Here is a 112,417-nt window from a genome sequence, read left to right as displayed (position 1 = left end):
GGTCGTCCGCGCGCTGGAGGCGATGCGGCTGACCACGAGCAAGCGCCGCGTCGGCATCACCGTGCGGGACTGCGCCGACTGGAACCACTACGACCCCCGGTTGATCCGCTGGCAACTGGACGGCGAGCAGCGCCCCGTCGCCCTGCGCAACCTGATGGAGCTGCGGTGGGCGGTCGAGCCGAGCGCCGCGCGCTTCGCCGCGATCCGCGCGACACCCGAGGAGCGCGGGCGGCTACGGGCACTGGGTGCCCGGCTGGAGGTCACCGCACACGCGCGGGACCTGCACACCTTCCTCGGGCACGACATCGCTTTTCACCACCTGGTGCTCGCGGCGTCGGGCAACCCGATGTTCACGCAGCTCTCCGCGGTCGTCGCGGAGGTGCTGACCGGGCGGACCGAGCACGGCCTGATGCCGCCGGAACCGCAGCCTGAGGCGGTCGCGCTGCACCTGGAGGTCGCCCGCGCCATCGACGAGGCGGACGCCGACCGGGCCGAGCGCGCGATGCGGGACATCATGGTCCAGGCGCGCGACGAGGTCGCCCAGCAGTTCGAGTAGCCTCACGGCGGATACCGACCTCGGGGGGAGCCACGAGTGAGTGCCGCACGGGCGATCGGACTGCTGCTGGGGGCGGCGGCGGACGGGGTGATCGGCGAGCCGAAGCGCGGACGGCCGGTCACCGTGTTCACCCGCGCCGTCCGGACCGTCGACGCGAGCCTGCCCGAGCACCGCCTCGCCGGGGTCGCCTTCGCCGGCGGGCTGGCCGGCTCGGCCGTCGTGGCCGGGGTGCTGGCGGAGCGGTCACTGCGGCGCAGCCCGGTCCTGCAGGCGCTCGGCACGGCCGTCGCGACGTGGGCCGTCCTCGGCGGCGCCGGTCTCGCGGCCGACGGCACCGAACTGGCCCGCGATCTCGAAGAGGGCGAACTCGACGCGGCCCGCGAGACGTTGTCCGAACTGGACAGCAGGCAGACCGGTGGGCTGAACGTCGTCGGCCTGTCCCGCGCGTCGGTGGAGTCGGTCGCGCAGCACACCGCGGATGCCGTCGTCGGCCCGCTGTTCTGGGGCGCGGTCGCCGGGATGCCCGGCCTGCTCGCCGCGCGGACCGTGTCGGTGCTGCGGACCGGTGACCCGACCCGTCCGGCGGGATGGTTCGCGCGGCGCCTGGACGACCTGGTCAACCTGCTGCCGACGCGGTTCGCCGCCGCGCTGACGGTGTCGAGCGCGCCGGTGGTCGGCGGCTCGGCGGCCGGGGCGTGGCGCGCGTGGCGGCGGGACACCGCGGCCCACCCGAGCCCGAACGCCGGCCGGATGGAGGCGGCGTTCGCGGGCGCGCTGGAGATCCGCCTCGGCGGCCGCACCGTCTACCCGCACGGCGTCGAGGAGCTGCCGGTGCTGGGCGACGGCCGGAACCCGGACGCCGGGCACGTGACGCGCGCGGTGGAGTTGTCGCGTGTGGTCGGGTGGCTGGCCGGGGTCAGTTCCGCTGTGCTGGCTGCTCTGTTCGGTCTTCGCCGCCGGTCTCGTTAGCCGCCGCGTCGTCCTCGGCGAGGATCTCGGCGACCGATTTGCGCTTGCGCTTGTTCTTCTCGGCCATCTCGTTGAGCACGCCGCCGGGCTTCAGCTCGCGGACCGTGAAGTACACCAGGCCCGCGATCGCCATGACCCCGAACGCGATCCACTGCAGCGCGTAGGAGAAGAACGGGCCGGCGTCGGTCTGTGGCAGCGGCAGCGCGTTGAGCACGCCAGGCTGGTCGGAGTCGAGCTGGAAGTAGCCGCTGCGGATGTCCAGGCCGCTCGACCGCGCCACCACGCGGGAGTCGACGCTGTAGCTCTGCAGCTTGCCGTGGGTGGAGGCGTCGGCGAACGCGTCCCGGTTCTTCGGGTCGTTCTCGTCCTCCCGGATCCGCGCGACGATCGTCACCGTGCCTGCGGGCGGTGCGGCGTAGGGCGGGACCTCGGTGCGGGAGTCCGGCTGGAGGTAGCCCCGGTCGACGAGGACGACCTGTCCGTCGGTCGCGCGGAACGGGGTGAGCACCTCGAACGCGGGCTGCCCCTGCACGGTCCGCAGCCGGGCGACGACCTCGTGCTCCGGCAGGTAGGAGCCGGTGATCTCGACGCGGGTCCACTCGGTGTCGGTGTCGGGGATGGCGCCGGGCGGGAGAACGTCGTTCAGCGGACGCGGGTCGGCGGTGAGGGAGGCCTCGATGGCCCTGTTCTGGGCTTCGCGCTCGTCGTTGCGGGAGAACTGCCACGGGGACAGCAGCGTGAAGCAGGCGAACGCGAACGCGAGCACACCCACCACGAGGGCGAGCCAGCTCGGCCGGAGGAGGAACTTCAGCCGCACACCCCTACGGTAGGCCGTCCGCGGTGGGAGGCGTGTGGGGAGGTCAGCGCAGCGTGTGGCAGGTGACACCTGTGGTGCCTGCCGCGCGTTGCACGACAGGGCGCCTCAGCGCGCCAACGCCGCCTCAGCCGCGCGCAGCGCCTGCCGCGCGTAGCCGGCCCCGAACACCGCCGCGTGCATGAGCAGCGGGAACAACTGGTGCAGCTCCACGCGGTCCCGCCAGCCGTCGGCGAGCGGGGCGTCCAGGTCCTTCGCCGCCTCCTCGTACGCGCCCAGGATGTGCTCCAGCAGCGGCGTGCCGAACAGCCGCAGCATCGCCAGGTCCGTCTCGCGGTGCCCGCCGTGCGCGGCCGGGTCGATGAGCCACACGGCGCCCTGCCCCCAGTGCACGTTGCCGCTCCACGCGTCGCCGTGCAGGCGGGACGGCGGTTCGGCCGGGCCGCCCAGCTCGGGCAGCCGCGCGCACAACCGCTCGAACACCTGCGCCTGCCCCGCGTCGTACAGGCCCTGGTCCACGCACATCCGCACGTACGGCAACACGCGGTGCGAACCGTAGAACGTCGCCCAGTCCGGGCACTCCTCGTTGCGCATCGGGGCGAGACCCATCCACGCGTCGGCCGGTCCGCCGGGTGGCGGCGAACCGTACGCGGGCGCGCCCCGCAGGTGCAGCCGCGCCAGGCCGCGCCCGAACGCCTCCGCCGCGGCCGTCTCGGGGTACGTCGGCGGCACGTACTCCATGACGATCCACTCGTCGTCGTGCGCGTGGACCCGCGGGACCGGCACGTCGCCGTGCTCGCCGAGCCACCGCAGCCCGGCGGCTTCGGCGGCGGTCGCGCCGGGCCCGCTGCCCTGCTTGGCGACCAGCACACCCCGCCCCTCGGCGGTCACCAGGCACACCGCGCCACCGCTGCGGCGCACACCGGTGACCGGGACTCCCAGCAGCCGTTCGACGGCTTCGCGAACGCTCATGTCCAGCACCTTTTCGTCTGCCCGCCGTCACGGTAACCGCGCGCGGCCGCGACCGCATGAGCGCAGCTCAGAGCCGCGCCTTCGCCCAGTCCAGCAGAGCGGGAACGGTCCGCTCGACCATCGCGAGGACCTCGTCGAACCCGTCGTCGCCGCCGTAGTACGGGTCCGGGATCTCCGCGCCGTCGGGGGCTTCGGGGTCGAAGGACCGCAGCAGCCGAACGCGCTCGGGGTCGTCCACCAGCCGGCGCAGTTCCCGCAGGTGGCCCCGGTCGGCGGCGAGCAGCAGGTCGGCGGCCAGGTGGTCGCTGTCGACCTGCGCGGCCACGTGCTTGCCGGTGTAGCCGTGCTCGCGCAGGGTCTCGCGGGCACGCGGATCGGCCGGTTCGCCGACGTGCCACGGCCCGGTGCCGGCGCTGGTGACGCGGACCCGGTCGGCGAGCCCGGCGCGCTCCAGGTGCGCCCGGAAGACGATGGCCGCCATGGGGGACCGGCAGATGTTGCCGGAACAGACGAAGCAGATGTGCAGGCTCGGCTCGGTCACACCCCGCAGTCTGCCCCACGCCGCATGCGAAGATCCCCCCATGCCCGCCCTCGCCGAAGTGATCGCCGCACTGGAGGACGCCTACCCGCCCGCGCTCGCGGAGAGCTGGGACGCGGTCGGCCTGGTCTGCGGCGACCCCGCCGAGCCGGTCACCGACGTCCTGATCTGCGTCGACCCGGTCGCGGCCACCATCGACGAGGCCATCGAGACCGGGGTCCAGCTGGTCATCGCGCACCACCCACTGCTGCTGCGCGGCGTGCACGGCGTGCCGGCCGACACCCCGAAGGGTGCGCTGGTGCACCGCCTCATCCGCGCCGGCATCGCCCTGTACTGCGCGCACACGAACGCCGACTCCGCCAACCCCGGGGTGTCCGACGCGCTCGCCGAGGCGATCGGGCTGCGGGTGCTGCGCCCGCTCGACCCGCACCCGGACGGCTCCACCGGCCTCGGCCGCATCGGCGAGCTGCCCGAGCCCGAGCCGTTCGCCGCGTTCGTGCGCCGGGTGGCCGCCGCCCTGCCCGCCACCGAGCCGGGCGTCCTCGGGGCGGGCGACCCGGACCGTCTCATTAGGACGGTGGCGGTCTCCGGCGGGGCCGGGGACGGCTTCCTCGGCGCCGCGACCGCGGCCGGCGTGGACGCCTACGTCACCGCCGACCTGCGGCACCACCCCGCGGGCGAGCACCTGGAAACCGGCGCGGACGCGCCCGCACTGGTCGGCCTGACCCACTGGGCCAGCGAGTGGCCGTGGTGCGGTCAAGCCTCGGCCGTCCTGCGGGACGCCTTTGCGGGTAACGTCAACGTTCACGTGTCCGCGCGCCGAACCGATCCGTGGACCATCCGTGCGTAATCCGAGGGAGTACCAGTGAAGGCAGAGCCAGCCGTCCAGCGTCAGCTGCTCGAGCTCGCGAAAGTGGATGCCGAGCTGTCCCGGGTCGAGCACCGCCGCCGCACCATGCCCGAGCTCGCCGAGATCGAGGGCATCCAGAAGACCCTGCGCGAGCTGCGCGACACGGCGATCCGGCACGAGACCGCCGCCTCCGACCTGGACCGCGAGATCGCCCGGCAGGAGAAGGAGATCGAGTCCGTCCGCGCCCGCGAGGACCGCGACCGCAAGCTGATCGACGGCGGCACCCTGCCCGCCAAGCAGGTCGCGGACCTGCAGCACGAGCTGGAGACACTGGCCCGGCGCCAGAGCGCGCTCGAGGACGACCTGCTGGAGCTGATGGAGCGCCGCGAAGCGCTCGGCCTGGACGTGCAGCGCACCGGCGCCGAGGTCGACAAGACCGAGCAGGCGCTGGCCGACGTCGAGGGCCGCCGCGACGAGACGCTCAAGGACCTGGACACCACGAAGGCCCGCCGCGAGGAGGACCGCGCCAAGCTGGTGCCGCGGTTCCCGGAGGGGCTGTTGAAGCTGTACGAGCGGGTCCGCGCGCACAAGGGCATCGGCGCCGCGCTGGTGCGGGCGCGGAAGTGCCTGGCCTGCAACATGGAGTTCGACCGCAACACCGTGTCCGAGCTCAAGGCGGCCGCCGAGGACGAGGTCGTGCAGTGCGAGAACTGCGGCGCGATCCTGGTGCGGACGGTGGAGTCGGGCCTGTGAGAGTGGTCGTCGAGGCCGACGGCGGTTCGCGGGGCAACCCCGGGCCTGCCGGGTACGGGGCCGTCGTCCGCGACGCCGCGACGGGCGCGGTCCTGGCCGAGCGCCAGCAGGGGCTCGGGGTGGCGACGAACAACTTCGCCGAGTACTCGGGTCTGATCGCCGGGCTGCGGGCGGCCGCCGAGGCGGGCGCCACCGAGGTGGACGTCCGGATGGACTCCAAGCTGGTGGTCGAGCAAATGTCCGGCCGCTGGAAGATCAAGCACGAGGCGTTGAAGCCGCTCGCCGAGCAGGCGCGTCAGCTGGCCGCCGGGTTCGCGGCCGTGCGCTACGAGTGGATCCCGCGCGCGGAGAACGCGCACGCCGACCGGCTCGCCAACGAGGCGATGGACACCCAGGCGGGCAAGAGCGCGGGCCCGGAGCGCACGACGCCGCAGAAGTGGACCGGCGCGCAGGGCACCCCGACGCGGATGATGCTGCTGCGGCACGGGCAGACCGCGATGTCGGTGGACCGCCGGTACTCGGGCCGCGGTGACGTGCCGCTGACCGAGCACGGCCTGCAGCAGGCCGCGGCTGCCGCGAAACGCCTCGCCGCGCTGCCGGACCTCGGCACGGACACCGCGATCGTGACGTCCCCGCTGACCAGGGCGAAGCAGACGGCCCAGTCGGTCGCCGACGCGCTCGGCGCCCGCGTGGAGACCCATCCCGGCCTGCTGGAGACCGATTTCGGCGAGTGGGAGGGGCTGACCTTCACCGAGGCCGCCCAGCGCGACCCCGAGCTGCACGGCCGCTGGCTGCGCGACCCGTCGGTGCCCGCGCCGGGCGGGGAGAGCTTCGACGAGGTGCACCAGCGGGTCCGCCGCACGCGGGACGAGCTGGTCGAGAGCCACGCCGGCCGGACGATCATCGTCGTCAGCCACGTCACCCCGATCAAGTCCCTGCTGAGGCTCGGCCTGGACGCGGGGCCGTCGCTGCTGTTCCGGCTGCACCTCGACCTGGCGTCGCTGTCGATCGTGGAGTTCTACCCGGACGGCAACGCGTCGGTGCGCCTGGTCAACGACATCTCGCACCTGGCCTGAGCCTCACGGCAAGGCGGGCGCCGCGGCCCGCAGGCGCGCGGCGTCCCGGCCGGGTGGCGCGCCGAACAGGCGGCGGTACTCCCGGCTGAACTGCGACGGGCTGTCGTAGCCGACGAGGTGCCCGACGCCGGCGACGTCGTCCGGCCGGGACAGCAGCAGTGACCGCGCCTCCTGCAGCCGGATCCGTTTCTGGAACTGCAGCGGGCTCATCGCGGTGACCGCGCGGAAATGCCGGTGGAAGGCCGAGGCGCTCAGCCCGCACAGCCGCGCGAGCTCCGCGATCCGCATCGGCTCGGCGTAGTTCTCCCTGATCCGGCCGATCGCGCGGCCGACCAGGCTCAGGCTGCTGTCGGCGAGGCCGATCTGACGCAGCGTCGCCCCGCACGGGCCGGTGAGCAGCCGCCAGAGGATCTCCCGCTCGATCAGCGGGGCGAGCACGGGCACGTCGGCGGGCCGGTCGAGCAGCCGCAGCAGCCGGGTCACGGCGTCGAGCAGGTCGGCGTCGGCGTCGCCGGTGGCAATGGCGGGCCCGGCCGGGGCGCGCGGGGCGGGCGCCTCCAGCAGCAGCGGCGCGATCGCCGACGGCCGCAGCACCAGCCCGGCGCCCAGCGACGGCGCCTCCAGGAACCGGCCGGTGACCGGCAACGCGGTGGTGACCAGCAGGAACTGGCCCGCCCGGTACTCGAACACCCGGTCGCCCAGCAGCAGCCGTTTCCCGCCCTGAGCCATCAGCACCAGCAGCGGTTCGGTGAGCGAGTGCTCCGGCTCGGTGGTGTCCACCCGGGACAGCAGCAGGCCGTCGACCGGCGTCCGCAGGTCCGGGCGGGCGTGGGCCGCGATGAGGTCGCGGATCTCGTCGAGCACCCCTCGACGGAACCACCCCGGCCGAGGAGGCACAAGCCCGATCCGGGCGGAGTCGAGAGGATCGTGCAAGAGCCCGCGCGGATCGGTCTACCTGGCACCGGCTGCCGCGGGCTTCGATGGGAGGACCATCCGGACCGACACGAGGAGCACCTCCCATGCCGCTCGACCACTACCTCACCCTGGGCCGATCCGGGCTGCGCGTCAGCCCGTACGCCCTCGGCGCGATGACCTTCGGCGACGACCCCGGTGGCGCCGGGTGCGGCGTCGAGGAGTCGGAGAAGATCCTGGCGACCTACCTCGACCGCGGCGGGAACTTCGTCGACACCGCGAACTTCTACACGAACGGGCATTCGGAGAAGATCCTCGGCGACTGGTTCGCCGCCCACCCGGGACGCCGCGACCGCGTGGTGCTGGCGACGAAGTTCTTCACCAACATGCACCCCGGCGACCCGAACGGCGGCGGCGCCGGACGGCGGTCGGTCATCGCCCAGCTCGACGAGTCGCTGCGCCGCCTGCGGACCGATCACGTGGACCTGTACTGGCTGCACAACTGGGACCGCAACACCCCGGTCGAGGAGACGCTGCGGGCGCTCGACGACTTGGTCCGCGCCGGCAAGGTCCGCTACGTCGGCTTCTCGAACACGCCTGCGTGGGTCACGGCGCAGGCCCAGACCACGGCGCTGCTGCGGGGCTGGACGCCGCTGATCGCGCTGCAGGTCGAGTACTCGCTGCTGGCGCGCACGGTCGAGGGCGAGATCGCGCCGCTGGCCGCCGACCAGGGCCTCGGGCTGGTCGCGTGGAGCCCGCTGAAGAACGGGTTCCTGTCCGGCAAGTACCGCCGGGGCGCCGCGCCGGCCGATTCCGCCCGGGCGGCCTTCGTGGGCGGTCCCACGGAGTCCGAGTACCCGGTGATCGAGGTGGTGGCCGCGATCGCCGAGGAGCTGGGCACGACGTCCGCCGCGGTTTCGCTGGCGTGGCTGCGGGCGCGGGGAGTGGTGCCGATCCTGGGCGCCCGGCGCTTGAGCCATCTGGAGGACAACCTCGACGAGGTCGCCTTGCTGCCGGAGCACGTGCGCACCTTGGACGAGGTGTCGGCCCCGGAGCTGGCCTACCCGGCCCCGATGCACGGCGAGCAGCGAGCGATGCTCCAGTTCGCCGGCACCACGGTCGACGGAGAGCCCTCGACGGTATACCCGCCACTGGCCCCCGGCACGGTGCGCTACTAGCGTGCTCAGGGGCGGGGGCAGCCGGCCGGGAAGGGCAGTGCGACCGCCCGCGAGCGCCGGATGCGCGGCCTTCACCACACGCTCGCTTCGCGCGACAGGTGCAGGCGCCCGCGGCTTCAGCGCTGCGGTCCGCCGGCGCGCCGCGGAACGCACAGCCGAAACCGATCTCCCGGCCAGCCTGGAAGGCCTGCCGGTCCCGGCGGCGGCGCCGCGCGTGTCCACATCTGCGGAGCATGCAGCCGCGCAGGCCGTCCAACATCGTCGGAGGTTAGAGCACCAGCCACAGCGCGACGGTCGCCGCCGCGAGGCTTGCCGGCACCGTCGCCAGGCCGAGCCGCGTGAACTCGCCCAGGCCAGGTGCGTCCCGGCCGAGCACGCGGCGCCACAGCAGCGTCGCGAGCGAGCCGAGGTACGTGGCGTTCGGCCCGATGTTCACGCCCAGCAGCACGGCGAGCAGCACCCCGGGCGCGGGGTGCGGGCCGAGCGCCGCCAGCAGGATCAGCGTCGCCGGGAGGTTGTTGACCAGGTTGGCCAGCGCGGCCGCCACGAACGCCGCCAGCAGCAGCCCGCCGAGGCTCGCCGTGTCCGGCAGCAACGCCCGCAGCGGACCGCCGAGCAGGTGGTCCGACACCGCCTGCACGACGATCGCCAGCCCGAGCACGAACAGGCTGAGCAGCGGGTTCGCCGCCACCACCAGCTGGCGCGGGCTGGTCTCGCGCCGCGCGAGCGCCCGCACCGCCAGCACGGCGGCGGCGATCGCGGCCACCCACCCCGGCGCGAGCCCGGTCAGCGGCCCCGCCCCGAACCCGGCCAGCGTCAGCCCGATCACGACCAGCGCGAAGACCGGCGCGGCCCGGTCCACGGCGGGCGGCTCCACGGACCCGGCCAGGTCGCGCCGGAAGAACCACCCGAAGACCGCCAGCTCGACCGCGACGGTGACCAGCCACGGCAGGGCCATCAGCGCGGCGAACCCGGTGAAGGTCAGCCCGGACGCGGCGAAGGCCAGCAGGTTGGTCAGGTTCGAGACGGGCAGCAGCGTGGACGCCGAGTTGGCCAGGTGCGCGCACGCGTAGACGTGCGGCTTGGGCGGCAGGTCGAGCGTCCGCGTGGTGGCCAGGACGACCGGCGTCAGCAGGACGACGGTCGCGTCGAGGCTCAGCACCGCGGTCGTGCCCGCCGCCGCCGCGAAGGTCAACGCCAGCAGCCGTCGCGGACGGCCGCGGGAGGCGGTGGCCAGCCGGGCGCCGAGCCATCGGAACACATCCTCGCGGTCGGCGAGGTCGGCAAGCACGAGGATCGCCGCGAGGAACCCGAGCGTCGGCGCCATCGCTGTGACCTGCGCCAGCGCTTCACCGGGCGAGACCAGCCCGATGGCGAGCACGACGAGCGCGGCGGGCACGGCGACCAGCGCCTCCGGCAACCCGCGCGGGCGCGCCATGGCGAACCCGAGAACGGCGGCGAGCGCTCCGAGACTCCCGACCGCCGCGACCACGCCCTCAACGCTAGCGGCTCCGCCCACGGGTGAAGGCCACCCCCGCGCCCGAGCGCTGCGGGGGTGGCCTTCCGGCAACAGGTGGCTACGTGTACCAGCTCGGCTCGGGGAGGCGGCCGTTCAGCGCGTAGTCTCCGACCTCCCGCCGCTTGTACGGCAGCGGGTCGTGCAGCGAGTGCGTGCGCAGGTTCCGCCAGAACCGGTCCAGCCCGTACTTCGTGGCGCTCGCCCGCGCGCCGGTCAGCTCGAAGATCTTCGTGCCGATCTCCAGCCCGGTGTCCACGATCCGCTGCTTGGCCGCGGCGATCAGCACCGCCACCTCGCCGCGCGCCTCGGGCGTCAGCTCCTCCCGCGGCGCGTGCAGGAGCGGCGAGATCGCCGCCCCGGCCCGGTCCACCAAGGCTTCCGCCGCCCACAGCTTGGCCTGCAGGTCGCCGTAGCCCTCCAGCACGTACCACTCCTCGGTGGCGGACGCCTTGTCGTCCCCGCCGTAGGGCCAGGCGCGGGTCCGCTCACGCGTGTAGGCCAGCGCCGACTCCAGCGCCCCCTGCGCGATGCCGAGGTAGAAATTGGTGAACACCAGCTGGATGGTGGGCACGTTCAGCGTGTTGTAGACGAGCGGCTGGAATTTCCGGTCCACGTATCCGGCGGCGTCCGACCACGGCACGCGCACGTCGGAAATGGTCACGCTGCCCGATTCGGTGAGTCGTTGCCCGATGTTGTCCCAGTCGTCGTGGAACACGATTCCCGGCTGTTTCGACGGCACGATCGCGAAGATGTGCTCGTCGGTCCCTTCCAGGACGCCCTCCAGCACGGTCAGGTCCGACACCTTGCTGCCGGTGGAGAACGACTTGTGCCCGTGGTAGACGAGCTCGTCGCCGTCCTGCGTGATCTTCAGGTCCGAGTCGCGCGGGTTGACCGCGCCGCCGAAGAAGAAGTTGTTCTTCGTGTACAGCTCCTCGACCGCGGCGATCTGCGCGTCGGTGCCGACCAGGCGCGCCGCCCACGCCCACAGGTAGTGGTAGCCGAGGAGCTGGCCGATCGAGCCGTCCGCCTTGGCGATCTCCCGGATCACCCGGTAGGCGGTCTCCCAGGTCTGCCCGCCGCCGCCGTGCTCGGCGGGCCCGAGCAGGGTGACCAGGCCGTGGTCCTTGAGCAGCTGGACTTCGGCGTAGGGCGTGTTGTTCGCACGGTCGCGCTCGACGGCGTCGACCGCCAGCTGGGCGGCGACCTCGCGGGCGCGGGCGATCCAGTCGGTCACGAGAAGCTCCCTACGGGCTCGGGGGTGGCGGCGGTGGCGTCGAGCTCCTTCTCGAGCTCGCGGATGATGGGCAGCACTTCACGGCCGAAGTACTCGACGTCCTCGTGGTAGTGCAGGAAACCGAGCAGCAGCAGATCCGCCCCGCGCCGCTTGTACTCCACCGCCCGGCGCGCGATCTGCTCCGGCGTGCCGATGAGCCCGGTGCGGAACCCGTCGTTGTACTGGACCAGGTCGGCGAACTCGGAGTCCGCCCACATGCCCTTCTTGTCCGATGTCGAGCGCCCGGCCTGCTGGACCGCGGACCGGAAGCCCTCGACGGCCTGGACGTCGGCCTTGTCCACGATCTCGCGCAGCACGTCCCGCGCCTCGGCCTCGGTGTCCCTGGCGATCACGAACCCGTTCAGCCCGAACCGCACCGCGTGGTTGTGCTCCGCCGCGTAACCGCGGACCTCGGCGACCTGCTCGCTGAAGCCGTCGAAGTCCTTGCCGTTGCTGAAGTACCAGTCCGACACACGGCCGGCCAGCTTGCGCGCGGCGGTCGAGTTGCCGCCCTGGAACACCTCCGGGTGCGGACGGTCCGGTGTGGACAGCGGTTTGGGCTTGATGTCGAAGTCGTGGATCCGGTAGAAGTCGCCGCGGAACTCGGCCGCGTCGTTCGTCCACAGTTCCTTGAGGACGCGGATGAACTCCTCGGACCGCCGGTAGCGTTCGTCGTGCTCCAGCCACGGCTCGCCGAGGCCGGTGAACTCGTCCTTGAACCAGCCGCTCACCACGTTCACCGCGGCCCGGCCGCCGGACAGCACGTCCGCGCTGGCCACGAACTTCGCCAGCACCCCGGGGTGCCACAGTCCGGGGTGGACGGCCGCGATCACCTTGAGCCGCTGGGTCGCCAGCAGCAGCGCCAGGCTGAACCCGGTGGACTCGTGCTGGTAGGCGGCGCCGTAACTGGCGGTGTAGCGGACCTGGGTGAGGGCGTACTCGAATCCGTTGTTCTCGGCGAGCACGGCGAGCTCTCGGTTGTAGTCGTAACCCCAGTCGGTGCGTTGTTCGATGCGGCTGGTGACCAGTCCGCCACTGACGTTGGGCACCCAATAGGCGAATTTGAGTGGTGCGGGCATGAAGGCTCCACAGAAATGGTTTCGGGAATTGTGCGTCGACGGCCGCGCGATCTGATTCCGAGTAAAGCGGCGGGCAGGGGGAGGGGCAACCGACGTCCACGGCGTGGGAACGGTTACCCTGAGTGGGCGGACGAGTTGGCCGGGCGGTCGCGAGGGGTCACTCCCTCGAGGAAAGTCCGGACTCCACAGGGCAGGGTGGTTGCTAACCGCAACCCGGGGCGACCCGCGGGACAGTGCCACAGAAAACAGACCGCCCCGGCTTCACCGCCGGGGTAAGGGTGAAACGGTGGTGTAAGAGACCACCAGCACCCCGGGTGACCGGGGTGGCTAGGTAAACCCCACCCGGAGCAAGGCCAAGAGGGCGCCGCGAGGCGCCTGCGCAGGCGATCGAGGGCGGCCCGTCCGATGCCTGCGGGTAGGCCGCTCGAGCCTGCCGGCAACGGCAGGCCTAGATGGATGGCCGCCGCCGCGGTTCCGGCCGCGGAACAGGATCCGGCTTACAGGCCAACTCGTCCGCCCCTTTCCCGCCGGCCCGCCGGTGGCCTACGGTCGGGCTCGTGGATCACGCAGAAGCCCGCGACGTCGCGTTCCGGTGCCACCGGGTGCTCGAACCGCTGCACTCGTTCGTCTACTTCGCGCCCGAGGCGGAGCAGGAGCTGACCGCGACCGGGCTGCGGCCCGGCCGGATGGGCTACTTCGCCAGCCGGGCCGCGCCGATGGGCCCGGTCGGCGCGGGCGTCGTCGCGGCCACGTTCTACAACTTCAACCCGGAGCTGGTCGCCAGGCACATCCCGCGGGCGTGGACGCTCGCCTCGCCGGGGCGGATCCTGGAGGCCCGGCTGGCCGCGGCCGACGCCGGGCTGCGCCGCGTGCTGGGCGAGGAGCTGATCACCTCGCCGCGGCTCGCGGAGGCGGCGGAGCTGGCGCGCTCGGCGGCGTCGGTGTTGAGTCCGGAGGGGCGGCCGTTGTACGCGGGGCACGCGGAGCTGGAGTGGCCGTCGGAGCCGCACCTGGTCCTCTGGCACGCGGCGACGCTGCTGCGGGAGTACCGCGGCGACGGGCACATCGCGGCGCTGGTCGGGCACGGGCTGAGCGGGCTGGCCGCGCTGATCACCTACACGGCGACCGGGAAGGGCTTCCCGGAGCCGGTCGCGAAGACGACGCGCGGCTGGTCTGATGAGCAGTGGGCCGCGGGCGTCGAGCAGCTGCGCGAGCAGGGCCTGCTCGACGCCGACGGCCGGCTCACGTCGGAGGGCACCGTGCTGCGGCAGAGCATCGAAGAGCAGACGAACGCCTCCGCGACGGCCCCGTGGCGCCACCTGGGCGCCGAGAAGGCCGCGCGACTGCACGAGCTGGCCCGCGAACTGTCGCGGCACGCGGTCGCCCACGGCGCCTTCCCAGACGGAATCTTCGCGACGGCGCGGGCCTGAGCCCGGTCCGCGCCGCGTCGCGGGCGAGGCTTCCCGTGGGCGCCCGCGACCAAGGCCAGCCCACGCGCGGCTGAGGCCTGCTCACCGCACGCCCACGCGGCTGCGCGATCTGGCGCTTGAGCTGTTGCTTATTTCCCGGGTTGCGCACGCTGCCCCATCCAGCACTGGTGCGCGCCCTGCGCGGCGGGCCGTCGCCCAGTGCGCTCACCTCCCGGATCGGATCTTCGCGGCGGCGCGAACCCGCCCCGGCCCACCCGTGGCCACGCCCCGGCGTCCCGCGGCCGTTGCCCGAGGCCGAGTGGCTTCACCCGCTCCGCCTGCTCCCCGCGCAGCCGCGAGGCAGTGGGCGACCGGCCGCGTCGAGCTCGCCTTCCGGGGTTGCGCACCCTGATCCCCGCGAGCGGCAGGACGTCGCCACGGTGCTTCCCCAGAACAATCTCCGTGGCGGGGCCCAACCGCTCGCAGCCACGGCCGCGCCGGCCCGTAGCACCGCACCGGCGAAATCTCACCTTCCGTGAGAACGCAAGCGTTCGCGCTCGCCCTCCGTCACCGCGGCGCCCTCGGAAAGCGCTCCCCACCCACCTGGCGCCGCGCTGCACATGTCGATCACCCGCTGTTCACCGCGCTCTCCGGACCACCGCGTCCCACCGCGGCGCTCGCCACAGTGAGCGCTTACACCTGAGTCCACCCGAAAGTGCGTACCGATCACGGATCGTGAGGGCAAAACGGGTCCACCTGGGCGCTGCGTGACCGCGTTCGCCGGATCGAATGATCGACTCGCCCGGAGAAGTCGTCACGCCCGGGTACATGCCATGCGGCCGATCGGGGCATGCCACACTGTTGCTCGCGCCATCGAGGAGCGATACCGCACACCCAGAGTGAAGCGTGATTGCGCCTGTGGGTGAGTCCCTACCCACACTAGGAAATCCGGGTGCAGGGGGTTAACCCTGAGCGGTCTTGCCACGATGATGGAGGGCGACGAGTTCAGGAGAAGTGGCCGTACTGTGCCTGGTGTGGATGGACTGCCGTTCGACAGAGAGCGCTTTGACCGTCACAGCTTGTGACGCCATGATGGGCTAGAACAGACCGGACCGGACTTTCCGACCTCGTGGGCCTGCCCCGCGCCGACCCACCCGACACCCACACTCCTCGCACCTGGGAGTACGCGATGACCATGATGACACTTGTGCAGCAGCTGGCGCAGGGCGAGATCAGGACCCGTGGAGTCCAGCAGTGGCTCCTCGACAACATCATCCCCCTGGTCCTGCTCGCCGTCGCGCTGCTGCTGCTCTGGCTCGGTGGCGGCAAAGGCGACAACGCCGGCGTCATGCGCCGCCTGGCCGGTGTGGTGATCGCGCTCGCGATCGTCGGCCTCGCCGTGAGCGGGCTCGGCGTCAACGTCGGCGAGTGGATCGCCGGCTTGTTCACCAGCTGACGGCGCGGGGTAACGCGCGTGCGGATTCGAACCGATGACGAGGTCTACCGGGTCGACGCGGTCTGGCTCGGCCCGCCGAAGGCGACGTTCCCGTGGCGGGCCCGCTACGTGGCCTGGGGCGTCGGCATCCCGGTGTTCCTCGTCGTCCTGGCGGTGGAACGGCAGCTCGGCTTCGGGTTCGGCTTCTTCTCCACCGCGTGGGCGTTCGTCATCACGATCTTGATCACCCGGATGATCACCGCCAAGATCAGTCACGAGCGTCCGCTCGGAGCCGTCATGACGATGTGGCTGCGCGAGCTGCAGACGCCCCGCGAGAAGACCTCCGGAGAGGGCGGTGCGGTCACGGCCACGAAGATCCGCGTGCGGAACCAGCGGCCGCTGCCCAAGCACAAACGGCACCTCGCCGCGGCGGGGTCGCATCCTCACCACCAGACAGCACGACCGCGTGGCGCGCGCTCTTCGGCGCCACGGTAGGAGGTAGAGGTTGTTCGGAAGCGGCGGACGCCGGAAGGCCGGGAAGTCCGACCCGAGCGGGGCTGCGCAGTGGCCGCCGCAGCCGGGTCGCGCCCCCGGCAAGCAGGGCCGCCGGCTCCCCGGTGAGCAGGCGATTCCCAGCTATACCCCGTCGATCTCCCTGCGAACCATCGACGGGCACCTGGTGCGCACCGAGAACGAGGTCTACGCCTGGTACCGGCTGGCGCCGCAGCGGTGGTCGTTCCGGTCGGACTCGCAGCGGCGCGACCTCATCGCCGCGATCGCCGGCCAGTACGCGGAGCTGCAGGGCCGCTGGCTGCACCTGCGCGTCACCACCCGCCCGTACCCGATCCGGATGTGGGCCGAGGCGCACGTCCACAACGCCATCCGCCGCCCGCCGGACGTGCCGGGCGCGCTGTCGTTCGACGACTACCTGATCGGCGAGCAGCAGCAGCTCCTCGGCCGGTCGATGGCGGAGAAAGAGGTCTACATCGGGGTGCAGGTGCAGACCCGGCGGGTCGTCGACCGCGCGGTCGAGCGCGCCGCCCCGCTGCTCCGCCGCATCCTGCCCGAGGCCGTCGACGCCGAGCTGGCCGCGCTGGACTCCGAGGTCGAGCACCTGGACCAGGTGATCGGATCGTCCGGCCTGGAAGGCCGCCCGGTGCACGCCGAGGAGATGTCCTGGCTGATGCACCGCTCGTGCTCGCTCGGCCTCCCCGCGCCCCGGCACCTGCCCGCCGTGCCCGGCGCGGCGTGGGAGCCGGAGGACCTGGCCAGCTTCACCGACGCGGCGGACTTCCACGCCGAGCCGTACGCCCCGACTCTCACGGTGCGTGGCCGCACCGGGTCGAACGCCGGGGTGCAGCGGCACCTCGCGGTGCTGACCGTCGGCCAGATGCACGGCCTGCAGATCCCCGAGGTCGACGACCCGTGGGTGCAGCACGCGGACCGGCTGCCCGCTTCGGTGGAGTGGTCGGCCCGCATCTACGTGCGCCGCCCCGAGGAGGTGGCCGGCGAGCTGCAGCGCCAGATGAACAAGGTGCGCTCGCAGGTCAAGCACTACACCGACGAGCACGAGCTGGAGCCGCCGCAGTCGCTGGCGCGGCAGGCGACCCGCGTGCTGGAGATCGACGACGAGATGACGTCCGGCTTCACCGCGCTGGCCACCCGCGTGCGGTCGTGGTGGCGGCTGGCGGTGTCCGGCGACACCGAGCGCGAGGCGCTGCGGCTGGCCCAGCAGCTGCTCGACCTGTACAAGCCGAAGATCGCGATCGAGCACCCGGAGGCGCAGTACGCGCTGGCGCGGGAGTTCATCCCGGGCGAGCCGCTGTCCTCGTCGGCGTACATGCGCCGCGGTTCGGTGGTGTGGGCCGCGGCGGCGGTGCCGACGGCTACGGCCGAGGTCGGCGACCGGCGCGGCATCCTGCTCGGCGAGACGGTCACCGCGACCCGGCGCCCGGTGGCCTGGGACCCGTGGATGGCGCAGGAGATCCGGGACGGCTCCGGTCTGACCGCGATGGTGGCCGGTCTTGGTGGCGGCAAGTCGTTCCTCGGCGGCGGCATCGTCTACAAGACGCTGCGGGCCGGGGCGCACTGGACGCTGCTGGACCCGTCCGGCCCGCTGTCCCGGTTGTGTGACCTGCCGGAGATCCGGCCGTACGCGCGGCCCATCAACTTGCTGAATGCACAACCCGGCATCCTGAACCCGTACCGCGTGGTGGCCGAGCCGCTGCTCGAGCACTTCATGGACGAGGAGGACCCGGAGCGGGCGTGGCGGCGCGAGCGGGCGCTGGCCGGCGCGACCCGGCGGCGGCTCGTGCTGGACGTGCTCACCGGCGTGCTGCCGTACGAGGTCGCGCGGATGCCGCAGAGCCGGATCGTGCTGCTCCGGGCGGTGCGTGCCGTCGGCGGCCGGTACGACGCCGACCCCGGCCAGGTGATCGACGCGCTGCGCCGGGACTCCAGCGAGCACCACGAGCACGCGGTGGTGGTGGCGGACTTCCTGGACGAGATGCGCGAGCGCATGTCGCTGCTGATCCCGGAGAACGACGCCGACCCGTACTCGGAGACGCGGGACGACCGGCTGACGGTGCTGACGATGGCCGGGCTGACACTGCCCAAGGACGGCGTGGGCCGCGAGCACTGGACCGACGCCGAGGCGCTGGGTGTCGAGATGCTGAACCTGGCGGCATGGCTGACGCAGCGATCGGTGTACGAGAAGCCGAAGGACCTGCGCAAGGGCGTGTGGATCGACGAGGCGTTCTTCCTGTCCGAGGTGCCGACCGGCCGGGTGCTGATGAACCGGTTCGCGCGTGACTCGCGGAAGTGGAACGTCCGCGTGCTGCTGTCGTCGCAGATCCCCGCGGACTTCCTGAAGATCCAGGGTTTCGTCGCGCTGCTGGACTCGGTGTTCGTCGGGCGCCTCGACGACGACGAGGCGCAGGCCGACGCGCTGCGGCTGTTGAAGGTGCCGGTCGGGGTCGGGTACGAGCAGGTGGTCGCGTCGCTGGGCAGGCGGCCCGGCGCGCAGCGCGGCCTGGAGCGCGACCGCGAGCCGAGGCAGTTCATCTTCGGCGACGGCGCCGGTGGCGTGGAGCGGATTCGGGTGGACTTCTCCGGGCCGCACCTGGCCCACCTGCGCGCGTCGCTGGACACGACGCCGGGTTCGAAGGACGCCCTGCCCGCGGACACGCACGCCCGGGACGCCGAGGCGCCGCGCGAGCAGCAGCACGTGGCGGCCCCGCCCCCGGACGACGAGCTCGAGCCGGACCTGGAGCTGGCCGCCGAGCGCGACCTGGGGCTCACGGAGGAGCAGATCCTCGCGGAGGACGTGCCGGGCTCCGGGAGTTCTGCGGGCTCGGCGGGCTCGGACGGCGCCGAGGGCGAACGAGCCGGTGCGGGCAAGCGCGGCGGCTGGGACGCCGCATGACGCTCGTGACGATCCTGAGCGTGCTAGCGCTGGCCGGTGGCTGGCACGCGCTGCGGAGGGGCTTGAAGAACCGGGGCAGCCGGCGCAAGAGACCGTCCCGGTGGGCGGCCGTCGTGGCGGTCGCACTGCTGATGGGCTTCCAGACGACGGTGATGGCGCCGTCCGCCGCCGCGGCGGCATGTGGTGACGCACCCATCCCGGAACGTCCGGGCTCGGGCCTCGTCGGCGCGCTGGACCAGTCCCGTAGCCACGGCCTGGCCGGAAGCGCCTACCTCGACTACAGCTACGCCGGAATGGTCTGGCACGTCTACCAGACGGACTGCGGCCCGCTGTCGGGGATCACGAGCCCGAATACGACCATCGACACGTGGGCGGGGAACCAGGCGTTCAACATCGGCAAGAACCTGGTCGGCGCCACGAACTCGCTCCACTACACGATCCTGCAGGGCGGGTTGCTCGACCCGATCTACGGTGCCGTGAAGGCCGGGGCGGAGAAGGTCTACAACAACATCTACGCCCAGCTGTTCGGGCTCGTCGCGCTCCTGCTCGCGATCATGATGTTCCGGAACATCTGGCGTGGTGACCTGGCAGCGCTGAGCAAGCGGGGTCTGTACGCATTGGCCGCGGTTTGGCTCGCCGCTTCCTCGCTGGCGATGTTGCGTTACCTCGATCCGCTCGACAAGGCGATCGTCGACACGACGACGAACATCCAGGCGGGATTCATCGACGACTCCTCCGGGCAGTACCCGTGGGAGATCCTGCCGACGGAATTGCACACGCAGGTCGTCTACAACAACTGGCTGCGGGGCGAGTTCGGGTCGCCGGACTCCCCGCAGGCGCAGCAGTTCGGCCGGCCGCTGCTCGATGCCCAAGCGTTCACCTGGAACCAGCTCAACAACGGCGACGACGCGAACCAGAGCGTGGTCGACGCGAAGAAGGCCGCCTACAAGAACATCGCGACCCAGCTCGGTCCCGCCACCCCGTACTTCACCGGGGAGGGCGGCAGCCGCACCGGATCCGGGTTCCTCGCGCTGGGCCAGAGCCTCGCCTACGCGTTGTTCCAACTGCTGGCGAAGGCTTCCGTACTGCTGGCCCAGGTGATCATCCGGTTGTTCGTGCTGACCGCACCGCTGATCGGCCTGATCGCGATGCTGCACCACGACCTCCTGCGCCGCGTCGCGCGGGTGCTCGGTGGCGTCGGGTTCAACCTCCTGGTCCTGTCCGTCCTGGCGGGCGTGCACGCGTTGCTGCTGCAGGCCATCTTTTCGCCGGCCGCCAGGTTGTCCATCCTGACGCAGATGATCCTGGCCGGCCTCGTCACGATCCTGTTGTTCCTCGTCGGCAGGCCCGTTCGCCGTCTGTGGCAGATGGTTGAGATGTCCGTCGGCATGGTGGGGTCCTCCATTCCGGCTCCGAGTGGTGGCCTGTTCAGCCGCTTCCGGAAGAAGCAGGGGCCGACGCCGCAGGACGAGTTCTGGGAGAGCGTCCGCGAGGGCGAGGAGAGCGAGGTCGCCAGCCCGACCGGGTCGGCGGGCCGCGGGCGTCCTGAGGCGACCGTCTTCGCCACGGCTCAGCGTCTCGACGGCGCCGGCGCCATGGCCGCCCGCCCGGCCGCCGCCTGGTCCGGCGCGCCCTGGCCCGGTGGTGGGCCGGCGCTGCCGGGGCACGCCAGGCCGGGCCTGCCCGCCGGCGGCGGCCACCAGCCCGCGTACGCCGGCTACGCACCGGAGGGCGCGGACCCGGACGCGTTCGTCTACTCCGCCCCGCCCGGCACCACCCGCCGCGCGGATGGCTGGATGCCGCCCGTCGCGCAGCGGCCCAGCCGCCGCGTCGACACCTCGCCCGTCTACGACCGCGGCTGGGACGAACCCGACCCCGTCGTCGTCCCGTCGCGCATCTCGCGGCCGGGCATGAGCGCCACCCCGGCGCAGCGGCCGGAACCGCGCCGCGCCGGGCAGGAACTCGTCGGCGGCAAGCCGGTCCACGTGCTGTACCGGCCCTCGCGCGGGCTCGAGGTGCGCGACGACTCCCGTGACACCGACCGGATCGTGCGGTGATGTAGATGCCGATCCGCACCAACCGCGGCCGCGCCGCCGTCTACCGCCGCATCTGGGGTTTCCCGCTGCGCTCGCCCGCCCACCTCGTCGGCACCGCCGTCGCGGTGATTGCGTTGATCGTGGCCATCGGCATCGTCGTGCCGCAGCTCCTCGGCAACCCCAACCGCTCGGGGCCGGAACCGGTCCGCATCCAGGACCCCGGCGCGAGCAGCAGCCCGACCAGCGCGGGCTCCTCGCCGGCCCCGATGTCGACCCGGCTCACCGCGCCCCTGCTGCAGCCGACCTCCGCCGCGCCCGACCCGGCGGCCCTGCAGACCGCGAAGCAGTGGGCCACCGCGTGGGCCACCCACCCGGCAGGCATGACCAACGCGCAGTGGCTGGAGGGCCTCCGTCCACTCACGACGGAGGAGTACCTGCCGGAGATGTCCACTGTGGACCCGGCGAACATCCCCGCCACCAGGGTCACCGGCGAACCCACCGTCACTAAGTCCTACACCAGTTCCGTCGAGGTGCTCGTCCCGACGGACGGCCCGAAGCTGTCGATCACCGTCGCGAAGACCCCGTCCGGCTGGCTCGTCACCGGCTACGACCAGGCGAGCTGATCCATGCGGCTGGGTGTCCTCGTCGGCGTTCTCGTCGCCGTGCTCTTCGCCGGGGTCGCGACCGTCGGTGTCGTGACGAAGGTCGTCAGCGACCAGCAGCAGGCCCAGATGCAGGCCGCCTACACCAACGTCAGCTGCGACGCGGCGATCGGCCCGAGCGTGCCGGGTACCGACCAAGGCGCCGCGCAGGCCGCGAAGCTCAACGACGAGCAGCGCTACATCATCAGCCAGATCATCGAGATCGGCAAGCAGCGCGGCCTGTCACCGCGGGCGTGGCAGATCGCGATCCAGGCCGGCATGACCGAATCCGGCATGCGGAACCTGAACTACGGCGACCGCGACTCGCTGGGCATCTTCCAGATGCGCCCGTCGATGGGCTGGGGCACGGTCGCGCAGCTGCAGGACATCCCGTACCAGATCAACAAGTTCTACAACGTCCTGCTCACCGTGCCGGACTGGGACAAGCAGCGTCCCGGCGCGTCGGCGCAGGACGTGGAGCGGTCCGCGTTCCCCGAGCGCTACCACAAGTGGGAGCAGATGGCGGCCCACCTGGTCGAGAACCTGGGCCAGGTCGCGGACATGGTCGGCTGCGGTCAGAGCGCGGGCCTGGTGCTGCCGCCCAACAACGCCGCGGCCGCCGCGATCCAGTTCGCGCTGGGGGAGCAGGGCAAGCCGTATGTGTGGGGCGCGACCGGGCCGAACTCCTACGACTGCTCCGGCCTGATGCTGCGGGCCTACGAGGCGGCGGGCATCACGCTCAGCCGGGTGTCGCGGGACCAGTACAAGAACGGCGCGATGCTTCCGGTGCGTGACGCCCAGCCCGGTGACCTGCTCTTCTGGGCGTACGACCCGTCGAACCCGGCGACCATCCACCACGTCGCGATGTACCTTGGCGACGGGAAGATCGTGGAGGCCCAGCAGACCGGCGTGCCGGTGCACACCCGGAAGGTCTCCTGGAACGAAGACGAGCTTGTGCCGCAGGCAGTCCGGCCCGGCGTGTAGAAGGTGGTGCCCCGTGGCGAAGAAGTTCGGTAAGCGCAACAAGAAGCCGGCGCAACTCAACGACCTGTTCGGCGCCCCGCCGCCCCCGCCGCGGCCGGGCCCGCCCGCGTCGAGCACGCCCCTCGCCGACTACTTGTCGCAGGGGTTGCCGGGTGTCGACGAGGGTTACGTCGTGCTGCCGCGTTCGCTGGCGGAGTCGATGTCGCTGCCGTGGCAGCAGCAGATGGCCGGGTTGCTGTCGCAGTTCCACCAGACGCACCGGTCACTGTCCTGGCCGGTCTACCGCACCGTGCCGTCGCGCTACGAGAAGCTCGTCGACCTGGACGAGGAGCAGCTCGCCGAGGTCGGCTACCTGGTCGAGATCGACGCCGACGGCGACATGGTCTACCGCGAGCGCAGCGGGCGGAAAGTGGAGGAGCCGGAGAACACGACGGTCCTGGTGCCCTGCCTCGACCCGATCCCGCCGCGCGGGCAGGCCCGCCGCGAGGCCGCGGCGCCCGCCCCGGACCCGGACGCCCCCCGCGCCGCGCCGATGATCATCCCGCCCGCGCCGGTGTGGCGGACCACGCCGACCACGCCGTCACCCGAGGTGCCGCCGCTGCCGGAGCCGCCGAAGAAGCTCGCCGCGCCACGCACGCCACCCGGAACCGGCCCGGCCGAGGCCGGTCCGGCCGCCGCGCCCGCGGGAGGCGCGATGCCGGGCACGCCCGGCCCGGCTGCGCCCGACGCCGGTCCGGGCGCTGTGCCTTCGGGAGCTGCGATGGCGGGTCCGCCCGGCCCCGCCGCCCCCGACGCCGGTCCGGCCGCTGCTCCGGCTGGAGCCGCGACGCCGGGTCAGGCCGCGCCGCCCGGAACCGGGCCGGCCGCGCCCGAGGCCGGCCCAGCCACGCCGGCGGGTGGCGCGATGCCGGGCCAGGGCACGCCGCCCGAGCAGCGCGTGACGGACCCGAAGGCCTGGCGCACGATGGAGCCCCCGGAGGAGCCGCCCCGGTTCACAAAGCCGCTGCCCCCGCAGCCCCAGCCGACCCCCGCGGCCGGCATCCCGCTCACCAGGGCCACCGACCCGGAGCCGACGCCGCCGCAGGGCACGCCGCAGGTGAACCGCGACTGGTTCGAGCCGGACAACCCGGAGCACGAGTTCGGCCCGACCGGCCAGCCGACGGAGCTGCCGTACCGATACCGCCCCTGACCGGCGCGGTGCCGCTGGCGCCGTCCGCCGCCGGGTGCGAAGCTCGCTCTATGGCGAAGAGCAAGGACCCGAACCCGGACCAGGGCTGGTACTACAACACCCGCACCGGCGAGGTCGAGCACCTCGAGCGGTCGCGGTCCATCGACCTCCTCGGCCCCTACCCCGACGAGGCCACGGCCAAGCGCGCGCTCGAGATCGCCCGTGAGCGCACCAAGAAGGCCGACGAGGAAGACGCCAAGTGGCGCTGACGTGACAGGGCCCCGGACCGCAGCCGGTCCGGGGCCCTTCCGTCGGAAACCTCAGCAGTCGCGCAGTGCGGGGCTCTGGTTGCGCAGCTGGCCGGCCGGGGAGATGAACTCCCGGTACGCGTCGCTGTCCACGGCGGCCGGGCGGAAGGCCGCGACGCGGTGGCAGTTCTGGAACGCCAGCTTCATGCCGAAGTGCCGCTCCAGCCCACCGCGGATCGCGTCCGAAGCCAGCGCCCGCAGCAGCTGGCCTCGCTCCTTCTCGCTCGGCGGCGGGGTCGCGTGGTCGGCGAAGTCAGCGGCGCCGCCCTCGAGGTCCGCGGCCACTTCGCTGATCACCTGCCACGCGTAGGGCAGCGAGTCGCGCACGCAGGCGACGAACTCGGCGTCGCTCACCTCACCGGATTCGGCTCGGGCGAGCAGGTCGGCGGGTACATCGAGGGACATCTTGCTCCTTTCGATTTCTTCCTACGCCCCGGCCAGCGCTGGCGGGCCGGGCACGAACTCGGGGTCCACCTGCTCGGCCAGGTCCACTCCCGCGCGCTCGTTGCCCCACGACCGGGCGTTGCGCAGGTGGAACTCGACGGCCTGGCGGTGGAACTTCACCCAGTCCCGCGGTGTGGCATCCACAGTGGACTGGATGGTGGCGAGGGCGTCCAGGTTGTGCGGTTCCAGCGCGGTGATCGGCCGCGCCCGGCCGCGCTCGGCGGCGCGCACGTGCGACGATCCGGACAGCCAGCACAGCAGGTCCGAACCCAGCTGGTCGCGCAGGAACTCGACGTCCTCGTCGTCGGTGACCTTGTTCCCGACCACCGCGAGCCGCACGCCGAAGTCACGCGCGTACTCGGCGTACTGCCGGTACACGCCGACGCTGCGCAGCGTCGGCTCGCAGACCAGGAACGTCACGTCGAAGCGGGTGAACAGGCCGGAGGCGAACGCGTCGGCGCCCGCGGTCATGTCCATCACCACGTACTCGCCCGTGTCGTCGACCAGGTGGTTCAGCAGCAGCTCCGCCGCGCCGACCTTCGAGTGGTAGCAGGCCACCCCCAGATCGTCTTCGGTGAACTGCCCGGTCACGCCCAGCCGCACCCCGGCGACGTCGCGGAAGCACGCCGCGAAGACCGGGTTGTCCTCGAACGGCCGCACCAGCCGCGAACCGCGCCCCGGCGGCGTCGTCTTGATCATCGCCTCGGCGCTCGTGATCCGCGGGTTGTCGCCGCGCAGCCAGTCCTTGATCAGGGGGAGGTGCTCGCCGAGCGTCGGCAGCGCGGCCGCCTCCTCCGTGGAGGCGCCCAGCGCGACGGCGAGGTGCTGGTTGATGTCGGCGTCGATGGCCAGGACGGGGTGGCCGGAACCGGAGAGATAAGCGGCGAACAGCGAGGTCAGCGTCGTCTTCCCGCTTCCGCCCTTGCCGACAAAGGCGACTTTCACAGTGTGCGCACCCTTCAGGTAGATGAAAACGATATCGCTTTTCGACGGTGTGCGGGCAAGATACACCCGTCCGGCTCAACCCCGAACGGGCGACCGGAACGGCCATACCGGGTTAGGGTCTAGGTGTGCCCCACGTCGTGACCAGCACGAACTCGGCGGACGGCGGGTTCGCCCGGCTGCGCGCCGAGTTCGAGCTGCCGGAGGACTTCGACCCGGCCGTACTGGCCGAGGCCGAGGGCGTCGTGATGGACCCGTCCGGACTGGCCGCAGACCGCGCCGACGCGACCGACCTGCCCCTGGTCACGCTCGATCCGCCGGGCGCGAAGGACCTCGACCAGGCCATCCTCATCGAGCGGCGCGCAGGCGGCTTCCGCGTGCACTACGCGATCGCCGACCTCGCCGCGTTCGTCGCGCCGGGCGGCCCGATCGACCGCGAGGCCCGCCGCCGCGGCCAGACCCTCTACCTGCCCGACGGCACCGTGCCGCTGCACCCGCCGGTGCTGTCCGAGGGCGCGGCGAGCCTGCTGCCGCGCGAGGTCCGGCCCGCCGTGCTGTGGACCCTGGACCTCGACCGCGACGGCGAACTCCTCCACGCCACCGTGCGCCGCGCGCTCGTCCGCTCCACCGACCAACTCGACTACGCGACCGAGGACCCGGCCGCGCCGCACCCGTCGATCGCCGCCCTGCCCGAGCTGGGCACGCTCCGCCGGGAACTGGCGGTGCGCCGCGGCGCGGTCGAACCGCAGCTGCCGGACCGGATCATCGGCGCGAACGGCGGCGACTGGGTGCTCGGCATGCGGCCGCGCACGAGACTCGAGGCGTGGAACGCGGAGATCTCCCTGCTCACCGGGATGGCCGCGGCGCGGATGATGATCGACGCGAAGATCGGCCTGCTGCGCACCCTGCCCGAGCCGGACGCCGAAACCCTCCACTGGCTGCGTGGCGCGGCCCGCGCGCTGGGCATCGACTGGCGCGCCGGGACGAGCGTGGCCGAGCTGCTCGCCGGGCTCGATCCGGCCCAGCCGGAGTCGATGGCGTTCTACACCGACACCACCCGCCTGCTGCGCGGCGCCGGCTACACCACATTCGACGGCGAACTGCCCGAGGTCGTCACGCACGCCGGCATCGGCGCCCCGTACGCGCACGTCACCGCGCCCATCCGGCGACTGGCCGACCGGTTCGCCACCGAGGTGTGCCTGGCCGTCAGCGCCGGCGAGCCGGTCCCCGCGTGGACCCGCACCGCGCTGACCGAGCTGCCCGGCCTGATGAGCGCGTCGGACCTGCTCGCCGCGCGGGTGGAGAAGGCCTGCCTGGACCAGGTCGAGGCGTGGATGCTGGCGGACCGCGTCGGCGAGACCTTCGAGGCGGTCGTCCTGCGGGCGGAGGAGAACCGCGCGGAGATCCTGCTGGCCGATCCGCCGGTGATGGCGCGGTGCGCGGGGGAGAACCTGCCGGAGGGCCGCCGCATCAGCGTCCGGCTCACCGCGGTGGACGTCGACAAGCGGAAGGTGTCGTTCGAGCGGGCATGAGCGACTGGACCGACGAGGAACGCGAGCTGGCGCAGCGCGTGCGCGACGGCCACGCGGTGGTCGTCAACGTGCGGAAATCGGGCCCGCACAAGAACCTCGTGCCGTGGTTGGTGGAGCACGACCTGATCACCTACATCGGGCACAGGGGCAACCGGCACTCCTGGCCGGAGTCCGACTTCGCGAACCCGTTCGTCAAAGAGGGCAAGACCGACCGCGCCGCCATGGTGCGGCACTACCGCGAGTACCTGGACGGGCGGCCGGACCTGCTGGCCCGGCTGGACGAACTGTCCGGCCGGGCGCTGGGCTGCTGGTGCGCGCCGGAACCCTGCCACGGCGACGTCCTGCTGGCACACCTCGAAGGAGACCGATGACGCTGTTCGACGACCTCGGGGAGGACGCGCCGCTGCGTGGCACGCCCCGGCGCGTGGTCTCGCTGGTCCCGGCGCTGACGGAAGCGGTCGAGGCGACCGTGCCGGGCCGCATCGCCGGCGCCACCGACTACTGCACCCACCCGGACAGCCTGCAGGTGTCGCGAGTGGGCGGCTCGAAGTACCCGAAGGTCGACGACGTCCTCGCGCTGCGCCCGGACCTGGTGCTCGCCAACTCCGAGGAGAACCGCCCGGAGGACGTGGAACGCCTGCGCGCCAACGGGGTCCCGGTGTGGGTGATGGAGGCGCCGGCGACCGTTCCGCACGCGCTGGCGTCGCTGCGCCGCCTGCTGACCCAGGCGTTCGAGGTGTCCGAACCGGACTGGCTGGTGACCGCCGAGGAACTGTGGCGGGAGGCGGCGCCCGAGCGTGTGCGTGCCGTGATCCCGGTGTGGCGCAAGCCGTGGATCGTGCTCGGCCGGGACACGTTCGGCGGCGACGTGCTGCACCGCCTCGGGGTCGCCAACGTCTACGCCGACCACGAGGACCGGTACCCACGCCCGAAGATCGACGAGCTGCGGGCGCGGTTCGCCGACGGCGCGGACCTGCTGGTGCTGCCCGACGAGCCGTACCTGTTCACCGACATCGACGGCCCCGAGGCGTTCCCGGACGTGCCGTACGTGCTGGTCTCCGGTCGTTACCTGACCTGGTACGGACCGTCCCTCGTGGACGCCCACCGCGAGCTGTCGGCAGCGTTCAGCGCCTGGTGACGAGCAGCGCGATCGGCGCGTCCCCGCAGCGCAGCAGCACCGTGTCCGCGTCGTGCACCGGCTGTGCGCCGCCGTTCCACCAGGACGCGATGTCCGGATCCCGCACCAGCGAACCGGTCGCCTGGCGGGCCGTGTTGGCGGCGATCACGCGGCCCTGCGCGTTGATCACCGCCGCCCGTCCGGCGACCCGCCGCAGCTTCGGCAGCAGCAGCCGCTCGAACTCGTGCACGAACACGTCCGCGCCGACGACCCCGGCGAACGCGCCGTCGCGCAGCACCGGGACGGTGAAGGTCAGCGTGTACTCGTCGGTGCACAGGTAGTCGACGTACGGCCCGGTGATGTGGCGGCGACCGGAATCCCGCGGCACGGTGAACCACGACTGCCGCGTGTAGTCCAGGAAGTGGTCGCTGGCCGGGTCGAGGCTGATGAACAGCTGCGCGGGCGGGCCGCCCGGCGTGCACGTCCACCATTCGAACCCGAAACGCTGGTCGGCGAGCGCGTCCGGGGCGGCGATGAAACCGGCGCCCACCACCCGTTCGCCCAGCGCCGCGAGCACGTCCGGGCGCAGCGCGTCCAGGTCGGCGGCGCGGACCGGGCCCGGTCTGCCGAGGATCGCGGTGGCCGCGGCGACGGCGGGCGCCAGCCGCCCGAAGACGCCCTCGACGATGCCGGACACCTCTTCGGCGATGTCCTCGCCGGCCAGCGTGTCGTTCACGATGCCGCCCCTGGTGTAGTCGAGGTGTCGAAGCTTAGGACCCGAGTAGGTCAAGATGCACCTCACCCAATCGGTCGATGGTGTCCAGGATGTGCTGCTCGGTCAGCTTGCGGGCGAGTTCGCCGTCGGCCTGGGCGATCGCGGCGGCGATGGCCCGGTGCTCGGTGCACGCCGTCACCGGATCGTGGTGCCCGAGCGGCAGCCACAGCAGCGCGCCCTGTTCGCTCTGCAACCGGATCTCCTGGTGCGTGAGGCGCGGGGACTGGGACGCGGCGGCGACCTCCAGGTGGAACTGCCGCTCGGCGCGGGCGGCCGCGGTGCCGGCCGCGCCGTCCATGTCCTCGGCGGCGAGCTGGAGGCGCGCGATGTCCTCGGTGGAGCTGCGCTCGGCCGCCAGCCGGGCCGCGGCACCGGCGATCGCCACGTAGTCGTCGCCGATGTCCCGCAGCTCGCTGAGCGAGACCTCACGCAGGCGCGCCCGCCACGTCTCGTCGTTCTCCTCCGGCGGCGCGCAGACGAAGCTGCCGCCGCCGCGGCCTCTCTTCGTCTGCACCAGACCCTGCTGCCGGAGGGCCACCAGCGCCTCCCGCACGGTCACGGTCGACACCCCGAACTGCTCGGCGAGCTCGGCCTCGCTGGGCAGTTGCTCCTGGTCGGCGAGGACACCCAGCGTGATCGCGTCCACCAGCCGCCGGGCGACGAGCTCGGCCCGCCCGGTCTGGTCCAGGGGCGCGAACAGGACTGATCGCGCGCTGGGGGACGTCAACGGCCTTCGCATCGGGCTCCTTCTTTCGGGTACCGCCGCGAACAATCCTGCCTCAAAGACTTGTCCTATGAAATATGGTCTTATATGTTTTCCGGCCATCGGGGTGACCGACCCGCACCGTCCCCGCTGAGCCAGGAGCCTGCCCGTGCACCAGCTGAAGCACTTCATCGACGGCGAACCCGCGGATTCCGCGGACGGCGCTGTCGCCGAGATCATCGATCCGGTCACCGGACGGCCGTACTGCACCGCGCCGGTCGGCGGCGCGCAGGACGTGGATCGCGCCCTGCGTGCGGCGGCCCGGGCCTTCGAGCAGTGGCGCGAGACCACACCCGGCGACCGCCAGGCCGCGTTGCTGAAGATCGCCGACGCTGTCGAGCGCCGCGCCGAGGAGATCGTCCGCGTCGAGTCGGCGAACACGGGCAAGCCGCTGGCCGTGACCACAGCCGAAGAGATCCCCGTGCTCATCGACCAGTTGCGGTTCTTCGCCGGGGCCGCCCGCGCGCTGGAAGGCCGCGCCGCGGGGGAATACCTCACCGGGCACACCTCCTACGTCCGGCGCGAGCCGATCGGGGTGTGCGCGCAGGTGACGCCGTGGAACTACCCGCTGATGATGGCGACCTGGAAGATCGCGCCCGCGCTGGCGGCCGGGAACACCGTGGTGCTCAAGCCGTCCGACACGACGCCGGCGTCCACTGTGCTCCTCGCCGAGATCGCCGCGGAGTTCCTGCCGCCGGGCGTGCTCAACGTCGTCTGCGGTGACCGGGCCACCGGCCGGGCGCTGGTCGAGCACGACATCCCGGCGATGGTGTCGATCACCGGCTCGGTCCGGGCAGGCATCGAGGTCGCCGGCTCCGCGGCCGCCGACCTCAAGCGCGTCCACTTGGAACTGGGCGGCAAGGCGCCGGTGATCGTCTTCCCGGACGCCGACATCGACGACGCGGCCGAGACCATCGCGGGCGCCGGCTTCTTCAACGCGGGCCAGGACTGCACGGCCGCCACCCGCGTGCTCGTCCACGACGACGTGCACGACGAGTTCGTGGCCGCGCTGACCCGGCACGCGGAGGCGACGAAGACCGGGCTGCCGGACGACCCGGACGTGCTCTACGGGCCGCTCAACAGCGCCGCGCACCTCGCGAAGGTCGCCGGGTTCATCGAGCGGCTGCCCGCGCACGCGACCGTCCACACCGGCGGCAAGCGCGCCCGCGACGAGGGTTTCTTCTTCGAGCCCACCGTGGTCTCCGGTGTCCGGCAGGACGACGAGATCTCGCAGAACGAGGTGTTCGGCCCGGTCATCACGGTGCAGCGGTTCAGCGGCGACGACGAGGCGCTGGCCGCGGCCAACGGCGTCGAGTACGGGCTCGCGTCGTCGATCTGGACCGCCGACCACCGCCGCGCGATGCGCCTGTCCGCGAAGCTCGACTTCGGCTGCGTGTGGATCAACACGCACATCCCGCTGGTGGCCGAAATGCCGCACGGCGGGTTCAAGAAGTCCGGCTACGGCAAGGACCTCTCGCTCTACGGGCTCGAGGACTACACCCGTGTCAAGCACGTCATGACGGCCTGGTGATCGACATGTCGCCCAACCAAGCTCCCGCACTGGCCGAAAAGACCGCCCCGGCGGAGACCACGAGCGCGATCCGGCTGCGTGGCCTGCGCAAGGAGTTCGGCTCCGTGGTCGCCGTCGAGGGCGTCGACCTGGACATCGCGCAGGGCGAGTTCTTCTCGATGCTCGGCCCGTCCGGCTCGGGCAAGACGACCGTGCTGCGCATGATCGCCGGGTTCGAGCTGCCCACGTCCGGCACGGTCGAACTGGCCGGCCGCGACGTCACCCGGCTGGCGCCGTTCGAGCGGGACGTCAACACCGTGTTCCAGGACTACGCGCTGTTCCCGCACATGACCGTGCAGCAGAACGTCGAGTACGGGTTGCGGGTCAAGAAGGTGCCCCGCGCGCAGCGCCGCGAACGCGCCCGCGAGGCGCTGCGGACCGTCCACTTGGAAGGATTCGAGGGCCGCAAACCCACACAGCTCTCCGGCGGTCAGCGGCAACGCGTCGCGCTGGCCCGCGCGCTCGTCAACCGCCCCAAGGTGCTGCTGCTCGACGAACCCCTCGGCGCGCTGGACCTGAAACTGCGGCACGCCATGCAAACCGAGCTGAAGCAGATCCAGCGCGACGTCGGCATCACGTTCATCTTCGTGACGCACGACCAGGACGAGGCGCTGACGATGAGCGACCGCATCGCCGTGTTCAACACCGGCGGGATCGAACAGGTCGGCACGCCGAGCGAGGTGTACGAGGAGCCGGCCACCGCGTTCGTCGCCGGGTTCGTCGGCACGTCGAACCTGCTGTCCGGCGACAGCGCCGAGGCGGTGCTCGGCACGCGAGGCGTGTTCAGCATCCGGCCGGAGAAGATCCGCATCGACCCGGACCTGTCACAACCGGCCGCCGTCGGCGAAATCTCCGCGACGGGCACGGTGACCAGCACCTCCTACGCCGGCGCCACCGTCCGCTACGTGGTGGCGCTCGACGTCGGCGGGCAGCTCTCGGTGGTCCGGCAGAACGCCGGCGCACCCCTCGAACTTGCCGACAACCGAGTCCGCCTGTGTTGGCGGCAAGAGCACAACTTCCGCATAACCGAGTAAGGAGCCATCCAGATGCGCAACAGCCGGACCCTGCGCTTGATCGCGGGGCTGATGTGTGCGGGGACCGCGGTCGCGGCCTGCGGCACGTCGAGCACTTCGTCCAGCTCGTCCAGCGCGGGCGGGCAGGGCTTCACCCCGCCCAAGCTCGAAGCCCTCTCCCAGCTCGGTCAGCCCGAGGGCGCGCTGAACATCCTGGCCTGGCCCGGTTACGCGGAAAACGGGTCCAACGACCCCAACGTCGACTGGGTGACCCCGTTCGAGCAGGCCACCGGGTGCAAGGTCAACGTCAAGACCTTCGGCACCTCCGACGAGGCCGTCAGCCTCATGAAGACCGGCCAGTACGACGTCATCTCCGCCTCCGGTGACGCCTCGCTCCGGCTCATCGCCGCCGGCGACACCGAACCGGTCAACACCAGCCTCATCCCGAACTACGCCGACGTCTTCGACTTCCTCAAGAACAAGCCGTGGAACAGCGTGAACAACGTCTCCTACGGCGTGCCGCACGGCTGGGGCGCCAACGTCCTCACCTACCGCACCGACCAGGTCAGCCCCGCGCCGACGTCGTGGTCGGTGGTCTTCGACGCGAACTCCCCGTACAAGGGCAAGGTCACCGCGTACGACTCGCCGATCTACATCGCCGACGCCGCGCTGTACCTGATGAAGACCAAGCCGGAACTGGGCATCAAGAACCCCTACGCGCTGGACGACAAGCAGTTCCAGGCCGCGGTCGACCTGCTCAAGCAGCAGCGCCCGCTGGTGTCGGAGTACTGGTCGGACTACCTCAAGGAAAGCCAGGCGCTGAAGAACGGCGACGCCGTCATCGGCACCGCGTGGCAGGTGACGGTCAACCTGACCAAGTCCGAGGGCGCGCCGCTCGAGTCGACCCTGCCCGTCGAGGGCGCCACCGGCTGGTCGGACACCTGGATGGTGGCCACCAAGTCGCCGCACAAGACCTGCGCCTACAAGTGGCTCGACCACATCGTCAGCCCGCAGGCCAACGCGAAGGTCGCCGAGTACTTCGGCGAGGCCCCGGCCAACCCGAAGGCCTGCTCGCTGACCGCGGACGCCAAGCACTGCGAGACCTACCACGCCGGTGACGCCGCCTACGCGAGCCAGATCTGGTACTGGACCACGCCGATCGCGCAGTGCGTCGACGGCCGCACCGACGTCAAGTGCAAGGACTACGGCGAGTGGACTCGCGCGTGGACGGAGATCAAGGGCTGACATGAGCATCGCCGCCAGTGTGTCGGGATTCCTGTACCGCAAACCCAGGTTGCGGCTGGGCATGCTGCTCAGCGCGCCACTGCTCTGGCTGGGCCTGGCCTACCTCGGCGCACTGGCGGCGTTGTTCGTCACCGCCTTCTGGCACACCGACACGTTCACCGGCCAGGTCGTCACCGAGTGGTCGCTGGACAACTTCGCGACCCTGTTCACCGACGAGGTCTACCGCACGATCACGTTCCGCACCCTCGGGATCGCGGTGGCGGTGACGGTGATCGACGCGGTCATCGCCTTCCCGATGGCCTTCTACATGGCCAAGTTCGCCTCGCCGCGGGCGCAGCGGATCCTGGTGATCGCGGTGATGACGCCGCTGTGGGCCAGTTACCTCGTCAAGGCGTACTCGTGGCGGGTCATGCTGTCGGGCAATGGGCTGGTTGGGTGGCTCTTCGGCGCCACCCCCGGCTACGGCCTGACCGCCACCATCCTCACGCTGTCCTACCTGTGGCTGCCCTACATGATCCTGCCGATCTACGCGGGACTGGACCGGTTGCCGAACTCGCTCGTCGAGGCGTCGAGCGACCTGGGCGGCCGGTCGTGGCGGACGTTCCGGTCGGTGGTGCTGCCGCTGACGTTCCCCGCGATCGTGGCCGGGTCGATCTTCACGTTCTCGCTGACGCTGGGCGACTACATCACCGTCAAGATCGTCGGTGGCGCCGGCCAGATGCTCGGCAACGTCGTCTACGACAACATCGGCGCGGCGAACAACCTCCCCTTCGCGGCGACGGTCGCGACGGTGCCGGTCGTGATCATGCTCGTCTACCTCGCCGCGGTGCGCCGGACCGGTGCGCTCGACAACCTCTAGGCGGTCCCCATGATGCTTTCGAAGAAGACCAAGTACGTGCTGCTCGCCGCGCTGGTGCTCGGGCTCGCCGTGATCTACGTGCCGCTGCTGGTGGTGCTGCTGAACTCGGTCAACAGCGACACCACGTTCGGCTGGCCGCCGTCCGGGTTCACGCTCGAATGGTGGGGCCGCGCGGCGCAGAACGAGGGTGTGCTGCGGGCGTTGTGGACCAGCCTGCAGGCGGGGCTGGCGGCCACCGCGATCGCCCTGGTGCTCGGCATGATGGCGGCGTTCGCGCTGCAGCGGTACCGGTTCTTCGGCAAGGACACGGTTTCGCTGCTGATCATCCTGCCGATCGCGCTGCCCGGCATCGTCACCGGCATCGCGCTGAACAACGCCTTCCGCACCATCCTGGGTGTCGACCTCGGCCTGTTCACCGCGATCGTCGCGCACGCCACGTTCTGCATCGTCGTGGTGTTCAACAACGTCGTCGCGCGGCTGCGGCGGATGGGCGGCAACCTCGAAGAGGCGTCCATGGACCTCGGGGCCGACGGGATCACCACGTTCCGGCTGGTCACGTTCCCGATGCTGCGGTCGGCGCTGCTCGCGGGCGGGCTGCTGGCGTTCGCGCTGTCGTTCGACGAGATCATCGTGACCACGTTCACCCTCGGCGCCGGGCTGCAGACGCTGCCGATCTGGATCCTGGACAACCTGTTCCGGCCCAACCAGGCGCCGGTGGTCAACGTGGTCGCCGCGGTGCTGATCGTGGTGTCGACGGTCCCGGTGTACCTGGCGCAGCGGCTGTCCGGGGACACGGCCAGCGGCGGGCGGCTGTAGCGCCTCGGGTATTTTCGGCGGACGGTTTCCGGCGGTCGGAAAAGAGGTCCGCGATGTCCGCTGTGACATATTTCGAGGCGATTGTCGTCGGCGCTTTGCAGGGCGTGTCGGAATTGTTTCCGGTGTCCAGCCTCGGGCACAGCATCCTGATTCCGGCCTGGCTGGGCGGTTCCTGGGCGCAGGACCTGAGCATGGGCGGCGAATCGCCGTACCTGGCGGTGCTCGTCGCGATGCACGTCGCGACCGCACTGGCGCTGGTGGTTTTCTACCGGCGGGACTGGGTGCGCATCGTGCGCGGGTTGTGGACTTCGGTGCGTGACCGCCGCGTGTCCGACGCCGACCAGCGGCTGGCGTGGTTGCTGGTGCTGGCGACGATCCCGGTCGGGCTGGCCGGGTTGCTGCTGGAAAGCGCGTTGCGGGACTTCCTCGGCAAACCGGTGCCCACCGCGGTGTTCCTGGCGCTCAACGGGGTCGTGCTGCTGGCCGTGGAGCGGTCCGCGCGTGCTGCACGCCGGCCGGTCCCAGTCGCGCCGGTGCCCGAGCCGTCGGAGGTGACGCGGGACTTTTCGGCGGAGATCACGATGCCGATCCGGATCATCCGGGCCGAGGAGGCCGCCGACCGCCGTCTGGCGCGGCTCGGCGTCGGCGAGGCGGTGCTGATCGGGGCGGCGCAAATCCTCGCGTTGTTCCCCGGGATCAGCCGGTCCGGCATCACGATGGTGGCCGGCCTGCGGCGGGGTTTGTCGCACGAGGACGCCGCGCGGTTCGCGTTCCTGCTGGCCACGCCGGTGATTCTGGCCGCGGGGGTGCTGAAGCTGCCGTCGCTGTTCACGCCGGCGAATCAGGCCTCCCTCGGGCCTGCGCTGGTGGGCAGCCTGGTTGCCGGGGTGGCCGCGTACCTGGCGCTGCGATTCCTGACGCGTTATTTCGAGACGCGCACTTTGACGCCGTTCGCGATTTATTGCGTGGTCGCCGGACTCGGGAGTCTCGCGTATTTCCTGGCGTGACTGCCGCCCGCCACATGAGGGCGGGCGGCAGGGGCCGTCAGTGGAAGGCGTGCTCGGGCGCGGGGAACTCGCCGCGGCGCACTTCGTCGGCGAAGGCGGCCGCGGCGCCGGACAGGGCGCCGGCGAGGTCGGCGTACCGCTTGACGAAGCGGGGCGCCTTGCCGCGGCGCAGGCCGGCCATGTCCTGCCACACCAGCACCTGGGCGTCGCAGTCCGGGCCAGCCCCGATGCCGACCGTCGGGATCTTCAGCTCGTGCGTGACCTGCTTCGCGACTTCGGCCGGCACCATCTCCATGACCACGGCGAACGCGCCGGCTTCCTGGAGCGCGAGCGCGTCGGCGATCAGGTCGGCGCCCGCCTCGCCGCGGCCCTGTACCCGGTAGCCGCCGAGGTTGTGCTCGCTCTGCGGGGTGAAGCCGATGTGACCCATGACGGGCACGCCCGCGCCGGTGAGGGCCTCGACGTGCGGCGCGAACCGGCGGCCGCCTTCGAGTTTGACCGCGTGCGCTCGGCCTTCCTTCATGAAGCGGACGGCGGTGGCGAGGGCCTGTTCGGGGGAGAGCTGGTAGGAGCCGAACGGCAGGTCCGCGACGACGAGCGCGCGTTTCGCGGCGCGGGTGACGGCGCGGACGAGGGGGAGCAGCTCGTCGACGGTCACCGGGAGCGAGGTCTCGTAGCCGAAGACGTTGTTGGCGGCCGAGTCGCCGACGAGGAGCACCGGGATGCCGGCCTCGTCGAACAGTTCGGCCGTGTACATGTCGTAAGTGGTGAGCATGGGCCACGGCTCGCCGCGGCGCTTGAGTTCCTGCAGGTGGGGGATGCGGACCTTCTTGGCCGGGGCGCCGGAAGCCGGGCCGGAGCCGTACGGGGCCGCGGTCTCGCCGCTGGTGGTGGACATCTTCGTCGACCGTCCTTCCCTCGAGGCCCTCGTCGGGTCCCCGGGTCGTGGATCTGGGAAACCAAGCGTGACACCAGGACGTGAGGCATCCCAAGGAGCTGCGATGAGCTTCACACGTCGGTGGTTCCGAGCAGCCGCCGGAGGGCCGTCGGCGGGTGGCCGACGTGTTCCTTGACGGTCCGGGTGAGGTGGGCCTGGTCGGCGAAGCCGAGGTCGGCCGCGAGTCCTGCCAGGTCCGTTTCGCCGGCTTCGAGGCGTTCCAGCACCACCCCGACGCGGACCCGGTTGCGGTAGCGGGTGAGGGGCACGCCCATTTCGCGGGTGAAGGCGCGGCTGAGCCGGAAGGGGGAGACGTGGAGCAGTTCGGCGAGGGAGAGGAGGCTGCCGGCGGCCGGGTGCCGCTCGACGATGGCAATGCGCGCCCTGGCGACGATGTCCCGGTCGGTGGCCCGGGCGCCGAGGTGCGGTGACGCCCGGGTGTCGAGGTGGGGCGCAGGCCCGATGGCGGCGCGGGTGAGGGCGAGGAGGCTTTCCGGCAGCGCGTAGTCGGAGTCGGCCTGCCGGGTGGACGCGATGAACCGCCGGTGGGCGAGCTCGAGCGCGGCGTCGACGTAGACGGCCGGAGTGGCCGGCCGATGCTCCCCGAAGAGCGAGGCCCATAGCGAGGGCGCGAACTGGATGGCGGTGCACACGTCACCACCCCCGGGATGCGCGAAGGTCTCTTCTTGATCCGGCAGCGAGAGGTAGCCAACGGTCGGATCGGCCTCGAAGACCCCGGCGCGCGTCCGGCGCCGGAACCAGCCCCGCCGAACGAGCACCAGTTCCGGCGCGGAGCGCCCCTCAGGCGCCGACCACCCGCGATGCCGACCCCCACAACGCACAACCCGCACCGCGACGCCCGCCCGCGAGGCAATCGAGAGAACGGCCACCATGCGCGCGACGGTACCCCGCAGGTACGACAATTCCGGGGCGTCTTGGTGCTGCACCGGCGCCCTTGGGACCCGCCCCCGGAGGCTCGACGTCTGCCGCTCTACCGCCCCGGCGCTCTGCCGTGCCGGCGCTGTGCCGTGCTGCGATCTGCCGCTGCTGCGATCTGCCGCTGCTGCGCTCTGCGGTGCTGGCGCTTTGCCGTGCTGGCGCTGTGCCGTGCCGGCGCTGTGCCGTGCTGCGATCTGCCGCTGCTGCGATCTGCCGCTGCTGCGCTCTGCGGTGCTGGCGCTTTGCCGTGCTGGCGCTGTGCCGTGCTGGCGCTGTGCCGTGCCGGCGCTCTGCCGCTGCTGCGCTCTGCGGTGCTGGCGCTTTGCCGTGCTGGCGCTCTGCCGCTGCTGCGCTCTGCGGTGCTGGCGCTTTGCCGTGCTGGCGCTCTGCCGCTGCTGCGCTCTGCGGTGCTGGCGCTCTGCCGTGCTGGCGCTCTGCCGTGCCGAAGCCCTGCCGCCCCCGGGGCCCTGCCGCTCGGGCACCCAAGCGTCCAGCCACCCTGCCGCCTCGGCGGCGGGCAGTGCACTGCACCGGGTGTCCGTGCTCGGCACCCGGTCAGCAAGTCGCTCTGTCCGCCCTACCGGCGCTGTTTGTCCCGGCGGCCTGCCGTCTGGCGCGGGCACCCAACGTGCGGCGCTTCGCCCCGCTGGGGTCAGCTCACCAGCAGGTGTTGTCCCTGGCCGAGTGCCTTTTCGCCCACGCTGTGGAGCAGTGCCCACATCGTGGCCTGGTTCGCGGTGATCACGGGCTTGCCCAGCTCCCGCTCCAGCGGCGCGATCACGTCGTAGGTGGGCAGGCCGGTGCAGCTCACGAACACCGCCTCGGCCGTGGGGCTGTTGCCCTCGCGGATCAGGTCCGTCACCTCCTCGGGCTGGACGTCGGGGACTTCGTCGACTGCCAGGGCGAAACCGGTGATCCTGGTGATTTCGAAGCCGTGCGCCGTCAGGTACGTCTGCAGGCGTCGGCCCACCGCGGGCGCGTACGGGTGCACCACGGCCACCCGCTGCGCGCCCACGCTCCGCAGGGCGTCGACAACCGCCCCGGACGTGGTCAGCGCCCGGGGCGCGCCGCACGACTCCATCGCTTCCCGCAGGGCGTGTTCGCCCGCCTCACCGCCGACGAAACTGCACGCGGTGCAGGCGTAGGCGATCGCCGCCGCGCCCGTGTCGCACAGCGCGCGAACCGGGGCCGCCAGGTACGCGGGATCGGACAGCGCGGACACCATCGTCAGGTTGTCGTCGGCCGGCGCCTCGGCCGTCCGGCGCACCTCCAACTCGACCCCGTCCGGCAGCCAGCGGCGGATCTCGTCGTCCCGGGTGAAGTCGAACGACGCGACGACGCCGACCCGCAGTGTGCCCATGACGCCGGATACCCGCCGAACAGCGCAAGAATCTTCAAGACCCCAGGCCGGCGGCGCGGCACGCTTACCGCATGGCTTCGATACGTACGGAAATCCTGATCGACACTCCTCTCGACGTGGTCTGGGCGGCTCTTCGGGACTGGGGCGCGCTGCACGAACGCCTCGCCCCCGGCTTCGTCACCGACACGCGCCTGGACGGCACGGACCGGATCGTCACCTTCTTCGACGGCACGGTCGTGCGTGAGGTGCTGGTCGACCTCGACGACGACGCGCACCGGCTCGTCTGGTCCGTCGTCGGCGGGCCCTACACCCATCACAACGGCGTCGCGCAGGTGTTCGCCGACGGGCCGGGCCGGACGCGGTTCGTCTGGGTCGCCGACCTCCTCCCCGGAGACCTCGCGGCACGCACCGGTGCTTTGATGGAGCAAGGCACCGCGGTCATCAAGGAGACGCTGGAGGCACAGGCCCTCCCGGCCTGAGGGGACACCATGACAGCTCTGGGTTACGCGCTCTTCGACACCGCGATCGGTCACTGCGGCATCGCCTGGGGTGAGCACGGCGTCACCGGCGTCCGCCTGCCCGACGGCGCGCCCGCCACTACGCGGTCCCGTCTTCGGGCCGACTTCCCCGGGGCCGTCGAGTCGGCGCCGCCCGACGAGATCCAGGCCGCGATCGACGAGATCACCGCCCTCCTTCGTGGTGAGCGCCGCGACCTCCTCGGGATCGTTCTCGACTACCAGGGCGTGCCGGACTTCAACCGACGCGTGTACGAGATCGCGCGGAACATCCCGCCCGGGCGGACCCTCACCTACGGCGACATCGCCCACCGGCTCGGCATGCCGGGGTCGGCGCAGGCAGTCGGCCAGGCGCTGGGGCACAACCCCTTCCCGATCGTCGTGCCGTGCCACCGCGTGCTGGCCGCCGGACGCCGCATGGGCGGGTTCTCCGCCCGTGGTGGCGTGGAGACCAAGCGGCAGATGCTCATCATCGAAGGCGCGGACGTCCAGCCGACCCTCTTCTGACGCGGGCGCGTCCGGCGCCCGGGGGAGCACGCCCGGTGGGGCGGCCGGCGTGTGAGTGGTGGTTCAAGGGATCTCCTTTCACGTTGGTTCAGAACCGAAGCGCGGGACTGGACGTGGCGGGTGGAACGGTGGGTTCTTCCGCGGCCCTCTTGCGTGGGAAGGCATGGGAGGGCGCCGGGCATCGTGTCGGGTCACGGCCCGACCGGTTACCCGTGGCCGCGCGCGGATTCAAGGGGTACTCGGGACGCATCCGGCGGGGCGGCCGGCGTGTACTTGCATTCGAGCGGCGGGCATCGTGTCGGGAGGAGCGCACGTTGCGCCCGGCGGGCGTGCAACCAAAGGCGGCGAAAGCAGGCGCCGTCAACTGCTCGCTTGCGAGCGCGTCAGCAGCGAGCGCAACCGAATCAGCGTCGTCAGCCGCTGGGGGAGCGGGGGTTCAGCCACGGTCTGACCGGCCACCCCTCCGTCGCGGCCATCAGCGGCACCGCGGTCGCACCGTCGATGTGTTCTCGCAGGATGTCCGCGTGCCCGGCGTGCCGCGCGGTTTCCTGGATCAGGTGCAGCAGCACCCACCGCACGGTCCACGCGTCCACCTCGTCCGGGAGCCACGGCACCCGCACCGGCTGCCCCAGATCCGGGATCCCGGCGACGATCTCCTCGGTCTCGCTGGCCGCCGAGTCGTAGGCGGTCAGCACCTCGGACAGCGTTTCCCCTTGACCCACAACGAAATCCGCCACGTCCTCGCCGTCCGCCGGGGAGCCCCGCACCGCGGCCATCCACCGTCGCTCGGCGCTCGTCACGTGTTTCACCAACCCGCCGATGCTCAGCGCGCTCCGCGTGGGCGTCAGCCGCGCCTGCGCATCGCTCAGACCACGCGCCGCCAGGCGCAGGACGTACCGCTGCTGCGCGAGAAAAGTGAGCAGGCCGTCGCGCTCGTCGGCCACCGGACGGACATTCCCAGCCATGACAACAGTTCCTTCCAGGAGGGGCATGGCGGAATGATGGCACCCGGGTCCGACAGTTTCCGGCTCAGAACTCCCCTTCGCGCCAGCAATTCGTGATGGGCAGCCGTCGATCTCGCCCGAAAGCCTTAAAAGTTGTCTTCGTACCGATCGGGTACTGGCGGCGTTTGTACTCCGCACGGTCTACCATCCGGATCACCCGATCGATCGTTTCCGGCGAAAACCCCGCCTCGACCAACTCGGCGTAACCCCGGTCGCCTTCGACGTAGTCGTCGAGGATGTCGTCCAGCAACCCGTAGTCCGGCAAGGAATCCGTGTCGAGCTGCCCCGGCCGCAGCTCCGCCGACGGCGGCTTGGCGATCGAGTTCTCCGGGATCGGCGGCACCTCGCCGCGTTTCTCGGCCGCGGCGTTCCGCCACCGGGCCAGCGCCCACACCTGCGTCTTGAACACGTCCTTGATCGGCGCGAACCCACCCACCGCGTCGCCGTACATCGTCGAGTACCCGACCGCCAGCTCCGTCTTGTTCCCGGTCGCCAGCACCAGATGTCCCTCCAGGTTGGACAGTGACATCAGGATCATGCCGCGCACCCGCGCCTGGATGTTCTCCTCCGCCAGACCGGACAACCCGAGCTGTGCCACGTACACCCGCACCATGTCCTCGACCGGCTCCACCCGGAAGTGGCAACCCAGCCGCCGCGCCAGTTCCGCCGCGTCGTCCCGCGAATGCGCCGACGAGTACCGCGACGGCATCGACACCCCGTGCACCGAATCCGGTCCCAGCGCGTCCACCGCCAGCGCCGCCGTCACCGCGGAGTCGATCCCGCCGGAGAACCCTAAGATCACCGAGCGGAACCCGTTCTTGTGCACGTAGTCCCGCAACCCGACGACCAGCGCCGACCACACCTCCGCCTCCTGGGACAACGGCTCCCGCACCGCCGCGGCCAAGGGTTCGTACGCCGGCACCGGATCCGCCGACAGCACCCGACGCCGCACCTCGAGCCCCTCGTACGTGCCCGGCGCGCAACCACCTGCCGCCACAGCCAAATCAGCGACCAGCAGGTGCTCCACGAACTGCGGCGCACGCGCGAGCAACGACCCGTCCGCGCCCACCACGAACGAGTCTCCGTCGAACACGAGGTCGTCCTGGCCGCCGACCTGGTTCGCGTAGACCAGGGGAGCGCCGGCCTCCGCCGCCCGCCGCGCGACCAGCGGCAGCCGGATGTCGTCCTTGGACCGTTCGTACGGCGAGGCGTTTGGCGACACCACCACGCCGACCCCGGCCGCCCCGAGCGCGGACACCGGCCCGCCCTCCTGCCAGAGGTCCTCGCAGATCACCATCCCGATGTCACAGCCGTGGAACCGCAGCACGTCCATCGTCCGCCCCGCCTTGAACCACCGCTGCTCGTCGAACACGCCGTAGTTGGGCAGGTGGTGCTTGAACTGCCGCGCGACCACCTCACCGCGCCACAGGGCGGCCGCCGCGTCGCGGGGGCCGACGTCGTCCACGTCGAGGTAGCCCACGTACACGAGCAGCTCGCCGCAACCCGTGTCCGCAAGCGAAGCAGCCAACGCCCGCAACGCCGAGCGCGACGCCTCCGCGAAGGTCCCGCGCAACGCGAGGTCCTCGACCGGGTACCCGGTCAGCGACATCTCGGGGAACACGACGACGTGCGCCCCCGCCTCGGCGGCCTTTCGGGCCCACGTCACGGTCTGCGCCGCGTTGGCCGTGAGGTCGCCGACGGTCGGGTTCACCTGGGCCAGCGCGATCCGGAGCATGGCCTCATTGTCGGCCACGCCCCGGATGCCCGCTCAGTTCTTCTTGCGCCGCAAGAGGCTGCGCACCTGCCGCAGCGTCTCCTCGAAGCCCGCGTCGAACGGCGCGTCGTGCACCAGGTACGTCCAGGTCGAGCTGGCCCGCCGCACACCGGAGGCGGCGAGGTCGATCCCGTCGTCCCCGATCTCGGCGTCGGCGAGCGTCTCGGCGGACCGCTCCTTGATCGCGGGCACGATCTTGCGGAACTCCGGGATCGCGATGCGGTGGAACTCGTCCAGCGGCGTCTCCCGCGCCAGCGCGCGCAGGTGGATGCTCTCCCGCACGTCGGTGAGGAACGCGAGATGGTCCGACCACATCTGGTCCAGGTGGTACAGCATGATCTCGCGGCAGACCTGCTTCGCCTTCTCTTCACTGACCTTCTCGGTCAGCTCGTCGTAGCGCTTCTCGCCGGACAGCGCCTCCGCGGCCGCGTCGGTCCGGAGCAGCTCGTCGCGGTACTCCAGCAGCTCGCGCCGCTGGTGCTCGATCAGGCGCGTGTAGCGCCAGGTGTTGCGGTGGATCTCCAGGTCCACGCCCTCGGCGACGCGCTGCGCGTGGTCGATGTGCCGCTTCGCCGCCGGGTCGGTGATCTCGCCCGTCTCGTCGTCGGCGGTGATGCCGTCCGGCACGTCCGGCGCGTTCGAGGTGACCAGCTCGTCGTTCAGGCTCGCGAAGAACACCGCGCTGCCCGGGTCGCCCTGGCGGCCGGACCGGCCGCGCAGCTGACCGTCCAGGCGGCTCGACGGGTACCGCGCGGTGCCGATGACGTGCAGACCGCCCAGCTCGGCGACGCGTTCACGGTCCTTGCCGTCCGCGCCGCCCAGCCGGATGTCGGTGCCGCGGCCTGCCATCTGGGTCGACACGGTGATCGCGCCGTACTTGCCCGCCTCGGCGATGATCGCGGCTTCCTCGGCGTCGTTGCGCGCGTTGAGGACGACGCACGGCAGGTCGGCCTTCGCCAGCTTCTCGGCGAGCTCCTCGGACTCGGCGACGTCCTGCGTGCCGACGAGGATCGGCCGCCCGGTCTCGTGCACCTCGCGGATCTCCTTGACGATCGCGCGCAGCTTGTGCGACGGCGAGGCGAAGATCCGGTCGTCGAGGTCCTCGCGGACGTTCGGCTTGTTCGGCGGGATGACCGCCACCTCGAGCTGGTAGAACTCGCGCAGCTGCTCGGCGACCGCGACCGCGGTGCCGGTCATGCCCGCGACCTGCGGGTACCGGGCGATCAGCGCCTGCACGGTGATCGAGTCGAGGATCTCGCCGCGGTCGGTAGGCGCGACCTGCTCCTTCGCCTCGACCGCGGCCTGCAGCCCGTCCGGCCAGCGCTGCAGCTCGGCGACCCGGCCGCGGGAGGCGTTGATCAGCTCGACCTTGCCGTCGCGCACCAGGTAGTCGACGTCGCGGGTGAGCAGCGCGTGTGCGTGCAGGGCGACGTTGACCGCCGCCAGCCGCTCGGAGCCGGACTCGCTGTACAGGTCGACCCCGCCGAGAGCCTTCTCCACGACGGACGCGCCGGCCGTGGTCAGCCACGCGTTGCGGCCGTCGGTGTCGGTCTCGTAGTGCAGGCCGAGCCGCAGCCGCCGGACCACGTTGGCGACCTCGGTGTCGGCGACGGCCTGGTCCACCGAGCCGGCCATGACCAGCGGGACCCGCGCCTCGTCGACCAGCACCGAGTCGGCCTCGTCGATGATCGCGACCTCGGGGGCGGGCTGGACGACGTCCTCGGCGCGGGTGACGAGCCGGTCGCGCAGCATGTCGAACCCGATCTCGCTGACTGCGCCGTAGGTGACCTCGGCGTCGTAGGCCACACGCCGCTCCTCGCGGGTGAGGCTGCCGTCGACCCAGCCGACCGTGACGCCGAGCAGGTCGTACACCGGCTTCATCCACTCGCCGTCGCGGCGGGCCAGGTAGTCGTTGACGGAGATGACGTGCACGCGCTTGCCCTGCAGCGCGTACCCCGCGGCGGCGAGCGCGCCGGCCAGCGTCTTGCCCTCACCGGTCTGCATCTGCACGACGTGTCCGGACAGCAGGCCCATCGTGCCGAGCAGCTGCACGTCGAACGCGCGCTCGTCCAGCGCCCGCCGCGCGGCTTCGCGGCCGAGCGCGCACAGCTCCACCAGCTGCGGGTCGCCGAGCTCGGCCTCCAGGCGGAGCTTGCCCGCGCGCTCGGTCAGCTCCGCGTCGCTCAGGGCCTCCAGCTCGGGTTCGAGCGCCTCGATGTCCGGCAGCAGCGCCTCGTACTTGGTCAGCTCGACGCTGCCCGGCCGCTCGATGAGCTTGCGCAACCGCTTGCCCATCCGGCTGATCAGTGCTGGCACCCGTGGTCTCCTGTCCTTCTCGCGCGCAACCCACCAGCCAACGAGGTGGCGGTGCACCTGTGTTCCCACTCAGGATGGCACGATCACGACGTGCGCTTCCTTCCGCGAGCCAGGTCCCGGTCCGTACGAGCCGCCGTCCTCGGCGCCTGCCTGCTGGTGCCGGTCGCGGCCTGCACCTCGCCGGGGCCCACGCCGGCTCCGGCGCCGACGGCAACCACCGAGTCGGCCGGGCCGGCCGGGGTGGTGCCGGCCGGGCTGGAGCGGTTCTACGCACAGCCGTTGACCTGGGGCGACTGTGCACCTTACGCGAGTTCGGACGACGTCAGGTCCGCCTTCAGCAGTAATGATCTCCAGTGCGCCCGGCTGACCGTGCCGCTGGACTACACGAAGCCGCAGGGCGACACGATCACGATCGGCGTGCTCCGGCACAAGGCGACGGGCAACCGGCTCGGGGCGCTCGTGCTCAACCCGGGCGGCCCCGGCGCGTCCGGCATGTACGCCGCCGCCGGTCTCGCGCCGCAGGTCGCGAACACCGACCTCGGCAAGCGCTTCGACATCGTCGGCTTCGACCCGCGGGGGATCGGCGCCAGCGAACCGGACGTGACCTGCCTGACCGACGCCGAGCGGGACGAGCAGCGCGCCGAGGACCTGGAGGCCGACGGCAGCCCGGCAGGCGTGGCCAAGCAGGACGCCGAGTCCAAGGAGTTCGCCGACAAGTGCGCCGAGCGGACCCGGTTCGGCACCGCGATGCTCGCGAACCTGGGCACCCGTGACGTCGTCAAGGACATGGACGTCCTGCGGTCGGCGCTGGGCGAGGAGAAGCTGACCTACCTCGGCTACTCCTACGGCACGCGGATCGGCTACACCTACGCCGAGACGTTCCCGCAGAACGTGCGCGCCATGGTGCTCGACGGCGCGCTCGACCCGAGCCAGGACGAGGTCGAGTCGCTGGTCGCGCAGGGGCAGGGCTTCGGCGTCGCGTTCAACGACTTCGCCAAGTGGTGCGCCGCCCGCCGCGACTGCGCGCTCGGCGCCGACCCGGCACGCGCGACGCAGGCCTTCCAGAACCTGGTGCGGCCGCTGATCGACAACCCGGTCCGCCTCCGCGACGGCCGGGTCCTCAGCTACGACGACGCCACGCTCGGCGCGATCCAGGCGCTGTACTCGCAGCAGTTGTGGGCGCCGCTGAACGCAGGCCTCAACGAGCTGAAGAGCGGCCAGGGCGCCACGTTGATGGCGCTGGCCGACCAGTACAACGAGCGCGACTCCAGCGGCAACTACGCCAACACGCAGGACGCCTTCACCGCGATCCGCTGCGTCGACGACCCGCCGGTGACCGACCGCGCCGAGATCCTCGAGGCGGAGAACCGCTACGACCAGGTGGCGCCCTTCCTCGACGACGGCAGGCCCAACGGCGCCGCGCTGGACCCGTGCGCGTTCTGGCCGGTGCCCAACACCTCGGAGCCGCACGAGCCGAACGTCGCGGGCGTGCCGCCGGTCCTGGTGATCTCGACCACGAACGATCCGGCCACCCCGTACCAGGCGGGGGTGAACCTCGCGAAGGCGATGAAGGGCGCGCTGCTGACGTTCGAGGGCACCCAGCACACCGTCTTCCTGCAGGGAGTCGACTGCGTGGACGACATCGGCAGCGCGTACCTGATCGACGGGACCCTGCCCGCGGAAGGCGCGCGCTGTACCTCTCGGTGACCGGACTGGCACGATGTGAACGATGCGTTTTCCCCGCCGACGGAGGCTGCTCGCCGCGGGCCTGGTGGCCGCCGCGCTGACCGCGTGCACCACGCAGACCCCCGCACCGCCGCCGTCACCCTCGCCGGTGGCGGCGGACGCCCACGCGCTCGACCGCTTCTACGACCAGCAGCTCGCGTGGGGTGACTGCGCGGCGTACGCGACGGGGCAGCAGAGCGCGGACGCGTTCCGCACGCCCGGTGTGGAGTGCGCCCGGCTGACCGTTCCGCTGGACTACGCGAACCCGCGCGGCGAGACGATCACCGTCGGCGTGCTGCGGCACAAGGCGCTCGACCCGGCGCACCGCATCGGCTCGCTGGTCATGAACCCGGGCGGCCCCGGCGGTTCCGGCATGGAGGCGGCCGCCCGGCTGGTGCCGACAGTCTCGAACAACGCGATCGGCCTGCGGTTCGACTTCGTCGGCTTCGACCCGCGCGGTGTGGGGGCCAGCCAACCGCGCGTGCGGTGCCTGACCGACGCCGAACGCGACGCCGAGCGGGCGAGCAACCCGGGCGCCTCGGACGCCGCGTGGACCGGGCAGGCGACGGCCTTCGCGGCGAAGTGCGCCCAGCGCACCGAGCACGGCGACGCGATGCTGGCCAACATGGGCACGCGGGACGTGGTCAAGGACCTCGACGTCCTGCGGGCCGCGCTGGGCGAGGCGAAGCTGAGCTACCTCGGCTACTCCTACGGCACCCAGATCGGTTACAGCTACGCCGAGGCCTTCCCGGAGCGGGTCCGCGCGTTGCTGCTGGACGGTGCGATCGACCCGGCGGCGAACGACCCGGACTCGCTGGTCGCGCAGGGCGCCGGGTTCTCGCGCGCGTTCGGCGAGTTCGCCGCCGAGTGCGCGCGGCACGACGGCTGCGCGCTGGGCCGCGACCCGGCGAAGGCGGCGGCCGAGTTCCAGAACCTGGTCCAGCCGCTGGTCGGCGCGCCGGCGAAGACCGGCGACGGCAGGCACCTGTCCTACCGGGACGCCATCACGGGCGTGGTCGAGGCGATGTACTCGAGCCAGTCCTGGCCGTTCCTCAACACCGGGCTCGGCTTGCTGCGCGGCGGTGACGGCTCGGTCCTGCTCCGGCTCGCCGACGGCTACTACGAGCGCGACGCCGACGGCCGGTACTCCTCGTTGCAGGACGCCTACTACGCGGTGCGCTGCGTGGACAACCCGCGTGCGGTCGATCCGGCGGTGTCCCGGCAGCGGATGGCCGACGCCGCGCCGTTCCTCGGCTCGGGCCGCCCTGACCAGGGCGAACTCGACGTGTGCGCGTCCTGGCCGGTGCCCAGCACGTCGCAGCCGCACCGGCCAACGGTCACCTCCGCCGCGCCACCGCTGGTCATCTCGACGACCGGCGACCCGGTGACCCCGTACCAGGCGGGTGTCAACCTCGCGAACGTCTTCCGGGGCGGGCTGCTCACGGTCGACGGCACGCAGCACACCGCGTTCCTGCACGGCAACATGTGCGTGGACGTCGCCGGCCTGGACTACCTGGTGGACGGCTCCCAGCCGCCCCCGGGCACCCGCTGCCAGGCCTAACCGCCGGTCGTGGTCCCGACCGGCACGTTCTGGTCGGACAGCGCGAGCTCCAGCTGGATGGCGCCTTCGTTCGGCTGCCGCGGCGGCACCTGGATCCACACGCGCACCAGGTTGCGTGGCTCGGCCTTGGTGACCCAGAACTTGATGTCCACGTCGGCCTGGATGCCGGGGATGACGCTGGAGATGACGTCCTTCGCCAGCTCGCCGGTGACCCGGTAGGCCTCGACGCCGAGGACGTCCTCCTTCGTCTCCGTCTTCAGCGCGGTCGCCTCCGACATCAGCTTGGGCAGGCCGCGCTCGGAGTCGAGCAGCGTCATCGGGTTGTAGTCGGCGGGCACCGGGGCCTGCCGCTGCTGGCCCTTGGTGTCGGTGAGGAACAGCGTCTCGCCGACGAGCACGTAGTCCAGCTCGAACCGGTCGGCCGAGGCCTGCACGTCCGCCTGCCCGATCGCCGTGCCGTGCGGCCCGCCGTCCTTGCTGGCCTGCCCCTTGACCTCGCGGATGTCCAGGCCGGGGATGGTCGAGCTGACGCTGAAGTCGAACCGCACGCTGCGGATCCCGTTCAGGCTCGTCTCGGCGGCGTCCACGAGCGCGCGCCCGTCGGGGAGTGGTTCCTCTGGCGCGGCCGAACAGGCGGTGGACAGCGCCAGGACCAGGGCGAGGACACCGGCGGTGCGTCGGCGGAGCATGCGTCCAAGGTAGCGATCAGCGGCGGGCGAACGTCCGGCGGTATGCCAGCGGTGCGACGCCGATCGCGGCGTTGAGGTGCTGCCGCAGCGACGCCGCGGTGCCCAGCCCCGACTCGGCCGCCACCCGGTCGACGGGAAGATCCGTGGTCTCCAGGAGGTGGCGGGCGTGCAGCACCCGCTGCTGGTTCAGCCAGGCGCGGGGCGACTGCCCGGTCTCCGCGCGGAAGCGGCGGCTGAAGGTGCGCACGCTCATGCCCGCGTGCTTCGCGAGCGCGGCCAGGTCGAGCGGTTCGCCGAGCCGTTCCAGCACCCACGCGCGCGTCGCGGCGGTGCTGCCGTCGGCCTCGGGCAGCGGCTGCTCGATGAACTGCGACTGCCCGCCATCGCGCCACGGTGGCACGACGCAGTAGCGGGCGACCTGGTTGGCGACCGCGCTGCCGTGGTCGGACCGCACGAGGTGCAGGCACAGGTCCACGCCGGCGGCCAGCCCGGCCGAGGTCAGGACGTCGCCGTCGTCCACGAACAACACGTTCTCGTCCAGGTCGACCCGCGGGTAGAGGCGCCGGAAGGCGGGCGCGTGCGCCCAGTGGGTGGTCGCTCGGCGCCCGTCGAGCACGCCGGCGGCGGCCAGCACGAACGCGCCGGTGCAGATCGACACGAGCCGCGCCGACGACGGGATCCGGGCCAGCGCCGCGGCCAGCTCGGGCGGCAGCACGCCCTCCTGCCGCGGCCCGTGCACGCGGGTGCCGGGGATGACGACGGTGTCGGCGTCCTCCAGTGCTTCCGGACCGTGGTCGAGGTGCGCCTCGTACCCGTGGCTGACCCGCACCGGCCGGTCGTCGACCCCGCAGACCCGCACGTCGTAGAGCCGTTCGCCGTCCTGCGTGGCGGTGCCGAACACGAGCGGCGCGATGTTCAGGTCGTACCCGACCACTTCGGAGACCGCGAGGACCACAACCCGGTGCATGGCCGGATTCTTGCACATATTGGCGCTCCGGCCACTCGTCCAGGTGATCGCGATCGGGGAGCATGTACCGGTGACAAGAACGAAGTCGCGCATCCACCCGGCCTGGTTCGTCGCCTTCGCGGCATTCGTCGCGCTGGTGGGCGCCGCCGGTTTCCGCGCCACCCCGAGCGTGCTGATCGACCCGCTGCACGAGGAGTTCGGCTGGTCGACGGCCACGATCTCGGCCGCGGTGTCGATCAACCTCCTGCTCTACGGCCTGACCGCGCCGTTCGCCGCGGCGCTGATGGAGCGGCTCGGCATGCGCAAGGTCGTGACCGGCGCGCTGGTCCTGGTCGCGGCGGGCAGCGGGCTGACGGTCTTCATGACCGCGAGCTGGCAGCTGCTGCTGTGCTGGGGCGTGCTGGTCGGGCTGGGGACCGGCTCGATGGCGCTGGCGTTCGTGGCGACCGTGACCGCGCGCTGGTTCGTCCGCCACCGCGGCCTGGTCAGCGGAATCCTGACCGCGGCGGGCGCGGCCGGGCAGCTGGTGTTCCTGCCCCTGCTCGCCGCGCTGGCCACGAACGACGGCTGGCGCACCGCGTCGCTGGTGGTCGCGTTCGCCGCGCTGGCCGTCGTGCCGATCACGTTGATCTTCCTGCGCGACCACCCGAGCGAGATCGGGACGACCGCGTACGGGGCGACCGAGCCGGCGGAGGCGCCGCCGCACTCCTCCGGTGCCGCGCGGCGTGCGCTGCAGGTGCTGGGGCAGGCCGCGAAGACGCCGACGTTCTGGCTCCTCGCGGGCGGGTTCGCGATCTGTGGGGCGTCCACGAACGGCCTGGTCGGCACCCACTTCGTGCCGGCCGCGCACGAGCACGGGATGCCGGCGACCACGGCCGCTTCGCTGCTCGCGCTGGTGGGCATCTTCGACGTGGCCGGCACCATCGCCTCCGGCTGGTTCACCGACCGCGTCAACCCGCGGATCCTGCTCGGCGTGTACTACTTCCTGCGCGGCGGGTCGCTGGTCCTGCTGCCGCAGCTGTTCGCGCCCACCACCGAGCCGCCGATGTGGGCGTTCATCATCTTCTACGGACTGGACTGGGTCGCCACGGTGCCGCCCACGGTGGCGCTGGCCCGTGAGCACTTCGGCCTGAGCGGTCCCATCGTGTTCGGCTGGGTCTTCGCGTCCCACCAGGTCGGCGCGTCGATCGCCGCGGTGGGCGCCGGCCTGATCCACGACCACGCCGGGAGTTACGACCTCGCGTGGTACATCTCGGGCGGTCTGTGCGCGCTGGCTGCGGTGATGTCGCTGGTCATTCCCTCCGTCAGGGCAACACCGGAACCACGAAACATGCCGTTAACACGCCATGCGTAGGGTGCGGCCATGGATCGCCAGCAGGAGTTCGTGCTGCGCACGCTGGAAGAACGTGACATCCGGTTCGTTCGTCTGTGGTTCACCGACGTCCTCGGTTTCCTGAAGTCGGTGGCGGTGGCCCCCGCCGAGCTCGAGGGCGCCTTCAGCGACGGGATCGGGTTCGACGGATCGGCCATCGAAGGCTTCGCGCGCGTCTACGAATCGGACATGGTCGCGAAGCCCGACCCGTCGACGTTCCAGGTGCTGCCCTGGGAGACCCCGGAGGGCGGGCACTACTCGGCGCGGATGTTCTGCGACATCGCGATGCCCGACGGGTCGCCGTCCTGGGCCGACCCGCGGCACGTGCTGCGGCGCCAGCTGTCGAAGGCGGGGGAGGCCGGGTTCACCTGCTACGTGCACCCGGAGATCGAGTTCTTCCTGCTCTCGTCGTTGCCGTCGGACGGCAGCGAGCCCGAGCCCGCGGACAACGGCGGGTACTTCGACCAGGCCAGCCACGCGACCGCGACACACTTCCGCCGCCACGCCATCGAGGCGCTGGAGGCGATGGGCATCTCGGTGGAGTTCAGCCACCACGAGGGCGCGCCGGGGCAGCAGGAGATCGACCTGCGCTACGCCGACGCGCTGACCATGGCCGACAACGTCATGACGTTCCGGTACGTGGTCAAGGAGGTCGCGCTGACCCAGGGGGTGCGCGCGACGTTCATGCCGAAACCGTTCACCGAGCAGCCCGGCTCGGGGATGCACACCCACGTGTCGTTGTTCGAGGGCGACCGCAACGCGTTCCACAACCCGGAAGATCCGTACGAGTTGTCCGAGACGGGCAAGGCCTTCGTGGCCGGCCTGCTCCACCACGCGCGGGAGATCTCCGCCGTGACCAACCAGTGGGTGAACTCGTACAAGCGGTTGATCAGCGGGGGAGAGGCGCCGACCACGGTGTCGTGGGGCCGGGCGAACCGCTCCGCGCTGGTGCGGGTGCCGAACTACTCGCCGGGCAAGGCGTCGTCGCGACGGGTCGAGATCCGCACGATCGACTCCGCCTGCAACCCCTACCTGGCGTACTCGGTCGTGATCGCCGCCGGGTTGAAGGGGATCGAGAAGGGCTACGAGCTGCCGCCGGCGGCCGAGGACAACATCTGGTCGATGAGCGACGCCGAGCGCCGCGCGGCCGGGTACGACCAGCTGCCGCAGAACCTCGGCGAGGCCCTCGCCGAGATGGAGAAGTCCGAGCTGCTGCCCGACGCGCTGGGCGAGCACGTCTACGACTTCTTCCTCCGGAACAAGCGCGCCGAGTGGGACGCCTACCGGCGCTCGGTCACGCCGTACGAGCTCAAGACGCTCCTACCGGTGCTCTGACCAGGGGAAATGCCGTTAAGGGACCCCCCTGTTTCAGGGGGGTTTCGGGGCATGTAATCTTCTCTTCGTCGCCAGGGAGACCGGGACGACGGGGCCGAAAGCCCCGGCGGACGGGCCAGGGTCGGGCGGTGTTGACACCGCGAACCGAACCGGGTAAAGTTCTTGGTCGGCCCGCGGGTGGGTCGCCAACCACTACTACTAAACCAGTAGGGTTGCTGACGCCCTCCGCGAGAACAAAAAAGCTTTGTAGAAGCAGCAGCTTCGTGTTGTTTGAGAACTCAACAGTGTATTGATGAGCTAAAGCCAGTTGATTAGCTAGAACCCTTTGTGGGTTCCTTTGAGGCTATGAGAATAGCCGGGTTTGATTTTCTGACATTGTTGGAGAGTTTGATCCTGGCTCAGGACGAACGCTGGCGGCGTGCTTAACACATGCAAGTCGAACGCTGAAGCATCTTCGGGTGTGGATGAGTGGCGAACGGGTGAGTAACACGTGGGTAACCTGCCCTGTACTTTGGGATAAGCCCTGGAAACGGGGTCTAATACCGAATATGACTCGCTAAGGCATCTTGGTGGGTGGAAAGTTTCGGCGGTACAGGATGGGCCCGCGGCCTATCAGCTTGTTGGTGGGGTAGTGGCCTACCAAGGCGACGACGGGTAGCCGGCCTGAGAGGGTGACCGGCCACACTGGGACTGAGACACGGCCCAGACTCCTACGGGAGGCAGCAGTGGGGAATATTGCACAATGGGCGGAAGCCTGATGCAGCGACGCCGCGTGAGGGATGACGGCCTTCGGGTTGTAAACCTCTTTCGCCAGGGACGAAGCGTAAGTGACGGTACCTGGAGAAGAAGCACCGGCTAACTACGTGCCAGCAGCCGCGGTAATACGTAGGGTGCAAGCGTTGTCCGGAATTATTGGGCGTAAAGAGCTCGTAGGCGGCTTGTCGCGTCTGCTGTGAAAATCCGGGGCTTAACTCCGGACCTGCAGTGGATACGGGCAGGCTTGAGTTCGGTAGGGGAGACTGGAATTCCTGGTGTAGCGGTGAAATGCGCAGATATCAGGAGGAACACCGGTGGCGAAGGCGGGTCTCTGGGCCGATACTGACGCTGAGGAGCGAAAGCGTGGGGAGCGAACAGGATTAGATACCCTGGTAGTCCACGCTGTAAACGTTGGGCGCTAGGTGTGGGCGACTTCCACGTTGTCCGTGCCGTAGCTAACGCATTAAGCGCCCCGCCTGGGGAGTACGGCCGCAAGGCTAAAACTCAAAGGAATTGACGGGGGCCCGCACAAGCGGCGGAGCATGTGGATTAATTCGATGCAACGCGAAGAACCTTACCTGGGCTTGACATGCACTGGAAACCGGCAGAGATGTCGGCCCCCTTGTGGCCGGTGTGCAGGTGGTGCATGGCTGTCGTCAGCTCGTGTCGTGAGATGTTGGGTTAAGTCCCGCAACGAGCGCAACCCTTGTCCTGTGTTGCCAGCGCGTAATGGCGGGGACTCGCGGGAGACTGCCGGGGTCAACTCGGAGGAAGGTGGGGATGACGTCAAGTCATCATGCCCCTTATGTCCAGGGCTTCACACATGCTACAATGGCTGGTACAGAGGGCTGCGATACTGTGAGGTGGAGCGAATCCCTTAAAGCCGGTCTCAGTTCGGATCGCAGTCTGCAACTCGACTGCGTGAAGTCGGAGTCGCTAGTAATCGCAGATCAGCAACGCTGCGGTGAATACGTTCCCGGGCCTTGTACACACCGCCCGTCACGTCATGAAAGTCGGTAACACCCGAAGCCCATGGCCCAACCCCGCTTGCGGGGAGGGAGTGGTCGAAGGTGGGACTGGCGATTGGGACGAAGTCGTAACAAGGTAGCCGTACCGGAAGGTGCGGCTGGATCACCTCCTTTCTAAGGAGCAACTCACTTCCATCCCTTGAGGATGGAGTGGCTGAGTCTAGTACCCGAGTGTGGTGCTGCTCAGACGCTCAAGGAATTGTGGACGGCTGGCTGATGCTCATCACTTGGATCAAGGGTGTGTCTAGTACTGCTGGCTTCGGTCGGCGTGGAACGGGCGCTGGAGATCTCGGGTGGTGGGTGTTCATCTTTACGCTGTTGGGTCCTGAGGCAACACGGTGTGTTGTTTCTGGGTGTGGTGTTTGAGAATTGCAGAGTGGATGCGAGCATCTTTGTGGTCAAGTTGTTAAGGGCACATGGTGGATGTCTTGGCATCAGGAGCCGATGAAGGACGTGGGAGGCTGCGATAAGCCTCGGGGAGCTGTCAACCGAGCTGTGATCCGAGGGTGTCCGAATGGGGAAACCCAGCACCTGTTATGAGGTGTTACCCATACCTGAATATATAGGGTATGTGGAGGGAACGCGGGGAAGTGAAACATCTCAGTACCCGTAGGAAGAGAAAACACTAGTGATTCCGTGAGTAGTGGCGAGCGAAAGCGGAGGAGGCTAAACCGTGCGCATGTGATACCTGTCAGGGGTTGTGTGTGCGGGGTTGTGGGACCTGCCTTTCAGGAGCTGACACTCCTGGCATCGTGCTGCATGGCTAGTGGAACCGCCTGGGATGGTGGACCGGAGTGGGTGAGAGTCCCGTACGCGAAAGCTGTGTTGGTGTGGTGTGGTGGTGTTCCCGAGTAGCAGCGAGCTCGTGGAATTTGCTGTGAATCTGCCGGGACCACTCGGTAAGCCTAAATACTTCCTGGTGACCGATAGCGGACGAGTACCGTGAGGGAAAGATGAAAAGTACCCCGGGAGGGGAGTGAAAGAGTACCTGAAACCGTGTGCCTACAAGCCGTCAGAGCAAGCGTTTGTTTTGTGATGGCGTGCCTTTTGAAGAATGAGCCTGCGAGTTAGTGCTGCGTGGCGAGGTTAACCCGTGTGGGGTAGCCGTAGCGAAAGCGAGTCTGAATAGGGCGTGTGAGTCGCGTGGTCTAGACCCGAAGCGGAGTGATCTACCCATGGCCAGGCTGAAGCGAGGGTAAGACCTCGTGGAGGGCCGAACCCACCAGGGTTGAAAACCTGGGGGATGAGTTGTGGGTAGGGGTGAAAGGCCAATCAAACTCCGTGATAGCTGGTTCTCCCCGAAATGCATTTAGGTGCAGCGTCGCATGTTTCGTGGTGGGGGTAGAGCTACTGGATGGCCTAGGGGCCTTACCGGGTTACCGAAGTCAACCAAACTCCGAATACCATCACGTGAGAGTGCGGCAGTGAGACGGCGGGGGATAAGCTTCGTCGTCGAGAGGGAAACAGCCCAGAACACCGGCTAAGGCCCCTAAGTGTGTGCTTAGTGGGAAAGGATGTGGGGTCGCTTAGACAACCAGGAGGTTGGCTTAGAAGCAGCCACCCTTGAAAGAGTGCGTAATAGCTCACTGGTCAAGTGGTCCTGCGCCGATAATGTAGCGGGGCTGAAGTACACCGCCGAAGCCGTGTCAATAACACAATACATCCGCTTGGTTCTTTGGGAACCTTGTGTAGTGGTGTTGTTGGGTAGGGGAGCGTCCTGCATCCAGGGAAGCGGCCGTGGAAGCGAGTCGTGGAGGGTGTGGGAGTGAGAATGCAGGCATGAGTAGCGAATGCAGAGTGAGAAACTCTGCCGCCGGATGACCAAGGGTTCCTGGGTCAAGTTAATCTGCCCAGGGTAAGTCGGGACCTAAGGCGAGGCCGACAGGCGTAGTCGATGGACAACGGGTTGATATTCCCGTACCCGCGTATGTTCGCCCATGACGAGGCGCATGATACTAACCGCCCTGAACTGTGAGGCTCTTCGGAGTTGAGCGGGGACGCGCGGGACCTGAGTGTGTAGTAGTCAAGCGATGGGGTGACGCAGGAAGGTAGCTCCGCCAGTGAGTGGTTGTACTGGTGTAAGCGTGTAGCCTGGGACATAGGCAAATCCGTGTCCCGTGTAGGGTGAGACGTGATGCGTAGCCGTTGAGGCGAAGTAGGGTGATCCTCTGCTGCCGAGAAAAGCCTCTAGCGAGAACATGTGCGGCCCGTACCCCAAACCGACACAGGTGGTCAGGTAGAGAATACTAAGGCGGTCGGGTGAACTGTGGTTAAGGAACTCGGCAAAATGCCCCCGTAACTTCGGGAGAAGGGGGGCCAAAGCACTTGAAGCCCTTCGCGGGCTAGGGTGAGTTGGCCGCAGAGACCAGCGGAAAGCGACTGTTTACTAAAAACACAGGTCCATGCGAAGTCGTAAGACGAGGTATATGGACTGACGCCTGCCCGGTGCTGGAACGTTAAGAGGACCGGTTAGCTCTTCGGGGCGAAGCTGAGAATTTAAGCGCCAGTAAACGGCGGTGGTAACTATAACCATCCTAAGGTAGCGAAATTCCTTGTCGGGTAAGTTCCGACCTGCACGAATGGCGTAACGACTTTCCGGCTGTCTCAACCACAGGCCCGGTGAAATTGCACTACGAGTAAAGATGCTCGTTACGCGCGGCAGGACGGAAAGACCCCGGGACCTTTACTATAGCTTGGTATTGGTTTTCGGTTCGGCTTGTGTAGGATAGGTGGGAGACTGTGAAGCGGGGACGCTAGTTCTCGTGGAGTCGTTGTTGAAATACCACTCTGGTCGGATTGGGAATCTAACCTAGGGCCCTGATCGGGTTCAGGGACAGTGCCTGGTGGGTAGTTTAACTGGGGCGGTTGCCTCCTAAAAGGTAACGGAGGCGCCCAAAGGTTCCCTCAGCCTGGTTGGCAATCAGGTGTTGAGTGTAAGTGCACAAGGGAGCTTGACTGTGAGACTGACGGGTCGAGCAGGTGCGAAAGCAGGGACTAGTGATCCGGCATCTCCTGGTGGAAGGGATGTCGCTCAACGGATAAAAGGTACCCCGGGGATAACAGGCTGATCTTGCCCAAGAGTCCATATCGACGGCATGGTTTGGCACCTCGATGTCGGCTCGTCGCATCCTGGGGCCGGAGTAGGTCCCAAGGGTTGGGCTGTTCGCCCATTAAAGCGGCACGCGAGCTGGGTTTAGAACGTCGTGAGACAGTTCGGTCCCTATCCGCCGCGCGCGTAGGAGACTTGAGGAAGGCTGTCCCTAGTACGAGAGGACCGGGACGGACGAACCTCTGGTATGCCAGTTGTCACGCCAGTGGCATGGCTGGTTAGCTACGTTCGGAAGGGATAACCGCTGAAGGCATCTAAGCGGGAAGCCTGTTCCTAGATGAGGTCTCCCACCCCTTTGTGGGTTAAGGCCCCCAAGAGACGATTGGGTTGATAGGCCAGACATGGACGCACAGTAATGTGTTTTTGAGTGGACTGGTACTAATAGGCCGAGGACTTGCCCACAAAGCTGCTACGCATCCGCTCTGCAACTCTGAAACACCACACCAGTCTGGAACACTCTGGTGTTGTTTCGGAGAGTTTCGGTGGTCATGGCGGCAGGGAAACGCCCGGTCCCATTCCGAACCCGGAAGCTAAGCCTGCCAGCGCCGATGGTACTGCACCCCCGCGGGTGTGGGAGAGTAGGACACCGCCGAACACAACTTCACAAATAAGCCCAGGGGCTCGGTCGAGAACATCGCGTTCTCCCGAGCCCCTGGGCGTTTTTGTGCCCTTATCCTGGACGCATGACGCGCCTCCTGGTCCTGCAGCCCGACCCGTCCGATCCGATCGGGCCCCTCGGCGACTGGCTCACCGCGGCCGGCGCGGAACTCGACCTCCGGCGCCTGCCCGAGGACCCGCTCCCCGGCACCCTCGACGGGTACCAGGGCCTCGTCTGCCTCGGCGGCGGAATGAACGCCGAAGACGACACCAAGCACCCCTGGCTCGCCGACGTCCGGGCGTTCCTCGCGACCGCGGCCCGCACGAGCCTGCCGACGCTCGCGATCTGTCTCGGCGCTCAGCTCCTCGCTGTCGCCACCGGTGGGCGCGTCGAGCCGGGCGAGTCCGGACCAGAGGTGGGGGCAGCGCTCGTCGCCAAGAAGGACGCAGCCTGGACCGATCCCCTCTTCGCCGACCTCCCGCTCATGCAGGACGTCATGCACTTCCACGAGGACGTCATCACCCAGCTGCCCCGTGGCGCCGTTCTGCTCGCATCCGCTCCCAAGTACCCCAACCAGGCCTTCCGGCTGCACCGCTGCGCCTACGGCATCCAGTTCCACATCGAGACCACCACCCAGGTCGTGCAGGCCTGGGCCGACGAGGCGCCCCAGATGGCGGCGACCCGCCCCGCGAGCGCGTTCGACACCGAAACTCTCGATCGCAACCACGCCGACATCGCCGAGGCCTGGCAGCCGTTTGCCACCAGGTTCGTCCGGCTGGCTGAAGGTGCCCTCGAGAGCGCCCCGCCGGCGTCCCTTCCGCTCACTTGATCGACAACGACCAGCCCGGCACGGTTACGGTGGACCCTGATGGCAGAGCAGTCACGAGGGGCTGGATCCCCTGCGCGCTACGGCTTCACCGACGACCGTGCCGAGGAGCACCTCCGCGCCGCCGGCTGGTGGACCGACACCGGGCCCGCCCCGGAAGCGCTGGACATCCTCGTCGCCCTGTCCCGCAGCGCCGATCCCGACCTGGCCTTGCGCAGTCTCGACCGCATCCGCGAGACCGACGAGCAGGGCTGGCCCGCCCTGACCGCCGCCCTGCGCGACAACCCCACGCTGCGCGGCCGGCTGGTCGGCGTCCTCGGCACATCGAGCGCGCTCGGTGACTTCCTCGTCGGCCACCCCGGCGAATGGACCCGCCTCGCCGCCGACAAGTGCACCGACGCCGACTGCTACGCCGAAACCATGCTCGACGCCGTCCGGGAGGACGGCGAGATCCGCACAGGCGCCCCAGCGGAGAACGCGCTGCGCACCGCCTACCGCGGCCTGCTACTCGAAATCGCCGGCACCGACCTCGGGCACCTCGTCGAGGGCAAGCTCGACCGGCCCCGCTACGCGGAGGTCGCCCAGCAGCTCACACTCCTCGCCGAAGCGGCGCTCGTCACCGGTCTCGAAATCGCGCAGGCAGAGCAGGCGCCCAAGGGACTCGGCGACACCCGCCTGGCGGTCATCGCCATGGGCAAGTGCGGCGGCCGCGAACTCAACTACGTCAGCGACGTCGACGTCATCTTCGTCGGCGAGGGCGACCTGCAGCTCGCCACCCGTCTCGCCAGCACGATGATGCGCATCGTCGGCAAGGCGTGCTTCGAGGTCGACGCGGCTCTCCGCCCCGAGGGCAAACAGGGGGCCCTCGTCCGCACCCTCGAGGGCCACACCGCCTACTACGCGAAGTGGGCGCGCACCTGGGAGTTCCAGGCCCTCCTCAAGGCCCGCCCGGTCGCCGGGGACGCCGACCTCGGCAACCAGTACGCCGAGATGGTCACCTCCATGGTGTGGTCGGCCGCCGAGCGGGAGAACTTCGTCGCCGACGTCCAGCAGATGCGCAGGCGGGTCGAGGGACACGTGCCGTCCGAGCTCGCCGAGCGTGAGCTGAAGCTCGGCCGCGGTGGCCTGCGGGACGTCGAGTTCGCGGTCCAGCTGCTCCAGCTCGTCCACGGCCGGGCCGATCCGAACCTGCGATCGCCGTCCACCGTCGAGGCCCTGACGGCGCTCGGCTCGGGTGGGTACGTCGGCCGCAGTGACGCGGCCGAGCTGGAGATGTCGTACGAGTTCCTGCGGACGGTCGAGCACCGGCTGCAGTTGCGCCGCCTGCGCCGCACCCACCTGTTCCCGGACTTCAACGACTCGGACGAGCTACGCGTGCTCGGCCGGGCGATCGGCATCCGCCCCGAGATGGCCCGCGGCGAGGGCGAGATCCTGCTCGTCGAGTTCCGCCGCCACAACCAGCGGATCCGCCGGCTCCACGAAAAGCTGTTCTACCGCCCGCTGCTGCAGTCCGTGGCCAGTGTGTCCACTGAGGACCTTCGTCTCACCACGAAGCAGGCCGCGCAACGCCTCGCGGCTCTCGGTTACGCGGCGCCCGACGGCGCGCTGCAGCACATCCGCGCACTCACCTCCGGGGTTTCCCGCCGGGCCGCCATCCAGAAGGCGCTGCTCCCCGTCCTGCTCGACCTGCTCGCCGACACCCCGGACCCGGACGGCGGGCTGCTCGCGTATCGGAAGGTGTCCGAGGCGCTGGAGGACACCCCGTGGTACCTGCGGGTGCTGCGGGACGAGGGTGCGGTCGTCGAACGGCTCGCGTCGCTGCTCGGCACGTCGAAGCTGGTGCCGGACCTGCTGGTGCGCGCGCCCGAGGTCCTGCAACTGCTCGGCGACCCCGCGCGGCTGACCGGCCGGACGCCCGCCGAGGTGGCGAAGTCGCTGCGGGCGACGGTGCGCCGGCAGCCCGGGCTCAACGCGGCGGTGGCGGCGGCGCGGTCCTTGCGGCGCCACGAGGTCCTGCGCGTCGCCGCGGCCGATCTGCTCGGCCTGTTGGACGTGCGTGAGGTGTGCGAGGCGCTGTCCTCGGTGTGGGTCGCCGTGTTGCAGAGCGCATTGTCGGCGGCGATCCGCAAGCGCTGTGCTGAACTGGGTGGTGAGGCGGCGAAGATCGCCGTGATCGGCATGGGCCGGCTGGGTGGCGCCGAGCTGGGCTACGGCTCGGACGCCGACGTCCTCTTCGTCTGCGAGCCCGCCGAGGGCGTGTCCGACGGCGACGCGGTGCGCTACGCGTCCTCGGTCGCCGAGACGGTGCGCAAGATGCTCGGCGCCCCGAGCGCGGACCCGCCCCTGCAGGTGGACGCCGACCTGCGGCCGGAGGGGCGCGGCGGTCCGCTGGTGCGCACGCTCGACTCGTACCGGGCGTACTACGCGCGCTGGGGCGAGGTCTGGGAGACGCAGGCGCTGCTGCGCGCCCGGTTCGTCGCCGGTGACGCGGAGCTGGGGGAGCGGTTCATCGAGATGATCGACCCGATCCGTTACCCGGACGGCGGGCTGGACGCGTCCCGCGCCCGTGAGGTGCGGCGGATGAAGGCGCGGGTGGACACCGAGCGGATGCCGCGCGGAGCCGATCCGACCCTGCACACCAAGCTGGGCCGGGGCGGGCTGGCCGACGTCGAGTGGACGGTGCAGCTCTTCCAGTTGCGGCACGCGTTCGAGGTTCCGGACCTGCGGACCACGTCGACCCCACGAGCGCTCGCCGCGCTGGCCGAGGCGGGCCTGGCCGAGCCGGAGGACACCGCGTCGCTCACCGAGGCCTGGCTGCTCGCGACCCGGGTGCGCAACGCCGCGATGCTGGTCCGCGGCAAGGCCGTCGACCAGGTGCCCAGCTCGGGCCGCGACCTTGCCGCGGTCGCGCGCATCCTTGGGCAGGGCGCCGACGACGACCCGGGCGAGTTCCTCGACTCCTACCGCCGCACCACCCGGCGGGCGCACGCCGTCGTCGAGAGGCTTTTCTACGAGGCCTGACGTGGCGAACGTCCCAGCCCGCGGCGGCTCGGTCTCGCTTTACAGTGGATCCGTGACTGAGCGCGAACCGTTCCGGGTGGAGATCAAGGTCAGGCACTACGAGCTGGACACGCTCGGCCACCTCAACCACGCGGTGTACCACTCCTACGGCGAGGTCGCGCGCATCGAGGCGATGGAGCTCGCCGGCGGCGGCAAGCTGCGTGAGGAGAACGTGTCGCCCGTGCTGCTGGAGTCGCACATCGTCTTCCGCCGCGAGATCCGCGGCGGCGAAACCGTCTACGCGACGTGCGAGGCGAAGTTCGGCACCGGCAAGACGTTCCGGATGACCAACAACATCCTCAAGGCCGACGGCACGCTGTCCGCGGAGATCACCAGCACCCTCGGGCTGATGGACCTCGAGCGCCGCAAGCTGGTCGAGGACCCGCGCGGACGCTTCGAGCGCGCCGGGGTCGACCTGTCGGTCCTCGGCGCCGAGTAGCCCAACCTCCTTCACCGCGTGGCCGGCGTCTTAGTGGTGCTCGGACTCCTGGCGTTCCCTGCCGCCCAGAGGTGCCGCCTGAGGAGTCCCCATGCACCGGTTCCCCCGCCGCTGCTTCTTCAAGGAGCAGCACCTCGACGTGAGCCTGGAGACCGCCCAGGGCGGCGTGGCGATCGTGCCCGGTGTGATGAGCGGGCGGTTCCAGTTCGGCTTCAGTAACAACTGGCGTTCCCGGACATCGCCGTCGGCGTGATCGTCGGCAGCGTCCCGGTCCTGCGCTCGCGTTGATGGACGAGCCGTTCGCCGCGGTTGACGCGCAGACCCGCGCCGAACTCGGCTCGGCGTGACCATCCTGTTCGTCACGCACGACATCGACGAGGCGATCTACCTCGGCCGCCGGGTGCTGGTGCTGTCCAACCGGCCCACCGTCGTGCTCGAAGACGTGCCGGTCGACCTGCCCGACGAACGGGACCAGCTGTCGACCCGGTCCACGCCGAACGCCGAGCTGCGCGCGCGTGTACGGGCAGATCCAGCTGGCCAAGCAGGGATACCGGCCACGGAAATAAAGAACGCCGACGGCGAGGGCGTTTTCCGCTCCTCGCCGCCGGCGCGCTCAGGGTGTTTCTACCCAGTACGGATCACACGTCGTAGTACAGCGCGAACTCGTACGGGTGCGGACGCAGCCGCAGCGGGTCGATCTCGGTCTCGCGCTTGAGCGAGATCCACGTCTCGATGACGTCGGGGGTGAACACGCCGCCCTCGGTGAGGAAGTCGTGGTCGGCCTCGAGGTTGTTCAGCACCTCGTCGAGGGTCGCCGGGACCTGCTTGACGTCCTTGGCCTCCTCCGGCGGAAGCTCGTACAGGTCCTTGTCGATCGGCTCCGGCGGCTCGATCTTGTTCTTGATGCCGTCCAGGCCGGCCATCATCATCGCGGCGAACGCGAGGTACGGGTTGCCGGACGAGTCCGGGCACCGGAACTCGATGCGCTTGGCCTTGGCGTTGGACCCGGTGATCGGGATCCGGACGCACGCCGAGCGGTTGCGCTGCGAGTACACCAGGCTGACCGGCGCCTCGAAGCCCGGCACCAGGCGGTGGTAGGAGTTCACCGTCGGGTTGGTGAAGGCCAGCAGCGACGGGGCGTGGGCCAGGATGCCGCCGATGTAGTGGCGCGCCATGTCCGACAGGCCGGCGTAACCGGACTCGTCGTAGAACAGCGGCTGGCCGTCCTTCCACAGCGACTGGTGGCAGTGCATGCCCGAACCGTTGTCACCGAACAGCGGCTTCGGCATGAAGGTCGCGGTCTTGCCGGCGTTCCACGCGGTGTTCTTCACGATGTACTTGAACAGCTGCAGGTCGTCCGCAGCGTGCAGCAGCGTGTTGAACTTGTAGTTGATCTCGGCCTGGCCCGCGGTGCCCACCTCGTGGTGCGCGCGCTCGAGGGTGAAGCCGGAGTTGATCAGCTTCTGGCTGATCTCGTCACGCAGGTCGGCGAAGTGGTCGACCGGCGGGACGGGGAAGTAGCCGCCCTTGAAGCGGGTCTTGTAACCGCGGTTGCCGCCCTCTTCGTCGCGGCCGGTGTTCCACCAGCCCTCGACCGAGTCGATCTCGTGGAAGGAGCCGTTCTCGCGCGAGTCGAAGCGCACCGAGTCGAACACGTAGAACTCGGCCTCCGGGCCGAAGAACACGGTGTCGGCGACGCCGGACTCGGCGATGTACTGCTCGGCCTTGCGCGCGATGTTGCGCGGGTCCCGGCTGTACGCCTCACGGGTGAACGGGTCGTGCACGAAGAAGTTGATGGAGAGGGTCTTCTCCTTGCGGAACGGGTCGATCCGCGCGGTCTCCGGGTCGGGCAGCAGCAGCATGTCGGACTCGTGGATCGACTGGAAGCCGCGCACCGAGGAGCCGTCGAAGGCCAGGCCCTCTTCGAACGCGTCCGCGTCGAACGCCTTCGCAGGGACGGTGAAGTGCTGCATCACACCCGGCAGATCACAGAACCTGACGTCAACGAACTGCACGTCCTCATCTGCGATGAGACGCTGGATATCGTCTGGAGTAGTGGACACCCTCTGTAACTCCTTCATACGCATTGCCGGGGGCAGTACTCTCTTCGGCTCACGCTAAGAGCGCGGTGTTGCCCGACCGTCACCCGTATGTTTCGCGGAGGTTAACGGGTTGGGCGATACCCCCCAGCAGACCAGGGCGGACGTGGCGCACGCCACCGGCATACCCTGGTCGGGTGGCGAGATGGACCGGTGAGTGGTTGTCCGCACCTCGGCTCGGCGCCGAGGAGCCCCCGCGCTGGCGAGGGGAACGCCTCGGCCTTCCCGAGCAGGGGGTCGGCGCCGTGGCCGGTGGCGGCGCGCGCCTGCTCGGCCTGGTCGTCGACCTGGTCGCCGCGTCCCTGCTGACCTCCCTCTTCGTGCGCCCCGACCTGCAGGACACCGCCGCGATGCAGTCCTACAACCTGTGGGCTGTCGCCGTGTGGGCGATCATCACGGTCGTCCCGGTCTCGTTCTTCGGGTTCACCCCGGGCATGTTCGTGACCGGCATCCGCGTCGCCCGCCTGGACGGCGCCGGGATGGTCGGGGTCCCAAGGGCGATCGTCCGCGCCGCGCTCACGTTCGTGATCATTCCGGCCGCGATCCGCAACGCCGACGGCCGCAGCTGGCTCGACCGCCTCACCGGGACCGTCGTCATCCGGATGCGCTGAGGCCGAAAAAGGCCCCGACCTGCCTGGTCGGGGCCTTCTCTTCGGGTACGGGGTCAGCGGCGCTTGATGACGCGCTGCACGCTGCGCATCTTCGCGCCCTGCGGCATCGGGCCCTTCGGCATCGCGGCGCCACCGCGGTTGCCGAGCGCGGCGAGCTTCGCCTCCAGCGCGTCGACCTGCGCCGGGCGGAGGTTGCGCGGCAGCTTCATCATGTGGCTCGACAGGCGGCGCAGCGGGACCTGGCCCTCCTCGTTGCCGACCACGACCTCGTAGATCGGGGTGTCGCCGACCAGGCGGGCCACGCGCTTCTTCTCCTGCGAGAGCAGGTTCCGCACGCGGTGCGGGGCGCCCTCACCGACCAGCACGACACCCGGGCCACCCAGCACGCGGTGCACGGCGTCGAGCTGCGTGGTCGCGGCCACCGTCTGGGTGACCTTCCAGCGGCCGCGCAGGTTGTCCAGCGCCCAGCCCGCGGCTCCCGGCTGGCCCTCGGCCTTCGCGAACACCGTGCGCTGCACCCGGCGACCGAAGATGATCACTGCGGCGAGCACGCCGAGGACGATGCCCAGCGGCAACAGGACCCACAGCATGCCGAGCAGCAGCCCGACCACGACGAAGACGCCGGCCACGACCAGGAACGCGGCGAGCATCCACGGGAGGAGCGCCTTGTCCTCCCGGCGCTGCATCTTGAACGCTTCCCAGATCTGACCGCGCCGGGCCTTGCTCGCGGCGCGTCGTTCCCGCTTGGCCTGCTTGGCAGCCACTTTGTCCTGCTTTCCCGCCATATGAACCAGGATACGGCCGGGCAGGGCGACGCGATCCTGTCGGTCCCCTCTGCGAGGATGCCGGGGTGGCTAGCGCACCTGTGACCAAGTCCCCGACGGGCCTGTTGGACGGGCTGGACCCCGAGCAGCGTGCCGCCGCGGCAGCCCCGCGCGGGCCGGTCTGCGTCCTGGCCGGCGCGGGCACCGGCAAGACGCGCACCATCACCCACCGCATCGCGCACCTGATCGCGTCCGGGCACGTTTCCGCAGGTCAGGTGCTCGCGGTCACGTTCACCGCGCGCGCGGCGGGGGAGATGCGGACGCGGCTGCGCGCGCTGGGGGTCGACGGCGCCCAGGCGCTGACGTTCCACGCGGCGGCGCGGCGGCAGCTGCGGTACTTCTGGCCGCGCGTGGTGGGCGACCGGATGTGGGACCTGCTCGACGGCAAGCTGCGGCTGGTCGCCCAGGCGGCGCAGCGCTCGCGGGTCAGCACCGACACGGAGATCCTGCGGGACATCGCGAGCGAGATCGAGTGGGCGAAGGCGTCGCTGATCAGCCCGGAGGACTACCCGGCGCAGGCCGCGCGGCTGCAGCGGGACACGCCGATGCAGGCCGCACAGGTGGCCGAGGTGTACCGCAAGTACGAAGAGGTCAAGAACGCGGCGCGGATGCTCGACTTCGACGACCTCCTGCTGCACACGACGGCCGCGCTGGAGGACAACGCGGACGTCGCCCGCGAGTTCCGCGACCGGTACCGGTGCTTCGTCGTCGACGAGTACCAGGACGTCACCCCGTTGCAGCAGCGGCTGCTCGACGCGTGGCTGGGCGGCCGCGACGACATCACGGTGGTCGGCGACGCGAACCAGACCATCTATTCGTTCGGCGGGGCGTCGCCGCGGCCGCTGCTGGACTTCACGCGGCGGTTCCCGGAAGCGACGGTGGTGCGGCTGGAGCGGGACTACCGGTCCACGCCGCAGGTGGTCGAGCTGGCGAACAAGGTGATCGGCGCCGCGCGGGGGCGGCCGGCGGGGTCGCGGCTGAAGCTGATCGGGCAGCGCCCGGACGGCCCGCAGCCGCGGTTCGCGGAGTTCGACGACGAGCCGACGGAGGCCGGCGCGGTCGCCGGGCGGGTGCGGCAGCTGCTGGACGCTGGGGTGCCTGCGAGCGAGATCGCGATCCTGTACCGGGTCAACGCACAGTCGGAGGTGTACGAGCAGGCGCTGACGGACCTGGAGATCCCGTACCTGGTGCGCGGCGGCGAGCGGTTCTTCGAGCGGCGGGAGATCCGGCAGGCGATGGTCTCGCTGCGCACGGCCGCGGCGGATCCGCCTCCGGGTGACCTGGTGACGGTGGTCCGTGCGGTGCTGGCCCGGGTCGGTTTGACGGAGCAGCCGCCGTCGGGCGGGGCGGCGAAGGAGCGGTGGGACGCGCTGCTGGCGCTGGTGGAGCTGGCCGAGGAGCTGGCGGCGTCGGTGGAGGGCGCGTCGATGGGCCGGTACGTCGCGGAGCTGGAGCAGCGCGCGGCGGCGCAGCACCCGCCGACGGTCGAGGGGGTGACCCTGGCGTCGTTGCACGCGGCGAAGGGCCTGGAGTGGGACGCGGTGTTCCTGGTGGGGCTCGCCGAGGGCACGATGCCGATCCAGCGCGCCGACGGCGACGAGGCGGCGATCGAGGAGGAGCGCAGGCTCTTCTACGTGGGGGTCACCCGCGCGCGGGAGCACCTGTGGTTGTCGTGGTCGCTGTCGCGGCACCCCGGCGGGCGACGGCACCGCCGCCGCAGCCGGTTCCTGTACGGCCTGATCCCGGAGGAACACCCGACGGCGCGGGTGCCCCGCCGCGCGGCGACCACAAGGACGAAGCCGAGCTGCCGCATGTGCGGCGAACAGCTGGCGAACACGCTCGAGGTGAAGCTGGGACGCTGCGCCCGCTGCCCGAGCGACCTCGACGAGGGCCTGCTGACGCGGCTGAAGGAGTGGCGAGCCGAGCGTGCGCGCGAACTGAAGGTGCCGCCGTTCGTCGTCTTCACGGACGCCACGCTGGTCGCAATAGCCGAACAACGCCCCGACGACCAGCGCGGGCTGGTCGCGATATCCGGCATCGGCCCGACAAAGGTGCAACGCTTCGGCGACGAGGTCCTGTCCCTCCTCCGAGAGCACATCTGAGCGGTTGTTCCGGTGGGTGGCCGGTTCTCGGTGTCCAGTGGGTGGGTGGTTCTCGGATCCCCGGTCGTCGGCCGGTTCTCGGCTGTCTGGTGAGTGGCTGTTTCTCGGTGGCCCACTGGGTGGCTGTTTCTTAGTGGCCCGGTGGGTGGCTGTTTCTCGGTTGCCCGGCCGGCGGCCGCTTCTCGGTTCCCCGGTGGGTAGGTGTTTCTCGGTCGCCCGGTGGTGGCTGTTTCTCAGTGGTCCAGGGGGTGGGTGGTTCTCGGTTCCCCGGTGGGTGGCTGATTCTCGGTTGTCCGATGAGCGGCCGTTCCTGATCGGTCGTTTGGTGGGATGGCTGTTCCTGCCCCGTTGTTCGGCAGCCGGCTGTTCTGGTCGGACGTGAGGTCGGCGGCCGTTCCTGGCCGCCGCGGGTGGAGTGACCGTTCCTGCCCGGTCGCTCGCGAGGGCGACCGCTCTCGCCCGCCCCACTGTCTACCCAGGCGGCTGCTCCTGGCCATCCGCCTATCGAGGGGCCGCTTCTGGCTCGTTGCTTACCGAGGCGGCCACTACTGACCGGCTGCATGCCGGGTGGCCGGTCTGCTCTACCACCCGCTGGGCGACCATTGCCGGCCTGGCTGGATTCGCAGCGGTCGCGGACCGCAACTACCCCCGTGATCGTGCCCTCGGCAAGCGGCCGGGTAGAAGCGGCCGTCCCACCGGGCAGCCAGCCAGAAGTGGCGACTCGCCCGGAACCCTGGCCCGCCCAGCCGCGAGCTCGGTCAGCATCCTGTGGCGTGCAAAGACCTCGCGCGCTCACCCCGGAACTGGCTAACCTGGCTCGCCGGAACGACCGCGCTGCGTGCTGCATTCGTCACCGTGATCATCGGCGGTGCGGCGAGCTCGCGGGGCCACGCACGCTTGACCGCGTAGAAGGGCCGCTTCGCGCGGCGGAACCGCTGCTCAGGGACGATCTTCGTCGTCCGGGAAAGTTCTGCGAAAAATGAGTTGCCCCGCCTCGGGCAGGGGCAATAGCCTGCATGAGCGGGTGAAGAGCGCCCGCGAAGCGAACGCCCGTCGCCCGCCGGCGATGAGCGAAGGACGAGAGGAGGTGCTGGGACGTGAACATTTCGACCACGGTCACGCAGCCTGGCATCGCTCTGCCCTTCGCCCGTTCGGCGATGGCTTGCGCGAATGGCTGGGGCGTCGGCACTGCCGGCGTCGCTCTGCCGATCCTCGCCCGGCTGCGTGACCGCTTCGACGGGACCGGTGTGTCCGCCGTCAAGCCGGCGTACGTCCCGACCGACAAGCAGACCCGACTCCACGTTCCGCTGGCTCCTCCGGAGCTCAGACTCTGACCCCCCGTCAGGGAGACAGGCTCACGAGGGCCGCGGAACCGAGTTTCGGATCCGCGGCCCTCGTGTTTTTGTACCACCTCACAACCGAAAAACCGTTACTACACAAAGGAGAACGGGAATGTCATCGGCAATCGCCTTCGCGTCAGAGAAGGCGTTACCCGACGAACTCGCCCTTCCGGGATCCGGAATCGGTGAGCTTTTCGATGCCGTGGCCTCGCCGGACGCCGACCTGCCCTGCAGGTCCGGCGACGCCGACCTGTGGTTCGCGGAGTCACCGGCGGATCTGGAGCTGGCCAAGAGCCGGTGCGCCGACTGCCCGATCCGGAGTGCGTGCCTGTCCGGCGCGCTCGCCCGGCGGGAGCCCTGGGGGGTCTGGGGAGGCGAGATCTTCGAGCGCGGTGCCGTGGTCGCGCGCAAGCGGCCGCGGGGCCGTCCTCGCAAGAACCCGGTGGAAACGCCCGTAGCGGAGAAGCGCATCGAGCGCCGCAACCGCACTGACCAGCAGAGTGCAGCCGCATGAGTACTGAAGCCCCCTTCGTTCCCGTGTCGTGGACGAAGCATCCGAGCACGCCGCGTCCCCGCGCCGGGGTCGCGCCCATGACCAAGGAGATCACCCGAATGTTGCTCAACGAAGAACTGGCCAGAGCACGAATACAGGACCTGCACGACGACGTCCGCCCGCGATCGGTGCGCACCAATGCACGCGCCGCCCGCCGGTGGGACCGGGTGGCCCGCTGGGCTTCCCGCCGCGCAGGTCGCTACCGCGCCTAGCCGATCGCTGACTCCGCTCGTAGCGGTTCGTCACGCCCATCGGCTCCTGGGCCCGGTGGTGTTCGAGGAAGGCTCTCGAACACCACCGGGCCGGACGCCGTTGGGCATCCATTTCAGTGATCGCCCAGTGGCGGCTGGAGGTTCGCCGCATCCAGTCGCCACTGCACGCGCTCCACACTCCGCGTCGATGACCTCGGAGCGCACTCGAAACGGCGGCGAGCGACCGAACGCCGGTGTTGAATGACCGGTATGGCCGCACACACGCACGATCACATCGACTGGGCCGAGCGGATACCGGCGTTGCGCCGCGCCGATGAACTTCATGCAGCGACCCACGCGAGAATCGCCGCCAGCCTGGTCGGCCGCCTCGGCGTGCAGCCGGTGATCGTCGACGCAGGTAGTGGAGCCGGCGGGATGAGCGCAGCTTTCGCGGCCGAGTTGGCCCGCCGCGGCGGCGGCACGCTCGTTCTCGTCGACGCCGTTCCGGAGCTGCTCGAGGCGGCCGAGGCTGCTGCCAGGGCAGCCATCGTGCGGGTGAACGCGGAACGCATCGCTCGGGCGGACCTGGAAAGCCCTGAGGCTGCGACCCGAGGCGAGCCCCCAGCTGTACAGCAACAGGTCGAACTCGAGCAGGCGCGAGCCGAGTTGGCAGGGAGCGCTGTGGCTGCGACGGTAGGCCGCGCCCACCCCGGACCCGAGGCTGTTTCCAACGCCGCGTTCGCCGGGCAGGTCTCGATCGAGAGCATCCGAGCCGACGTCGCGTCGGTGGACCTCGCTCAACTCGTCCAGCCCGCGGACCTGGTCTGGGCCGCTTCGATGGTGCATCACCTCCCTGATCAGCAAGACGGAGTTGACGGCCTGGTCACTGCTCTCAAGTCGGGCGGAACGCTAGCCCTGGCCGAGGGGAGCCCACCGACGTACTGCCTCCCCTGGGATCTGGGCGTCGGCGAACCCGGGTTGGAGCGCCGTCTACTGGCAGCCCGCGATCACTCGTTCGGAGAAATGCGTGCCGGCATGCCGGGCTCGGTCCGGATGCCCTATGGCTGGTACACAGCCCTCGTCAAAGCCGGGCTGGGGCAAGTCGGCTCTTTCAGTTGTCTTGTCGACTTGCCTGCGCCACCCAGCCAGGTCGTTCGCAACTACGTGATCGAGCACATCACCTGGCTCGCATCGGACGGCGACGAGCTGTTGACGCAGGAAGATCGGGACGTCCTGCGCCGCCTCCTCGATCCAGCGGATGCCGAGTACCTGGGCAGCCGCGAGGACATCTACGTGCTCGGAACGCAGACAGTCCACTTCGGATCGCACCGATGACCGAGCAGGTTGCCTGTTCTCGCTGCGGCATTGAACGGAAGCCGGACGAGGACCCGCTGGCAACGCTGGCTTGGGTCAGCGAACGCGAGGGCGGTGCTCTGCACTGGCTGTGTCCCCGGTGCGCTCGTGAGCACGTCCGTGACATCGAGGGAAAGCTCCCACCCGAATACTGGTGACTGCTCGTCATGCCGCCACCTCCTTCAGCGCCTGAACCCTCGGCCGCCTGCGGCGAGCTGCCGCGGCGAACGCGCTCGTGAGTTCCCGCGCCACTGCCATCGCGTCACCGCGAAGACGGCTCGGGGTGGTGTGGACCAGCACGACTCCGGCGCCGGTGAGCGGAAGGTGGCTCGTCGCCGGACGGTCGGAGCAGGTGGGTGCGGGATCGAGGATCCAACCCAAGGCGACTTCGTCCCACCAGGCGTCGACCACGCCGAGCCGGCGTCCGGCCGAGTCGCAGATGGTCACGTTCCAGACCGGCGGCGGCACCGGGACACCGCCGAGCAGTTCCCGCGCCACGCCCTGCTGGTAGGTGTCGCGGAGCGAACCCAGACTGCGCAGGGTCTGGCGGACCGCTGCTGTTCCGCGTTGGTTGCCGGCGTCGACTTCGTCACGCAACTGTTCGGCGCTGCACAGGCCGTAGTAGACCGGCAGCGTGAGCAGGCGCCGGAGCCTGTCCGGATCGGTCTCGTGCCTGGCGAGATCGACGGTGGCGCGGGCGGGCGGAGCGAACGGTAGCCCGTCCACGACGACCGGCTCGGGCACGCGGGACGTGCGGTCCAGCCAGGTGAATTCGTGCGACGCGATCCGACGTCCGATCGGGATCAGGACGTGGACGCGCCGGGACGGAGACAGCGGAATGCCTTGAGCCTGCAACGCATCCGTGCCGCTGATCACCGCATCCGGGCCGGCGTGGTAGATCGCTGCGCGAAGCTGTTGGTCCCGGCTGGGTTCTCGATTGCTCAACAGGATCACGCCCGGCAGGAGCCGTCGCCACGGTCCGCCCGGACGGCACCGGGACGAGATGACGTGCTGGCTCAGGCCCGCTCGGCGCAAGCGCATGCTGGTGGTGACGTCCTCGCCTGGAGTCGAGTCACACGCTGGTGTTGCGCTGATGGTTTCGGTCATGGGACCAGCGTTGCGCTGGAAATGAGGCAGGGGAAGACGTGACGGGGAACTGTGGACAACTCGGTGGTGCGACTGGTCATCTCGTGCGGTTCCGGTCGGAATTGTGGATAACTGGGGCTCCTGACGGCCCGCGGAACCCGCGGCGGCAGAAGTTGCGGCATGGTGGGTGTTGCGGCGGGACAGGCAGGACGAAGGCCAGCGCGGAAGCTCGGTCCGCGTGGCGGTGGAAGATTCGCGCATCCTGTGCCCACTGGGCGGGGATATGACGACGAGGAGGTGGCGCCAGGCAAAGCGATGTGTTGCGAAGACGGGGCAGGGATGCAACGGGCCGGATTGCAGATGCTGATGCGGACTGAACCAATTGCCGGGCATACCTTGCGCGAGGCAAGAAGCCGGCCGGGAAAGGGCGCGTGTTTGTGAGGATGGCCAGAACAGCGGGCTCAGTGCCATGAACGGGGCACCGGACTCCGGGCCGTCAGGGGCTCGCGCGAGAGCGTCGCCCCTGACGACCTGATGGAAATGACGAAAGGGAGGTGTTGCTCAGTCGGCGAAGCCGGGCTGCCAGCGTTCCACGATCGCTCGTGCTGGGATCTCCGCGTCGAGCTGGCACAGGATCCCCGTCGAACCTGCCGTCACGCGGTGGATCAGCAGGTACTCCGGCGGGAGGTTCAGTGACCGGCCGGTGCGGAAGTCGCGGCCACGGGTGTCGCTGACCCGCATCGCTTGGCGTTGCATCCAGCGGCGCGTGAAATGGAAGCGCTCGTTGGCGAGGGGCTCGGTGAACGGGGCAAGGTAAGCAAGCACGTCGTCAGCGCTGAGTTCTGTGCCAGGCCGGATGAAGCCGGAGGAGCGCAACAACTCCATGAGCTCGATGGAGCGGTGATCGAGGGCCAGACGTGTCATCTCGCCCAGCTGGCGGGGAATGCCGTGCGGTAGGCGGGCCACCGCGCCGAAGTCGATCACGGCGAGACGGCCGTCGTCCAGCAACATGAAGTTGCCGGGATGCGGGTCGGAATGCAGTAGCTTCGCCCGGGCCGGTGACGAGAAGTGGAACTCGGCCAGGAGCGCGCCGACGTGGTTGCGAGTCTCGGCGTCCGCGCCGGCGATGATCTTGGCGAGGGGGGTGCCGGTGACCCACTCGGTCACGAGCACCTTGGGCGCGCTCGCGACAACCTTCGGCACCAGGACCTTGTCGTCGCCGTCGAAGGCCTTCGCGAACTCGCGCTGGCTGTCGGCCTCGCCGCGGTAGTCCAGCTCCTCGTCCATCCGCGCGGACAGTTCGGCAAGCAGTGGCTTGACCTCGGTGCCCGGCAGGAGCGCCTGGAAGAGCCTGCTGAACCGCTGCAGCTGCCGCAGGTCGCTGCGCAGTGCCTCGTCGGCGCCCGGGTACTGGACCTTGACCGCCACCTCGCGACCGTCGTGCCACACCCCGCGGTGCACCTGACCGATGCTTGCCGACGCGGTGGGGGCGTCGTCGAACTCACGGAACCGCGTCTCCCACGACCGGCCCAGCTGTTCGGCCAGGACGCGCCGGGTTTGGCGGACCGGCATCGGCGGCGCGGCGGCCTGCAGGCGGGTCAGTGCGTCCCGGTACGGGGCGGCCAGCTCGTCGGGCACGGCCGCCTCGAAGACGCTCAAGGTCTGCCCGAACTTCATCGCGCCGCCCTTGAGCGTGCCGAGCACCTCGAACAGCTGCTCGGCAGCCTTCGCCGACAGGTTCGCGTTGACTTCTTCGGCGCTCTGACCGGTCAGGCGCCGCCCCCAGCCGCCGACCGCCCGCCCCGCGATTCCGAGCGGCAGGCTCGCGAGCTTCGCGGCGCGGGCGGCGGTGCGGCGGGGAATCCCGGGATCGGCACGGTCGTCGGTCTCTTCGGGAAAGTCGGTCACTCCTGCGATTGTGCCTTGTCGACCATGTCCTCCGCAGCCATCGGCGCGAGCACGTTGCTGACCAGCGGTTCCGGGCGAGCCCCGCAGGTGCAGGCCGGGTTCGGCGGCCACGGGCGGTGGTAGACCGTGCAGTCGTAGGGGTCGATCTCCATTGTCGTGTTCCAGCCGGGCGGCACCCCGTCGGCCGGTCCGAGATCCCGGAGCACCTGGCCGGTCGCCAGGGCGGCGGTCGCCTGGACCGTTGTGAGGTCGGCCTTCTGGGTGCGCCCGGCGAGCTGTCCCGCGACCGTGGGCCAGCGGTCGTCCATCGAGCGGCGGGTGAGGTCCGCGCACGCCAGGCAGCTGCTCCGCCCGGGTTCGACGAGCGGGCCCACGATCCCGATGCCTTCCCGCACGCGCACCGCCAGGTGCGGCACCCGCTCGTGCATCAGCTGCCGGACCAGCTCGGGCGCCGGAACGATGGCGTCGGCGAGTACGACTAGCTCCGGAAGCCGCCCGTCGCGGAGGCGGCGCGTCACGGTCGCGGGGTTCGCCCGTCGGACGGCGTCAGCCGCCGCGGCGGACCGCGACCGGCCGATGTCGGCGTCGGTGTAGCCGCTGCCGGTGTCGTGCTCGGTGACATTGCCGGCGGCCTCGACACACACCTGTCCCACTCCCGCCGTGGCGAGCAGCACCGCGATGGCGACCGTCAGCCGCCCCGACCCGAACAGCACGACGGCGCTGTGGCGTCGTCGGGCGACGGTCTCGCCGTGGCGGTGCCCGGTCGACAGGGACCACAGGGCGGCCTCGCTGGCGGCGCGGTTGTAGGCGGACGGCGGCCACGCCTCCTCGACCAGTCCGAGCCGGGTCAGGTTCGCGACGATGTCGCGGAGGATTTCGACGTGTTCGCTCTTGGCGAGCGCGAGCAGGCTCTCCAGCCGGAGACTGCCGTCGAGGCGGTGCAGAGCGTCCACCAGGTCGGGTGGCAGGTCCTTGGCCACCATGGCGTGCCTGGGGTCGAGACCGATCTGGACCTCGCCCGGACCGCGGTCGAAGACTTCGAGGCCCGGCCGCAGCCAGGGACGTTCGGGCAGGAAGACCGTGTGCTGATTTGTGCTGGTGTCCGTCATGGAGCACAGGGTGACGGAAGGTGGCTAAGAATCCGCTAACCAAGATCGCGAGTTATCCACAGGTGGGCCATCATGTGGATAACTCGGGCCTTCTCGAAGTCGGCTCTCCCGACTTGTCGGCCCCTGGCTTTACCGTGGACGGGTGGCGAACGCACGGGTGCCCTCTTTGAGGAACCGGGACAACACCGGGCAGTCATCGAACCCGCAGCTCAAGGTCGAAGTACGGCGCAGTGCACGACGAAGGCGGACGGTCAGCGCGTACCGGGACGGCGACACCCTCGTGGTGCTCATCCCGGCGAGCATGAGCCGAGCCGAGGAAAAACACTGGGTGGCCGAGATGGAGCGCAAGCTCCAGCGCACGGAGACAAAGCGGGCGTCTCCGGCACGCGAGTCGGATGCCGCGCTGCTCGCGCGGTGCGCGCAGCTGTCAGCGCGATACCTCGACCGGCAGGCGTTGCCGGCGAGCGTCCGCTGGGTCCCGCCGATGCGCACCAGGTGGGCATCGTGCACACCGGCCGACCGGACGATCCGGGTGAGTGACAGGTTGCAGAACGTGCCCGCGTGGGTGCTGGACTACGTGCTGGTGCACGAGCTGGCGCACCTGCGGGTGGCGGCGCACAACGCCGAGTTCTGGGAGCTGGTCCGGCGCTACCCGAAGACGGAGCGGGCGATCGGCTACCTCGAGGGCCTGTCCGCGGCGGCCGGCTGGGGGATCAGCGAGCTGGACGACGACTGAGGAACGCAGCTCGGGGCCCCGCAACCTGGCGGGGCCCCGAGCTGTTGAGGGGTGGGAACAGCGGCCTTACCAGGTGGCCAGCGATGCCGGGTGCGGCGTTGAGCGGGCGGCGCTACTCGGATCGCCGCGGGCGGGGTGGCCCCGGGTCCTCTGTCGGGGACGGCATCGCTGCTGTTGGCCGGGACTGCCGGGTGCAGGGCTGAGGGCGGCCTGGCCGCTGGCTGGGCTGTCGAGATGCACGGCCGAGGCTGGCGGGGCCGTTGGCCGGTCTGCGGGGATGCAGGGTTGAAGGCTGGCGGGTCGGTGGCCGGGCTTGCCGGGAGCCACAGTTGACCGCGATGTTGCTGTTGGTCGGGATGCCGGGATGCGGGGATGCCGGGATGAAGGGTTAAGGGCGGCGGGGCCGTTGCCGGGCTTGCCGGGGCCAGGGTTGAGGGCGGCGGGGCCGTTGCCGGGCTTACCGAGATCCAGGGCTGAGGGTGGCGGGACCGGTGGGCGGGGCTTACCCGGAATGCGTGGCTGAGGGCGGTGTTTGCTATCGGCTGGGTTGCCGGGATGCCGGCTGAGGGCGGTGGGGCCTGTGACGGGGCTTGCTGGGATCGACGGCTGTGCGCGGCCGCCGGTGGCCGGGGCTTGCCGGGATGCCGGCTGAGGGCGGTGTTGGTGTTGGCCGGGTTGCTGGGATCGACGGCTGTGCACGGCGCCGCCGGTGGCCGGGCTCATCCAGATGCAGGGCTGAGGGCGGCGTTGCTGGTCGCCGGGCTGTAGGGCCGATGGCAGCGGGCCGTTGCCGGGGCTATCGAAAGCCTGGGCTTAGAGCAGCGCGGCTGGTCGCGGGGCCTCTCAAAGCCAACCCCTGAACGCGCCTTGCGAGGGGCGCAGCGGGTCGCGCTCGGCTGGGGCGGCACTTGCCGTCCGCCCCAGCCGAGCTTCGCTTGTGCGACCTGGGGTCAGTTGCCGGGCTCGTCGCCCTTGCCGGGGTCTTGCTTGTCCTCCGGCTTGGTGCGCTCCAGCTCGGCCATCGGGTCGTCCAGCTCGCCCGGCTTGCCCAGGCGCTCGGCGAACTCCAGCGGGTCGTCCAGGTCCTCCGCCGACGGCATCAGGTCCGGGTGCGACCACAGGCCGTCCCGCTTCTCGGCGCCGTGCCGGTCGCCCACGAGCTTCCACAGCGCGGACGCCGCACGCATCCGGCGGGGCCTCAGTTCGAGCCCGACCAGCGTCGCGAACGTCTGCTCGGCCGGGCCGCCCGTCGCGCGGCGGCGGCGCAGCGTCTCGCGCAGGGCGTCGGCCCCGGGGAGCCTGTCGCCGACCGCGTCGGCGACCACCACGTCCACCCAGCCCTCCACCAGGGCGAGCAGCGTCTCCAACCGGTTCAGCGCCGCCTGCTGCTCGGGCGTCGTCTGGGGCTCCAGCAGCCCCGAGGACAACGCCTCCTCGATGCTCGCCGGGTTCGACGGGTCCACCTGGCCGGCCAGCTGCTCCAGCGCGGAGGTGTCGACCTTGATGCCGTGCGCGAACTCCTCGACCGTCGCCAGCAGGCGCTGCCGCAGCCACGGCACGTGCGAGAACAGGCGCTGGTGCGCGGCCTCTCGCGCGGCCAGGAACACCAGGACCTCGCTGCTCGGCAGCTCCAGCCCCTCGGTGAACTTCTCGATGTTCGCGGGCAGCAGCGCCGACGTCCCCTCCGGCCCCAGCGGCAGACCCACCTCGGTCGAGGTGAGCACCTCCGACGCGAGCTGCGCGAGCGCGTTGCCCAGCTGCGAGCCGAACGCCATGCCGCCCATCTGGCCGACCATCGACAGCAGCGGCCCGGCGGCCTGCTTTGCCTCGGCGGGGAGCGCCTCCACCCACGCGCCCGACACCTGCTGGGCCACCGGGTCGCACAGGCGCTGCCATGTCGGCAGCGTCTTCTGCACCCAGTCGCGCGGGGACCACGCCGCGGTCACCGACGCGCCCGCGGGGAGGATCGTCGCGGCGTCGAGCCACAGCTCCGCGAGGTGCCCGGCGTCGCGCACGGCGCTGTCGGCGTCGCCGCTCGAGGCGAAACCGATCGTGCCGCCTGTGCTCCCGCTGAGCTTCTGCAGTGCGATTTGTTTTGCGAGGTCGTAGTTCACCGGGCCCGACGAACTGCCGGCCTGGCTCAGCATCTGCCCGAGCTGGCTCAGCATCTGGCCGAGCTGGTTGAACGCGTCGGCGCCGGGCTGCTGGCCGCCCTCCGACGGCCCGTTGTCACCGGGCTTGTCGGGATCCGGGGGCCCGAAGCCGAACGGGAGATTGCTCATAGCTCCACCGTACGCGGCCGGAGCAGCCGTGACCCCGCCAGAGGTGTCCGATTTCGCTCGGCGCGATCAAGGCCTGGTGATCGAGCGTGCGGGCCGGTCACCGTACGCTGTGGGCCGTGAGCGAGTCCCGCGACGAAAGCACTGCTCCCGGCGCCGCGACCGGCACCAAGCCCGACGACGGCGACCAGGCCCGCAACGGGCACCGCGCGACGCGGCCCCGCGAGCGCGCCCGCATGACGAGGCGCGGCTGGACCGTCGTGACCAGCGGTGTCCTCATCGTGGCGTTCGGGCTCATCGGCGCGTTCGTCCAGGTGCCCTACGTGGCGATCGGCCCCGGCCCGACCTACGACACGCTCGGCCAGGTCAACGGCGTCCCGGTGGTCGAGATCGACGGGCAGCAGACCTACCCGACCGCGGGCGAGCTGCGGATGACCACGGTCTCGCTCAACGACGAGATCAGCCTGTTCGGCGCGCTCGGGCTGTGGGTCAGCGGCCGGTACGCGCTCGCGCCGCGCGAGGAGTACTTCCGCCCCGGCGAGAGCGACGAGCAGGTCCAGCAGGAGAACGTCCAGCAGTTCCAGGACTCGCAGAGCAACGCCGAGGTCGCCGCCCTGCGCCACCTCGGCTTCCCGGTCAAGGTGCTCGCCCAGACGATCGTCGACAACACCCCGGCCAGCCGGGTGCTCGCGGCGGGCGACCGGCTGCTGTCGGTCAACGGCCGCGCCATCACCAACGAGGACGACGTCACCGCGGCGCTCGCCGACACCACCCCAGGCCAGACCGTGCCGATCACGTTCCAGCACGGCACCGAGCCGCCCCGCACCGAGCAGATCACGCTCGCCGCGAACCCGGACCCGTCCAAGAAGCAGGGGTTCATGGGCCTGCAGCCCATCGACCGGGCCGACGTGCCCTTCGACGTGAAGATCTCGCTGCAGGACGTCGGCGGCCCCTCGGCCGGCCTGATGTTCGCGCTGGCGATCGTCGACCGGCTCACCCCGGGCGAGATGGTGGCGGGTGAGCACGTCGCCGGCACGGGGGAGATCACCGAGAAGGGACAGGTCGGCGCGATCGGCGGGATCTCGTTCAAGGTCGTCGCCGCGCGCGAGGCCGGCGCCACCGTGTTCCTCACGCCGGAGGCCAACTGCGCGGAGGCCTCCGCCGCGGCGCCGGACGGGCTGAAGCTGGTCAAGGTGTCCGACCTGGACAGTGCGCTCTCGGCGCTGGACGCGCTCAAGGCGGGGCAGCCCACGCCGTCCTGCTGACCCGGCACCGCGGCGTGGCGGCCGCCGTGCCGAGTTTTGTGAGACCGGACAGCCCCTAGCCCGGCAACCCGATGCGAGAGCAGTGGCTCGTAGGCCCTGGCACCGGCTGAGCGTGCCCCTGAGGTCAGGGGGCCAGCGTGGCGCGAAGTGCGTCCAGCAGGTTCGGCGCCAGGTCGGGGTGCTCGACGATCTCGTCGGCGGGCTCGGCGTCCTCCGCCTTGGTGTAGCCCCGCAGCCGCATGACGCAGGCGCCCGGGCCGTCCCGCAGCACGGCCGCCACCAGGCGCGCCTCCGTCCGGTCGGGGTGGTCCGCCGCGGCCTGCCGCAGCCGCTCCGCGTCGCCGGACCCGGACAGCTCCGACTCGGCGCTCGGCGGCAGCACGATGATCTCCTGGGCCAGCGCGCAGCCGAGCACGGCCTCCGGCCACGCGATCCGCCCCAGCGCCTCCGCCAGGTCACCCTCGGGCAGCGGCTCCTGCGCCACCGGGGTCAGCGCGCTCGACGGGTCGAGCTGCCCGGCCAGCTCGGGCTGCTCGCGCAGCAGCGACGCGGTCGGGACCAGCGCGAACAGCTGAGGAGGCTGGTCCCACCCGGCGGCGGCCACGAACTCCTCGACCTCACGGGCCAGCGCCGCGATGGCCGGACCGGTGGCGGGGTTGACTTCCGATGCCATCTCCTCATCGTGTCAGGTGCCTGCCGGACGTGTCCGATTCGGGCCGGTCGGGGAACCCGCGGCGGCCCTCCTACAGTTAGGGGTTCAGGGGTGTCCTGCATTACGGGTCGCCCCGCCAGCGGACCAAGACATCAGGAGCGTGCGCAGTGGCCAGTCGGCCCCCAGTGAGCCTGCCGAAGCTGTCCCGTCGCAGCCGGGTACTGCTGATCATCGCCGCGGTGATCGTCCTGGCGCTGCTACTCGGCGCGCGCCTGTTGGACACCTATGTCGACTGGCTGTGGTTCGGCGAGGTGGACGCCCGCCAGGTCTTCAACACCATGGTCGTCACCCGCATCGTGTTGTTCTTCGCGATCGGGCTGCTGGTCGGCGGCTCGCTCGCGCTCAGCCTGTGGATCGCCTACCGCACGCGGCCGGTGTTCGTCCCGGTCTCCGGCGCCGACGACCCGCTGGCCCGCTACCGCTCGGCCGTGGTCGGCCGCATCCGGCTGTTCGGCATCGGCATCCCGCTGGTCACCGGCCTCATCGCGGGCGCGACCGGCGAGGGCGACTGGCAGCGCATCCAGCTGTTCCTGCACGGCACGAGCTTCGGCCAGACCGACCCCGAGTTCGGCAACGACATCGGCTTCTACGCCTTCACGCTGCCCTTCTACCAGTGGCTGCTCGGCTGGCTGTTCGTCGCGGTGACGATCTCGTTCATCGGCGCGCTCATCGCGCAGTACCTGTTCGGCGGCATCCGGCTCGCCGGCCGCGGCGGCCAGCTCGCCGGCTCGGCCCGCGTCCAGCTCGCCGTCACCGCCGGCCTGTTCGTGCTGCTGAAGGCCGTCGAGTACTACTTCGACCGCTACAACCTGCTGTTCTCCGACCGCAACGCCCCGCTGTTCTACGGCGCCACCTACACGGACCTGAACGCGGTGCTGCCCGCGAAGCTGATCCTGCTGTGCATCTCCGCGATCTGCGCTGTCGCGTTCTTCGCGGGTGCGTTCCTGCGCAACATCCAGCTGCCCGCGATCGCGCTGGTGCTGCTGATCCTGTCCGGTGTGCTGGTCGGCGTCGCCTGGCCGGCGATCCTCGAGCAGTTCTCGGTCAAGCCGAACGCCAACCAGAAGGAAGCGCTTTCCATCAGTCGCAACATGGACGCGACGAAGTCCGCGTTCGGGCTCAACAACGTCCAGTACGAGGACTACACCGGCACCGGGCAGGCCACCGCGTCGGACATCAGCGCGGACGTCACGACCGTGCCCAACATTCGCCTGCTCGACCCGAACGTGCTGGCGCCCACCTTCACCCAGCGGGTCGGCCGGGAGAACTTCTACGGCTTCCCGCAGAAGCTCGACATCGACCGCTACGAGATCGACGGCAAGCTGCAGGACTACGTGGTCGCCGCCCGTGAGATCAACACCGCCAACCTCACCGGCAACCAGACCAACTGGATCAACAAGCACATGGTCTACACGCACGGGAACGGGTTCGTGGCGGCACCGGCCAACACGATCGACCGTGCCGTGAGCAACGCCAACAGCGACGGCGGTTACCCGATCGCGGTCACCAGCGACACGCAGAATCCGACCGGCGCCGGCATCAACCCGGCCAACCCCACCGCGCCCGGCATCTCGGTCACCGAGCCGCGGATCTACTACGGCGAGCTCACCAACGACTACGCCATCGTCGGCGGCCAGGAAGGCCGCGCACCCGGCGAGTACGACAGCGCGAGCAGCAGCAACTACCGCTACGACGGCACCGGCGGCGTGAACCTCGGCAACTGGTTCAACCGCCTCGCCTTCGCGGCCAAGTACGGCGAGCGCAACATCCTCTTCTCCGACGCCATCAGCGACGGCTCGAAGATCATGTACAACCGCGACCCGCGCCAGCGCGTCAGCAAGGTCGCGCCGTGGCTCACCGTCGACGGCGACCCGTACCCCGCGGTGGTCGACGGCAAGATCGTCTGGATCGTCGACGGCTACACCACGCTGAACAACTACCCGTACTCCCAGCAGACCCCGCTCGGCGCCGCCACCGAGGACACCCTCGCCGGCGTCGCCCGCCAGGCCAACAACAACATCAACTACATCCGCAACTCGGTCAAGGCGACCGTCGACGCGTTCAACGGCACCGTCACCCTCTACTCGGTCGACGAAAAGGACCCGGTCCTCAAGGCGTGGGAGCAGGTCTTCCCGGGCCTGGTCAAGCCGGGCACCGAGATCAGCCCCGAGCTGCGGTCGCACTTCCGGTACCCCGAGGACCTGTTCAAGGTCCAGCGCGAACTCCTGACGAAGTACCACGTCACCGACCCGCAGGAGTTCTACACGACCAACACCTTCTGGAACGTGCCACAGGACCCGACCCAGGAGGGCGGCACCAACCTGGACGCCTCCGGCCTGGCCAACCAGCCCGGCTACTACGTGCTGGCGCAGGCGCCGGGGCAGAGCGGCACGACGTTCCAGCTGACCAGCCCGCTCACCGCCCTGCAACGGCAGTACCTCGCGGCCTGGATGACAGTGTCCTCCGACCCGAACGACTACGGCGCCATCAAGGTCCTGCGGCTACCCACCACCGCGGCGGGCAACAGCCAGGTCGACGGCCCCGTCCAGGTCCAGAACAGGTTCCAGAGCGACTCCCGGTTCGCCCAGGAACGCACCCTGTTCAGCAACCAGAGCGTCACGGTGATCTTCGGCAACCTGATCACCCTGCCCGTCGGCGGCGGATTCCTCTACGTCGAACCCGTCTACATCCAGCAACGCAACCAGAACAGCTACCCGCAGCTCGCCCGCGTGCTGGTGTCCTACGGATCCAAGGTCGGGTTCGCCTCCACCCTCGCCGACGCGCTCAAACAGGTCTTCGGTGACCAGGCCGGCCAGGCGGCGACCTCGCCGACCCAGCAACAACCGACCACCACGCCGACACCGTCCACCACGCCGACGACCCCGCCCGCCACCGGCGGCACCGGCAGCAGCCCCGCCCTCGACCAGGCCGTCGCCGACATCCAGTCGGCGCTCGAACGGCTCCGGCAAGCCCAGCAGAGCGGCAACTTCGCCGCACAGGGCGAGGCGCTCGCCGCGCTCGACGCCGCCGCCCGCGCCTACGAGAACGCCAAGGCCGCCCAGACGACCTCGGCGCCACCCCAGCCGGGCGGATGACGCACCACACCGGGTGCCGGAACTGCTTCCGGCACCCGGTGTGCACACCCCCGCAACTAAGGCGTAAACTCATCCTCACAACGCGGGGTGGAGCAGCTCGGTAGCTCGCTGGGCTCATAACCCAGAGGTCGCAGGTTCAAATCCTGTCCCCGCTACGAGAGGCAGGGGCCCCTGTATCCGCGGAAAGCGCGGATCGGGGGCCTCTCTTCGTTGTCTCTGGGGGTCGAACCCCCAGGCCCCCGGCAGGGGGCGAGCCCCCTGCACCCCCGTGCGGTGCTAGTGACGTGGTGATCTTGCGTTGGGTGCGGGGTGGCCCTTCGCGCCTGGCGGCGCTGGGGCCGGTGTGCGTGTCAGGGCGTGAACGGGGCTGTTGAGCGGTCTTCGTTGTCTGTGGGGGTCGAACCCCTAGGCCCCGGCAGGGGGCGCCCCTGCATCCCCGTGCGGTGCTGGATCGGTGGGGACGTGCGGGTGGGTGGGGGCGGGCCTTGGCGCCTGGCGGCGCTGGGGCATGGGGGGTGGGCCATCGGTGCTGAGGGGCTCGGTTGGTGTGGGGGCCACTCGGAGTTGCTGGGGGCTGACTCCAGGCGTTGGGCAGGCGTGAGTGCCTCGCGTCATGCGGTGTCGGGGCGCGGGGTGATGTCCACTCGGGAGCGTCTGGGGGGTCAGTTTGGGGGCCAGGGTGAGGTGTGTATAGTGGGACTTACAGCGCGGGGTGGAGCAGCTCGGTAGCTCGCTGGGCTCATAACCCAGAGGTCGCAGGTTCAAATCCTGTCCCCGCTACCAGGGAAAAGGCCCGGTCTTCACGGACCGGGCCTTTTTCGTGCGCTTGGGGCACCCCCGATTGGGCCGGACGGGGGAAGGTAATGACCTTTGTGGACATTGACCGTGACCACTGTGGACAGATCGGCGGAAAAGTGGCACCTTGTAGGGGTGTCTGAACTCAATGCAACAGCAGCGGCATTGCTCGGCCTGCTCCAGGACGGCCCGGCCACCGGGGGGCAGCTGGTTGCGGCGGCGGAGGAGCGGTTCGGGACGTTCTTCAGCGTCACCCGCAGCCAGGTCTACCGTGAGCTGCCCGCCCTCGCCAAGGAAGGGCTCGTCCGGCTCGGCAAGCAAGGCCCGCGCTCCAGCCAGCAGTACGTGATCACCGCCGCCGGGAAGAAGGCCTTCAAGGCCTGGCTGACCTCCGACGCCGGCCCCGACCACCTCCGCAGCCCCCTGATCCTGCGCCTCGTGCACGCCGCCTCGCTCACCGCGAAGCAGCGCGCCGGCCTCATCGAGACGGCCAGGGCCAGCTACCAGGAGGACCTGGACGAGGCGAGGGCGGCCGTCAAGGCAGCAGGCGACCCCTACAGCAAGGCCATCGCCGAGTTCGGCCAGGCGCACGCCCGCGCGGCGCTGAAGCTGATCGACGCGATCCCGGACGCCTGAGCGGCCACGGGGCCCCAAGCGGCCGGTTCCCGTAACCGGCCGCGCCCCGTGCCGTAACCTTGAAGGTTGTGAGTGGTGACTTCGCAGCCGACCTGAAGGACCTCGCCGGCAAGCTGACGCAGGTCGAGTCCGTCATGGACCTCGACGCCCTGCGCGCACAGGTGGCTGACCTGGAAGAGCAGGCGTCCAACCCCAACCTGTGGGACGACCCGGAGGCCGCGCAGAAGGTCACCAGTCAGCTGTCCCACCGGCAGGCCGAGCTGCGCCGGGTCACCGACCTGCGCCAGCGGCTCGACGACCTCGAGGTGCTCCACGAGCTCGCCGAGGCCGAGGGCGACAACGCCAGCAAGGCCGAGGCCGAAGGCGAGCTGACCCGCCTCGCGAAGGAAGTGGACGCCCTCGAGGTCCGCACTCTGCTCTCCGGCGAGTACGACGACCGCAACGCGGTGGTCACCATCCGCGCGGAAGCCGGCGGCGTCGACGCGGCCGACTGGGCCGAGATGCTCCTGCGCATGTACCTGCGCTGGGCCGAGCGCCACGGCTACCCGACCGACGTCTACGACATCTCCTACGCCGAAGAGGCCGGCATCAAGTCGGCCACCTTCAAGGTCGCGGCCCCCTACATCTACGGCACCCTCTCCGTCGAACAGGGCACCCACCGGCTCGTCCGGATCTCCCCGTTCGACAACCAGGGCCGCCGCCAGACGTCGTTCGCCCACGTCGAGGTGCTGCCCGAGGTCGAGGAGGTCGACCACGTCGAGATCCCGGAGAAGGACATCCGGGTCGACGTGTTCCGCTCCTCCGGCCCTGGCGGGCAGAGCGTCAACACCACCGACTCCGCGGTGCGCATCACCCACCTGCCCACCGGCATCGTCGTCTCCTGCCAGAACGAGAAGTCGCAGCTGCAGAACAAGGCCGCCGCGCTCAAGGTCCTCCAGGCCAAACTCCTCCTCAAGAAGAAGGAGGAGGAACGCGCCGAGCTGGACGCGCTCAAGGACTCCGGCAGCAGCTGGGGCAACCAGATGCGCAACTACGTTCTGCACCCGTACCAGATGGTCAAGGACCTCCGCACCGAGCACGAGGTGGGTAACCCCAGCTCGGTGCTCGACGGGGAGATCGACGACTTCCTGGAGGCCGGTATCCGCTGGCGCAAGCAGGCCAACGCTGCGTAACCGCCGCGCCGGAGGCAATAGGCCAACCCGGGCTTAACGACGCCCATGGGTAGGATTGCCCACCGTGATTCGGCTCGACAGTGTCTCCAAGGTCTACAAGACGTCGACGCGTCCCGCACTCGAGAACGTGTCGGTCGACGTGGACAAGGGCGAGTTCGTCTTCCTGATCGGGCCCTCCGGGTCCGGCAAGTCGACGTTCCTGCGCCTCCTCCTGCGCGAGGAGGTCCCCACCAAGGGCCGGGTCTTCGTGTCCAACTTCGACGTGGCCAAGATGGCCCGCCGCAGGGTCCCCCGCCTGCGGCAGACCATCGGGTGCGTCTTCCAGGACTTCCGCCTGCTCGGCAACAAGACCGTCGCGGAGAACGTGGCGTTCGCGCTCGAGGTCATCGGCAAGCCGAAGCACACCATCAAGAAGGTGGTGCCGGAGGTCCTCGAGCTGGTCGGGCTGGAAGGGAAGGCCGACCGCATGCCCCACGAGCTCTCCGGTGGTGAACAGCAGCGGGTGGCGATCGCCCGCGCGTTCGTGAACCGGCCGCTCGTGCTGCTGGCCGACGAGCCCACCGGGAACCTCGACCCCGACACCAGCCAGGACATCATGCTGCTGCTGGAACGGATCAACCGCACCGGCACCACCGTCCTGATGGCCACCCACGACCACTCCATCGTGGACTCCATGCGGCGCCGGGTCGTCGAGCTCCAGCTCGGCAAGGTGATCCGCGACGACGCCCGGGGCGTGTACGGCGTCGGCCGATAAGTCACCCCGAACCCCCGCCTGCCCCCGACCTGAGGAACCACCCCCCGATGCGTGCCAGTTTCGTGTTCAGCGAGGTCTTCACCGGCCTGCGCCGCAACATCACGATGACCATCGCGATGATCATCACCACGGCCATCTCGCTCGGCATGCTCGGCGGCGGCCTGCTGATCGTGCGGACCATCGACAAGATGCAGGTCAACTACATGGCCGACGTCGAGGTCTCGCTCTACCTGACCCAGGACGTCAGCGCCAACGACAAGACCTGCACCCAGGACCCGTGCCGCGGACTGCTGGCCGACCTGAACAGCAACCCGGCCGTCGACTCCGTCGTGTTCGAGAACCGCGACCAGGCCTACGAGCGGTTCAAGAAGCTCTTCCAGGACAACCCGATCCTGGTCCAGTCCGCCCGCCCCGAGGCGCTGCCCGCCTCGCTGCAGGTCAAGCTCAAGGACCCGAGCCGCAGCGACGTCATCACCCAGGAGTACGGCACCCGGCCCGGCGTCTCCCGCGTCGACGACCAGAAGCAGTTCCTCGACCGGTTCTTCGGCGTGCTCGGCGGCGTCCGCGACGGCACCTTCGTCATCGCGCTCATCCAAGCCCTCGCCGCCCTGCTGCTGATCTCCAACACGGTGCAGATCTCAGCGTTCACGCGGCGCACCGAGGTCGGCATCATGCGGCTCGTCGGCGCCACCCGCTGGTACACGCAGCTGCCGTTCCTCCTGGAAGCGGTGGTCACCGGCGTCATCGGCTGGGCGATCGCGGTCGGCGGCCTGATCGCGGCGAAGTTCGCGTTCATCGACCGCATCCTGTCCGTCACCGGCGGCATCATCCCCAACATCCAGGTGCTCGACGTGATCGTGGTGGCGCCGTGGCTGCTGCTCGCGTCGATCATCATCTCGGCCACCACCGGGTACCTGACGCTGCGGCTCTACGTGCGGCATTAACGCCGTGCTCCGCCCGGGACGTGTGGGATAACCTGGAACTATGCCCAAAGAACGAGGCTCCAAGGTGATCGCGTCGAACCGCCGCGCGCGGCACGACTACGCGGTGCTGGACACCTATGAGGCCGGGATCGCGCTGGTGGGCACCGAGGTGAAGAGCCTGCGCGCCGGCCGCGCCTCGCTGGTCGACGCGTTCGCCACGGTCGACGACGGTGAGGTGTGGCTGCGCAACCTCCACATCCCCGAGTACGAGCACGGCACGTGGACCAACCACGAGTCGCGGCGCAAGCGGAAGCTGCTGCTGCACCGCGGCGAGATCGAGAAGCTGATCGGCAAGACCAAGGAGGGCGGGCTCTCGCTCGTCCCGCTGTCCATGTACTTCAAGGACGGCAAGGTCAAGGTCGAGCTCGCGCTGGCCAAGGGCAAGAAGGCCTACGACAAGCGCCAGGACCTGGCCAAGCGCGACGCCCAGCGCGAGATCAGCCGCGCCGTGGGCAGGGCGTTGAAGGGCCGCCGCTAGGTGGGGCCGGAGCGCGACGAGGACATCCGGGAGTGGGTGCGCGGTCTCGGCCTGGACGGTCTCGTCGACCTGCACCTGCACTTCCTGCCGGAACGGATGCTGGTCAAGGTCTGGGCCTACTTCGACCGGATCGGTGAGCGCACCGGCTACGAGTGGCCCATCCAGTACCGGGTGGCCGAGGACGAGCGGGTCGCGCTGCTCGAATCGTTCGGGGTGCTGCGGTACGCGCCGCTGGCCTACCCGCACAAGCCCGGCATGGCCGAGTGGCTCAACGGGTGGCTGCGCGAGTTCGCCGAACGCGTCCCGGCCGCGGTGCCCACCGCGACGCTCTACCCGGAACCGTCGGCGGCCACCTACGTCGTCGAAGCGCTGCAGGCCGGCGCCCGCTGCTTCAAGGCGCACGTCCAGGTCGGCGCGTACGACCCGCGGGACGAGCTGCTCGACCCCGCGTGGGGCGCGCTCGCCGAAGCCGGGGTGCCCGTCGTCGTGCACGCCGGGCACGGGCCTGAGCGCGGCCCGCACACAGGGCTCGACGTGTTCGGTGAGGTGCTCGCCCGGCACCCGCGGCTGACAGCGGTGCTCGCGCACGCGGGGATGCCCGAGTACGCCGAGGCGCTCGCGCTGGTCGAGCGGTACCCGCGCGTCCACCTGGACACCACGATGGTCGGCGTCCCGTTCACCGAGGCGCTGATGCCGCTGCCGCCGGACTGGACGAGCCGGCTCGCGGACATCGCCGACCGGATCGTGCTCGGCACCGACTTCCCGAACATCCCCTACTCCTACGCCACGCAGCTGCGGGCGGTCGCCGGCTGGGCTGCCGACGACCGCCTCGGGGACGACTTCCTGCGGGCCGTCCTGCACGACACCCCGGCGAAGCTGCTCAACCTCTGACGGCGACCCGCACCGGCTTCGCCGCCAGCAGCAGCCCCGTCACCACCAGCGCCACCCACGGCACGGGACCGGCGAGCATCCCGGCTTCCAGCGGCGTGGTGAACCCCTTCGCGGCCAGGCCGAGCAGTCCGGCGGACGCCAGCACGGCAGCCGCGGCGAGCTGTCCGGCCGGGACGGCGCCGGCCGGGCTGGGCCGGGTTTCGAAGCGCCCGAACGCCTTCAGCAGACCGGCCAGCACGACCGCGGCCGCACCGACCCACAGCGGGGCGACGGCGAACCAGTCCGCGCTGCCGGGTTCCGGTGTCGCGTAACCGAAGCCGAGCACCGCGACGCCGGCGACGACGACCAGCGCCGGCATGTGCCACAGGTACATGCTCATGAACCGCGGTCCGCTCCAGCGCAGCACGGCGGCGACGGCGGGGCGCTCGGCGAGCGTGGCCAGCGTGGGCTTGAGCGCCAGCCAGAACCCGGCCTGCCCGACGGCGAGGCTCATCAGCACCGCGGTCGGCGGGCTCATGTTGGACACCGGCGCGCCCGGCATGCCGATCATGCTCGCCGGGTACGGACCGAACGCGACGGCCAGCGCGGTGACCCCGAACCCGGCCACGGCCAGCGCGGCCGCGCCACGACGGCTCAGCGTGCCGAGCCTGCCCTCGGCATAGGAGAAGCCGAGCTGGTGCACGGCGAGCCAGACGAACACTGCGTTGGCGTAACCGAGCGGGCCGAACACCTCGAACCGTCCGAAGTCGACGATCACCGCGAGCCCGGTGAGCACCAGCGGCACGCGCAGACCCCAGCGGCGGTGCGCGGCCAGCATGAGCGGCGTCGCGGCGACGGTGATCAGGTAGACGGCGAGGAACCACAGCAACTGCCCGGCGATCGCGCCGGCGATCTGCACCGGCTGCTCCGGAGCGCCGAGGTCGCGCAGCAGGTCCGGCGCCAGGAGCCACACCGCGAACAGCGGCAGGACCGGGACCAGCAGGCGCTTGAGCCGCGTGGACAGCCAGTCGCGCGTGGACGCGGCGCGGCGCAGCGACATCAGGTTGGCGGCGCCACCGGCGAAGAAGACCATCGGCATGACCTGGGACAGCCAGGTCAGCGCCCACCAGCCGGGGGTGGTCAGTGCGTTGCCGGTCGCGAGACGGCCGTGGTCGTAGCTGAGCACGGGCATCAGCCAGTGCTGCCCGATGACGGCGAGGATCGCGGTCGCGCGGACCACGTCGAGGAAGGTGTCGCGGGCTCCCGCCGGGGCCTGCCGCAGGCTTGTTCGCATGCGTTCAGCCTGGTCGGAACGGGTTCCGGGCACAGCCGGGCAGACCGCCGTCTTCGGGCGGGGGACAGGTGCAGGACCGTGGTGGGGTCCGCCCTACCTACAGCTCGCGAGCCTCGTCGACCTCGGAGGCGGGCAGGCCGCAGAGCCGGTACTCCCAGCCGGCCTCCGGGGAGAACCCGAGCTGGTAGAAGGTCTCGATCTTGGGGCCCTCGTGCAGGTGGACGTGCCGCATGACCGTGCCGCTCACCGGGTCGTCGAGCGTCTGGACCCGGCCGTCGAGTGGGCCACCGAAGAACCGGACGTTCTCTTCGGTCATGGGGCCCTCCTCGTGCGGGGAAACGATGTCAACGTCCGCCCATGGTAGGTGAGCGGCGGACCGGGCGCCGCCGTCAGAACGGGTGAGGAGCGATTCACCACACCGGACGGACGGTGACCCTCCGGTGTCGCGCCATATCGTCCGCGAACGCCGACAACCCTTGGTGCATCCGGGCGAAATCATCGGCGCCGATCAGGTGCGCCCACCGGTCCTCGGCCGCTCGCGAGTGCGCCACCACCCGGTCGATGCACTGGCGGCCGCGCGGCGTCAGGACGACCAGCCTGCTGCGCCGGTCGGTCGGGTGCGGGCGGCGTTCGACGTACCCGCGGGTGATCAGCTCGTCGACGAGCTGCACGGCGGCCTGCTTGGTGATGCCGAGGTGCTCGCCGAGCTCGACGGCTGTGGCGGGGCGGTGCGACAGGAAGTGGAACACGAAGCCGTGTGCCGGGCGGACGTCGTCGAACCCCTCCGCGGCGAGGTGCTCGTGGATCTCGTCCATCAGCGCGCGGAAGGTCAGCGCGAGCAGTCCCGGCAGGTCGCCAGCGGTCATGGTCAAGCTCCTTGACTAGATGGTCAAGCTGCTTTACCTTAAAACTGGTAAAGCTGCTTGACTACTTGGAGGTCGGAAAATGCCTGTCGCGACGTTGGCGGAGGCGCCCCGGTTCGAGCGCGGCGGTGCGGTGTTCCGCCCGCTGGCCGTGCCCAGCCGTGGGTCCGCCGAGCTGGCCGTCTGGCTGCTCGAGCTCGAGCCGGGGCTGACCGGCGAGGAGCACTCGGTGAGCCGGGAGGAGGTGTTCGTGCTGCAGTCCGGGGTGCTCGAACTGACGCTCGGCGGCGAGGTGCACCGGCTCGCCCCCGGCGACGCGATGATCGTGCCGCCGGACACCCTGTTCCGGTTGGACAACCCCGGCGCGGAACCGGCGCTGGCCACGGTGTGCACATTGGCCGGGATGGTCGGCACGGTGGGCGGCACCACGATCGTGCCGCCCTGGACCCGCTAGGGGCGGCCGAGGTAGGTGAGCACCGCGCGGACCCGGCGGTGCTCCTCCGCGCTGGCCTCCAGCCCGAGCTTGGCGAAGATGTTGCCGATGTGCTTCTCCACGGCGCCGTGCGAGACGACCAGCGCCGCCGCGATGGCCGAGTTGGACAGGCCCTGCGCCATCAGCCCGAGCACCTCGGACTCCCGCGCGGTCAGCGCGTCCAGCGGGTTCTTCCGTCCCCGAGCCATGACCTGCGCGATCACCTCCGGATCGATGGCCGTGCCGCCCCGTGCGACACGGCGGACCGCGTCGAGGAAGTCGGCCACGTCGGCCACGCGTTCCTTCAGCAGGTAGCCGACGCCGCCTGCCCCGCCGGACAGCAGCTCGACCGCGTAGCTCTCCTCGACGTACTGCGAAAGCACCAGCACCGGCAGGCCCGGCACCGCCTCACGCGCGGCCAGCGCGGCGCGCAAGCCTTCGTCGGTGAACGTCGGCGGCATCCGGACGTCGACGATCGCCAGGTCCGGCCGGTGCTCGGTGACCGCGCCGACCAGCTCGTCGCCCCGGTCGACCGCGGCGACCGTCTCGATGCCCTCGTCGGCGAGCAACCGCTCGACCCCGGCCCGCAGCAGGACCGCGTCCTCGGCGATCACCACACGCATTCCGCCAACCCCCAGTCCGTGAGTGAATTCGCCCTATTCACTCACGAACCGGGTCACCAGGTACACGGCAGGTCGGCTCGCACCACCGTCGGGCCGCCCTCGGGGCTCACCACCGTCATCACGCCGTCGATGGTGGCGGCCCGGTCGGCCAGCCCGGCCAGCCCGCCGCCGGGACGCACCTCCGCGCCGCCGTGCCCGTTGTCGGTGATCTCGATGATCACCTTGTCGTCCGTGCGCCACGCCTTGACCTGCGCTTCCGTCGCGCCGGAATGCTTGGCGACGTTGGTGAGCGTCTCGCCGGCGATGAAGTACGCGGTGGTCTCCACGGCGGCCGGCGGGCGCGGCTCGATGTCGACCGCGACCTCCACCGGGATCGGCGTCTTCGCTGCCAGCGCGGACAACGCCGCGTCGAGGCCGCGGTCGCCCAGCACCGCCGGGTAGATGCCGCGCGCGAGGTCCCGCAGCTCCGACACCGCGAGCTTGGCGTCGGTGTGCGCCTCCTCGATCAGCGCGCGGACCGCGTCCGGTTCCTTGTCCAGCTTGTTCTTGACCCGGCCCAGGTTCAGCGCCACCGCGACCAGCCGCTGCTGCGCGCCGTCGTGCAGGTCCCGCTCGATCCGGCGGCGCTCGGCCTCGGCGGCGTCCACCCCGCGCGCCCGCGACGCCTGCAGCTGCTGCGCCTTGACGCGCAGCCGCTCCGCGCGGTTCGGGCCCAGCAGCGCGATGGCCAGCGAGCCGTGCACCCAGCCGATCCACGGCGCGACCCAGATCGCCATCGGCACCAGCACGATCGACGCGATGCCGACCGCGAACTCGACCACGCTCAGCGGGAACGCGACCAGCAGGTACGCGAGGTCCCGCCACGTCGTGCTGTCCACCAGGCGCATCCGCCACCGGCGCAGCACCCCGCCCTCGACCGGTACGCGGTCGGCTGGCGGCAGGGGTGTGCCCAGCATCCGGCGCACCCAGCGGCGCTCCAGGTCGCCGAACCCGCGCACCATGCTCGTGGTCCACAACAGGATCGGGATCCCGATCCAGATCACCGTCGTCGCGATCCCGACCAGGCTGAGCGTCACGACCAGCACGAACTGGACCAGGCGCAAGGCGAAGGAGGAGATCATGTATGCGATCGACTTCGCGGCCCCCGGACGCGGCTGCTCGATCGGCCCGTGCTCACCGGCCACGGCGCTCATCATGCCACCGCACCACGGCGGTCGGTGTCCGATTCGACGAGCCTGCGGGCACGCGGCCCCGGACCGAGCATGGCGCGGGCGAACAACGCGTGAGCCGTGCCCATGCCGCGGGTCAGCGCGATCGCGCAGGCCAGGACGATCAACCCCAGCGCCGCCCACGGCAGCGCGTCGACCGGCGAATCCACCACGATCCAGCGTTCGTCGAAGGCCGGGAAGAAGTAGGCGCCACCAGGCAGGTAGGTGCAGTAGAACGGCAGGGTCGTCGCGGCCAGCCCGACCGACCACAAACTCACCACGATCGTGAACTCGGCGATCCCCAGCGGCAGCAGCAGAACCAGGTAGAGGACGTCCCGCCAGGTCGCGCCGTCGGTCAGCCGCGCACGCCAGCGGGCCTGCAGGCCGAACTCCGGCAGCGGCTTGTAGGGCGTCGGGATGTAGGCGCCCAGCATCCGGTGCACCCTGGCGCGCTCGAAGCGGCCGGCCGCACGGGCGATCAGCACCCCCGCGGCCAGCACCGGCAGCCCCACCCACACGATCGCGGTGCCCAGACCCGCCGTGAACAAGGTCACCATCAGCGCGAACCCCGCCACCCCCAGTGGCAGGTTGCACAGCAGGTACCCGAGCGAACCGAGCACCGGAGGGCGCGGCCGCGTGCCGTCCAGCGCGGAATACGTCGGCCCCATGATCCGTTCCTCTCTCTGCAACACGGGACCAGCATCGCGAGGTTCCCGCTGGTGAACCATGGGGCGCGCGGGCGTCACCGAGGTAGGGACAACCCCACCGGTGCGGAACAAACCCGGTTGCCGGAGGCGTTATGCTGGTAACGGAACACCATCAAGGGGGTGAACGGTTTCGACTCTGGACGTTGAGTCAAGGGAAGCGTGCCGGTGCAGGCGAGAGACCACCGTTAAGCGTCGTCGTAACCAAATAAGCGCCAAGACTAATAGTCAGCGCGACTTCGCCCTCGCCGCCTGAGCGAGTGCGAGTCTGTCGGCCCGGGAGCGCCTCCGTCCCGGTAGCCGGCATCAGCTAGGAGGCTCACCTTCCGGACCCGGCCGCGGGGACCGGAAGGGAAAACCACAGCGGCTGGGCCCGTCACACCGGCTTGTTCGCGTGACCGGTGGGGCCGAGTAGAGGCACAGCGAACTGCGCACGGAGAAGCCTAGGCAAGGCGCCAGAGGACCCGGGTTCAATTCCCGGCACCTCCACTCGGCCGAAGGCCGAGGTCTGCTCGCGGAGAACGCTCGCAGGCCTCGGCCTTCGTCGTTTTCTCTGGGGGTCGAACCCCCAGACCCCCGCCAGGAGGGCTTCGCCCCCTGGACCCCCGTCTGCCGCTGGTTGCGTCGGGTGGGTGGGTTGCGGGTGGTGCTGCTGGCGCTTCGCTGCTGGCTTCGCCAGGGCGCTTCGCTGCGCGGGGAATTGGGTCTGCTGTCGAGTGCGGTGTCAGGGTTTGCGGGGCGGGGGTTTGCCGCCTACCTGGCGTGTCAGTGCGGCTGCTGTCGTGGCGGCTGCCTGCGCCAGGTCGGGCCAGGTTCGCGTGCATCCGGATTCGCACACGTGGCGGAACGTCACCGCCACCGACGCCAGCGGGCGCCCGTTGTGGTCGAAGACCGCGTGCGCCACCGAGGCGAAATCGGCGGTCACCTGGCCGTCTTCCACCGCCCAGCCGCGTGATCGCACCGCGGCCAGCGCCTGCCGCAGTTCGGCAGGCGACGTCGGGCCCCGGCCGGTGCGCGTGACGAACGAGCGCGGATACAGCGCCCGGACGTGCGCGTGCGGCAGGTAGGCCAGCAACACCTGGCCGCTCGCCGGCAGGTGCGCGGGCAACCGGACACCCACGTCGGTCACCAGCGTCTCCGGCGCCGACGGGCGCTCCTTCAGCAGGTACAGCAACTCGTTGCCGTGCAGTACCCCCAGCTGCGCGGTGTGCCCCACCCGGTCGGCCAGCTTCCGCAACAACGGCGCCGCCAGCCGCTCCAGCGGATCGTGCCGCAAGTACGCCGAACCCAGCTCGAACGCGGCGATCCCCAGCCCGTACCGGCGCTCGGCCGCCAGGTGCACCACGAAACCCGCAGCCTCCAGCTCCGCCAGGAGGTGGTATGTCGTCGACCGCGGCAGGTCCAGCTCACGCGCGATCGCGGCGGCCGAGATCGGCCCCGGCCGCGCCGCCAGCACCCGCAACACCGCCAGACCACGGCGCAGAGCGGGGACATCCGTCATCTGTCTGGGATACCAGACACAACCACCCCGCGGGGACCACCGGCCGCCCCCGCGGCGGAGTGCAATGACGACATGAGCACAGTGCGGTTGGACTCCGGGCCACTCGACCGGCAGCAGGTCGTCGCCGTCGCGCGGCACGGCGCCACGGTCGAGCTCGCCGACGAGGTCCGCAAGACGCTCGGCGAGACCCGCCGCCACATCGACGCCCTCGCCGACGCCGACCAGCCGACCTACGGCATCTCCACCGGCTTCGGCGCACTCGCGATCCGGCACATCCCGCCCGACCGCCGCACCGCACTGCAGCGCTCCCTGATCCGCTCGCACGCCGCCGGCACCGGTCCCGCCGTCGAGGCGGAGGTCGTGCGCGCCCTGATGCTCTTGCGCCTGCGCACTCTCGCCTCCGGGCACACCGGTGTCCGCCCGGCGACCGCGGACGCGCTGGCCGCCATGCTCAACGCGGGCATCGTCCCGGTCGTCCACGAATACGGCTCGCTCGGCTGCTCGGGCGACCTCGCGCCGCTCGCGGCCGTCGCGCTGGCGATGATGGGCGAGGGCGAGGTGCTCGACGGCCGTCCCGCCGCGCAGGCCCTCGCCGAGGCCGGGATCGCGCCGGTGACCCTCGCCGAGAAGGAGGGACTGGCCCTCACCAACGGCACCGACGGGATGCTCGGCATGCTCGTCCTCGCCCTGGACGACCTGAACCGCCTGCTCGACACCGCCGACCTAACGGCCGCGATGAGCGTCGAGGCCCTCCTCGGCACCGACCGGGCGTTCGCGGCCGACCTGCAGGAGCTGCGCCCGCACCCCGGGCAGGCCCGCTCCGCGCGCCGGATGTTCGCCGCGCTCGCGGATTCGAAGATCGTCGCCAGCCATCGCGGACCGGAGTGCACCCGGGTGCAGGACGCCTACTCGCTGCGCTGCGCGCCCCAGGTGCACGGCGCGGCCCGGGACACCGTCGCGCACGCCGAGCTGGTCGCCGACCGGGAACTCGCCGCCGCCATCGACAACCCGGTCGTCCTCGCCGACGGCCGGGTCGAGTCGAACGGAAACTTCCACGGCGCGCCACTGGCCTACGTGCTGGACTTCCTCGCCATCCCGGTCGCCGATGTCGCGAGCATCGCCGAGCGCCGCACCGACCGGATGCTCGACGTGTCCCGCTCGCACGGTCTGCCCGCGTTCCTCGCCGACGACCCGGGCGTCGACTCCGGCCACATGATCGCCCAGTACACGCAGGCCGCGATCGTCAGCGAGCTGAAGCGGCTGGCCGTCCCGGCGTCGGTCGACTCGATCCCCAGCAGCGCCATGCAGGAGGACCACGTCTCGATGGGCTGGGCCGCGGCCCGGAAGCTGCGCCGCGCGGTCGACGGGCTGACCTCGGTGCTGGCGATCGAACTGCTGACCGCCGCCCGCGCGCTCGACTTCCGCGCACCCCTGCGCCCCGCCCCGGTCACCGCCGCGGTGCGCGACCTGCTCCGGGAACGCGTCGCACCGCCGGGACCGGACCGCCACCTCGCCCCGGAAATCGCGGCCGCCGAGGAACTCGTCCGTTCGGGAGCCGCCCTCACCGCACTGGAGGAAGCATGAGCCGCGCCGTCCGGGCCGCCCGCGGGACCACGCTGACGGCCAAGAACTGGCAGACCGAAGCCGCGATGCGGATGCTGCACAACAACCTCGACCCCGAGGTCGCCGAGCGCCCGCAGGACCTGGTCGTCTACGGCGGCACCGGCAAGGCCGCCCGCGACTGGGCGAGCTTCGACGCGATCACCCGCTGCCTCACCGGGCTCGAGCAGGACGAGACCCTGCTGGTGCAGTCCGGCAAGCCGGTGGGCGTGTTCCGCACGCACGAGTGGGCCCCCCGCGTGCTGATCGCGAACTCGAACCTGGTCGGGGACTGGGCGACCTGGCCCGAGTTCCGTCGGCTGGAGAAGCTCGGCCTGACGATGTACGGGCAGATGACCGCCGGGTCCTGGATCTACATCGGCACGCAGGGCATCCTGCAGGGCACCTACGAAACGTTCGCCGCCGTGGCGGAGAAGCGGTTCGGCGGCACGCTGCGGGGCACGCTCACGGTGACCGCCGGGCTGGGCGGCATGGGTGGCGCGCAACCGCTCGCGATCACCATGAACGGTGGCACCGCGCTCGTCGTCGAATGCGACGCCGCCCGAGCCCACCGTCGCCTCGAGACCCGGTACCTCGACGAACTCGCGTCCGATGTGGACGCCGCCGTGCGCCGGGTCGCCGAGGCGAAGAAGGCCGGCGAGGCCGTGTCGGTCGGCGTGATCGGCAACGCCGCCGAGGTGCTGCCCGAGCTGCTGCGCCGCGGGCTCGAGGCGGACATCGTGACCGACCAGACCTCCGCACACGACCCGCTCGCCTACCTGCCGATCGGCGTCGACGTCGCCGACTGGCACGACTACGCGTCCGCGAAGCCCGACGAGTTCACCGACCGCTCGCGCGAGTCGATGGCCGAGCACGTGGGCGCGATGCTCGGTTTCCTGGACGCCGGTGCTGAAGTGTTCGACTACGGCAACTCCTTACGTGGTGAGGCGAAACTCGGCGGCTGTGAGCGGGCCTTCGACTACCCGGGTTTCGTGCCCGCCTACATCCGTCCGTTGTTCTGCGAGGGCAAGGGACCGTTCCGTTGGGCCGCGCTCTCCGGCGACCCGGCGGACATCGCCGCGACCGACCGCGCCGTCCTCGACCTGTTCGGGGACAACGAGACCCTCACCCGATGGATCCGGCTGGCCGGCGAACGCGTGGCGTATCAAGGGCTTCCGGCACGCATCTGCTGGCTCGGCTACGGCGAACGGCACCTCGCCGGGCTGCGGTTCAACGAGATGGTGTCTTCCGGTGAGCTGAGCGCGCCGGTGGTGATCGGCCGCGACCACCTCGACGCCGGCAGCGTGGCCTCCCCGTACCGCGAGACCGAGGCGATGGCCGACGGCTCGGACGCCATCGCCGACTGGCCACTGCTCAACGCGCTGGTCAACACCGCCTCCGGCGCCAGCTGGGTGTCGCTGCACCACGGCGGGGGCGTCGGCATGGGCCGCTCGATCCACGCGGGTCAGGTGTGCGTGGCCGACGGCACGCCGCTGGCCGCGCAGAAGATCGAACGGGTGCTGACCAACGACCCCGGCATGGGCGTGATCCGGCATGTCGACGCCGGGTACGAGCGTGCGGCCGAGGTGGCGCGGGACCGTGGCGTGCGCGTGCCGATGCGGGAGGAGGCGTGAGCCTGCTCGACGATCTCGCCGATGTCGGCCGTGCCCCCGGCGGCGGATACGCGCGCCACGGGTTCGACCGCGCCGAGACCGAGATGCGCGAGTGGTTCCGGGAGGAGGCCGGGCGGCGCGGGCTGGACGTCGAGACCGACCGGAACGGGAACCTGTGGGCGTGGTGGGGCGCGCCGGGGCCGGACGCGCTGGTGACCGGCAGCCACCTCGACTCGGTGCCCGGCGGCGGCGCCTTCGACGGACCGCTCGGCGTGGTCAGCGCGCTGGCGGCCGTCTCCCGGTTGCAGGACAACGGTTTCCGCCCCACGAAGCCGTTCGCGGTGGTCGTCTTCGCCGAGGAGGAGGGCGGCCGGTTCGGCGTGCCCTGCCTCGGCTCACGGCTGCTGACCGGCGCCCTCGACCCGGACCGGGCGCGGGCTCTGCGCGATCCGGACGGGACGACGCTCGCCGAGGCAGCCGCGGAGGCGGGTGTGGATCCGCGGCACTTGGGGCGCGACGACGTTGCCCTCGGCCGCATCGGCACGTTCGTCGAACTGCACGTCGAGCAGGGGCGGGGGCTGGACGTGCCGGTGGGCGTCGGCAGTACGGTCCTGGAGCACGGGCGGTGGCGGTTCTCGTTCACCGGGCAAGGGAACCACGCGGGTACGACAATTTTGCGCGATCGCCGGGACCCGATGTTGCCTGCCGCGGAAACCGTGCTGGCGGCCCGTAAAATCGCATCCACAATGGACGCACGGGCCACAGTGGGCCGGCTCGTGCCGCGCCCGGGCGGGACGAACGTCATCCCGTCCACCGTGGACCTGTGGCTGGACGCCCGCGGCAACAGCCGCGACGTGGTGGCCGAGCTGACCGAGGCGGCACAGCGGGCCGCGGCCGCGGAAGGGTGCGCGGTCACCGTCACCGAAGAGTCCTACGGCGGCACAGTCACGTTCGACGCCGCGCTGCGCGGCCGCCTGACCGGCCTGCTGAACGCTCCCGAGTTGCCCACCGGTGCCGGGCACGACGCCGCGATCCTGGCCGCGCACGCGCCGACCGCGATGCTCTACGTGCGCAACCCGACTGGGATCAGCCACGCGCCGGAGGAGTTCGCCGAGGACGCCGACGTCGAGGAGGGCGTGGTCGCGCTCACCCGGGTGCTGGAGGCGTTGTCGACATGACGACCTTGTGGGCCGAGCATGCGTGGCTGCCGGACGGCGTCGCATCCGCGGTGCGCTTGCAGATCACCGACGGCGTCTTCACCGAAGTCACCCCCGGCGCGCCACGCGAGGGACGCACACTGCCCGGGCTCGTGCTGCCCGGTTTCGCCAACGGGCACTCGCACGCGTTCCACCGGGCTCTGCGTGGCCGGACGCACCACGGGCGCGGCACGTTCTGGACCTGGCGCGAGCGGATGTACGCGCTGGCCGAGCGGCTCGACCCGGACTCCTACCACCGGCTCGCGCGGGCCGTCTACGCCGAGATGGCGCTCGCCGGGTACACGGCGGTGGGCGAGTTCCACTACCTCCACCATGCGCCGGGCGGGCGGCGCTACGCCGACCCGAACGCGATGGGCCACGCCCTGGTCCAGGCGGCCGAGGACGCGGGCATCCGGCTCACCCTGCTGGACGCCTGCTACCTCACCGGCGGCTTCGGGCGCGAGTTGTCCGGCGTGCAACTGCGGTTCGGCGACGGGGACGTGGACGGCTGGGCCGCGCGCGTGGCCGCCCTGAAACCGGATGCGGCGCTGGTCGGGGCGGCCGTGCACTCCGTACGGGCGGTCCCGGACGAGCAGCTGCCGTTCTTCGCCGACTGGGACGGCCCGTTGCACGTCCACTTGTCCGAACAACGCGCCGAGAACGAGGACTGCCTCGTACACCACGGCTGCACCCCGGCCGAACTGCTCGATCGCGCCGGCGTCCTGGGCCCGCACACCGTCGCGGTGCACGGCACCCACCTGACGGACACGGACATCGGACTGCTGTCGCAGGTCTGCTTCTGCCCGACCACGGAACGCGACCTCGGCGACGGCATCGGCGAGGCACGTCGTTTGGCGGATGCGGGCGTCCGGCTGAGCCTCGGCAGCGACAGCCAGGCCGTGATCGACCCGTTCGAGGAGCTGCGCGCGCTCGAACTGCACGAACGGCTCGCGTCGGAGGAGCGCGGGCGCTTCGGCGCTGCCGAACTGGTAGCCGCGGGCACCCGTCACGCCGCGATCGGACGCGACGGTGGACGGCTGGCCGCGGGGGAGCCCGCCGACCTGGTCGTCGTCGCGCTGGACTCGGTCCGCACGGCGGGAACCGAGCCGTCGGGCGCCGTGTTCGCCGCATCGGCTGCTGATGTGACGGACGTCCTGGTCGGCGGCCGGTGGATCGTGCGGGACCGGGCGCACCAGCTGGTCGACCGCCCGGCGGCGGTGCTGGCTCAGGAGGTGACGGCGCTGTGGCAGTCCTGATCACCGGCATCGGCGAGCTGACCACGAACGACGACGAACTCGGCACGCTCACCAGCGCCGCGATCGTCTTCGACGGCCCCGCCATCGCCTGGGTCGGCCCCGCCGCGGCCGCCCCGGACGCCGACGAGCGGATCGACGTCGAGGGCCGCGCCGCGCTGCCCGGCTGGGTCGACAGCCACACGCACCTCGTGTTCGCCGGCGACCGCACCGCCGAGTTCGAGGCCAGGATGGCCGGTCAGCCGTACTCCGCGGGCGGCATCGCGGTCACGGTGGACGCGACCCGCGCGGCCACCGACACGGAACTGACCGCCAACCTGCGGCGGCACGTGTCCGAGGCCGTGCGCCAGGGCACGACCTGCCTGGAGACCAAGACCGGCTACGGGCTGACCGTGGCCGACGAGGTCCGCGCCGCCCGCATCGCCGCCGCGGTCGCCGACGAGGTCACCTTCCTCGGCGCCCACCTGGTGCCGCCCGGCGCGGACGCGGAGTCCTATGTGGATCTTGTCTGCGGGGAGATGCTGGACGCCGTGGCGGGGTCGGTGCGCTGGGCGGACGTGTTCTGCGAGACGGGCGCGTTCGACGAGGTCCAGTCGGAGCGGGTCCTGCGCGCCGCCGCGCGGCGCGGCCTCGGTCTGCGGGTGCACGGCAACCAGCTCGGCGCCGGGCCGGGGGTGCGGCTCGCGGTCCGGATGGGCGCGGCCAGTGTCGACCATTGCTCCCATTTGTCCGACTCGGATGTCGAGGCCCTCGCGTCGTCGGACACCGTCGCGACCCTGTTGCCCGCCTGCGACCTGTCCACCCGCCAACCGCTCGCGCCCGCCCGCAGGCTGCTCGACGCGGGAGCCACGGTGGCACTGGCCACCAACGCGAATCCGGGCAGTTCGTACACCACGTCGATGGGCTTCTGCGTGGCGACGGCCGTCCTGCAGATGGGCCTGTCCGTGGAAGAGGCGGTGCGTGCGGCGACTCTCGGCGGGGCGCGGGCCCTCCGCCGCACCGACGTCGGCGTGCTCCGGCCGGGCGCGCGAGCCGACCTGCATGTGCTCGACGCGCCGTCCCGGACGCACCTCGCCTACCGGCCCGGCGTGCCCCTGACCTGGCGGGTCTGGCGACGCGGTTCCCGTGTGGCGTAAGGCAAATCACTCCGAGGTCACGGTTCACCGCGAGTTCGTCGGCCGAGGTGGGTGATCGTTCACCCGAAAGGTACCGTGGGAGGTGTGGACCTCTCGCTGATCGTCCTGGTGGTCATCGTCGCCGCATTGGCCTTCGACTTCACCAACGGTTTCCACGACACCGCCAACGCCATGGCCACCTCCATCGCGACCGGCGCCTTGAAACCCAAGGTCGCGGTCACGATCTCCGCCATCCTCAACCTGATCGGCGCGTTCCTGTCGGTCGAGGTCGCCAGAACCATCTCCGGCGGCATCGTCGACGACGCGAAGGTCACCCCCGTGGTCGTCTTCGCCGGACTCGTCGGCGCGATCCTGTGGAACCTGGTGACCTGGCTGGTCGGCCTGCCGTCCAGCTCCTCACACGCCCTGTTCGGCGGCCTGATCGGCGCCACCTGGGTCGCCTCCGGGGCCGACGCGGTGCACTTCGCGCAGGTCGTGCAGAAGGTCCTGATCCCCGCGGTGGCCTCGCCGCTGGTGGCCGGTCTGGTCGCGATCGTCGGCACCTACCTCGTCTACCGGATCACCGCGAAGGTGCGGCAGGACGTGGTGAGCAAGTCGTTCAAGCGCGCGCAGGTGCTGTCGGCGTCGCTGGTCTCACTCGCGCACGGCACGAACGACGCGCAGAAGACGATGGGGGTCATCACTCTCACGCTGATCTCCTCCGGCGCGCTGGCCGCCGGGTCCGGGCCGCCGCTGTGGGTCGTGCTCAGCGCCGGGCTGGCGATCGCGCTGGGCACCTACATGGGCGGCTGGCGGATCATCCACACGATGGGCCGCAAGATCACCGACGTGGAGACACCTCAGGGGTTCGCCGCCGAGACCAGCGCGGCCGCCACGATCCTGGCGTCCTCGCACCTCGGGTTCGCGCTGTCCACCACCCACGTCTGCTCGGGCGGCATCATCGGCTCCGGGGTCGGACGACGGCTGGCCGAGGTGCGCTGGAGCGTCGCGGGCCGGATGGCGCTGGCGTGGCTGCTGACCCTGCCCGCCGCGGCCGCGGTCGGCGCGGTCGCGGCGAAAGTCGCGACCATGGGCACCGTCGGCACCGTGGTCGTCGGCCTGGTGCTGGTCGCCGCGGCGCTCGGCATCTGGCTGTGGTCGCGGCGCAACCCGGTGACGCCGCAGTCCGTGGCCGAGCCCGAGCAAGCCGTTCCCGTGGCGGTCTGAGGAGGCTTTCCGTGCACATCGACTGGGCTGCGCTCGGCAGCGTGTTCGTGACGGCACTGGCGGCGGTGGCCGTGGTGACCGGGCTGTTCGCGGTCGGCGTCCGCGGTGTCGCCGCCCGCGCCGACGCCAGGGAGACGGGCGCGAGCGGCACGGCGGGGGCGGTGACGGCGGGCGTGTGCTTCGCCGCGTGCGCGGCCGTCGTGCTCTACGGCATCTACCTCATCGTCGCGGCGTGAGCGAGCACGTTCACCACTGAGCCGCTCGGATCGGCGACGAAGAAGCGCCGCACACCCCACGCCTCGTCGGTGAGCGGGTAGACGACGCGCAGGCCCCGGGCGACGGCTTCGGCGTGGGCCGCGTCGACGGCGTCCGGAGTTCCCACGTCGACGCCGAAGCGCGGTTCGGGCGACCCGGGCCGCTGGACGATGATCTGCGCGGCCGGGTTGCCGGGCGAGCGCAGGTTGAGCACCGGGTCCTCCATGGCCACCTCGAGGCCGAGGACGCCGACGTAGAAGTCCCGCACCGGGGCGGGGTCCGTGGTGGTGAGGTAAGGCACTATCCGCTGGATCATGCCGTCCATGGTCGCGCCCGCGGAGGGCCGCCGGCTTGGACGAATGGGAACGGTCAGCGCAGGTGGTCCGGCAGCGCGGCCAGCCGCTCCGGCGGCAGCAGGTCGCGCACCTTGGTGATCCTGGCCGGGTCGTCGAGCAGCGCGGCGACCTCGGGCAGCGCGGCGTCCGGGACGAACTCCAGGCTGATCACGATCGTCGCGTCCGGCAGGTGGTCGACGAACCGGGCGATGGTGATCCAGTCCCGCCGCCTGCTCAGCTCGCGCGCGACCGCCACGACCACCCCCGCGGGCAGCTTCGCGATGATCCCGTGCGCCCGCCGCGGGTCCAGCTCGGCGGCCACGTCGGCGAGGAAAGCCGGGGACAGCCGCCCGGCGATCTCCGCTCCGCGGGAGGGTTCCACCAGCCCCGCGATGCGCGCGGCGAGCAGCGGCCCGAACACCCGCTCGGCCATCTTGGCCAGCACCGGGATGGGCAGCAGCTTGCTCGCGCCTGCCATCCGCTCCAGCACGCCCAGGTGCGCGTCGAACAGCACCGTCGTCGCGCGTTCCCGCAGCTCACGGAGGTCCTCGACCGGCACATCGGCGAGGTAGCCGAGGCGTTCCGCACCGACTCCGAGCACGCGGGCGAGCTTGCGGATCTCCGCTTCCTGGGGCGTCACAGGCCGACGGCCTTCCGGACGGCGGGCCGCAGCAGGGCGGGCACGAACTTCAGCGCGTCGTTGCCCGCCTTGGCCAGCGCCGCCGCTTGGCGGCGCCGGGCGGCGCGCACGGCGTCGGCGAGGTCCTGCTGGTGGGCCGGGTCCAGTGCGGCGACGCCCGCGGGCGGTTCGGCGCCGAGCTGCTCGGCCAGGGTGCGTTCGGCCATGCCGATCATCATGCCTAATGTCGCGGCATGACACAGGACATCGAAACGTCACGGCTCACCGTCAACGGCCTCAACGCCTACCTCGCGCGGCCTGCCGGCGGCAGCGAGTCCGGGATGCTGCTGTTGCCGATGGTCACCGGCATCGGCGAGCAGTTGCGCGAGTGGGCCGAGGCGATCGCCGCGATCGGGGTCACCGCGCTGGTGTGGGACCCGTTCCACGGCCCGAGCAGCGACGACACGTCGATTCCTGACCTGCTGGCGAAGATGCCCGAACTCGACGACGCGGTCGCGCTGGACGAGCAGACGCAGCTGCTGGACCACCTCCTCGGCGAGCTGGGCTGCGTCAAGGCGGGCGTCATCGGGTGGTGCCTCGGCGGGCGGTTCGCCCTGATCCTGGGTGGCAAGGATCACCGCGTGGCGAACGTCGTGGCCTACCACCCGACGGTGCCGGGGGAGACGCCGCCGAACCACACGATGGACGCGGTCGCCCACGCCGGGCTGATCACGGCGCCGGTGATGACCATGTACCCGACGGCCGACGAACTGGTCCCGCGCTCGCGCTTCGACGAGCTGCAGTCGGCGTTGCAGGCGCGGGACACCGGCCCGAGCCTGATCCACGTGTACCCGGCCGCCGAGCACGGCTTCGCCAACAAGACGCGGCACGGGGAGCCGGTCAACGCCGAGGCGTTCGCGATCTCCTGGCCGCAGGTCCTGGAATTCATCCGGGTGACGACGAAAACCTGTCTTTAGATAGATACCGTCCCTCCACCTTGGTCGGTACCGTTCCCTCCCGTGGGGAGATTCTGGGGAAGAACAGCGGAGGTGCTCGCCGGGGCGCCGGTCGTCGCCTTGCTGCTGTACGAGAGCAGGCGCAACGCCCAGCCGTGGGAGCTGATCGGCGGGATGGTGGCGATCGTGGTCGCGGTCGCCACCACCCGGCGCAGCCCGTGGCTGTCGCTGACCGCCGCGGTGGCGTCGAGTCTCGCCATGATGTTCAGCTTCGGCGGGCGGGTTCCGGTGTGGCCGGTGCTGCTCATGGTGCCGTTCGCCTGCCTGGCCGGGCGGCGGATGGAGTCGGTGCGCCCCGCGCTGGTGACGTTCCTGACGGTCGGGGGCATCGGCGTCCCGCTGTCGCTCGCGATCGGACGGCACGCCATGGCCGACTGGGGCGCGGTGATCGGGGTGATGCTGTTCGCCGCGGTGCTGCCGTGGCAGCTCGGCCGGTACATCCGCACGCGGGACGACCTGGTGCGCTCCGGGTGGCAGCGTGCGGAGGAACTTGAGCTGCGGCAACGGATCGTCGCGGAGGAGGCCCGGCTGCGCGAGCGGGCGCGCATCGCCAGCGACATGCACGACTCGCTGGGCCACGAACTGAGCCTGATCGCCCTGCGCGCGGCCGCACTGGAGATGTCGGGGAACGCGGAAGCCAAGGCACTGCGCGAAAGCGCCGCCGCGGCCACCGAGCGGCTGCGCGAGATCATCGGCCTGCTGCGCGAAGACGCCCCACCGGTCGACCCACTGCAGGGAGGTGTGCCGGCACTGGTCGAGCGCGCACGGGCGTCCGGACTGGACATCGAGTTTTCGGAAGAGCCGGTGGTTGCCGGGGAAAGCGCCGGCACCCCAACGCAGGCTGCTCTATCGCGAGCGGTCGCCCCGCCGCAAGCCGATGCCACTTCGGGCGGCGGCGCGGTTCCGGGCACGGATATCCCATCACCGGCTCCCAGTGCATCGTCCTCTTCGGACGAACCGAGCGCGGAACCACCGATGGTCGAACGAGCCGCGTACCGCGTGGTCCAGGAGGCGCTCACCAACGTGACCAAGCACGCCCCCGGGGCGCGGGTCGCCGTCACCATCTCCCGCGCACATCAGGAAACCGTCGTCCGGGTGTGCAACGGGCCCCCGCCCGCCGGGCCGTTGCCGGGCACCGTTTCCGGGCGCCAGGGGCTCGAAGGGTTGCGGGAGCGCGTCCGGTTGCTCGGCGGCACCCTCCGGGCCGGACCGCTCGACGGCGGGTTCGAGGTGGTGGCCCGGCTCCCGCACGCCTCCGCGCCCGCGCCCGTCCAGCCCGTGCAGTCCGAGTCCGCCCGCCGGCACGTCCAGGCCCGGCGCGAGGTGCGCCGGCGGCTGCTCGCCGCGTTGATCGTGCCGCCGTCGATCATGGCCGGCCTGCTCGGCGTGGTGGGCACGGTCTACCTGTACGAGTGGCAGACCTCCGTGCTGGACCCCGCCGACTACGAGCAGCTGCGCCCCGGCCAGGTCCGCGCCGAGATCGCTGCTGTCCTACCGCAACGGCAACGCGGCCCGCACGTCAGTGCGCCCGCGCCGCCGGGCCTGACGTGCGAGTACTACGGCACCGGCCGCAGCATCACCCAACTCCGGCTGGACGCCTACCGGCTCTGCTTCGCGGGCGACCGGCTCGTGAGCAAAGAACTCCTGACCGACGACAGTGACCGAGGAGAGGTTCCGACGTGATCCGTGTGCTGCTGGCCGACGACGAGGCCATGATCAGGGCCGGCGTCGCCGCCATCCTGTCCGCGGACGACGACATCGAGGTCGTCGCCGAGGCGGGGGACGGCCGGGAGGCCGTCGAGCAGGCCCGGCGCACCCGCCCGGACGTAGCGCTCGTCGACATCCGCATGCCCCGCCTCGACGGCCTCGCCGCGGCCGAGGAGATCCGCGGCCTGCTGCCCGGCACCGGCGTCATCATGCTGACCACCTTCGGCGAGGACGCCTACATCGAGCGCGCCCTCGCCGGTGGCGCCAGCGGGTTCCTGCTGAAGTCCGGCGATCCCCGCGAACTGCTCGCCGGAGTCCGCGCCGTCGCCGACGGTGCGGCCTTCCTGTCACCCAAGGTCGCGCAGCGGGTGATCGCCCAGCTGTCCGGCGACCGCATGTCCCGGGCCGCGGTGGCCCGGGACCGCATCACCGTCCTGACCGCACGCGAGCGCGAGGTGCTCGCCCTCGTCGGCGCCGGACTGTCCAATGCGGACATCGCCGAGCGGCTGTTCGTGGTCGAGGGCACCGTGAAGGCCTACGTCAGCACGATCCTCGCCAGGCTCGACGTCCGCAACCGGGTCCAGGCGGCGATCATCGCCTACGAAGCGGGGCTGGTCACATGAGTTCAGGCATCCCGGCGCCGCAGCACCTCGTGCCCCGCGGCGAGCGCGGCGGCCGCCCACGCGGCGAGGATCAGCAGCCCGGCCCACGACGGGTACGGCGGGACCAGCCCGGAGACCGGGTTCGGCTGCCCGGACGGCACGAGCGCGGCAGCGCCCGCGACACCGGGCATGAAGTTCACGACCCCGAGTCCCAGCGAACCGGCCACCATCGCGGTCATCAGCATCACCAGGAACGCCACCGTGATGCTGCCCGCCACGCTGCGCAGTGCCGTCCCGATCCCGAGGCTGAGCAAACCGGTGAGCGCGAAGAAAGCCCCGTTGGCCACGCACGCCTGGATGATCTCGCTGGTCGACGCGGCACGCCCGAAGCCGTCCATCAACGGCGTCGCCACCGCGATCGCCACCGCCGCGGCCACCACGCCGAGCACGAACAACACCGGAGCCAGCACCGCGCCCTTCGCGGCCAGGAACCGGCTCCGGACGGGCACCCACTGCAACGTCCCGCGAATGCTGCCCGTCGCGTACTCGCCCGCGATGAACAGGCTGGCCAGCGCGATCACCGCGAATTCGGCGAGGTAGAAGCTCCCGCCCGCCACCAGATCCGGCGCGGACTCCTGGGTGCCGCGGTTGTAGGCAACGGAAGTGGCCGACGGCAGCACGAACACCAGCATCAGCACCACCGCTCCGGCCAGGCCCCAGAACGTCGAGCGCACGGACCAGAACTTGACCCACTCCGAGCGGATCGCCGCGGTCGTCGTCATCGCACACCAGCCTTCCGCGCGGAGTCCGCGCCGTACTCGACCGCGTCCGCGGTCAGTTCCATTTACGCCTGCTCCAGTGACGCCCGTTCCTCGCTCAACCCGTGCAGCCGGACGCCCAGCTCGAAGGCTAGGTCGCCGATCGACTCCACGGTCGCGCCGGTCACGAGCACGGAGTCGCCCTCGACCCGCGCGCCGGGCAACTGGGCGGCCAGGCGCGCACGGCCCGCCGGTTCCGCGCACCGCGCCCGCACCACCGAGCCATCGGCGAGCAGCTCACCCAGCGGCGCGTCGGCCAGCAGGCGTCCCTTGCCGATGACGAGGAGGTGGTCGGCGGTCAGTTGCATCTCGCTCATCAGGTGGCTGGAGACCAGGATCGTGCGGCCCTCCGCGGCGAGCGAGCGCATCAGCTGCCGCACCCAGCGGACCCCGTCCGGGTCGAGACCGTTCACCGGTTCGTCGAACAGCAGCACTCCGGGGTCACCGAGCAGCGCCCCGGCGATGCCGAGCCGCTGCCCCATGCCGAGCGAGAACTGGCCGGCCCGCTTCCCCGCGACGTCCGACAACCCGACGGTGGCCAGCACCTCCTCGACGCGGCGGTCCGGGATGTCGTTGCTGCGCGCCATCGCCAGCAAGTGCTTGGCCGCCGAGCGGCCCGGGTGGAGTGCCTTGGCGTCCAGCAGCGCGCCCACCGTGCGCAGTGGCCACCGCAGGTCCCCGTACCGCTTGCCGTCCACGAGTGCCTCGCCGGAGGTCGGGCGGTCCAGCCCCAGCACCATGCGCATCGTGGTCGACTTGCCTGCGCCGTTCGGGCCGAGGAACCCGGTCACCTTGCCCGGCCGCACCGCGAAGGTGAGCTGGTCGACGGCGGTTCTCCCGCCGAAGCGCTTCGTCAGCGCGCCTACCGTGATCATGGGGTCGACGGTAGGAACCCGACACGCCGGGACGCATCGGCCGAAGGGCACCCACGCCCCTGCACTTTCGGCAGGGCAGAATGCGCCCCATGATTTCCCGGCGCAGGGTGAGCCCGCTCGACGTGGCGATGCTGGCGCTGGCCGTCGTCTCGGTCGGCCTGGTCGTCTACGTCACGTTCTTCCCGCACTCGCCCGAGACGGCGCACCGAATCTTCGTCATCGACACCTCGATCTGCGGGGTGTTCCTGATCGAGTTCCTCTGGCGGTGGTCGCGCGCCGGGTGGGACAAGCGCTTTCCGCTGCGCAACTGGTACGAGATCCTCGGCATGATCCCGATCGCGCACCCCGCGTTGCGCAGCTTCCGCCTGCTGCGGATCGTGATCGTGATCGTGCGGCTGGCGCGCACGGCCGACCGCGCGTTCGGCGAACTGTTCACCCAGCGGCTGGTCGAGCGCATGTCCCGGCCGATCGTGCTGGCCATCAAGAAGCCGATCACCATCGCGGTGCTCGACGAGGTGGTCAAGGTCATCGAGACCGGCAACTACCCGGAAAACCTGGCCAGGTCACTGGGCGAGAACCGGGAGACGTTGCGGGCCATCATCACCGAGAAGATCAAGGACGACCCGCAGGCCGGCAGGCTGTCCCGGCTCCCGTTCCACGACGAGATCCTCCAGTCCCTTGTGGACACCACGATGCGGGTCATGCTCGAGGTGCTGATCGACCCGCGGACGGAAGCGTTCTTCGCCCACGTCGTGCGGGAGAACCGCGAGCAGATCCGGCAGGCGGTGGTGCTCGGCCTGCACGAGGGGGAGGACGAGGAGCTCGAGCGCGACCTGCCTGCCCGGCCGGAGCGGTCCTACGGCGCCTGAGGATCCGCCGGCCAGGCGTGTTTGGGGTAGCGCCCGCGCAGCTCCGCCCGCACAGCCGGATAGCCGTTCGCCCAGAACGACTCCAGATCGCCGGTGACAGCGGCGGGCCGGCCGGCGGGGGAGAGCAGGTGCAGCACCACCGGCACGCGCCCGTCTGCGACCTTCGGGGTTTCCCGCCACCCGAACGCGAGCTGCAGCTTCACCGCGAGCACCGGCCGTCCGGTCGAGTAGTCGAGCCGCAACCGCGCCCCGGAGGGCACCTCGATCCGGTCCGGCGCCAGCTCGTCCAGCCGCCCGGCCTCCGGCCAGGGCAGCAGACGGCGCAACGCCGAGGCGGTGTCGATCCGGGCGAGGTCGGCGCGACGGCGAGCACGGGACAGCTCCGGCTCCAGCCACTCGTCCACTCTGGACAACAGCGCGGCGTCGTCCACGGCCGGCCACGGGTCGCCGAGGACGTCGTGCAGGAAGGCGATCCGCGCCCGCAGGCGCTCGGCCTCGGCCGGCCACGTCAGGACGTTCCCGTCGCGGAGGCCGGTCAGCAGGGCCTCGCGCACGAGAGCGGGGTCCGGGTCCCGCAGCGGCCGCTCACGCAGGACGATCGCGCCCAGCCGCCGGACCCGCCGCGCCACCACGTCGCCGTTCCAGGACACGTCGTCGTGTTCGGTCACCAGGTTCGGGGCGGCCCGCACCGCGAGCTCTTCGTCCGCGCGCGCCGCGAGCCGGATGACGCCGTGCGCGCGGCCGGGGTCACGCGTCGCCTCGGCAACGGCGAGCCATTCCGCGTCACCAAGCCCACCGCCGGCCGGCAGCTCGGCGGCGGTGCCACCGGCCATCAGGTAGACCGGCGAATCCGGCCCCCGCCGCCGGGCGAGCCGCTCCGGGTGGGCGAGCGCGACGACCAGCGCCGG

At 70.7% G+C, this 112,417-nt stretch carries 100 protein-coding genes, 2 tRNA genes, 3 rRNA genes, 2 other RNA genes and 1 pseudogene (2 of these 108 cut by a window edge); 69 read left to right on the top strand and 39 right to left on the bottom strand.

Annotated elements, in window-relative coordinates:
* Positions 1–556, top strand: partial view of a FadR/GntR family transcriptional regulator gene (locus AMYTH_RS0123260; RefSeq protein ID WP_020419738.1) — the 3' portion only. The gene continues 113 nt to the left of window position 1, outside the view; the window shows 556 of its 669 coding nt (coding positions 114–669); its start codon lies beyond the left edge, outside the window; its stop codon occupies positions 554–556.
* A 36-nt stretch (positions 557–592) separates the two neighbouring features.
* The gene (locus tag AMYTH_RS0123255; RefSeq protein ID WP_027932325.1) at positions 593–1,525 is read left to right on the top strand and encodes a cobalamin biosynthesis protein CobD/CbiB; all 933 of its coding nucleotides are present in this window, start codon (positions 593–595) and stop codon (positions 1,523–1,525) included.
* Here AMYTH_RS0123255 and AMYTH_RS0123250 read toward each other — a convergent pair.
* The 3 genes from AMYTH_RS0123250 to AMYTH_RS0123240 all read right to left on the bottom strand — a co-directional run bounded on the left by AMYTH_RS0123250 (position 1,473) and on the right by AMYTH_RS0123240 (position 3,852).
* Positions 1,473–2,342 (bottom strand): SURF1 family cytochrome oxidase biogenesis protein, encoded by an 870-nt coding sequence (locus AMYTH_RS0123250; RefSeq protein WP_027932324.1) that lies wholly within the window; start codon positions 2,340–2,342, stop codon positions 1,473–1,475. The two genes, AMYTH_RS0123255 and AMYTH_RS0123250, sit on opposite strands and share 53 nt — an antisense overlap.
* A gap of 105 nt (positions 2,343–2,447) precedes the next feature.
* Positions 2,448–3,311, bottom strand: a complete 864-nt coding sequence (locus AMYTH_RS0123245) for a fructosamine kinase family protein (RefSeq protein ID WP_209440786.1) — start codon at positions 3,309–3,311, stop codon at positions 2,448–2,450.
* 67 nt (positions 3,312–3,378) lie between these two features.
* Positions 3,379–3,852, bottom strand: a complete 474-nt coding sequence (locus tag AMYTH_RS0123240; protein ID WP_027932322.1) for a low molecular weight protein-tyrosine-phosphatase — start codon at positions 3,850–3,852, stop codon at positions 3,379–3,381.
* 40 nt (positions 3,853–3,892) lie between these two features.
* Between AMYTH_RS0123240 and AMYTH_RS0123235 the strand changes: the two genes are divergently transcribed.
* From AMYTH_RS0123235 to AMYTH_RS0123225, 3 genes are read left to right on the top strand one after another with little or no spacing between them, the layout of a single operon-like run.
* On the top strand, positions 3,893–4,699 hold the full coding sequence (locus AMYTH_RS0123235) for a Nif3-like dinuclear metal center hexameric protein (protein WP_027932321.1): 807 nt from the start codon (positions 3,893–3,895) through the stop codon (positions 4,697–4,699).
* Between the two features lie 15 nt (positions 4,700–4,714).
* Positions 4,715–5,452: a zinc ribbon domain-containing protein gene (locus AMYTH_RS0123230; protein ID WP_020419732.1), complete on the top strand. Its 738-nt coding sequence runs from the start codon at positions 4,715–4,717 to the stop codon at positions 5,450–5,452.
* Between the two features lie 2 nt (positions 5,453–5,454).
* Positions 5,455–6,528: a bifunctional RNase H/acid phosphatase gene (locus AMYTH_RS0123225; RefSeq protein ID WP_027932320.1), complete on the top strand. Its 1,074-nt coding sequence runs from the start codon at positions 5,455–5,457 to the stop codon at positions 6,526–6,528.
* A gap of 3 nt (positions 6,529–6,531) precedes the next feature.
* Here AMYTH_RS0123225 and AMYTH_RS0123220 read toward each other — a convergent pair whose 3' ends face one another.
* Complete coding sequence (locus AMYTH_RS0123220) at positions 6,532–7,392, bottom strand: AraC family transcriptional regulator (RefSeq protein WP_027932319.1); 861 nt, start codon at positions 7,390–7,392, stop codon at positions 6,532–6,534.
* A gap of 155 nt (positions 7,393–7,547) precedes the next feature.
* On the opposite strand from AMYTH_RS0123220, the gene AMYTH_RS0123215 reads away from it, so the two are divergent.
* Positions 7,548–8,618: an aldo/keto reductase gene (locus tag AMYTH_RS0123215; RefSeq protein ID WP_027932318.1), complete on the top strand. Its 1,071-nt coding sequence runs from the start codon at positions 7,548–7,550 to the stop codon at positions 8,616–8,618.
* Between the two features lie 268 nt (positions 8,619–8,886).
* On the opposite strand, the gene AMYTH_RS0123210 is transcribed toward AMYTH_RS0123215, so the two are convergent.
* The 3 genes from AMYTH_RS0123210 to sfnG all read right to left on the bottom strand — a co-directional run bounded on the left by AMYTH_RS0123210 (position 8,887) and on the right by sfnG (position 12,489).
* A complete protein-coding gene (locus AMYTH_RS0123210; RefSeq protein ID WP_051363096.1) occupies positions 8,887–10,056 on the bottom strand; it encodes an SLC13 family permease in 1,170 nt (389 codons plus the stop codon).
* A gap of 139 nt (positions 10,057–10,195) precedes the next feature.
* Entirely contained in the window at positions 10,196–11,371 is a 1,176-nt protein-coding gene (locus AMYTH_RS0123205; RefSeq protein WP_027932316.1) for an acyl-CoA dehydrogenase family protein, read from the bottom strand.
* Entirely contained in the window at positions 11,368–12,489 is a 1,122-nt protein-coding gene (gene sfnG, locus AMYTH_RS0123200; RefSeq protein WP_027932315.1) for a dimethylsulfone monooxygenase SfnG, read from the bottom strand. Before sfnG ends, AMYTH_RS0123205 begins: the two co-directional genes overlap by 4 nt.
* Before the next feature lie 131 nt (positions 12,490–12,620).
* Here sfnG and rnpB point away from each other — a divergent pair.
* From rnpB to AMYTH_RS0123155, 10 genes are all read left to right on the top strand, one after another.
* Positions 12,621–13,005: RNase P RNA component class A (gene rnpB, locus AMYTH_RS47420), an RNA gene on the top strand.
* 41 nt (positions 13,006–13,046) lie between these two features.
* Complete coding sequence (locus AMYTH_RS0123195; protein ID WP_027932314.1) at positions 13,047–13,919, top strand: SCO6745 family protein; 873 nt, start codon at positions 13,047–13,049, stop codon at positions 13,917–13,919.
* Between the two features lie 1,168 nt (positions 13,920–15,087).
* Positions 15,088–15,354 carry a hypothetical protein gene (locus AMYTH_RS0123190; RefSeq protein ID WP_017987022.1) on the top strand — a complete coding sequence of 89 codons (267 nt, stop codon included), beginning with the start codon at positions 15,088–15,090 and terminating at the stop codon, positions 15,352–15,354.
* A gap of 18 nt (positions 15,355–15,372) precedes the next feature.
* Complete coding sequence (locus AMYTH_RS0123185; protein WP_027932313.1) at positions 15,373–15,828, top strand: hypothetical protein; 456 nt, start codon at positions 15,373–15,375, stop codon at positions 15,826–15,828.
* 10 nt (positions 15,829–15,838) lie between these two features.
* Positions 15,839–18,757 carry an ATP-binding protein gene (locus AMYTH_RS0123180; protein WP_027932312.1) on the top strand — a complete coding sequence of 973 codons (2,919 nt, stop codon included), beginning with the start codon at positions 15,839–15,841 and terminating at the stop codon, positions 18,755–18,757.
* Complete coding sequence (locus tag AMYTH_RS0123175) at positions 18,754–20,814, top strand: hypothetical protein (protein WP_027932311.1); 2,061 nt, start codon at positions 18,754–18,756, stop codon at positions 20,812–20,814. Before AMYTH_RS0123180 ends, AMYTH_RS0123175 begins: the two co-directional genes overlap by 4 nt.
* Positions 20,815–20,819: 5 nt before the next feature.
* On the top strand, positions 20,820–21,416 hold the full coding sequence (locus AMYTH_RS0123170; RefSeq protein WP_027932310.1) for a hypothetical protein: 597 nt from the start codon (positions 20,820–20,822) through the stop codon (positions 21,414–21,416).
* A gap of 3 nt (positions 21,417–21,419) precedes the next feature.
* Positions 21,420–22,418: a C40 family peptidase gene (locus tag AMYTH_RS0123165; protein ID WP_027932309.1), complete on the top strand. Its 999-nt coding sequence runs from the start codon at positions 21,420–21,422 to the stop codon at positions 22,416–22,418.
* 13 nt (positions 22,419–22,431) lie between these two features.
* Positions 22,432–23,607 (top strand): hypothetical protein, encoded by a 1,176-nt coding sequence (locus AMYTH_RS0123160; protein WP_027932308.1) that lies wholly within the window; start codon positions 22,432–22,434, stop codon positions 23,605–23,607.
* Between the two features lie 50 nt (positions 23,608–23,657).
* Positions 23,658–23,855, top strand: a complete 198-nt coding sequence (locus AMYTH_RS0123155; RefSeq protein WP_017987029.1) for a hypothetical protein — start codon at positions 23,658–23,660, stop codon at positions 23,853–23,855.
* 51 nt (positions 23,856–23,906) lie between these two features.
* On the opposite strand, the gene AMYTH_RS0123150 is transcribed toward AMYTH_RS0123155, so the two are convergent.
* Positions 23,907–24,299, bottom strand: a complete 393-nt coding sequence (locus tag AMYTH_RS0123150; RefSeq protein WP_017987030.1) for an SCO5389 family protein — start codon at positions 24,297–24,299, stop codon at positions 23,907–23,909.
* 21 nt (positions 24,300–24,320) lie between these two features.
* On the bottom strand, positions 24,321–25,283 hold the full coding sequence (locus AMYTH_RS0123145; protein WP_027932307.1) for an ATP-binding protein: 963 nt from the start codon (positions 25,281–25,283) through the stop codon (positions 24,321–24,323).
* 125 nt (positions 25,284–25,408) lie between these two features.
* Between AMYTH_RS0123145 and AMYTH_RS0123140 the strand changes: the two genes are divergently transcribed.
* Genes AMYTH_RS0123140 through AMYTH_RS0123130 form a run of 3 tightly spaced genes read left to right on the top strand, consistent with a single transcriptional unit; the run spans position 25,409 to position 27,950 of the window.
* On the top strand, positions 25,409–26,812 hold the full coding sequence (locus tag AMYTH_RS0123140; RefSeq protein ID WP_027932306.1) for an RNB domain-containing ribonuclease: 1,404 nt from the start codon (positions 25,409–25,411) through the stop codon (positions 26,810–26,812).
* Complete coding sequence (locus AMYTH_RS0123135; RefSeq protein ID WP_027932305.1) at positions 26,809–27,183, top strand: DUF4326 domain-containing protein; 375 nt, start codon at positions 26,809–26,811, stop codon at positions 27,181–27,183. Before AMYTH_RS0123140 ends, AMYTH_RS0123135 begins: the two co-directional genes overlap by 4 nt.
* Positions 27,180–27,950 carry a helical backbone metal receptor gene (locus AMYTH_RS0123130; protein ID WP_027932304.1) on the top strand — a complete coding sequence of 257 codons (771 nt, stop codon included), beginning with the start codon at positions 27,180–27,182 and terminating at the stop codon, positions 27,948–27,950. Before AMYTH_RS0123135 ends, AMYTH_RS0123130 begins: the two co-directional genes overlap by 4 nt.
* Here AMYTH_RS0123130 and AMYTH_RS0123125 read toward each other — a convergent pair.
* Together AMYTH_RS0123125 and AMYTH_RS0123120 are read right to left on the bottom strand one after the other, a co-directional pair.
* On the bottom strand, positions 27,937–28,665 hold the full coding sequence (locus AMYTH_RS0123125; RefSeq protein ID WP_027932303.1) for a cache domain-containing protein: 729 nt from the start codon (positions 28,663–28,665) through the stop codon (positions 27,937–27,939). The genes AMYTH_RS0123130 and AMYTH_RS0123125 overlap by 14 nt on opposite strands.
* Before the next feature lie 34 nt (positions 28,666–28,699).
* Entirely contained in the window at positions 28,700–29,443 is a 744-nt protein-coding gene (locus tag AMYTH_RS0123120) for a FadR/GntR family transcriptional regulator (RefSeq protein WP_027932302.1), read from the bottom strand.
* A 133-nt stretch (positions 29,444–29,576) separates the two neighbouring features.
* Between AMYTH_RS0123120 and AMYTH_RS0123115 the strand changes: the two genes are divergently transcribed.
* The 6 genes from AMYTH_RS0123115 to AMYTH_RS0123090 are packed head-to-tail and all read left to right on the top strand — an operon-like array spanning position 29,577 to position 35,977.
* Positions 29,577–30,998 (top strand): gamma-aminobutyraldehyde dehydrogenase, encoded by a 1,422-nt coding sequence (locus tag AMYTH_RS0123115; RefSeq protein ID WP_027932301.1) that lies wholly within the window; start codon positions 29,577–29,579, stop codon positions 30,996–30,998.
* Between the two features lie 5 nt (positions 30,999–31,003).
* On the top strand, positions 31,004–32,071 hold the full coding sequence (locus tag AMYTH_RS0123110) for an ABC transporter ATP-binding protein (RefSeq protein WP_037324027.1): 1,068 nt from the start codon (positions 31,004–31,006) through the stop codon (positions 32,069–32,071).
* Between the two features lie 12 nt (positions 32,072–32,083).
* Complete coding sequence (locus AMYTH_RS0123105; RefSeq protein ID WP_027932299.1) at positions 32,084–33,295, top strand: ABC transporter substrate-binding protein; 1,212 nt, start codon at positions 32,084–32,086, stop codon at positions 33,293–33,295.
* A 1-nt stretch (position 33,296) separates the two neighbouring features.
* Entirely contained in the window at positions 33,297–34,154 is an 858-nt protein-coding gene (locus AMYTH_RS0123100; RefSeq protein ID WP_027932298.1) for an ABC transporter permease, read from the top strand.
* Positions 34,155–34,163: 9 nt separating this feature from the next.
* A complete protein-coding gene (locus tag AMYTH_RS0123095) occupies positions 34,164–34,970 on the top strand; it encodes an ABC transporter permease (RefSeq protein ID WP_017987041.1) in 807 nt (268 codons plus the stop codon).
* A 53-nt stretch (positions 34,971–35,023) separates the two neighbouring features.
* Positions 35,024–35,977 carry an undecaprenyl-diphosphate phosphatase gene (locus tag AMYTH_RS0123090; protein WP_027932297.1) on the top strand — a complete coding sequence of 318 codons (954 nt, stop codon included), beginning with the start codon at positions 35,024–35,026 and terminating at the stop codon, positions 35,975–35,977.
* A gap of 37 nt (positions 35,978–36,014) precedes the next feature.
* On the opposite strand, the gene panB is transcribed toward AMYTH_RS0123090, so the two are convergent.
* The 3 genes from panB to AMYTH_RS0123075 all read right to left on the bottom strand — a co-directional run bounded on the left by panB (position 36,015) and on the right by AMYTH_RS0123075 (position 39,213).
* Positions 36,015–36,875 (bottom strand): 3-methyl-2-oxobutanoate hydroxymethyltransferase, encoded by an 861-nt coding sequence (panB, locus tag AMYTH_RS0123085; RefSeq protein ID WP_017987043.1) that lies wholly within the window; start codon positions 36,873–36,875, stop codon positions 36,015–36,017.
* A gap of 110 nt (positions 36,876–36,985) precedes the next feature.
* Positions 36,986–37,807: a helix-turn-helix domain-containing protein gene (locus tag AMYTH_RS0123080; protein ID WP_167344606.1), complete on the bottom strand. Its 822-nt coding sequence runs from the start codon at positions 37,805–37,807 to the stop codon at positions 36,986–36,988.
* 698 nt (positions 37,808–38,505) lie between these two features.
* Positions 38,506–39,213 (bottom strand): maleate cis-trans isomerase family protein, encoded by a 708-nt coding sequence (locus tag AMYTH_RS0123075; RefSeq protein WP_027932295.1) that lies wholly within the window; start codon positions 39,211–39,213, stop codon positions 38,506–38,508.
* A gap of 71 nt (positions 39,214–39,284) precedes the next feature.
* Here AMYTH_RS0123075 and AMYTH_RS0123070 point away from each other — a divergent pair, with 71 nt between their 5' ends.
* Together AMYTH_RS0123070 and AMYTH_RS0123065 are read left to right on the top strand one after the other, a co-directional pair.
* Positions 39,285–39,692 carry an SRPBCC family protein gene (locus tag AMYTH_RS0123070; protein ID WP_037322648.1) on the top strand — a complete coding sequence of 136 codons (408 nt, stop codon included), beginning with the start codon at positions 39,285–39,287 and terminating at the stop codon, positions 39,690–39,692.
* Between the two features lie 9 nt (positions 39,693–39,701).
* A complete protein-coding gene (locus AMYTH_RS0123065; RefSeq protein WP_027932293.1) occupies positions 39,702–40,235 on the top strand; it encodes a methylated-DNA--[protein]-cysteine S-methyltransferase in 534 nt (177 codons plus the stop codon).
* A 413-nt stretch (positions 40,236–40,648) separates the two neighbouring features.
* On the opposite strand, the gene AMYTH_RS0123060 is transcribed toward AMYTH_RS0123065, so the two are convergent.
* From AMYTH_RS0123060 to secA2, 3 genes are all read right to left on the bottom strand, one after another.
* Positions 40,649–41,200, bottom strand: a complete 552-nt coding sequence (locus tag AMYTH_RS0123060) for a DinB family protein (protein WP_027932292.1) — start codon at positions 41,198–41,200, stop codon at positions 40,649–40,651.
* Between the two features lie 64 nt (positions 41,201–41,264).
* On the bottom strand, positions 41,265–42,974 hold the full coding sequence (locus tag AMYTH_RS0123055; protein ID WP_027932291.1) for an NAD+ synthase: 1,710 nt from the start codon (positions 42,972–42,974) through the stop codon (positions 41,265–41,267).
* A 33-nt stretch (positions 42,975–43,007) separates the two neighbouring features.
* Complete coding sequence (secA2, locus tag AMYTH_RS0123050) at positions 43,008–45,308, bottom strand: accessory Sec system translocase SecA2 (protein ID WP_410468338.1); 2,301 nt, start codon at positions 45,306–45,308, stop codon at positions 43,008–43,010.
* 177 nt (positions 45,309–45,485) lie between these two features.
* On the opposite strand from secA2, the gene AMYTH_RS0123045 reads away from it, so the two are divergent.
* Together AMYTH_RS0123045 and AMYTH_RS0123040 are read left to right on the top strand one after the other, a co-directional pair.
* Positions 45,486–47,036 carry an alpha/beta hydrolase gene (locus tag AMYTH_RS0123045; RefSeq protein WP_027932289.1) on the top strand — a complete coding sequence of 517 codons (1,551 nt, stop codon included), beginning with the start codon at positions 45,486–45,488 and terminating at the stop codon, positions 47,034–47,036.
* A 22-nt stretch (positions 47,037–47,058) separates the two neighbouring features.
* A complete protein-coding gene (locus AMYTH_RS0123040) occupies positions 47,059–48,615 on the top strand; it encodes an alpha/beta hydrolase (protein WP_051362801.1) in 1,557 nt (518 codons plus the stop codon).
* Here the strand turns inward: AMYTH_RS0123040 and AMYTH_RS0123035 are convergent.
* Entirely contained in the window at positions 48,612–49,304 is a 693-nt protein-coding gene (locus AMYTH_RS0123035) for an LppX_LprAFG lipoprotein (RefSeq protein ID WP_027932287.1), read from the bottom strand. The genes AMYTH_RS0123040 and AMYTH_RS0123035 overlap by 4 nt on opposite strands.
* A gap of 16 nt (positions 49,305–49,320) precedes the next feature.
* A complete protein-coding gene (locus AMYTH_RS0123030; protein ID WP_084022856.1) occupies positions 49,321–50,271 on the bottom strand; it encodes a GlxA family transcriptional regulator in 951 nt (316 codons plus the stop codon).
* Between AMYTH_RS0123030 and AMYTH_RS0123025 the strand changes: the two genes are divergently transcribed.
* The 10 genes and pseudogenes from AMYTH_RS0123025 to AMYTH_RS51250 form a co-directional block, all read left to right on the top strand.
* A complete protein-coding gene (locus AMYTH_RS0123025) occupies positions 50,270–51,625 on the top strand; it encodes an MFS transporter (protein ID WP_228684922.1) in 1,356 nt (451 codons plus the stop codon). The genes AMYTH_RS0123030 and AMYTH_RS0123025 overlap by 2 nt on opposite strands.
* Positions 51,626–51,634: 9 nt before the next feature.
* On the top strand, positions 51,635–52,978 hold the full coding sequence (glnA, locus tag AMYTH_RS0123020; RefSeq protein WP_017987056.1) for a type I glutamate--ammonia ligase: 1,344 nt from the start codon (positions 51,635–51,637) through the stop codon (positions 52,976–52,978).
* Positions 52,979–53,353: 375 nt separating this feature from the next.
* A 16S ribosomal RNA gene (locus tag AMYTH_RS0123015) occupies positions 53,354–54,876 on the top strand.
* A 282-nt stretch (positions 54,877–55,158) separates the two neighbouring features.
* A 23S ribosomal RNA gene (locus AMYTH_RS0123010) occupies positions 55,159–58,273 on the top strand.
* Between the two features lie 76 nt (positions 58,274–58,349).
* Positions 58,350–58,466, top strand: a 5S ribosomal RNA gene (gene rrf, locus AMYTH_RS0123005).
* The 16S, 23S and 5S rRNA genes sit together here, the layout of an rRNA operon.
* Before the next feature lie 88 nt (positions 58,467–58,554).
* Entirely contained in the window at positions 58,555–59,298 is a 744-nt protein-coding gene (locus tag AMYTH_RS0123000) for a type 1 glutamine amidotransferase (protein ID WP_027932284.1), read from the top strand.
* Between the two features lie 39 nt (positions 59,299–59,337).
* Complete coding sequence (locus AMYTH_RS0122995) at positions 59,338–62,316, top strand: bifunctional [glutamine synthetase] adenylyltransferase/[glutamine synthetase]-adenylyl-L-tyrosine phosphorylase (protein WP_027932283.1); 2,979 nt, start codon at positions 59,338–59,340, stop codon at positions 62,314–62,316.
* Positions 62,317–62,368: 52 nt separating this feature from the next.
* On the top strand, positions 62,369–62,794 hold the full coding sequence (locus AMYTH_RS0122990) for an acyl-CoA thioesterase (protein ID WP_027932282.1): 426 nt from the start codon (positions 62,369–62,371) through the stop codon (positions 62,792–62,794).
* A gap of 91 nt (positions 62,795–62,885) precedes the next feature.
* Positions 62,886–63,047, top strand: coding sequence for a hypothetical protein (locus tag AMYTH_RS49005; protein ID WP_157360652.1), 162 nt, complete (start codon positions 62,886–62,888; stop codon positions 63,045–63,047).
* 19 nt (positions 63,048–63,066) lie between these two features.
* Positions 63,067–63,314 (top strand): annotated as a pseudogene (locus AMYTH_RS51250) (ABC transporter ATP-binding protein); the annotation flags it as partial.
* Positions 63,315–63,432: 118 nt separating this feature from the next.
* Here the strand turns inward: AMYTH_RS51250 and glnA (AMYTH_RS0122980) are convergent.
* On the bottom strand, positions 63,433–64,857 hold the full coding sequence (gene glnA / locus AMYTH_RS0122980) for a type I glutamate--ammonia ligase (protein ID WP_027932281.1): 1,425 nt from the start codon (positions 64,855–64,857) through the stop codon (positions 63,433–63,435).
* A gap of 173 nt (positions 64,858–65,030) precedes the next feature.
* On the opposite strand from glnA (AMYTH_RS0122980), the gene AMYTH_RS0122975 reads away from it, so the two are divergent.
* A complete protein-coding gene (locus AMYTH_RS0122975) occupies positions 65,031–65,504 on the top strand; it encodes an RDD family protein (protein ID WP_084022661.1) in 474 nt (157 codons plus the stop codon).
* Between the two features lie 53 nt (positions 65,505–65,557).
* Here the strand turns inward: AMYTH_RS0122975 and AMYTH_RS0122970 are convergent, their stop codons facing one another.
* The gene (locus tag AMYTH_RS0122970) at positions 65,558–66,289 is read right to left on the bottom strand and encodes a DUF4191 domain-containing protein (protein ID WP_027932279.1); all 732 of its coding nucleotides are present in this window, start codon (positions 66,287–66,289) and stop codon (positions 65,558–65,560) included.
* Positions 66,290–66,369: 80 nt separating this feature from the next.
* Here AMYTH_RS0122970 and AMYTH_RS0122965 point away from each other — a divergent pair, with 80 nt between their 5' ends.
* The 5 genes from AMYTH_RS0122965 to AMYTH_RS0122950 all read left to right on the top strand — a co-directional run bounded on the left by AMYTH_RS0122965 (position 66,370) and on the right by AMYTH_RS0122950 (position 71,849).
* A complete protein-coding gene (locus AMYTH_RS0122965) occupies positions 66,370–68,430 on the top strand; it encodes an ATP-dependent helicase (RefSeq protein ID WP_027932278.1) in 2,061 nt (686 codons plus the stop codon).
* Positions 68,431–69,527: 1,097 nt separating this feature from the next.
* Entirely contained in the window at positions 69,528–69,764 is a 237-nt protein-coding gene (locus AMYTH_RS0122960; protein ID WP_027932277.1) for a hypothetical protein, read from the top strand.
* Between the two features lie 118 nt (positions 69,765–69,882).
* Positions 69,883–70,284, top strand: coding sequence for a WhiB family transcriptional regulator (locus tag AMYTH_RS0122955; protein WP_026153842.1), 402 nt, complete (start codon positions 69,883–69,885; stop codon positions 70,282–70,284).
* Positions 70,285–70,361: 77 nt separating this feature from the next.
* Positions 70,362–70,535, top strand: coding sequence for a hypothetical protein (locus AMYTH_RS48060; RefSeq protein WP_157360651.1), 174 nt, complete (start codon positions 70,362–70,364; stop codon positions 70,533–70,535).
* Between the two features lie 249 nt (positions 70,536–70,784).
* A complete protein-coding gene (locus tag AMYTH_RS0122950) occupies positions 70,785–71,849 on the top strand; it encodes a methyltransferase domain-containing protein (RefSeq protein ID WP_027932276.1) in 1,065 nt (354 codons plus the stop codon).
* Between the two features lie 183 nt (positions 71,850–72,032).
* On the opposite strand, the gene AMYTH_RS0122945 is transcribed toward AMYTH_RS0122950, so the two are convergent.
* The 3 genes from AMYTH_RS0122945 to AMYTH_RS0122935 form a co-directional block, all read right to left on the bottom strand.
* Complete coding sequence (locus AMYTH_RS0122945) at positions 72,033–72,974, bottom strand: hypothetical protein (protein WP_228684920.1); 942 nt, start codon at positions 72,972–72,974, stop codon at positions 72,033–72,035.
* Between the two features lie 540 nt (positions 72,975–73,514).
* A complete protein-coding gene (locus AMYTH_RS0122940; RefSeq protein ID WP_027932274.1) occupies positions 73,515–74,861 on the bottom strand; it encodes an ABC1 kinase family protein in 1,347 nt (448 codons plus the stop codon).
* On the bottom strand, positions 74,858–75,970 hold the full coding sequence (locus AMYTH_RS0122935; protein ID WP_027932273.1) for a ThiF family adenylyltransferase: 1,113 nt from the start codon (positions 75,968–75,970) through the stop codon (positions 74,858–74,860). Before AMYTH_RS0122935 ends, AMYTH_RS0122940 begins: the two co-directional genes overlap by 4 nt.
* A 166-nt stretch (positions 75,971–76,136) precedes the next feature.
* Between AMYTH_RS0122935 and AMYTH_RS0122930 the strand changes: the two genes are divergently transcribed.
* Positions 76,137–76,706 (top strand): M48 metallopeptidase family protein, encoded by a 570-nt coding sequence (locus AMYTH_RS0122930; RefSeq protein WP_027932272.1) that lies wholly within the window; start codon positions 76,137–76,139, stop codon positions 76,704–76,706.
* 950 nt (positions 76,707–77,656) lie between these two features.
* On the opposite strand, the gene AMYTH_RS0122925 is transcribed toward AMYTH_RS0122930, so the two are convergent.
* Positions 77,657–78,988: a zinc-dependent metalloprotease gene (locus AMYTH_RS0122925; protein WP_027932271.1), complete on the bottom strand. Its 1,332-nt coding sequence runs from the start codon at positions 78,986–78,988 to the stop codon at positions 77,657–77,659.
* A gap of 116 nt (positions 78,989–79,104) precedes the next feature.
* On the opposite strand from AMYTH_RS0122925, the gene AMYTH_RS0122920 reads away from it, so the two are divergent.
* Entirely contained in the window at positions 79,105–80,250 is a 1,146-nt protein-coding gene (locus tag AMYTH_RS0122920; RefSeq protein WP_027932270.1) for a YlbL family protein, read from the top strand.
* 124 nt (positions 80,251–80,374) lie between these two features.
* Here the strand turns inward: AMYTH_RS0122920 and AMYTH_RS0122915 are convergent, their stop codons facing one another.
* Positions 80,375–80,923 (bottom strand): PPA1309 family protein, encoded by a 549-nt coding sequence (locus tag AMYTH_RS0122915; RefSeq protein WP_027932269.1) that lies wholly within the window; start codon positions 80,921–80,923, stop codon positions 80,375–80,377.
* 164 nt (positions 80,924–81,087) lie between these two features.
* Here AMYTH_RS0122915 and AMYTH_RS0122910 point away from each other — a divergent pair, with 164 nt between their 5' ends.
* The 9 genes from AMYTH_RS0122910 (at position 81,088) to AMYTH_RS0122870 (ending at position 89,766) form a co-directional block, all read left to right on the top strand.
* Positions 81,088–84,057 carry a UPF0182 family protein gene (locus AMYTH_RS0122910; protein WP_027932268.1) on the top strand — a complete coding sequence of 990 codons (2,970 nt, stop codon included), beginning with the start codon at positions 81,088–81,090 and terminating at the stop codon, positions 84,055–84,057.
* An 81-nt stretch (positions 84,058–84,138) separates the two neighbouring features.
* Positions 84,139–84,212, top strand: a tRNA-Met gene (locus AMYTH_RS0122905).
* A 551-nt stretch (positions 84,213–84,763) separates the two neighbouring features.
* Positions 84,764–84,840, top strand: a tRNA-Met gene (locus AMYTH_RS0122900).
* Between the two features lie 147 nt (positions 84,841–84,987).
* Entirely contained in the window at positions 84,988–85,488 is a 501-nt protein-coding gene (locus AMYTH_RS0122895; RefSeq protein ID WP_027932267.1) for a PadR family transcriptional regulator, read from the top strand.
* Between the two features lie 68 nt (positions 85,489–85,556).
* A complete protein-coding gene (prfB, locus tag AMYTH_RS0122890) occupies positions 85,557–86,660 on the top strand; it encodes a peptide chain release factor 2 (protein ID WP_020417601.1) in 1,104 nt (367 codons plus the stop codon).
* 64 nt (positions 86,661–86,724) lie between these two features.
* Positions 86,725–87,414: a cell division ATP-binding protein FtsE gene (gene ftsE, locus AMYTH_RS0122885; protein WP_017987098.1), complete on the top strand. Its 690-nt coding sequence runs from the start codon at positions 86,725–86,727 to the stop codon at positions 87,412–87,414.
* Positions 87,415–87,461: 47 nt separating this feature from the next.
* Positions 87,462–88,358 (top strand): permease-like cell division protein FtsX, encoded by an 897-nt coding sequence (gene ftsX / locus AMYTH_RS0122880; protein ID WP_017987099.1) that lies wholly within the window; start codon positions 87,462–87,464, stop codon positions 88,356–88,358.
* Positions 88,359–88,398: 40 nt separating this feature from the next.
* Positions 88,399–88,875 carry an SsrA-binding protein SmpB gene (gene smpB / locus AMYTH_RS0122875; RefSeq protein WP_026153846.1) on the top strand — a complete coding sequence of 159 codons (477 nt, stop codon included), beginning with the start codon at positions 88,399–88,401 and terminating at the stop codon, positions 88,873–88,875.
* Entirely contained in the window at positions 88,876–89,766 is an 891-nt protein-coding gene (locus tag AMYTH_RS0122870) for an amidohydrolase family protein (protein ID WP_027932266.1), read from the top strand.
* On the opposite strand, the gene AMYTH_RS0122865 is transcribed toward AMYTH_RS0122870, so the two are convergent.
* The 3 genes from AMYTH_RS0122865 to AMYTH_RS0122855 form a co-directional block, all read right to left on the bottom strand.
* Complete coding sequence (locus AMYTH_RS0122865; protein WP_027932265.1) at positions 89,756–91,039, bottom strand: acyltransferase family protein; 1,284 nt, start codon at positions 91,037–91,039, stop codon at positions 89,756–89,758. The two genes, AMYTH_RS0122870 and AMYTH_RS0122865, sit on opposite strands and share 11 nt — an antisense overlap.
* 97 nt (positions 91,040–91,136) lie before the next feature.
* Entirely contained in the window at positions 91,137–91,355 is a 219-nt protein-coding gene (locus AMYTH_RS0122860) for a hypothetical protein (protein ID WP_020417604.1), read from the bottom strand.
* 94 nt (positions 91,356–91,449) lie between these two features.
* Positions 91,450–91,905, bottom strand: a complete 456-nt coding sequence (locus AMYTH_RS0122855) for a MarR family winged helix-turn-helix transcriptional regulator (protein WP_027932264.1) — start codon at positions 91,903–91,905, stop codon at positions 91,450–91,452.
* A 79-nt stretch (positions 91,906–91,984) separates the two neighbouring features.
* Here AMYTH_RS0122855 and AMYTH_RS0122850 point away from each other — a divergent pair, with 79 nt between their 5' ends.
* Positions 91,985–92,356, top strand: a complete 372-nt coding sequence (locus AMYTH_RS0122850; RefSeq protein ID WP_027932263.1) for a cupin domain-containing protein — start codon at positions 91,985–91,987, stop codon at positions 92,354–92,356.
* Here AMYTH_RS0122850 and AMYTH_RS0122845 read toward each other — a convergent pair.
* From AMYTH_RS0122845 to AMYTH_RS0122835, 3 genes are read right to left on the bottom strand one after another with little or no spacing between them, the layout of a single operon-like run.
* Positions 92,353–92,997, bottom strand: a complete 645-nt coding sequence (locus AMYTH_RS0122845; RefSeq protein WP_027932262.1) for a response regulator transcription factor — start codon at positions 92,995–92,997, stop codon at positions 92,353–92,355. The genes AMYTH_RS0122850 and AMYTH_RS0122845 overlap by 4 nt on opposite strands.
* Before the next feature lie 53 nt (positions 92,998–93,050).
* Positions 93,051–94,190, bottom strand: coding sequence for a sensor histidine kinase (locus AMYTH_RS0122840; RefSeq protein WP_037322644.1), 1,140 nt, complete (start codon positions 94,188–94,190; stop codon positions 93,051–93,053).
* On the bottom strand, positions 94,190–94,873 hold the full coding sequence (locus tag AMYTH_RS0122835) for a sensor domain-containing protein (protein WP_027932260.1): 684 nt from the start codon (positions 94,871–94,873) through the stop codon (positions 94,190–94,192). The genes AMYTH_RS0122840 and AMYTH_RS0122835 overlap by 1 nt, the downstream gene beginning before the upstream one ends.
* 155 nt (positions 94,874–95,028) lie before the next feature.
* Between AMYTH_RS0122835 and ssrA the strand changes: the two genes are divergently transcribed.
* Positions 95,029–95,401: a transfer-messenger RNA gene (ssrA, locus tag AMYTH_RS47475) on the top strand.
* A gap of 232 nt (positions 95,402–95,633) precedes the next feature.
* Here the strand turns inward: ssrA and AMYTH_RS0122830 are convergent.
* Complete coding sequence (locus AMYTH_RS0122830) at positions 95,634–96,410, bottom strand: IclR family transcriptional regulator (RefSeq protein WP_037322643.1); 777 nt, start codon at positions 96,408–96,410, stop codon at positions 95,634–95,636.
* Between the two features lie 72 nt (positions 96,411–96,482).
* Here AMYTH_RS0122830 and hutH point away from each other — a divergent pair, with 72 nt between their 5' ends.
* From hutH to AMYTH_RS0122795, 7 genes are all read left to right on the top strand, one after another.
* Positions 96,483–97,994 carry a histidine ammonia-lyase gene (gene hutH, locus AMYTH_RS0122825; RefSeq protein ID WP_027932258.1) on the top strand — a complete coding sequence of 504 codons (1,512 nt, stop codon included), beginning with the start codon at positions 96,483–96,485 and terminating at the stop codon, positions 97,992–97,994.
* Positions 97,991–99,643: a urocanate hydratase gene (gene hutU, locus AMYTH_RS0122820; protein WP_027932257.1), complete on the top strand. Its 1,653-nt coding sequence runs from the start codon at positions 97,991–97,993 to the stop codon at positions 99,641–99,643. Before hutH ends, hutU begins: the two co-directional genes overlap by 4 nt.
* Positions 99,640–100,800 (top strand): allantoate amidohydrolase, encoded by a 1,161-nt coding sequence (locus tag AMYTH_RS0122815; RefSeq protein WP_027932256.1) that lies wholly within the window; start codon positions 99,640–99,642, stop codon positions 100,798–100,800. The genes hutU and AMYTH_RS0122815 overlap by 4 nt, the downstream gene beginning before the upstream one ends.
* The gene (locus tag AMYTH_RS0122810) at positions 100,797–102,074 is read left to right on the top strand and encodes a formimidoylglutamate deiminase (RefSeq protein ID WP_027932255.1); all 1,278 of its coding nucleotides are present in this window, start codon (positions 100,797–100,799) and stop codon (positions 102,072–102,074) included. Before AMYTH_RS0122815 ends, AMYTH_RS0122810 begins: the two co-directional genes overlap by 4 nt.
* Entirely contained in the window at positions 102,062–103,207 is a 1,146-nt protein-coding gene (gene hutI, locus AMYTH_RS0122805) for an imidazolonepropionase (RefSeq protein WP_027932254.1), read from the top strand. Before AMYTH_RS0122810 ends, hutI begins: the two co-directional genes overlap by 13 nt.
* Before the next feature lie 84 nt (positions 103,208–103,291).
* A complete protein-coding gene (locus AMYTH_RS0122800) occupies positions 103,292–104,413 on the top strand; it encodes an inorganic phosphate transporter (RefSeq protein ID WP_027932253.1) in 1,122 nt (373 codons plus the stop codon).
* Positions 104,414–104,424: 11 nt separating this feature from the next.
* Positions 104,425–104,649: a hypothetical protein gene (locus tag AMYTH_RS0122795; protein ID WP_027932252.1), complete on the top strand. Its 225-nt coding sequence runs from the start codon at positions 104,425–104,427 to the stop codon at positions 104,647–104,649.
* On the opposite strand, the gene AMYTH_RS0122790 is transcribed toward AMYTH_RS0122795, so the two are convergent.
* The 3 genes from AMYTH_RS0122790 to AMYTH_RS0122780 are packed head-to-tail and all read right to left on the bottom strand — an operon-like array spanning position 104,628 to position 105,849.
* Positions 104,628–104,984 (bottom strand): VOC family protein, encoded by a 357-nt coding sequence (locus AMYTH_RS0122790; RefSeq protein WP_027932251.1) that lies wholly within the window; start codon positions 104,982–104,984, stop codon positions 104,628–104,630. The two genes, AMYTH_RS0122795 and AMYTH_RS0122790, sit on opposite strands and share 22 nt — an antisense overlap.
* A gap of 53 nt (positions 104,985–105,037) precedes the next feature.
* A complete protein-coding gene (locus AMYTH_RS0122785) occupies positions 105,038–105,643 on the bottom strand; it encodes a hypothetical protein (RefSeq protein WP_027932250.1) in 606 nt (201 codons plus the stop codon).
* Positions 105,640–105,849, bottom strand: coding sequence for a hypothetical protein (locus AMYTH_RS0122780; protein WP_027932249.1), 210 nt, complete (start codon positions 105,847–105,849; stop codon positions 105,640–105,642). Before AMYTH_RS0122780 ends, AMYTH_RS0122785 begins: the two co-directional genes overlap by 4 nt.
* 27 nt (positions 105,850–105,876) lie before the next feature.
* On the opposite strand from AMYTH_RS0122780, the gene AMYTH_RS0122775 reads away from it, so the two are divergent.
* The 3 genes from AMYTH_RS0122775 to AMYTH_RS0122765 are packed head-to-tail and all read left to right on the top strand — an operon-like array spanning position 105,877 to position 108,968.
* Positions 105,877–106,599 carry a dienelactone hydrolase family protein gene (locus AMYTH_RS0122775; RefSeq protein WP_027932248.1) on the top strand — a complete coding sequence of 241 codons (723 nt, stop codon included), beginning with the start codon at positions 105,877–105,879 and terminating at the stop codon, positions 106,597–106,599.
* Positions 106,600–106,641: 42 nt separating this feature from the next.
* Complete coding sequence (locus AMYTH_RS45595; protein ID WP_037322642.1) at positions 106,642–108,321, top strand: sensor histidine kinase; 1,680 nt, start codon at positions 106,642–106,644, stop codon at positions 108,319–108,321.
* Entirely contained in the window at positions 108,318–108,968 is a 651-nt protein-coding gene (locus AMYTH_RS0122765; protein WP_027932247.1) for a response regulator transcription factor, read from the top strand. The genes AMYTH_RS45595 and AMYTH_RS0122765 overlap by 4 nt, the downstream gene beginning before the upstream one ends.
* 2 nt (positions 108,969–108,970) lie before the next feature.
* Here the strand turns inward: AMYTH_RS0122765 and AMYTH_RS0122760 are convergent, their stop codons facing one another.
* Together AMYTH_RS0122760 and AMYTH_RS45590 are read right to left on the bottom strand one after the other, a co-directional pair.
* The gene (locus tag AMYTH_RS0122760) at positions 108,971–109,729 is read right to left on the bottom strand and encodes an ABC transporter permease (RefSeq protein ID WP_027932246.1); all 759 of its coding nucleotides are present in this window, start codon (positions 109,727–109,729) and stop codon (positions 108,971–108,973) included.
* Positions 109,730–109,791: 62 nt separating this feature from the next.
* Positions 109,792–110,640: an ABC transporter ATP-binding protein gene (locus AMYTH_RS45590; protein WP_051362796.1), complete on the bottom strand. Its 849-nt coding sequence runs from the start codon at positions 110,638–110,640 to the stop codon at positions 109,792–109,794.
* 89 nt (positions 110,641–110,729) lie between these two features.
* Between AMYTH_RS45590 and AMYTH_RS0122750 the strand changes: the two genes are divergently transcribed.
* On the top strand, positions 110,730–111,509 hold the full coding sequence (locus AMYTH_RS0122750; protein WP_027932245.1) for a hypothetical protein: 780 nt from the start codon (positions 110,730–110,732) through the stop codon (positions 111,507–111,509).
* On the opposite strand, the gene hrpB is transcribed toward AMYTH_RS0122750, so the two are convergent.
* Positions 111,497–112,417, bottom strand: partial view of an ATP-dependent helicase HrpB gene (gene hrpB / locus AMYTH_RS0122745; RefSeq protein ID WP_027932244.1) — the final stretch only. Its footprint extends 1,443 nt past the window's final position; the window shows 921 of its 2,364 coding nt (coding positions 1,444–2,364); its start codon lies off the right edge, out of view; its stop codon occupies positions 111,497–111,499. The genes AMYTH_RS0122750 and hrpB overlap by 13 nt on opposite strands.

The organism is Amycolatopsis thermoflava N1165, assembly GCF_000473265.1.
In the GTDB taxonomy this organism is placed as follows: Bacteria; Actinomycetota; Actinomycetes; order Mycobacteriales; family Pseudonocardiaceae; genus Amycolatopsis_E; species Amycolatopsis_E thermoflava.
Note: the sequence above shows the minus strand (reverse complement) of the source record. Positions and strands in the feature narration are given on the sequence as shown.

Excerpts from the sequence above, each read along its gene's own strand:
- AMYTH_RS0123155 (WP_017987029.1), top strand. The coding sequence starts at position 23,658 with ATGGCGAAGAGCAAGGACCCGAACCCGGACCAGGGCTGGTACTACAAC.
- AMYTH_RS0123075 (WP_027932295.1), bottom strand. The coding sequence starts at position 39,213 with ATGGGCACACTGCGGGTCGGCGTCGTCGCGTCGTTCGACTTCACCCGG.
- AMYTH_RS48060 (WP_157360651.1), top strand. The coding sequence starts at position 70,362 with ATGACCAAGGAGATCACCCGAATGTTGCTCAACGAAGAACTGGCCAGA.
- AMYTH_RS0123055 (WP_027932291.1), bottom strand. The coding sequence starts at position 42,974 with ATGCTCCGGATCGCGCTGGCCCAGGTGAACCCGACCGTCGGCGACCTC.
- AMYTH_RS0122855 (WP_027932264.1), bottom strand. The coding sequence starts at position 91,905 with ATGACCGCTGGCGACCTGCCGGGACTGCTCGCGCTGACCTTCCGCGCG.
- AMYTH_RS0123100 (WP_027932298.1), top strand. The coding sequence starts at position 33,297 with ATGAGCATCGCCGCCAGTGTGTCGGGATTCCTGTACCGCAAACCCAGG.
- AMYTH_RS0123105 (WP_027932299.1), top strand. The coding sequence starts at position 32,084 with ATGCGCAACAGCCGGACCCTGCGCTTGATCGCGGGGCTGATGTGTGCG.
- AMYTH_RS0122935 (WP_027932273.1), bottom strand. The coding sequence starts at position 75,970 with ATGACGGACACCAGCACAAATCAGCACACGGTCTTCCTGCCCGAACGT.
- AMYTH_RS0122780 (WP_027932249.1), bottom strand. The coding sequence starts at position 105,849 with ATGGCCGAACGCACCCTGGCCGAGCAGCTCGGCGCCGAACCGCCCGCG.
- AMYTH_RS0123150 (WP_017987030.1), bottom strand. The coding sequence starts at position 24,299 with ATGTCCCTCGATGTACCCGCCGACCTGCTCGCCCGAGCCGAATCCGGT.
- AMYTH_RS0122925 (WP_027932271.1), bottom strand. The coding sequence starts at position 78,988 with ATGAGCAATCTCCCGTTCGGCTTCGGGCCCCCGGATCCCGACAAGCCC.
- AMYTH_RS0122950 (WP_027932276.1), top strand. The coding sequence starts at position 70,785 with ATGGCCGCACACACGCACGATCACATCGACTGGGCCGAGCGGATACCG.
- AMYTH_RS0122915 (WP_027932269.1), bottom strand. The coding sequence starts at position 80,923 with ATGGCATCGGAAGTCAACCCCGCCACCGGTCCGGCCATCGCGGCGCTG.
- AMYTH_RS0122810 (WP_027932255.1), top strand. The coding sequence starts at position 100,797 with ATGACGACCTTGTGGGCCGAGCATGCGTGGCTGCCGGACGGCGTCGCA.
- AMYTH_RS0122775 (WP_027932248.1), top strand. The coding sequence starts at position 105,877 with ATGACACAGGACATCGAAACGTCACGGCTCACCGTCAACGGCCTCAAC.
- panB (WP_017987043.1), bottom strand. The coding sequence starts at position 36,875 with ATGTCCACCACCAGCGGCGAGACCGCGGCCCCGTACGGCTCCGGCCCG.
- AMYTH_RS0123165 (WP_027932309.1), top strand. The coding sequence starts at position 21,420 with ATGCGGCTGGGTGTCCTCGTCGGCGTTCTCGTCGCCGTGCTCTTCGCC.
- AMYTH_RS0123065 (WP_027932293.1), top strand. The coding sequence starts at position 39,702 with ATGACAGCTCTGGGTTACGCGCTCTTCGACACCGCGATCGGTCACTGC.
- ftsX (WP_017987099.1), top strand. The coding sequence starts at position 87,462 with ATGCGTGCCAGTTTCGTGTTCAGCGAGGTCTTCACCGGCCTGCGCCGC.
- AMYTH_RS0123245 (WP_209440786.1), bottom strand. The coding sequence starts at position 3,311 with ATGAGCGTTCGCGAAGCCGTCGAACGGCTGCTGGGAGTCCCGGTCACC.
- AMYTH_RS0122760 (WP_027932246.1), bottom strand. The coding sequence starts at position 109,729 with ATGACGACGACCGCGGCGATCCGCTCGGAGTGGGTCAAGTTCTGGTCC.
- AMYTH_RS0123080 (WP_167344606.1), bottom strand. The coding sequence starts at position 37,807 with ATGGTGGCCGTTCTCTCGATTGCCTCGCGGGCGGGCGTCGCGGTGCGG.
- AMYTH_RS0123000 (WP_027932284.1), top strand. The coding sequence starts at position 58,555 with ATGACGCGCCTCCTGGTCCTGCAGCCCGACCCGTCCGATCCGATCGGG.
- sfnG (WP_027932315.1), bottom strand. The coding sequence starts at position 12,489 with ATGCCCGCACCACTCAAATTCGCCTATTGGGTGCCCAACGTCAGTGGC.
- AMYTH_RS0123035 (WP_027932287.1), bottom strand. The coding sequence starts at position 49,304 with ATGCTCCGCCGACGCACCGCCGGTGTCCTCGCCCTGGTCCTGGCGCTG.
- AMYTH_RS0123175 (WP_027932311.1), top strand. The coding sequence starts at position 18,754 with ATGACGCTCGTGACGATCCTGAGCGTGCTAGCGCTGGCCGGTGGCTGG.
- AMYTH_RS45590 (WP_051362796.1), bottom strand. The coding sequence starts at position 110,640 with ATGATCACGGTAGGCGCGCTGACGAAGCGCTTCGGCGGGAGAACCGCC.
- AMYTH_RS0122830 (WP_037322643.1), bottom strand. The coding sequence starts at position 96,410 with ATGACGGATGTCCCCGCTCTGCGCCGTGGTCTGGCGGTGTTGCGGGTG.
- AMYTH_RS0122850 (WP_027932263.1), top strand. The coding sequence starts at position 91,985 with ATGCCTGTCGCGACGTTGGCGGAGGCGCCCCGGTTCGAGCGCGGCGGT.
- AMYTH_RS0123040 (WP_051362801.1), top strand. The coding sequence starts at position 47,059 with ATGCGTTTTCCCCGCCGACGGAGGCTGCTCGCCGCGGGCCTGGTGGCC.
- AMYTH_RS0123110 (WP_037324027.1), top strand. The coding sequence starts at position 31,004 with ATGTCGCCCAACCAAGCTCCCGCACTGGCCGAAAAGACCGCCCCGGCG.
- AMYTH_RS0122860 (WP_020417604.1), bottom strand. The coding sequence starts at position 91,355 with ATGACCGAAGAGAACGTCCGGTTCTTCGGTGGCCCACTCGACGGCCGG.
- AMYTH_RS0123025 (WP_228684922.1), top strand. The coding sequence starts at position 50,270 with ATGGCCGGATTCTTGCACATATTGGCGCTCCGGCCACTCGTCCAGGTG.
- hutH (WP_027932258.1), top strand. The coding sequence starts at position 96,483 with ATGAGCACAGTGCGGTTGGACTCCGGGCCACTCGACCGGCAGCAGGTC.
- AMYTH_RS0123130 (WP_027932304.1), top strand. The coding sequence starts at position 27,180 with ATGACGCTGTTCGACGACCTCGGGGAGGACGCGCCGCTGCGTGGCACG.
- AMYTH_RS0123190 (WP_017987022.1), top strand. The coding sequence starts at position 15,088 with ATGACCATGATGACACTTGTGCAGCAGCTGGCGCAGGGCGAGATCAGG.
- AMYTH_RS0122865 (WP_027932265.1), bottom strand. The coding sequence starts at position 91,039 with ATGCGAACAAGCCTGCGGCAGGCCCCGGCGGGAGCCCGCGACACCTTC.
- AMYTH_RS0123235 (WP_027932321.1), top strand. The coding sequence starts at position 3,893 with ATGCCCGCCCTCGCCGAAGTGATCGCCGCACTGGAGGACGCCTACCCG.
- secA2 (WP_410468338.1), bottom strand. The coding sequence starts at position 45,308 with ATGGGCAAGCGGTTGCGCAAGCTCATCGAGCGGCCGGGCAGCGTCGAG.
- AMYTH_RS0123090 (WP_027932297.1), top strand. The coding sequence starts at position 35,024 with ATGTCCGCTGTGACATATTTCGAGGCGATTGTCGTCGGCGCTTTGCAG.
- AMYTH_RS0123170 (WP_027932310.1), top strand. The coding sequence starts at position 20,820 with ATGCCGATCCGCACCAACCGCGGCCGCGCCGCCGTCTACCGCCGCATC.
- AMYTH_RS0122840 (WP_037322644.1), bottom strand. The coding sequence starts at position 94,190 with ATGAGCGCCGTGGCCGGTGAGCACGGGCCGATCGAGCAGCCGCGTCCG.
- AMYTH_RS0122970 (WP_027932279.1), bottom strand. The coding sequence starts at position 66,289 with ATGGCGGGAAAGCAGGACAAAGTGGCTGCCAAGCAGGCCAAGCGGGAA.
- AMYTH_RS0123135 (WP_027932305.1), top strand. The coding sequence starts at position 26,809 with ATGAGCGACTGGACCGACGAGGAACGCGAGCTGGCGCAGCGCGTGCGC.
- smpB (WP_026153846.1), top strand. The coding sequence starts at position 88,399 with ATGCCCAAAGAACGAGGCTCCAAGGTGATCGCGTCGAACCGCCGCGCG.
- AMYTH_RS0123215 (WP_027932318.1), top strand. The coding sequence starts at position 7,548 with ATGCCGCTCGACCACTACCTCACCCTGGGCCGATCCGGGCTGCGCGTC.
- AMYTH_RS0123060 (WP_027932292.1), bottom strand. The coding sequence starts at position 41,200 with ATGGCTGGGAATGTCCGTCCGGTGGCCGACGAGCGCGACGGCCTGCTC.
- AMYTH_RS49005 (WP_157360652.1), top strand. The coding sequence starts at position 62,886 with ATGCACCGGTTCCCCCGCCGCTGCTTCTTCAAGGAGCAGCACCTCGAC.
- AMYTH_RS0122790 (WP_027932251.1), bottom strand. The coding sequence starts at position 104,984 with ATGATCCAGCGGATAGTGCCTTACCTCACCACCACGGACCCCGCCCCG.
- AMYTH_RS0122945 (WP_228684920.1), bottom strand. The coding sequence starts at position 72,974 with ATGACCGAAACCATCAGCGCAACACCAGCGTGTGACTCGACTCCAGGC.
- AMYTH_RS0122835 (WP_027932260.1), bottom strand. The coding sequence starts at position 94,873 with ATGGGGCCGACGTATTCCGCGCTGGACGGCACGCGGCCGCGCCCTCCG.
- AMYTH_RS0122750 (WP_027932245.1), top strand. The coding sequence starts at position 110,730 with ATGATTTCCCGGCGCAGGGTGAGCCCGCTCGACGTGGCGATGCTGGCG.
- AMYTH_RS0123210 (WP_051363096.1), bottom strand. The coding sequence starts at position 10,056 with ATGGCGCGCCCGCGCGGGTTGCCGGAGGCGCTGGTCGCCGTGCCCGCC.
- AMYTH_RS0122955 (WP_026153842.1), top strand. The coding sequence starts at position 69,883 with ATGTCATCGGCAATCGCCTTCGCGTCAGAGAAGGCGTTACCCGACGAA.
- AMYTH_RS0122995 (WP_027932283.1), top strand. The coding sequence starts at position 59,338 with ATGGCAGAGCAGTCACGAGGGGCTGGATCCCCTGCGCGCTACGGCTTC.
- hutU (WP_027932257.1), top strand. The coding sequence starts at position 97,991 with ATGAGCCGCGCCGTCCGGGCCGCCCGCGGGACCACGCTGACGGCCAAG.
- AMYTH_RS0123120 (WP_027932302.1), bottom strand. The coding sequence starts at position 29,443 with ATGCGAAGGCCGTTGACGTCCCCCAGCGCGCGATCAGTCCTGTTCGCG.
- AMYTH_RS0123070 (WP_037322648.1), top strand. The coding sequence starts at position 39,285 with ATGGCTTCGATACGTACGGAAATCCTGATCGACACTCCTCTCGACGTG.
- glnA (WP_017987056.1), top strand. The coding sequence starts at position 51,635 with ATGGATCGCCAGCAGGAGTTCGTGCTGCGCACGCTGGAAGAACGTGAC.
- AMYTH_RS0123030 (WP_084022856.1), bottom strand. The coding sequence starts at position 50,271 with ATGCACCGGGTTGTGGTCCTCGCGGTCTCCGAAGTGGTCGGGTACGAC.
- AMYTH_RS0123095 (WP_017987041.1), top strand. The coding sequence starts at position 34,164 with ATGATGCTTTCGAAGAAGACCAAGTACGTGCTGCTCGCCGCGCTGGTG.
- AMYTH_RS0122845 (WP_027932262.1), bottom strand. The coding sequence starts at position 92,997 with ATGCGTGTGGTGATCGCCGAGGACGCGGTCCTGCTGCGGGCCGGGGTC.